This window comes from Pantoea sp. SGAir0184 (assembly GCF_043544755.1).
Map to the genome: position 1 here is coordinate 2685149 of NZ_CP028050.1, position 115343 is coordinate 2800491.

Genomic DNA, 115343 nt, shown 5'->3' on the forward strand with positions numbered 1-115343 from the left:
CTCCACCAGCCGCATGCTGTATGGCCTGGCGGAACAGGGCGTGGCGCATAAGGCGTTTGGCCGTCTCTCGGCGCGCGCGGTGCCGACCACCGGCCTGTTCTTCTCCTGCCTGTGTCTGCTGGCTGGCGTGGCGTTGATCTACCTGATTCCGGATGTGATGACGGTCTTCACCATGGTGACCACGGTTTCGGCGATTCTGTTTATGTTTGTCTGGACCATTATCCTGTGCAGCTACCTTGCCTACCGCAAACAGCATCCGCAGCGTCATGCGGCGTCACGCTTCAAAATGCCACTCGGCAAGCTGATGTGCTGGGTGTGCATGGCTTTCTTTGCCTTTGTGCTGGTGCTGCTGACCCTGCAGGAAGATACCCGCCAGGCGCTGATGGTGACGCCACTGTGGTTTGTGGTGCTGACCATGGGCTGGCTGCTACGCCGGCGTAAAGCCTGATCCACCTAAACGAACAGGCCCGGTTATGCGGGCCTTTTTCGTTATAAGCGTTCTGTGAATTTGTGCCACGCCTGCGCCAGCGACGGCCGCAGCGAATCTTCCCGCTGTGGTGCTGCTGCCGGCGCTGCGGCGGGACCGAGATTAAAGGTAAAGGTGTAATCCGGCTCTTCCCCCATGCGCAAATCCACGATCAGCGTGTCGTTGCCCTGCTGGCGCATGGCATAAAATCCATGGCTGAACCACGCAACGCGTTCGGCGTGCCACTGGCCTTTAAACGGGGCAAAAAGCGCGGGATGACGATCGTACCAGCGAATCTGTAAGGGACGATCGGGTGACAGTAGCGACCACCAGGCTTCCCCGTAGCGCTGCGGCGTGATAATTACCGTGCGCCACACCAGCGTGTTGAACGCGGTGGGCGTCACCAGCAGTTGCTGCGGCTGCACGGCCTGCTGCGTCAGCTGGTGCTCAATATGCCGGGTAGCAACACTTTGCGCCACCATGCTCCAGCCCAGGTACAGCGTACTGATGAGCAATCCGGCCTGATTCCAGCGTAGCCCGCACGCATCCCGCCGCCACAGTGCGACGATCAGGGCGATCAGCAGCGGCAGCGTGTAGAGCGGATCGATGATGAACATGCTGCCGATGGCGAACGGGTAATCGGTCAGCGGCAGCCCGAGTTGCGTGCCGTACACCGTGGTCAGGTCCAGCAGCGGATGCGTGATCAGTGCCAGCCAGATGGCGAGGCACCAGGCGCGCCAGTGCTGCCGGCTGCGCGTCGCGCCAGCCACCAGCCAGCCGGGCAACGGAGCCACCAGCGTCAGCCACAGCAGCGCGTGGCTCTCGGTGCGGTGCAGCGTCATGTTGCGGATGGCATCGCCGTGGTCGATAAACACGTCGAGGTCCGGCAGCGTGCCCGCGACCGCCCCCGCCAGCGCCGCCTGCCACAGCGGCACGCGTTTGCCCATTACGGCCACGGTCACCGCCGCGCCCAGCGCTAGTTGTGATAGCGAATCCATGCACTCTCCTGGTCAGCCACTGGGATCAGCGCACGCGGATCCCTTCAATGATCATGCGCTGAACGTTATCCAGCGTCTGGGCAAAAAATTCCGCATCGTTTAGCGTCTGGCCGGTGATGGCTTCCACCTGGGACGCGAAATCAGCGTAGTGCTGCGTGGTCGCCCACAGCAGAAAGAACAGATGCTGCGGCTGCACGCCGGCAATACGCCCTTCGGCGATCCACTGTTCGATAATCGCCGCTTTGTCATCCACCAGCGCTTTTAAATCCCCCGCCAGCTCGCCCTTCAGCAGCGGCGCGCCCTGCAGCATCTCCAGACAGAACAGACGCGATGCCTGCGGGTGGTCACGCGACACTTCCAGCTTGAGACGAATATAGTTGCGGATGGCCACCAGCGGATCCTGGTCATGACGCAGCGCACGCAGCGGCGCCAGCCACACATCAAGAATCTCTTTCAGTACCGCCACATACAGCACTTCTTTTGACGGATAGTAGTAAAGCAGGTTGGTTTTTGAGACGTCCGCGCGCTCAGCCACTTTATCCAGACTGGTGCCGTGAATGCCAAACTGCGAGAAGAAGGCCAATGCCGCTTCCAGAATAGCTGCCCGTTTCGCCGCAACGGCCCGCGATCGGCGTCCTGGCTTTTTTTCATCGCTTTTCACACTGTTACCTCTTCCATCCTGCGAAATCGCATCATAACAAACGCCCTGTTTCCTGCCTAATGCTGTGCCCTGCACCTTTTTCGCTCAGATGACGCATGAAAAACGTGCAATTTGTTTTGACCAGATGGTCTGTTTTGGACCAGTCACTCAGGATTTACTACGTCGCTAATTTTAACCGATTGTTATGTATCACTTTTAAAATTGTGGCACAGGCTTTGCAATTTTGTGATCGAGCGCCGCCCGCAGGATGCGTGCAGGAAGCAACGCAGCGCGTGAAGCAATCCATGTTCAATGCAGAGAGGTTTCACATGAAAATTGGCGTTTTCGTTCCGATTGGCAACAATGGCTGGCTGATCTCCACGCATGCCCCGCAATACAAGCCGACCTTTGAGCTCAACAAAGCGATTGTGCTCAAGGCTGAGCACTATCACTTCGACTTTGCCCTGTCGATGATTAAGCTGCGCGGCTTCGGCGGCAAAACCGAATTCTGGGACCACAACCTGGAGTCCTTCACCCTGATGGCCGGGCTGGCCGCGGTGACCTCACGCATTGAAATCTACGCCACCGCCGCCACCCTGACGCTGCCGCCTGCCATCGTGGCGCGCATGGCCGCCACCATCGACTCCATCTCCGGCGGCCGCTTCGGCGTCAATCTGGTGACCGGCTGGCAGAAGCCGGAGTATGAGCAGATGGGGCTGTGGCCGGGCGATGAATATTTTGCCAGCCGCTACAACTACCTGACGGAGTATGTCACGGTGCTGCGCGACCTGTGGGGCACTGGTCAGAGCGACTTCAAAGGTGAGTTCTTCACCATGAACGACTGTCGCGTCAGTCCGCAGCCGCAGAAGCCGATGAAGGTGATTTGCGCCGGTCAAAGTGATGCCGGCATGGCCTTTTCGGCGCAATACGCTGATTACAACTTCTGCTTCGGCAAGGGCGTCAATACCCCGACCGCCTTTGCGCCCACCGCCGCACGCATGAAACAGGCCGCGGACAAAACCGGGCGCGACGTCGGTTCCTACGTGCTGTTTATGATTATCGCCGCCGAAAGCGACGAAGCCGCGCGCGCCAAATGGGAACACTACAAAGCCGGTGCTGACGAGGAAGCCCTCGCCTGGCTCACCACGCAGAGCCAGCAGGACACCAAATCCGGCAGCGACACCAATGTGCGCCAGATGGCGGATCCGACCTCTGCCGTCAACATCAATATGGGTACGCTGGTCGGTTCTTATGCCAGCGTGGCACGCATGCTGGATGAAGTGGCGCTGGTGGAAGGCACCGAAGGCGTGCTGCTGACCTTTGATGATTTCCTGCAGGGCATTGAAGATTTTGGTGAACGTATCCAGCCGCTGATGGCGTGCCGCCGCGCGCTGATTGACGCCCACAAGGAGGTTGCATAATGAATACCGTCGTTTGTGCCCACAGCACCAGCCAGCCTGCAGTGACTCTGCCGGCGCGCCCGGAAGCCATCGCCCTGCCGCCGGCGCAAAGCGCGCTGATTGTGGTGGATATGCAGAACGCCTACGCCAGCCAGGGCGGCTATCTCGATCTGGCCGGGTTTGATGTCTCCGCCACTCAGCCGGTTATCGCCCGGATTCATCAGGCGGTCACCGCCGCCCGCGCGGCAGGGATGCAGATCATCTGGTTCCAGAACGGCTGGGATAATCAGTATGTCGAAGCCGGTGACGCCGGTTCGCCTAATTTCCATAAATCCAACGCGCTGAAAACCATGCGTCAGCGGCCGGAGCTGCACGGCACGCTGCTGGCAAAAGGCGGCTGGGATTATGCGCTGGTGGATGAACTGGTGCCGCAAGCCGGCGATATCGTGCTGCCCAAACCGCGCTACAGCGGCTTTTTCAACACGCCGCTCGACAGCATGCTGCGCAGCCGCGGTATTCGTCATCTGGTGTTTACCGGCATTGCCACCAACGTCTGCGTGGAATCGACGCTGCGCGACGGCTTTTTCCTCGAGTATTTCGGCGTGGTGCTGGCCGATGCCACCCATCAGGCTGGACCGTCGTTTGCTCAGCAGGCGGCGCTGTTCAACATTGAAACCTTTTTTGGCTGGGTCAGCGATACCGACACCTTCTGCGAGGCGCTGAAGTCGTAACCGCCGTTTCACCTGCACGCTTAATAATAAGGACTCTGAGTCATGCCTAAAACAGTGATTATTCCTCCCGGCACCACCACGCCGATCGCTCCGTTTGTGCCCGGCACTTTAGCCGATGGCGTGGTGTACGTTTCCGGTACGCTGCCGTTCGATGCCGACAACAACGTGGTGCACGTCGGGGATGCGGCGGCGCAAACCCGCCACGTGCTGGAAACCATCAAAAAAGTGATCGAGACCGCCGGTGGCAGCCTGCAGGACGTCACTTTCAACTCGATTTTTATCACCGACTGGAGCAACTACGCGGCAGTAAACCAGGTATATGCCGACTATTTCCCCGGCGACAAACCGGCGCGCTTCTGTATTCAGTGCGGTCTGGTGAAACCCGATGCGCTGATTGAAATCGCCAGCGTGGCACACATTGGCCGGCAGGAGGCGTAATGCATCTGGACATTCAGGGATTAAGCGCGCCCGACGCGCCGACGCTGGTACTGTCGTCCGGGCTGGGCGGCGTGGCCGCTTTCTGGCAACCGCAGCTGGCGGCACTGACGCCGCACTATCGCGTGGTGACCTACGATCAGCGCGGCACCGGTCGCAGCCCCGATACGCTGCCGGAAGGTTACAGCATGGCGATGATGGCGGCGGAACTGGCCGACGCGCTGGCGGAGCACGGCATCGAACAGTATGACATCGTGGGCCATGCGCTTGGCGGGCTGATTGGTCTGCAGCTGGCGCTCGATTATCCGCAGCGCGTGGGACGCGTAGTGGTGATTAACGGCTGGCTGGCGCTGAATGCCCACACCGAGCGCTGCTTCCAGGTGCGCCAGGATCTGCTGCTCAACGTTGGTGTGGAAGCGTTTGTGCGCGCGCAGCCGCTATTTCTTTATCCGGCCGAATGGCTGGCACGCCATCAGTCACGCATCAGCGCGGAGGATGTACATCACGTGGCGCATTTCCAGGGCATGGAGAACCTGCTGCGGCGTCTGCACGCGCTGAAATCGGCCGATTTCCGTCCGCACGCCTCGCGAATCACCCAGCCGGTGCTGGCGATATGCAGTCAGGATGACCTGCTGGTGCCGTGGAGCTGCTCGCCGCAGCTGGCGCAGGCGCTGCCCAACGGCAGCCTGATTGAGATGCCGTGGGGCGGCCATGCCATGAGCGTGACCGATGCCGACAACTTCAATGCACTGCTGCTGCGCTGGCTGGCGGACACCGCCACGCCGGCTCGCCGCGCCAGCTAATCACGGAGCCGATGATGAGCGTACATGAACTGCCCCTGCTGCCCGAAGTGAGCCAGCAGGCTTTCCGCGATGCCATGTCCGGCCTGGGCGCGGCGGTCAATATCATCACCACCGACGGTCCCGCCGGACGCGCCGGTTTTACCGCCACCGCGGTGTGCAGCGTCAGTGATACGCCGCCGACGCTGTTGGTTTGTCTCAATCGCAACGCGTCGGTGTGGCCTCTTTTCCGCGATAACGGCGTGCTGTGCGTGAACACGCTGGCCGCCGGGCAGGAGTCATTGTCGACGCTGTTTGGCGGCAAAACCCCGATGACTGAACGTTTCGCCGCCGCCCGCTGGCACACGCAGCGCAGCGGCGCACCGCTGCTGCAGGGGGCGCTGATGGCGTTCGACTGCACCATCACGCAGGTCGTCAGCGTGGCGACACACGACATTCTGTTTTGCAACGTGATGGCGCTGGAGCGCCATGATGCCCAGCCCGGTCTGATGTGGTTTGACCGTCGCTACCATGCCCTTTCACGGCAGGACGCCCGCTAACGCCGCACCGTGCGGCCCGGTTCGACCACTACCCTGGAGAAGACGATGGCGAGTTCCTGGTTCCCCCGCTGGCAGAAAAAGTCAGCCATGAGCGATAACGGGCTGATTGCCCCGGACGAAACCCTGCCGCTTGGGCAGACGTTCGTGCTGGGCCTGCAGCATGCGGTAGCAATGTTTGGCGCAACGGTGCTGATGCCGCTGCTGATGGGGCTGGACCCCAATCTGGCGATTCTGGTTTCCGGTATCGGCACCCTGCTGTTCTTTGTCATTACCGGTGGTCGCGTGCCGAGTTATCTCGGATCGAGCGCCGCGTTTGTCGGCGTGGTGATCGCCATTACCGGCTTCAACGGTCAGGGGCTCAATCCCAACCTGGCGCTGGCGCTGGGCGGCGTTATTGCCTGCGGCGCGCTCTACACGCTGATTGGCCTGGTGGTGATGAAAGTGGGTACCGGCTGGATTGAACGGCTGATGCCACCGGTGGTAACCGGCGCGGTAGTGATGGCTATCGGTCTTAATCTGGCACCGATTGCGGTGCACAGCGTCTCCGCCTCGATGTTTGATAGCTGGATGGCGGTGATGACGGTGCTGTGCATCGGGCTGGTGGCGGTATTTACCCGCGGCATGGTGCAGCGGCTGCTGATTCTGGTCGGACTGATTGTCGCCTGGGCGCTGTACGCTCTGCTGACCAATGTGATGGGCTTCGGCAAGCCGGTGGATTTCAGCCGCGTGGCCAGCGCCGCGTGGTTTGGTCTGCCGCACACCACCGCGCCAGTATTTGATATGCAGGCAATCGTGATGATCGCACCGGTGGCGATTATTCTGGTGGCAGAGAACCTCGGCCATATTAAAGCGGTGGCGGGCATGACCGGGCGCAATCTCGATCCGTGGATGGGACGCGCGTTCGTCGGTGACGGCCTGGCAACCATGCTGTCCGGTTCCATCGGCGGCAGCGGCGTCACCACCTATGCCGAAAACATTGGCGTGATGGCGGTGACCAAAGTCTACTCCACGCTGGCGTTTGTCGCCGCAGCGCTGATTGCGCTGGTGCTGGGCTTTTCGCCTAAGTTCGGCGCGCTCATCCACACCATTCCCGGCCCGGTGATTGGCGGTGCCTCGATTGTGGTGTTTGGCTTAATCGCCGTGGCCGGCGCACGTATCTGGGTGCAAAACCATGTCGATTTTAGCCAGAACAGCAATCTGATTATGGTGGCCACCACGCTGGTGCTCGGCGCCGGGGATTTTGCGCTGAAGATTGGCAGCTTTACCCTCGGCGGCATCGGCACGGCCACCTTCGGTGCCATTATCCTCAATGCAATTCTGCAGCGACGCAGTGCCGCGCTGACCCAGCCGGCGGCGCGCCCGCAGCCTTAAGGCTTCTGCGGTGCCTGCTCCGGCACCGCTTTTTTGCGCCGCATGCGCAGTTCACTGACAATCACCCCGCAGACAATCAGTGCGCCGCCCAGCAGCGCCGCCGCCGGTAACCGTTCGCCGGCAATGCGTCCGACCACACCGGCCCACACCGGCTCGCCGGCATAAATCACCGTGGCGCGCGTCGGCGAGACGCTGCGCTGCGCCCAGTTCATGGTGACCTGAATCATCGCGCTGGCCGCGCCGAGGCCCAGCGCGCTGAACAGCAGCGGCGCCGATAGCGTGGGTAAAGATTCGCCGTTGGGCAGCATCAGCACGAAGGCGCAGGCCGAGGCCACCAGCAGCTGTACCAGCGTCACGCGGCGCACATCGACCTGCCCGGCGTAGCGGCTGATAAGAATGATCTCGGCGGCAATGGCGAGGGTGCTGAGCAGCGTGGCGATCTCACCGGCATTCAGCGTCAGGCTGCCATCCTGCGGACCCGCCACCAGCACCAGACCGGTGAACGCCAGCAAAATGCCCAGCCACGCCATCAGGCCCGGCGGCCGGCGCAGAAACAGCCACTGCAACAGCGGCACTACCGGCACGTAAAGTGCCGTCAGAAACGCCGACTGGCTGCTGGAAATGGTTTGCATACCCCAGGTTTGCAGTCCGTAACCACCGGCAATCGCCACGCCAATCAGCGTACCCGCTTTGATTTCCAGCCAGGTAATGTGACGCAAATAGCGACGAAAGAAAAAGGCCAGCAGCAGCGAGGCGGTAGCAAAACGCAGCCCGACAAAAAAGAACGGCCCCGAGTGCGCCATGGCGCGATGCACCACCAGAAAGGTGCCACCCCAGACCATCGTGATAAAAATAAGTACCAGCTCCTGACGCGTAATACGCAGGCTGAGGCGGGAAGTGGAAGCAGACATAATGCACCAGAATAGAGGACTGGCGCACATTTTTGCTGATTAGCCGGGCAAATTGCAATCATTGTAACCGCCGGGCGTACCCGGCGGCCGGGGATACCGTCACAGACGCACTATTTTTTTGCGCGGCTGCGTCCCCCCTTTTCACCTGCTTCGGCAGCACGCTGCGGATCATTTCTGAAATTCCCGCCGCTGTTTTTACCGCCTTTTCGACCCGCTTCCGCGGCCCTTTCGCGATCTTCCGCGAAGTTGCCTGATCCTCCACGATGTTGAGCCATCATTTCCTCCAGGTATTGAGCATAGGTGGTGAAGACATTTCACTGCGCTAACAGTGTCAGGTCAGGTGCGCACTATCTCGCCACACCCGCTTAAAGCATAGCCAATGGATGCGCACAATCAGGCACATATTCATACTTTGCAACAGATAAACCGCTTAGCATCGTTTTTATGGCGAGATATTCAGCTGAAAAACAAGCGGTTAGCGGCAGAAGTCGCAGCGCGATCTCCGTGACTGTTCAACGGCTGACCAGCATAGCGCGCAGCCTCTTCTATACTTCTTTCTGTTCCTTACACCACAGGATGAAAACACGATGGCAAAAATTCTGGTGCTTTATTACTCCATGTATGGACATATCGAAACCATGGCTAACGCAGTGGCGGACGGTGCGAAGAGCGTGAGCGGTGCCGAAGTCACCATTCTGCGCGTGCCGGAAAGTATGGATGCCGAACGGTTTGCTCAGGTCGGCGGGAAGGTTAACCAGCCGGCGGCGGAAGCCAAACCGGACGACCTGCCGCAGTACGATGCCATCATCGTCGGCACCCCGACGCGCTTCGGCAACATGTCCGGTCAGATGCGTAATTTCTGGGACCGCACCGGCGGCCTGTGGGCCTCTGGCGCGCTGTACGGCAAGATTGCCAGCGTGTTTGCGTCTACCGGCACCGGCGGCGGTCAGGAGCAGACCATTACCTCGGTGTGGACCACCCTGGCACATCACGGCATGGTGATTGTGCCCATCGGCTACGGCACCAAAGAGTTGTTTGATATTTCGCAGGTGCGTGGCGGTACGCCGTATGGCGCAACCACGCTGGCGGGCGGTGACGGATCGCGCCAGCCCTCGGCGGAAGAACTGGAAATTGCCCGTTATCAGGGCCAATACGTCGCCGGTCTGGCGGTAAAACTGAAAGGATAAATTCCCAACAGGAGAGAGTTATGGCAACAGAACAGTTTAAAGCTCACCACGTGGGCGAATGGGCGACCTTACGTCACACCTCACCGGAAATCGCTGAAGCAATTTTCGAAGTGGCGAATTATGACGAACGGCTTGCCGAAGAGATCTGGCGCCAGCAAGGCAGCGATGAGGTGTTATTCCGCGCGTTTGAGAAAACCGACCAGGACGTCCTGACGTGGGACGATAAGCCGGTCGAACGCAAAAACATCTGAAGCACAGGCGGGCATGTCCCGCCTTCTCATTTTTAGCCGTCAGGGAGCCTTTATGTCAGCCTATCAAAGCATTAATCCGGCCAATAATCAGCTGCTGAAAACCTGGCCATCACACGATGACAGCTACGCGCAGCAGGCGCTGCACACCGCCGATGCGCTCTACCATTCGCCGTGGAGCAAAGGCGATATTCAGCCGCGTCTGCAGGTGCTGCATCGTCTGGCAGAGTTGATCGACCAGCACAGCGAAGAGCTGGCCACCATCGCCAGCAAAGAGATGGGTAAGCTGATTGGCCAGAGCCGCGGCGAAGTGAAAATCTGCGCCAGCATCGCGCGCTATTATGCCGAACACGCGGCAAGGCTGTTACAGGCACAGCCCTATCCCAGCGATGTCGGTGATGCCTGGCTCGAATACCATCCGATTGGCGTGGTAGTGGCCGTCGAGCCGTGGAATTTCCCGTATTATCAGCTGATGCGCGTGCTGGCACCGAACCTGGCATTGGGCAACCCGGTGCTGGCGAAACATGCCAACATTGTGCCGCACTGTGCCGACGTGTTTGAAAAGCTGGTGCTGGAAGCCGGTGCGCCGCAGGGCGCGTGGACCAATCTGTTTATCTCTAACCAGCAGGTGGCCGATCTGATTGCCGATCCGCGCGTGCAAGGTGTGGCGCTCACCGGTTCAGAGCGCGCCGGCAGCGCGGTGGCCGAGCAGGCCGGTAAGCACCTGAAAAAATCTACGCTGGAGCTGGGTGGTAACGATGTGTTTGTGGTGCTGGACGATGCCGATATTGATGAAGCGGTGCGTCAGGGCGCGCAGGCGCGGCTGAGCAACTGCGGTCAGGTATGTACCGCGGCGAAGCGCTTTATTCTGCATGAAAAGATTGCCGATCGCTTTATGGCTAAGTTTAGCGCGGCGCTGCAATCCGCTACGCCCGGCGATCCGTTAGATGAAAAAACCACACTGGGGCCGCTGTCGTCACAGGATGCACGTGACCGGCTGGTGAAACAGGTGGACGAGGCGGTGGCGCATGGCGCACGCGTGGAATGCGGCGGACGCGTAATCGACGGCGTCGGCTGCTACTACCAGCCAACCATCCTGACCGGCCTGACGCCGGATAACCCGGCTTACTATCAGGAGTTTTTCGGCCCGGTGGCGCAGGTGTATGTGGTGGCGGACGACCGTGCTGCCGTGGCGCTGGCCAACGACTCACACTACGGTTTGGGCGGTTCCGTGTGGACGCGGGACATTGCGCGCGGGCGCAATATGGCTTCGCAGATTGAGACCGGCATGGTGTTTATCAATTCGCAGAGCGATACCGCGGCTGAGCTGCCGTTCGGCGGCGTGAAGCGCTCCGGCTATGGCCGTGAACTGTCCGATCTCGGACTGAAGGAGTTTGCTAACCAGAAACTGGTCGTGGTAGCCGGTTAAGCGGCATGAAACCACCGTTGAACTGAACGGTGGTTTTATTCGGTTCACTGCGGTGCGCGTCAATGCGCAGCCGGTAACAACACAGCAGGGTCGCCGTGCATGGCGACCCTGCTGGCGTTTTAGTTGCTGGCTGCTGCCGGCTGTTGCGCGGGTTTAGCGTCCGCCTCCGGCTTCGCCGGCGTTGCATCAGCCTGCGCTTTCTGCGCCACTGCCGCATCGGCTTTCGCCTTGTCGTCTGCCGCTTTCTGGGCGCTGGCCTTCTCAGCTTTGGCTTTGTCGTCCGCCGCTTTTTGCGCCGCGGCCTTGTCCGCCTTCACTTTTTCCTCAGCGGCTTTGGCGTCAGCGGCTTTCTGCGCTGCAGCTTTATCAGCCGCGGCTTTGTCAGCCGCCGCTTTATCTGCGCTGGCCTGATCCGCTTTGGCCTGTGCGTCATCGCTGGCTGCCGGCGCGGCAGCAGGCTGTGCGGCCGGTGCCGGTGCGGCTGGCTGCAGCGGCGTACCCTGCAGCGCGTTGTTCAGCGCGCTGGTGAACTGATCCCAGCTGCAGTAGCCGTTGGCGTCAGTGTCACACCCCGCCAGCTGCAGCGTAACGCGCTTCGGTGGGTTCTTCAGGCTCAGCACATCGGCATTACGCAGTTGATCCGCCGTCTGATAGACATACTCCACTTTCAGCAGATCTTTGTTGTTCTTTGCATCGTGCCAGCGTTCAAACACCACCTGGCCGCCAATCGGGGTTTTCTCGTCGTTACCCGGCAGCTCGTATGGCTTAACCTGCAGCGCGCTCAGCAATGACGCGATATTCGAATCGTGTCCGACCATCAGCGTGACTTTTGGCGCGGTGGCTTTATCCTGATCGACCAGCTGGCTACGGATGTAATCCACCAGCGGTGCGGCAACGTCACGCGCCACTTCCGGCGAGGTAAACAGCGCATCCTGATAGCCATTTTTGATCGCTGCCAGCTCTTTCCACTGCTCTGGCGTTTTGATTTGTCCCCAGGCAACCTGATCCGCCGGGAAACCTTCGTAATACTGCAGCGTAAAGGCATCGATCAGGGAGTTACCCACTTTCAGCGGACCACTCACGCCGGGCTCTTTGCCGTTGTCCGCGCTAAAGGTGTTGTCGCCGCTGCTCAGATCGCACTGCTTCTTGCCGTTACAGGCTGGAGCCGATTTGTAATCCACGATTTTTTCCAGCCGCTGAAACGCCGGCTTCAGCGCCAGCTTCTCATTGGCTGCGGTCATCGCCGCCAGCGCTTTCTTGTTAAACGCTTCGCTGCCATCGGTGATGACCGGATTGAAGATCGGGTCCATGGTGCCCATCGCATCCTGATGGGTAACCGCGATATCACAGCCAGGGAAAGCGCCAGTGACAAAATACTGCGCGGTCGCCACGGTGCGCTGCAGGCTGTTGGCATAGACAAAAATGTTGCTGCTGTCCGGACAGGTACCGTTCTGTACCAGCCCCTGCTGGGCCAGCCACTGACGGGTATAGTTACCCATATAGACTTCGAGCACGCCGCCTTTGGTGGTCAGCTCTCCACCGGGCACATCCCACTGCGGCCAGCTTTTTTTCGTCGCCTGCTCCAGCACGCTGCCATTATTCGCCAGCGGAGCACGCAGATTGTGACGACTCAGCATCAGGACCTGCTGCAGCTGCATGTCGCCATCCGCAGCGTAAGCGCTCATACCCATCGGCAGCGCCGCAATCACTGACAGCGCGCAAAGACTCAGTTTCTTGATCATTGTGCCTATTCCATAATTCATCAGGGAAACACTCTGGCATTCAAGCGATTAGCTCGCCAAAGAGCGAATTACCGCACAGTGTAACTCAGCTCGCCTGAGAAAATCGCCAGATGTTTGCAAAAACCGTGAATCGACTATAGCAGTAAACACGTTAGCCGTCGGGTTACGGCAGCGGATTGAAAAGCATCAGGATGTTTTTCGGAAGAATGGAATGCAGAAAAGCAAAAAGCCCGCATCGCTGCGGGCTTCTCGTATATGGCGGAGGAACAGAGATTCGAACTCTGGGATGGTTTCCCATCGGCGGTTTTCAAGACCGCTGCCTTAAGCCACTCGGCCATCCCTCCTGAAATCGTTTTGTCACCTGACACTGCGAGAGTGTGAAGTGGCGGAGGAGGAGAGATTCGAACTCTCGGATGGTTTCCCATCGGCGGTTTTCAAGACCGCTGCCTTAAGCCGCTCGGCCACCCCTCCGCAATGAGGCGCACTATAAACATCCCCCCGAACGATGTAAAGCATCCAATGATTCGTTCGCCTGAAAAACAGTCAAAAATGATTTTTTTGCCGTCTTAATCGTCATTCTGCTCAGTGAAACAGCAATTTATCGCGTAAAGATGGGTAAAACGCCTTTTCTGTCCTCTGACCGTTGCGTATTCTCAGGCCATATTTGGTGTTCTCTCTCTAACAGGAGCGCATGATGGACAGAATAATTAGCTCGTCACAGCAGCAGTCGCTACTCAGCACCCATAAAGTGCTGCGCAATACTTATTTCTTACTTGGCCTGACGCTGGCGTTTTCCGCCGTCACCGCCACACTCAGCACCGTTTACGCCCTGCCCTCGCCGGGACTGATTCTGATGCTGGTGGGCTTTTACGGATTGATGTTCCTGACTTATCGTCTGGCGAACAGTCCGGCGGGTATTTTGGCCGCGTTTGCCTTCACCGGCTTCCTCGGTTACTGCCTCGGTCCGATTCTCAGCTCGTTCCTCACCGCCGGTATGGGTGATGTTATCGCCATGGCGCTGGGCGGCACCGCGCTGGTGTTCTTCTGCTGTTCCGCCTATGTCCTGACCACGCGTCGCGACATGTCTTTCCTTGGCGGCATGATGATGGCCGGCTTTGTGGTGCTGCTGGTGGCTGTGGTTGCCAATATCTTCCTGCAGCTGCCTGCGCTGCACCTGGCGATCAGCGCCCTGTTTATTCTGTTCTCTGCCGGTGCCATTTTGTGGGAAACCAGCAACATCATTCAGGGCGGTGAAACCAACTACATTCGCGCCACCGTCAGCCTGTATGTCTCGCTGTACAACATCTTTGTCAGCCTGCTGAGCCTGCTGGGCTTCGCCAACCGTGACTAAGACGTAAAGCACGCACCGTTAAACCCCGCTCCGGCGGGGTTTTTGCTTTTTATCCGCCGCCGCCTTTACAATGGGCGCGCTGACGATATGAGGAAATAATGTGATTTTTGCCGGTAAAGAGATTGCCACTGATGCAGAAGGCTATCTGAAAAATAGCGCCGACTGGAGTGAAGCGCTGGCGCAGGCCATCGCCCAGCAGGAAGCGATTGAGATGAGTGAAGCGCACTGGGAAGTGGTGCACTTTGTGCGTGATTTTTATCAGCAGTTTAATACCTCGCCGGCGGTGCGCATGCTGGTCAAAGCCATGGCGCAAAAATATGGCGAAGAGAAAGGCAACAGCCGCTATCTGTTTCGCCTGTTTCCGGAAGGTCCGGCCAAACAGGCCACTAAAATCGCTGGCCTGCCAAAACCGGCGAAGTGTCTGTGATCACCCGGTAGTAAACCGCGTCGGCCGCTCCGCCAGCTGATGCGGCTCCACCAGCACCTTATCGACCCGGGCACTGGGCGGTCCGCCCGCCTTCAGCCACGCAATCAGTGACTCCACCTGCTGCGGTTCTCCCGCCGCCAGCACCTCCACGCTGCCATCGGCCAGATTATGCGCATAGCCGGTGACGCCCAGCGCGTTCGCCTGCGCCTGGGTGTAATAACGGAAGCCCACGCCCTGCACCCTGCCGTGAACCCAGATTTTATAACCTGTCGTCGCCATGGCGATCTCCCCCTTTGTGCGTTGCATTTTGCCGCCATCCACCGGAAAATGGCGCCTCATTTTTTCAGGTAAGCATAGCAAACATGACCGTTCGATTGATTCTCGCTAAGGGACGTGAAAAATCCCTGCTCCGCCGCCATCCGTGGGTGTTCTCCGGGGCCGTTGCCCGTATGGAAGGTAAAGCCCAGTCGGGTGAAACCATTGATATCTGTGACAGCAACGGCAAATGGCTGGCCCGCGCCGCCTACTCTCCTCAGTCACAAATTCGCGCGCGCGTCTGGAGCTGGCAACAGGATGAGTCAATCGACATCGCCTTCTTTGTGCGCACGCTGCAAAAAGCCCAGCAGTGGCGCGACTGGCTGGCGCAGCGCGACGGGCTGGACAGCTATCGCCTGATTGCCGGCGAGTCCGATGGACTGCCGGGCGTCACGATTGATCGCTTCGGTAACTTCCTCGTGCTGCAACTGCTGTCGGCCGGGGCGGAGTATCAGCGCCCGGCTCTCGTCTCGGCGCTGCAGCAGTGCTATCCCGACTGCGCCATCTACGACCGCTCTGACGTGGCAGTGCGCAAGAAAGAGGGCCTGGAGCTGGCGCAGGGTCCGGTAAGCGGTGAACTGCCGCCTGCGCTGCTGCCGATTACCGAGCACGGTATGCAGCTGCTGATAGATATTCAGGGCGGTCACAAAACCGGTTATTACCTCGATCAGCGCGACAGCCGTTTTGCCACCCGTCGTTACGCAGAAAATGCCCGGGTGCTTAACTGCTTTTCCTACACCGGCGGCTTTGCGGTCTCTGCTCTGCTCGGCGGCTGCCGGGAAGTGATCAGCGTGGATACCTCGCAGGACGCCCTTGACGTAGCAAAACAGAACGTGGCGCTTAACGGGCTGGATGTCTCACGCGCGCAGTTCCTGCGTGACGATGTGTTCAAACTGCTGCGTCGCTATCGCGACAGCGGCGAGAAGTTCGACATGATCGTCATGGATCCGCCGAAATTCGTTGAGAATAAAAACCAGCTGATGGGTGCCTGCCGCGGCTATAAAGACATCAACATGCTGGCGATGCAGTTGCTGAATCCGGGCGGCATTCTGCTGACCTTCTCCTGTTCCGGGCTGATGGCCACCGAGCTGTTCCAGAAAATTATCGCCGATGCCGCTGTTGATGCCGGTCGTGATGTACAATTTATAGAGCAGTTCCGTCAGGCAGCCGACCATCCGGTGATCGCCAGCTATCCTGAAGGGCTTTATCTGAAAGGCTTTGCCTGTCGCGTACTGTGACTTGAAAACGCTGTCCCTGCCCCCATATCGGTGGCAGGGCAAAGTTTTGGGAGGTCACAATGATTGCCAGTAAATTTGGAATTGGACAGCAGGTACGGCACCGTCTCTCCGGGGTGCTCGGCGTGATTGTGGATGTCGACCCGGAGTATTCGCTGGACGATCCGCAGCTGGATGAGGTTGGCGCAACGGAATCGCTGCGTGCGGCCCCCTGGTATCACGTGGTGATGGAAGATGAGGAAGGCGAACAGGTGCATACCTATATCGCTGAGATTCAGCTGGCCGGCGAAACCTCGTTCGAACATCCGGAACAGCCATCCATGGATGAGCTGGCCGCCTCGATCCGCCAGCAGCTGCAGGCGCCCAGCCTGCGGCATTAATCGTGCGGCGACCCGGAGTCGCCGTTTTTATTTACCGCGTCACGCCCAGCCGCGGAATCTCCATCTTCGGACAGCGATCCATAATCACCGTCAGCCCGGCATCACGCGCCAGCACCGCCGCCTGCTCGTTAATCACGCCCAGCTGCAGCCATAATGTTTTCGCTCCGATAGCGATCGCTTCCTGCGCCACGCCCCATGCCGCTTCGGAATTGCGAAACACATCCACCATGTCGATCTTGCCCGGGATCTCCGCCAGCGTGCCATACACGGTCTGGCCCAGCAGCTGCTGTCCCGCCAGCTTCGGGCTCACCGGCACCACGTCATAACCCTGATCGAGCAGGTATTTCATTACGCCATAGCTGGCACGCTCAGTGCGATCGCTGGCACCGACCAGCGCGATGCGTTGGGTTTGCGTCAGGACATCGCGAATCGTTTGATCGTTCATGTTTTTCTCCTTGTTCACTCGCCTGAGTGTAGATGCCATTGCGCGCTAAAGTGCAAGCGCAGCGCACGAAAAGTTTGCGCGGCGACACGAATAAATATGTTAAAATGTAAATTAACTGCCATAATGTAATAATTTGCTACACATCGCCCTTTTTCCCCTGTTCCGGGAGTTGAAATGAAGCTGTCTCTGGCTGTTACGGGTTTGCTGTTGCTGCTCGTATCGGCAACCTGCCATGCCATCACCCTGAAGCTCGATCCGCAGATCGACCTGCTGGTGCTGGATGGGCGCAAAATCTCAGGTTCGCTGCTGAAAGGCGCGGACAGCCTTGAGCTGGAGCGCGGTCAGCATCAGTTTCTGTTTCGCGTGGATAAACCCTGCGCCGATGCCACCCACTTCCGCTCAGAACTGATGATCGTCACCTTCACCGCCGACGCCCATTCCGTAGCGATTCGCCTGCCGGCGCTGAATAATCGCCGCGAACGCAGCCTGTTTGATAAATCGTTAAACTTTCAGCTGATTGATGAGCGTGGTAATGAAATAGCCAGCATTCGCGATCGGTTGCCGGGTGAGAGCAGCGGCAATGTTGAACAGGCGATGATCAATTACAACCGTACGGCGCAGGCGGCCAGCGTGCCGCGCTTTGCGCTGCAGGCGGCCAGCGTACCGGACGCCAGTCTCAGTCTGGATATGGTATGGCAGGACGCCAGTAATATGCCCGCGCTGCAACGCTGGCTGCAGCGTGTTGATGCCGCCACGCGGCAGCGTTTTATCAGTTGGGTGAAAACCCTACGCGCAAGTTGATAGCAGCTGAACGCCAGGGGTAAACTCGTGCATTCACTACGTTTGCACGCGCCGAAACAGGAAGCCCCATGGAGCAGACCGTTCGTACCCTGAAAGTTCAGAAACACATCGCCCTCGTTGCCCACGACCACTGCAAAGCCTCGCTGCTGGACTGGGTAAAAATCAATCAAAACGCGCTGCAACCTCACGTGCTGTATGCCACCGGCACCACCGGCAACCTGATCAATCGTCACACCGGACTGGATGTGAATGCCATGCTCAGCGGGCCGATGGGCGGCGATCAGCAGGTCGGCGCGCTGATTGCTGAAGGTAAAATTGATGTGCTGTTCTTCTTCTGGGATCCGCTCAATGCAGTACCGCACGATCCGGACGTCAAAGCGCTGTTGCGCCTGGCCACCGTATGGAATATCCCGGTAGCGACCAACCGCGCCACCGCGGATTTCATTATCCATTCGCCGATGTTTGCCAGCGAAGTGACCATCCAGATCCCCGATTATCAGCGCTACCTGACAGAACGTTTGAAAGCCTGATGGCTCAGGCCTTCCGGCTCTGCGCAACGCCCAGTTTGCGCAGGTGTTCGACAAACACGGAAGGCCGCTCTTTATCAAACATCAGCCACACCTGCTGACGCGCGCGCGTGATGGCCACGTAGGCCAGGCGCCGCTCTTCTGCATGCGGAAAATCCTCCGGCTGTGGTAGCAATCCCTCTTCCATGATCGACTCGCGCGCCTGCGCCGGGAAGCCGTCACGCCCTTCGTGCAGCCCCAGCACGATGACAAAATCCGCCTGCTGGCCTTTACTGGCGTGGATGGTCATGAAGTCGATACGCAGTTTCGGCCAGCGGGTTTTGGCTTTATCCAGCATGGCCGGACGCAGATGATGGTAACGCGCCAGCAGCAGTACGCGCTCGTCCGGCTTCGCGTAACCGCTCAGCTTGTCGAGCAGCGCTTCCAGTTGCTCCTGCGGCAGCAGCGTAATGGATTTCTTGTTCCCTTTGCTCAGGCTGTTGAGCGGCTTGCGCAGCTGATGCGGATTCTGCTGCACAAAGCGGTTGGCAATGTCACCGATGCGATCGTTGAAGCGGTAGGTGGTATCCAGCACGCAGCGGTCGCCTTCGCCAAAATAGTGATGAAACGCGGTGGTCAGGCTCATCTCCGCGCCGCTAAAGCGATAGATCGCCTGCCAGTCATCGCCGACCGCAAACAAACTGGTGCGCTTATTTTGCTGCCGCAGCGCGCTGAGCAGCGCCGCCCGCTGCGGTGAAATATCCTGGAATTCATCCACCAGAATGTGCTTCCACGGGCTGATAAAGCGGCCCTTCTCCAGCACAGCGATCGCCTGGTGGATTAGCCCGGAGAAATCCACCGCGCCCTCGGCTTTCAGTGCGCTTTTCCATGCTTTCAGCAGCGGCGCCATCAGCCTGACGCGCTTCGTGAAATTGTCGCGCAGCGGCTCTGGCACATCGTCAATCATCGCCGCCTGCGCGCCGCCGTGCATGCGCATCAGGCCGAGCCAGCGCTCCAGCCGCACGGCAAGACGCTGCGCCAGTTTGTCATCCTGCCAGAACGGACCTTCCGGCACGTCCCACGCCAGCTCTTCCTGCAACCACTGTCGCCAGCCGCTGGCCTGCGCCTTTTTACTGTTGCACTGCTCGCGCCAGTTTTCGATCAGCAACTGACGTCGCGCGCTGCTGTCACTTTCCAGCCGGCTGATGACCGGCTGCTTATTGCTGCCTTCACGAATGATGTGTAGCGCCAGCGCGTGGAACGTACGCGCCTGAATCGCGCTCTCACCCAGCCGCGTCTGGATCCGATCGTTCATCTCTTCCGCCGCCTGGCGACCAAAAGCCAGCAGCAGGATTTGCTCCGGCTGCGCCAGTTTGCGCTGTAACAGCCAGCCGGCGCGCGCCACCAGCACCGAGGTTTTACCGCTGCCCGCGCCAGCCAGCACCAGCAGCGCGTCTTCACCGTTGACCACCGCCGCACACTGCGATGGATTGAGCGGCGTGGTTTCGACGGTGGAGAAGAAGGCGTGATTATCGCTGATCACCCGCGCGCTCCACTCACGGTTGCGCTGCCGAATCGCGCTCTCGCCCTGCTCGAGCCACTGCTGGCAAAAGCGCCACAGCGTGCGGCAGTTATCAAACTCCTCCAGCCGTGCCAGCGGCAGCGGTAAGGCGGAAAACTGGCGCGTGATGGTCTCTTTTACCGCAGCCAGCTCGCTGCGCTTCAGCCAGCGATCCTGGCTTGTAAATGCGACGATCTCCTGCTGCAGCGCGCTCAGCACCTGCGCGCTGATTTCGCTCATTTCGAGGCTCCACTGCTGCCACGCCTGCTGCAGGTAATGATAAAAACGCTGGGTTTCCTGCCACTCGGTGCCGTGTAACCGCACCACTTTCTCTTCCGGTAATAAGAACTCCAGCTCGCCCCACACCAGGCCGCGTTTACAGGTGATACCGATCAGCTGATTAAACGGGATCAGGTATTCGTGACGATCGCCGCTGACTTCCACACCGGCAGCCAGCAGTCGCACCCGGTTATAGGGATGCTGTGCCAGCCGTTTGCCCATGGATGTTGCTTTTAGTTCCATCTCCGCACCGTCATGTGGAATTCAATTATCGCGCAGTTTACCTGTCAGACCCTTAGCGCTCCAGCCTTAAAACACGCTAAACTGGGCGACACATATTGCGGATTGCAAAAGGAAAATCGCGTTATGCGCACCGTGCTTAATATTCTGAATTTTGTTCTTGGCGGCTTTATCACCACCCTCGGCTGGCTGCTGGCCACGCTGATCAGCATCGTGCTGATCTTTACCCTGCCGCTGACCCGCTCCTGCTGGGAGATCACCAAACTGTCCCTGCTGCCGTTTGGCAACGAAGCGGTTCACGTTGACGTGCTGCGCCCGGAGAGCAAAAGCCACGTGCTGAACGCCGGCGGCACCTTCCTCAACCTGTTCTGGCTGATTTTCTTTGGCTGGTGGCTGTGCCTGATGCACATCTCGACCGGCATCCTGCAGTGTCTGAGCATCATCGGTATCCCGACCGGCATTGCCCACTTTAAAATCGCCGCTATCGCGCTGTGGCCGGTAGGTCGTCGCGTGGTGTCAGTGGAAGAAGCGCAGGCGGCGCGTGAAGCCAACGCGCGGCGCCGCTACTGAGGCTGAAGATGATGCCTGACGCTTTGCCCGGCTGGCGCCGTTATCTGTTCAACAGCAGCCTGCGCTACCTGCTGCGCATCTTCTTCGCGCTAGCCGGCTGTGCCGCCGTTCCCTGGTGGCTGCAGCAGATTGAGTGGACCATTCCGCTAACGCTCGGCGTCGTGGCGGCGGCGCTGGCCGATCTTGACGATCGCTGGACCGGCCGCGTGCGCAACCTGCTCATCACGCTGGTGTGCTTCTGCATTGCCTCGGTTTCGGTTGAGCTGCTGTTTCCGCACCCGTGGCTGTTTGCTATCGGTCTGGCGCTCTCCAGCTGGGGATTTATTCTGCTGGGCGCGCTGGGGCAGCGCTACGCCACCATTGCGTTTGGTGCCCTGCTGATCGCGGTGTACACCATGCTGGGCATTGGCCTGTTTCCGCAGTGGTGGATGCAGCCGGCGCTGCTGCTGATTGGCGCGCTGTGGTACAACCTGCTGACCTTTATCGGCCACCTGATGTTTCCGGTGCGCCCGGTGCAGGAGCAGCTGGCCGCCAGCTTTTCCCAGCTGGCGCGCTATCTGGAAGCCAAGGCCAATCTGTTTGATCCCGACGGCGGTGAGCAGGATGACGCGGCGCTGATCGCCACCGCGATGGTCAATAGTCAGCTGGTGGCGCAGCTCAACCTGACGAAAACCACCATTCAGAGCCGTTTACGCGGCGACCGCGGCTCGCGCAGCACGCGGCGCAGTCTGCATTACTATTTTGTGGCGCAGGATATTCACGAGCGCGCCAGCTCGTCGCATCTGCAATATCACCTGCTGCGCGATGACTGGCGCTACAACGAGGTGCTGTTTCGCTTTCAGCGACTGCTGAACATGCAGGCGCAGGCCTGTCGCCAGCTGGCAGAGAATATCGTGCTGCGCCAGCCGTGGCACCACGATAGCCATTTTGCGCGCAGCTTTGAACGGCTGGAGACCGCCCTGCAGCGCCTGCAACATAACGATCCGCAGGCGACGCACATTCGTCCGCTGTTCTGGTTGCTGCGCAACTTACGCGCCATTGACGCGCAGCTGGCGTCGATCGAATCAGAGCAGCGGCTGGCAGAACCGCTGACGCAGAGCGATCACCATCTGTCGCGTGAAGGCTTGAGTGGCTGGGCGGATATCCGGCTGCGCCTCAGTCGACATCTGAGTCCGACCTCGGCGTTGTTCCGCCACGCGGTGCGCATGTCGCTGGTGCTATGCGTGGGGTACGCCTTCATTCAGCTTACCGGCCTGCATCGCGGCTACTGGATCCTGCTGACCAGCCTGTTTGTCTGCCAGCCTAACTACAACGCCACACGGCGGCGGCTGGCGCTGCGTATTGGCGGAACCCTGGCCGGTATTGCGATTGGCCTGCCGGTGCTGTGGCTGGTGCCCTCTATCGAGGGCCAGTTAGTTTTGATTGTGCTGAGCGGCGTGCTGTTTTTTGCCTTCCGCCAGATTCAGTACGCGCAGGCGACGCTATTCATCACCCTGCTGGTGCTGCTGTGCTTCAATCTGCTGGGTGAAGGCTTTGATGTCGCCCTGCCGCGCGTGGTGGATACCTTGCTCGGCTGTGGCCTGGCCTGGCTGGCGGTGGCGTTTGTCTGGCCTGACTGGCGTTTCCGTCAGCTGACGACGGTTGCCGATCGCACGCTGAATGCCAACTGTCGTTATCTTGATGCCATCCTGGAACAGTATCATCAGGGTAAAGATAACCGTCTCGCCTACCGCGTGGCGCGCCGTGACGCGCACAACGCCGATGCGGAACTGGCGTCCGTGGTGTCCAATATCAGCGGCGAACTGAAGCAACAGCCGCCGCTGCGCGAGAATGCGTTCCGTCTGATGTGCCTCAACCACTCGTTCCTCAGCTACATCTCGGCGCTGGGCGCGCACCGGGAGCAGCTGACGCAGGGCGAACTGCTGACGCTTTTAGATGACGCGGTATGCTTCGTCGAGGATGTGCTGCAGATCGAACGCGTCAGCGAAGCGCAGGCGGAAACGATGCAGCAGGCACTGATGCAGCGCCTGAGCGCGCTGAAAACCAGTGAGGAGGCGCAGGCACCGCTGGTGTTGCAGCAGCTGGGGCTGCTGGTTGCGCTGCTGCCGGAAATTGCCCGTCTGCGCCGCACCCTCGCTGCCGCTTAAGGCAACAGGCTCTCCGCCGCGGCGTGCTGGCGGAGCGTTTCCTGATACCAGGCGCTTAACTCTTCACGTACCGCCGCCGGCAAAGCGGCCTGGTGATGGCCGGAAATGGCGCCTTCCAGCGCCAGCAGCGTTTTCAGGCCGATATCTTTATTCACCGCCCGCAACTTCAGCCAGCTCTGACGCGAGCCCATTTCATACAGTAAGCGAACAGAATTGATCCCGACTTTGTGCAGCATCAGCTCCATGCGCAGGCTGAGATTGGGCAGATCTTTCAGCCTGAGCAAGACAAGTCTGTTCGCCGCCTCGGCGCGCGCCGCAGACAGCGAACTGGCCGATAAGCGCAGCAGCTGATCGGCGTCCTGCCAGAGCTGTTTATCCACTTTGTAGTAGCTGAGCGTCACCGGCATGCCGCGCTTGCGATATATCAACGGTTCCAGCGGGCGCTGTGCGGCATAGTGCTGCAGCGCCTCGCTGGCGCGCAGATAGAGCGCATCCTCATTGATGTAAGCAAACACCACCTTTTCGACCGCCAGCGCGTAACCACCAAACTGGGTGCGCGATTCAATTTTTCCCAATGCCGCTAACTGGGCTTTGGACTGCTCAACCACCGGATTATTTTTCTTCATAACGTCCCCTTTTCCTCATTCCTTGCGCGGGAAATTTCCTATAAAAAGCTCAGAGATTCATCTGGTTAGAAGATAGAAAAAACGATTTAGCTGTTCAATGAATAAAAGCGGCAACGCGCGGTTCTTGTGCGGAATTTGCGAGGCATTTTCAGAAATTGAGGTTGATCTTTATCCAGGAACTCATTACTGTATATTCATACAGTTCATTACTGAGTGATTAAAATATGCGTACTCAATACTCTGGCCCTGCTGATCGTGCACACCGTTTCGCTGCGACGGGCTTAACGCAACCTTCTCTGGGTGGTATTACTGAACTGCGTTATAGCGAGCAGCCCGGCATCATGCCGCTGCTGTTACTGCCGGTCCTCAAGCAGCTGAGCACGCAGTCACGCTGGCAGCTGTGGCTGACGCCAGCGCACAAACTGAACCGCAGCTGGATGCAGCAGTCAGGATTACCGCTGGAAAAGAGTATGCATATTACGGAATCCGAGCGTTTAAGCACGGTTGAGAGCATGGTGAAAGCGTTGCGCACCGGCAACTACAGCGTGGTACTCGCCTGGATTCCTTATGAATTGAGCAATGAAGAGCGCCTGGAACTTGAGCAGGCAGCCGCCGAAGGCGAAGCGCTGGGATTGATTATGCGTCCTCAGGGGCGGGATCTTGCTCTGTCCAGACAGCCAAACAGCGCAAAAATTCCCTCTGATTTGTTTCATTAAGTAAAACTAAGATTTTTCTCACGCTATTTTTTCACAAAGTTGCGGCTAAGCCACTGATTCTTTTCCCGCCAGCTATGACAATGGCTTAGCCGCATTTTTCTTTTCTGGTAGCGAAAATTTTGCCATGTCATTTGTTAAAATGTGTGTATAAATCCCTGTTTTTTTATCCGCTGACGTCACATCATACTTGTAAGTTTCCAATCTCGTTGTAGACTTTACCTCGCCAGGGTGCTCAATAACCTCCGTTTTTTCGGTAGAGTCATAAGCGAGCGTTTAGACCCGGCGAAGGATTACAACCAAGAGCAACCTTTTTGCTCATTGCCTATTTGGATGATAACGAGGCGCAAAATGAAAAAGACAGCTATCGCAATTGCAGTGGCACTGGCTGGCTTCGCTACCGTAGCGCAGGCCGCTCCTAAAGATGACACCTGGTATACCGGTGCTAAACTGGGCTGGTCTCAGTATCACGATACTGGTTACTACGGTAACGGTTACGAAAACAACGACGGTCCAACTCACGAATCTCAGCTGGGCGCAGGTGCTTTCCTGGGCTACCAGGCTAACCCATACCTGGGCTTCGAGCTGGGCTACGACTGGCTGGGCCGTATGCCGAACAAAGGCAACGTGACCAATGGCGCATTCAAAGCACAGGGCGTTCAGCTGGCAGCTAAACTGAGCTACCCAATTGCTGACGATCTGGACGTGTACACCCGTCTGGGCGGCATGGTATGGCGTGCTGATTCAACTCAGACCAACCCAGACAACGGCCGCATTAGCAACCACGACACCGGCGTTTCTCCGCTGGCTGCTGTTGGTGTTGAATACGCACTGACCAAAAACTGGGCGACTCGCCTGGACTACCAGTGGGTTAACAACATCGGTGACGCAGGTACCGTTGGTGCGCGTCCAGACAACAGCATGCTGAGCGTCGGCGTTTCTTACCGTTTCGGTCAGGACGAAGCTGCTGCACCAGTTGTTGCCCCAGCGCCAGCTCCGGCTCCGGTTGTTGAAACCAAGCGTTTCACTCTGAAGTCTGACGTGCTGTTCACCTTCAACAAATCTACCCTGAAGCCAGAAGGCCAGCAGGCTCTGGATCAGCTGTACAGCCAGCTGAGCTCAATGGATCCGAAAGACGGTTCTGTTGTGGTTCTGGGCTTCACCGACCGCATCGGTTCAGACCAGTACAACCAGAAACTGTCTGAGAAACGTGCTCAGTCTGTTGTCGACTACCTGGTATCTAAAGGTATCCCGGCTAACAAGATCTCTGCACGTGGCATGGGTGAATCTAACCCAGTTACTGGCAACACCTGTGACAGCGTGAAAGGCCGCAATGCCCTGATCGACTGCCTGGCGCCAGACCGTCGCGTAGAAATCGACGTGAAAGGTATCAAAGACGTTGTAACTCAGCCACAGGCTTAAGTTATCGCGCAATAAAAAACCCCGCTTCGGCGGGGTTTTTTTTGGCTTTTTATCACACGCATTTTTTGCTATTCGTTATCCGCGCCGCCTTTACCCAGAATCGCCTGCAGATCCTGCTTCAGCGTCGACATCTGACTGGCATACTTCTCTTTGCGTTCTGCATCTTCGATCAGCTGAACAATGGTCTCTGACAGGGTGCTGTTACGACGCTGCGCCAGACCGGCCAGACGCTGCCACACCAGATACTCCAGATCGATCGATTTTTTCCGCGTGTGCTGATGCTCTGCGTTGAAATGACGTTTACGCCGCGCGCGTATGGTCTGCTTAAGACGGTTTTCCAGCTCCGGATGGATATGCTTTGCGATCCAGTCACCGACCTCAACCGGGTTATTCTCCATCGCCAGCAACGTCTCTACCGCCGCCTGCGCAGCGCTCAGCTCAATATGCCGGGTGATCAGCTCACCTTCCCGATGCTTTTTCACCAGGTATTTCCACTTCCATCCACTTTCAAGATTTTCGAGTTGCTGGTATTTCATCGGAATCTCATCGTGATCACGTAACAAACTAAGAATAACAGCTTTTTTCCCGGATGCAGCAAGGAAAAACATGTTGCGGCCATCACAGTTCAGGCCGGAAGTGCGCCGTGCTTAACCGGGTTGAATCCTGTATAATCGCGCTTTTCCTGAACCAGACTAATGCGAATATTTTGACCAGCACTCAACTTACGTGGCAAGCCCTGCAGCCGGATAGCTCACGCTACCAATCACTTTTCTCAACCGTCTCTCTGGAAGATAGCGATACGCTTGCCGCGGTTCAGCCGCGTCTGCTGAATGCGCTGGCGCATTTACATCATCAAACGCTGGGCTTTCCGCTGCTGCTGTTACGCAGCCAGGAAAACAGTGATTATCTGGCGTGGATTGCCGAGGCGGCGCAGCGCTTTCAGCCTGACGAGGACGCGCTGTACGGCGGTGATTACCATGTGATGGGCGACAACGTCAGCCTGCAACCGCCTGTCGATGCCAGCCGTCCCTTCACCAGCACCGGTGGCGTGCATTACGCCGACTGGATTGAGTCCGAGCAGCTGTTTGGCTGCGTGCGTCAGTATAAAGATCGCGTACAGCTGGAGCCCGGTCTGCTGCATCAGGCTAACGGTGGCACGCTGATTCTGTCGATCAATACCCTGCTGGCGCAGCCGCTGCTGTGGCTACGCCTGCGCAAAGTGATCGAGCTGGGTCGCTTCGACTGGTACTCACCGGACGAGCGTCGTCCCCTGCCGGTGACCATTCCCTCACTGCCGCTGCAGCTGCGTCTGATTTTATGTGGCGATCGCGAGGCGCTGGCCAGCTTCCAGGAGCTGGACGTTGAAGTGCACGAAATGGCGCTCTACAGCGAGTTCGAAGAGAATCTGCAGCTGGTCGATGAGGATGACATGGCCAACTGGTGCCGCTGGACGCTATGCCAGGCGGAACTGGCCGGTCTGACCCCACCCGAAGCTGATTTCTGGCCGCTGCTGATCCAGGAAGCGGTGCGTCTGACCGGCGATCAGGACACGCTGCCGCTGTGCCCGCGCTGGCTGCGCCGTCAGCTGCAGGAAGCCGCGCTGCACGGTGAGACACTGAATGGCGAGGCGCTGAAAGAGGCGCTGGAAGCACGCCAGTGGCGCGAGAGTTTCCTTGCCGACCGGATGCGCGATGAGATCCTGTTAAATCAGATCATGATCGAAACAGAAGGCGAAGTGGTCGGTCAGATCAACGGCCTGTCGGTGATTGAATTCCCTGGTCATCCACGTCCGTGGGGCGAGCCATCACGCATCACCTGTGTTGTGCATCCGGGCGATGGCGAGTTTACCGACGTGGAGCGCAAAGCGGAGCTTGGCGGCAACATCCACGCCAAAGGCATGATGATCATGCAGGCATATCTGATTTCGGAGCTGGAGCTGGAACAGCAGCTGCCCTTCTCGGCATCGCTGGTGTTTGAGCAGTCTTACTCCGAAGTCGACGGTGACAGCGCCTCGCTGGCCGAGCTGTGTGTGCTGATCAGCGCGCTGGCAAACCAGCCGCTGAACCAGCAGATTGCCGTTACCGGTTCGGTGGACCAGTTTGGTAACGTGCAGCCGGTGGGTGGTCTGAATGAGAAAATCGAAGGCTTCTTCCATATCTGCCAGTCGCGCGAGCTGACCGGCAAACAGGGCGTGATTCTGCCTGCCAGCAACGTCCGCCATCTCAGCCTCAGCGAAGACGTGGTAGAAGCGGTGCAGCAGGGCCAGTTCCATATCTGGGCGATTGAGCGCGTTGACGAAGCGCTGCCGCTGTTAACCGGTATTGCCTGGCAGAGCGAAAGCGGCGACTCGCTGCTGAGCACCATTCAGGAGCGCATTACTCAGCTCAATCAGCAGGAAAACCGACCGCGGCCCTGGCCATTACGCTGGCTCAACTGGTTCAACCACAGCTGATTACATTGCCCAGCGTACAACTGTTCGCTAATATTCGGGCTTCACTAAAAGAAGGCATATTGAGAACATGGTAGATAAACGCGAATCCTATAGCAAAGAAGACCTGATTGCCTCTGGTCGCGGCGAACTGTTTGGCGAGAATGGCCCACCGCTTCCGTCTGACAACATGTTGATGATGGACCGCGTGGTCAAAATGACCGAAGACGGCGGCAAATTCGATAAAGGTTATGTGGAAGCCGAACTGGATATCCGCCCTGACCTGTGGTTCTTTGATTGTCACTTTAAAGGCGATCCGGTTATGCCAGGCTGTCTGGGTCTGGATGCTATGTGGCAGCTGGTTGGCTTCTATCTCGGCTGGCTGGGTGCGGAAGGTAAAGGCCGTGCGCTGGGTGTGGGTGAAGTGAAATTCACCGGCCAGGTTCTGCCGACGGCGAAGCTGGTTACTTACAAAATTCATTTCAAACGCGTCATCAACCGCAAGCTGGTGATGGGCGTGGCCGATGGCGAAGTGTTCGTCGACGGTAACCTGATTTACACCGCGACTGACCTGAAAGTGGGCCTGTTTAAAGACACTTCAGCGTTCTGACCCGCCAACAAAAACCTCCGCACGCAGCGGAGGTTTTTTTCCTGTTTACAGACATCCGACAGTGCCTAAGCCACCGCCGACCTGTCCTCCATGGCTTGTCGCCAACCTCCCAACCAGTGAGACCGGGCATCGATCATTTGATAAGGGCATATCTCTTTTGAGCGGCCAGTAATGCCTGCCTGATAGCCTCGTGAATGTGCTCGTTCCAGGCGGTCTCTCTTCTGTCTCTTCATACCTCGTTTCCCTCATTTCAGGTCTGGTGGAATCTGGTGGAAAGAAAGAGTGGTGAATTAATGTTCAACCACAGTAATGTTCTAACCTGTGGTGGGTGAAAGGTCAATGCGCAAAATTCACGCCAATGTCATCAATTTGCCGTGAAATCGACACAAATCCCTCAGTGCCGCCGCCATATCTGGCTGATTCCGCAATAAAAAAGTCCCTGATTTGCGCGCCGTCACATAACGGCAAATCAGGGACTTAGCATAAGCATCGAACAAATCCTAATTTAGCGTCACCACGCTGTTAGCGATCTGCTGTGCCGTTTGCTGCCAGCCGAGCGCCAGCGTGCGCACCAGCGCATCGTAGCCATCTTCGGTCTGCGGCAGCGTCAGATTAAAGCCATGTTTGATAAGCCGGCCTTGATGTTGTAACAGCCATTCACCGCTTACTACCACCTTGCCGTCATAGCGACCATGGAAGCCGGTGACGTGCACGCTGAGCGTATCGTGCGTGTCACCCAGCGGCTGACTGGCCACCAGCCGGCCGGGCAACGCCTGGCCGAGGTTACTCACCAGTGTCTGCTGCAGCTGCTGGTCGAGCGGACTGGCCCACAGATTATTGGCGGCAATCACGTACTTCACGTCGCTGGTTTGATAAACCAGTCCGTTGCCGGCGAGATAATCCGGCACGCTCACCTGTTCAACCCAAATCATCGGCTGGCTGGCGGAGGCGTCACTGCTGACGCGCGCCATATTGCTGCCCGCAGGCAGCTGGTAATAAGTGGTGTCGATGGTGCTGCTGCAGCCCGCCAGCAGCAGCACAGCACCGATAATCAGCCCTTTTTTCACTGTTTCGCCCTCTTTGGCTGCGGATCCTGACCCGGTTTGGCTTCAAATACCAGCGCGTTGCTCTTACTGTTGAGCGTTTTCAGCACCGGCTGCAATTCGCGCAGCACCTGGTCAAGGCGCTGCATATCGCCCACCAGTTTGTTATAGGCTGGCGATCCCGGCTGCAGCCCCTTCATGCTGCGATTAAGCTCGCGCAGGGTTTGCTGCATATCGGCCGGCAGCGTTTTCATCGCCGGGTTGGCGGTGATCTGATTGAGGTTATCCAGCGTTTTCTGCAGCTGCTGCAGGGTGCGCTGGCTCTCTTTCAGCGTGCCGGTGGCCTGGTTGATCATCGGGTTGAGCGGCAGCGCGTTGATCTTATCCAGCGCCGCCATCAGTTTCTGCTGAATCTGGCTCAGGCCGCCGCTCACGGTCGGAATCACTTCCAGCCCCGCCACTTCGTTCGGTCCTTTGTAAGCCGGTGCATTGTCATAGAAGTCGAGATCGACAAACAGCGCACCGGACAGCAGGTTGCCGGTTTTCAGCGTGGCGCGCAGGCCGCGTTTCTTACCATCCTGCAGATGCTGTTCAAGATTGAAGTCGCCCCCCAGACGGCTGATAAAGCGGTCCGGCTCGATGCGGATCAGTACCGGCACGCGGTAATCGGTGTTCAGCGCCTGATTCACGCCCGGGATCATGTAAGGCACCTGAGCCACAGTACCGAGACGAATGCCGCGGAACTCGACTGGCGCACCAACCTGCAGACCACGAATCGAGTCGCTGAAGAACATCAGGAAATCAGTGTGTTTGGTGTACAGCGAATCCTGAATGCTGCGCTGGTCATCATACAGATGGTAATCGTCCTGGTTTTTGGCCAGCTCGCCGAGTTCCCAGCCGTCCGGCACGTCAAAGCTCACACCACCGCTAAACAGGGTCGTCAGCGAGCCCATTTCGACGCGCATACCGGAAGCGGACATATCCACCGCAATACCGCTGTCTTTCCAGAAGCGCACGTTGGTGGTAATCAGCCGATCGTAAGGCGCGGCGATGAACAGCTGATAGGTCATCATGCGCTTGTCGGTATCAAAGGTGCTGGTTTCCACCGTGCCGACGCGATAGCCGCGGAACAGCACCGGATCGCCCGGATTAAGCTGGCCGGCTTTTTTGCTGTCGAGGATGACGCGAATACCTTTGGCATCCGGCGGTGCCAGCGGCGGCGCATCGAGCAGCTGATAGTGCTCTGGCTTATCCCCTTTGGCGCCGGGCTGCAGTTCAATGTAGGCGCCGGAAAGCAGCGTACCGAGGCCCGTCACCCCTTCCCGGCCAATCTGCGGCTTCACCACCCAAAACACGCTGTCTTTATGCAGCAGTTTTTCCATGCCGGCATTCAGGCGCGCGGTGATCTCCACATGGTGAAGATCGTCCGTCAGCACCGCGCTTTCGACGGTGCCCACGTCGACGCTGCGGCTTTTAATGGTGGTTTTACCGGCAACAATACCTTCGGCGTTTTCGGTGATCAGCGTGACCTGCGGTCCCTGATGGCTGAAGTGATAAAACAGAATCCATCCGCCGATTAACAGCGTGACGATAGGTACGATCCACACCGGCGACCAGCGTTTAATCTGGTCGACGTTAGCAATGCCGTGTTGGTTGTCCGTCAAGACGCGGCTCCTTACGTTCAGTTTCCTGTAGGCGATCCCAAATCAGGCGCGGATCAAACGTCATGGCGGCGAACATAGTCAGAATCACCACCAGCGCAAACAATAGCGCGCCTGGCGCAGGGTAAACACTCATCAGCTGGCCCATGCGCACCAGCGCAGAAAGCACAGCGATCACAAACACATCAATCATTGACCAGCGGCCAACAAACTCCACCACCTCATAAATCAGGTGCATCTCCTCGCTGTCGCGCCGGCCGCGACCGCTGGCGTGCCAGCACAGCCAGCCAATCGCCACCATCTTCAGCGAAGGCACCATAATACTGGCGATAAAAATCACCAGCGCCACCGGCCAGGAGCCATCGCTCCACAGCAAAATCACGCCGGCCATAATGTTGGACGGATACTGCGAGCCGAGCGTTTCGGTCACCATGATCGGCATAATATTCGACGGGATATACAGCATCACCGAGGTGATCAGCAGCGCCAGCGTCCACTGCAGGCTGTGCTGCCTGCGTGGCGCGGCGCTTACGCCGCAGCGCGGACAGGTTCTCTGCGCGACTGGCAGAATCGCGGTGCAGCACGGACAGCTGCGCAGCCCCTGCTTCAGTCCGCTGATGCCCGCCTGCGGCGTTTGCGCCAGCGGCGGCAGCGGATCGATGCGCTGCCAGACCCAGCGGCGATCGACGCACTGAAACGCACGCAGCTGCAGCAGACAAAACAGGCACCACGGCCAGAAGCTGCTGCCAAGGCCAATTTCACCATAGGCCATCAGTTTGACGAAGCTGACCAGCACGCCGGCCATGAAAATTTCCGCCATACCCCAGCTGCGCAATTGAAACAGAATGCGTGCCAGCCCGAGTCGCAGGCTGTGCGGCAGGCGCACCGGATTGACCAGCAGCAGAATGGCGATCATGCAGAAAGCCGGAATGCCCTGCACAAACAGCAGGAACAGCGTGGCGAGGCTGCGATAATCCTCGCGATCCATCACCTGCGGAATGGCCATCAGCGAGATCTGGCTGCTGAGACCGGCCACATGCATGCTGATAAACGGAAACAGATTGGCCAGCAACAGCATAAACAGCGCCGCCAGCGCATAGCCGGTGGGACGTTTACGCGGTTCGTGCCAGTTAGCCACCAGCGTGGTGTGACAGCGCGGACAGCGCGCACGGCTGCCCACCGGTACGGCGGGCAGTTTTACGGTTAAATCACACTGCGGACAGAGCATCCAGTGCTGCGTCTGATGCGTGGCACACATGCTGACTCCCTCTGCGTTATGCGCCGTTTTTCAGCGCTTCCAGCTCTTCCCACCGTTCAAAGGTGGTTTCCAGCTCCTGCTCCGCCTGCGCCAGCGCATCCAGCACCGGCTGCGTTTTGTCGTGCGGCTGGCTGAAGAAATCCGGATGACTCATCTGCGCCTGCAGCTCACCGATACGCGTCTCCAGCTGCTCCAGCTTTTGCGGCAGCTGTTCCAGTTCACGCGTCAGGTTATAGCTTAGCTTGCCTGCGCTGCGTTTGGGGGCGTCGGCTTTTTCTGCCGGTTTAGTCGCTGCGCTTTTGACCGGTGCAGCTTTGGTCTGCTTGTAAGCGGCGCGCTGCTGCTGCGCATCATGGTAGCCACCGACGAAGGTACCGATCTCGCCGTTGCCTTCAAAGATCCAGCATTCGGTCACGGTGTTATCCACAAACTGACGATCGTGGCTCACCAGCAGTACGGTGCCCTGATAGCCATCCACCAGCTCTTCCAGCAGCTCGAGCGTTTCGACGTCGAGGTCGTTGGTCGGTTCGTCAAGGATCAGCAGGTTGCTGGGCTTGAGGAACAGACGCGCCAGCAGCAGGCGGTTACGCTCGCCGCCGGACAGCGCACGCACCGGCGTCATGGCGCGTTTCGGGTGGAACAGGAAGTCCTGCAGATAGCCGAGCACGTGGCGCGGCTTGCCGTTGACCATCACTTCCTGTTTGCCTTCCGCCAGGTTGTCCATCACGGTTTTATCCGGATCCAGCTCCGCGCGGTGCTGATCGAAGTAGGCGATTTCCAGTTTGGTGCCGCAGTGCACGCGACCGGCATCTGCCTTCAGCTGGCCGAGCATCAGGCGCAGCAGCGTGGTTTTACCGCAGCCGTTCGGGCCAATCAGGGCGATTTTGTCGCCGCGCTGCACCTGGGTGGAGAAATCCTTCACCAGCGTTTTGCCGTCAACGCCGTAATCCACGTTTTCCAGCTCAAAGACGATTTTGCCGGAACGCGCCGCTTCACCGACCTGCATATTGGCTTTGCCCATCACGTCACGCCGTTCGGAGCGTTCACGACGCAGCGCTTTCAGCGCGCGCACGCGGCCTTCGTTACGGGTGCGACGCGCTTTGATGCCCTGGCGAATCCACACTTCTTCCTGCGCCAGCTTGCGGTCGAATTCGGCGTTTTGCATCTCTTCAACGCGCAGCGCTTCCTCTTTGCCGAGCAGGAACTGATCGTAATCGCCCGGCCATGACACCAGCTTGCCGCGATCGAGGTCGACGATGCGCGTCGCCATATTGCGGATAAACGAGCGGTCGTGCGAAATAAACACGATGCTGCCGTTGAAGGTTTTCAGGAAGCTTTCCAGCCAGTCGATGGTTTCAATATCGAGATGGTTAGTCGGTTCGTCGAGCATCAGCACGCGCGGGTTACTGACCAGCGCTCGGCCCAGCGCGGCTTTACGCAGCCAGCCACCGGAGAGTGACGACAGCTCGGTGTCCGCCTGCAGCCCGATTTGCTGCAACACATCGTTGATGCGGCTGTCGAGCTGCCACAGGTTGTGATGGTCGAGAATCGTCTGCAGTCGCCCCATTTCGTTGAGGTTTTTCTCGCTCGGATCTTCCATCACCAGGTGCGATATGGCGTGATACGCCTTAAGGTGCTCAGCCTGTTCGGCCACGCCTTCGGCAACGAAGTCGTACACCGAACCGGTGATATTGCGTGGCGGGTCCTGTTGCAGCCGCGCGACCACCAAATCCTGCTCATAAATAATGCGGCCGTCATCCAGCGGCTGTTCGCCGTTGATGATTTTCATCAGCGTCGATTTACCGGCGCCGTTGCGCCCAACCAGACAGACGCGCTCGCCCTCTTCGATATGCAGTTCGGTGTTATCCAACAGCGGCGCATCGCTGAACGACAGGTAAGCGCCATGGATACTGATCAGTGACATAAAACTTATTCCTTACCGGCGTGGCTTACCAGCCAGCAGTTGTGAATTTGACGGTTGCGCGCAAAGTCCTGCGACAGCGTTTTTTGCGTAATTTCCTGCGCCTGCAGACCCAGACGCTGCAAGCCGTCCAGATCCATTTTGAAGCCGCGCTTGTTGTTGGAGAACATAATGGTGCCGCCGCGACGCAGCATGCGCTTCAGGTTCTGCAGCAGCATCAGGTGGTCGCGCTGCACATCGAAGTCATCTTCCATGCGTTTGGAGTTGGAGAAGGTCGGCGGATCGATAAAGATCAGATCGAACTGCTCATCGCTTTCGCGCAGCCAGCTCAGGCAGTCCGCCTGCATCAGGCGATGCTGGCGCCCGGTTAATCCGTTCAGGCGCAGGTTACGTTCGGCCCACTCCAGATAGGTGCGCGACATATCAACCGTGGTGGTGGATTTGGCGCCGCCCAGCCCGGCGTGCACGCTGGCGCTACCGGTGTAGGAGAACAGGTTAAGGAAATCTTTACCCTGGCTCATCTGGCCCAGCATCTGGCGCGCGATACGGTGGTCGAGGAACAGGCCGGTATCGAGATAATCCGTCAGGTTCACCAGCAGCCGCGCGTTAAACTCCTGCACTTCAAAGAATTCGCCCTTCTCGCTCAGCTTCTGGTACTGGTTTTTGCCCTTCTGCCGTTCGCGGGTTTTCAGCACCAGTCGATTGGCCGGCATCTCCAGTACACTCAGCGTGGCACCGATCACGTCAAACAGGCGCTGACGCGCTTTGGTCGCATCCACGGTTTTCGGCGGCGCGTACTCCTGAACCACCACCCAGTCGGCGTAGCGATCGACCGCCACGTTATACTCCGGCAGATCGGCGTCATACAGACGGTAGCAGTCAATATTCGACTGGCGCGCCCACTTGTCCAGTTTTTTGCTGTTCTTACGCAGGCGGTTAGCAAAGTCTTCGGCAATCTGTGCGCCGCCTTCGGCGCTGTTCTCCGCCAGCTGGTAGTTCTTCTGTACGCACTCCAGCGGACCGTTTTTCGCTTTAAACTGGCGATCGGCGCGCAGCTGCAGGCAGCTGAGCAGCTCGGGTGAGGCGCTGAACAGCGACAAATTCCAGCCGCCAAACTGCTGTTTCATGATGCGGCCCAGCTGGCTGTGCAGCGCAATCAGCGCCGGCTCGCTCTCCAGACGCTCACCGTACGGCGGGTTACTCAGCACCGTACCGCTGACCTCTTCGCCTGCCAGCGGATTTTTCAGCTGCAGCACATCCTGCTGCGCAAAAGTGAACAGATCGAACACGCCGGCGCGGCGCGCGTTGGCACGTGCCCACTCCAGCACGCGACCATCATTATCATAGCCAAAGAAGCGTGACGTGGTGGCGGCCGTGCCGGCGCGCGCACGCTGCAGCGCGTCGCTGCGGACTTCCTGCCACAGTGCATTGTTGTGGCGTTTCCAGCGGCTGAAGCCCCAATGCGAACGCAGCAGGCCTGGCGCGCGATCGCAGGCGATCAGCGCCGCTTCAATCAGCAGCGTACCGGAGCCGCACATCGGATCGACCAGCGGCGTGCCGTTCTGCCAGCCGGAGCGCATCACAATCGCCGCCGCCAGGTTCTCTTTAAGCGGTGCCTGGCCGGTTTGCTGGCGATAGCCGCGCTGGTGCAGTGCGGTGCCACTCAGATCCAGCGCGATGCTAACGCGATCTTTGTTCAGCCACGCGTTGATGCGGATGCCCGGCTGCTCGCGATCGACACTCGGCCGCTCCAGATTCTGCCGGGTAAAGCTATCGACAATCGCATCTTTGATGCGCAGCGCACCAAACTGACTGTTGCGAATCACCTCATTAGTGCCGTTGAAGTGGATGGCGAACGTGGTGTTGCTGTCAAACAGCTCGCTCCACGGGATGCTTTGCGCGCCGACGTAGAGATCGAGATCGCTCCAGACGCCGAATTCTCCCAGCGGCAGCAAAATACGTGAAGCCAGACGGCTCCACAGCAGGCTTTGGTACATTACGCGGTCGTCGGCTCGGAAGTGGACGCCGCCCTGCACCACCTGCAAATCCTGCGCACCCAGCGCGTCCAGCTCAGTTTTCAACAGCTCTTCGAGCCCACGCGCCGTACTGGCAAACAGAGAATTCATATCGTCACTTTTACTCTTGCTAAAATTGTTGCGCATTATAGCGAATCAGCGTCCTATGTCATAAAGTTAGCTTCTTTTTGTCTGTACGGAGTTGTGATGATTACCCTGTCTCGCCTGTATATTCACCCGGTTAAATCGATGCGTGGTTTGCAGCTGTCACACGCACAGGTGCTGGAAAGCGGTCTGGCCTTCGATCGCATCTTTATGGTGACCGAAGCGGACGGGACCTTTATTACCGCCCGCCAGTTTCCGGAGATGGTGCGTTTTACGCCCGCCCTGCTGCCCGACGGGCTATTCATCACCGCGCCGGACGGCAGCCAGGCGCTGATCCGCTTCAGCGATTTCAGCACCCAGCCGGCACCGACGGAAGTGTGGGGCAACCAGTTCACTGCGCGCATTGCGCCTGACACCATCAACCAGTGGCTGAGCGGCTTTTTCCCGCGCCCGGTGCAACTGCGCTGGGTTGGCCCTGAGCCGTCACGCCGGGTAAAACGCTTCGACCAGGTCCCGCTGGGGTTCGCTGACGGTTTCCCTTACCTGCTGGTCAACATGGCGTCGCTGCAGGATCTGCAGCAGCGCTGTCCGGCCAGCGTGCGGCTGGAGCAGTTCCGCCCCAATCTGATCGTCAGCGGCGCCAGCGCCTGGGACGAGGACAGCTGGAAACGTATTAAGATCGGCGAGATCACCTTCGAGATGCCGAAGCCGTGCAGCCGCTGCGTGTTTACCACCATCGGCACCGAAAGCGGTCGCAAGCACCCGCAGGGCGAACCGCTCGCCACGCTGCAGCGTTTCCGCAGCGCGCAGGACGGCAGCGGAGATATCGATTTCGGCCTGAATCTGATTGCGCTTAACAGCGGCATCGTGCGCGTCGGCGATACGGTTGAAGTGCTGGAACGGCAAACGCCGCGCGCTTACGGTGCCGGTGAGGTGGTGGAAACGCTGCAGGCCGCCAGCAGCGCGCCGGCCGCCGTGACCATTGGCTATCAGGGTCAGCAGTTTGCCGGCGATAATCAGCAGGTATTACTGGAACAGCTGGAGATGCAGGGCTTTCGCATTCCCTACTCGTGTCGGGCCGGAATCTGCGGCAGCTGCAAAATGACGCTGGTGTCGGGTGACGTGAAGGCGCTGAAGCAGAGCGCGGTGCGCGGCGACGGCACCATTCTCAGCTGCAGCTGTATTCCGAACGGAGATATCGAACTGGCGTAAGTGCTACACCGCGCGGGCGAAGGGCGCGCTGCTCTCCTGCAACTGTGGCTGCAGGCGATCGTTCATGATCTTGATGGCATCGCCGAGCTGCATCCCTTTGCCCGCCACCGTCAGCGCACTCTGCGCCAGCAGACAGAGCGCGGCATTCTCGCCGCTTTCGACCACCAGCAGCTGTGCCTGTTCGCCGCTGTCGGCCAGCGTTACCGCCACCATATCGCCCGCGACGGGCTGCCAGCTGTGCGCATGGCTGGTGAAGTGCCAGCTTTTCGGCATCAGCGGCTTAAGGAAACGGCTGGCCACCAGCGCGTTCAGCACCAGCTCGGCGCGCTGATCGCTTTTTAAGCCGCTCTGGCGACAGCGCTCTTCAAAAGTAAAATAAAGCGCAGCGTCATCAACGCAAAAACCGCTGTCATTAAAGGCATCGGGCGTCAGCATTTTGCGCGAGAAGCGCGAGCGAAATAACATTCCATCGGCCAGATCCAGCATCATCCGGTCATGCTCTGCGTCAAAATACCAACGCCAGTTGTCATCGGGTTTGATTTTCATGGGGTGCCCTGTGGATTTACGCTGCGCTAAACGGCGCTGAAATTTAAAATATTGCTTTAAGGAAAAAGCTGAAAATTGTACGAACAGGACAAAATATAAACGAGCCGGAGGGAGAAATAAACCCCCCGGCCAGGGAAAGTGAGAAATGTCTTAGAGATGGGTCACGATATCTTTAATTAAACCCGGACCTTTATAAATAAAGCCAGAGTATATCTGCACCAGCGTTGCGCCAGCCGCCATTTTTTCCCGTGCCGCGACCAGCGAATCAATGCCGCCGACGCCAATAATAGGCAGACGTCCCTGCAGCTCCTGCGCCAGACGGCGAATCACCTCGGTGCTGCGCGACTGTACCGGACGGCCACTTAATCCCCCCGCTTCGTCGGCATATTTTAACCCGCTCACCAGCGAACGATCGAGCGTGGTATTGGTGGCGATCACGCCGTCTATTTCGTGACGCACTAAACTGTCGGCAACCTGGATCAATTCTTCTTCAGAAAGATCCGGCGCGATCTTCACCGCCACCGGCACATATTTCAGATGGCTTTCCTGCAGCGCCCGCTGTTTTAATTTAATCGCCGACAGCAGATCGTCCAGCGCTTCGCCATATTGCAGCGAACGTAATCCGGGGGTATTCGGTGAGGAAATATTGATGGCAATATAACCGGCGTGCGCATACACCTTTTCCATGCAGGTGAGATAATCGTCTTTGCCCTGCTCCACCGGCGTGTCTTTATTTTTACCAATATTGATGCCGAGCACGCCTTTAAAGCGCGCCTTTTTCACATTCTCAACCAGGTGATCGACGCCGAGATTATTAAACCCCATGCGGTTGATGATTCCTTCCGCCGCCACCAGCCGGAACATGCGGGGTTTGTCATTGCCCGGCTGCGCGCGCGGCGTCACCGTGCCCACTTCGACAAAGCCAAAGCCCATGGCGCCAAAGGCATCAATGCACTCCGCGTTCTTATCCAGACCCGCAGCCAGACCCAGCGCGTTCGGAAAGGTCAGCCCCATACAGGTCACCGGGCGTGACGGCAGCGACTGACGAATCAGCCCTTCCAGCGGCGTGCCGCTGATGAAGCGTAACTGTTGAAAGGTGAGTTCGTGCGCGCGCTCTGGATCGAGCTTAAACAGCGCCGGCCGGACGATAGGATATAGCATGCACTCTCCTGAATGGCGGAAGCTTCGTGAAAGTCGGGTGCACGGGAATTTGTGCGCCAGAATGGTAAGGTGCTCTGGCGCAAAAGTAAATTACTCTGGGATGCAACAATTTGATCGGTATCAGCGTCGGGCGGAATAGCGTCCCAGACGATCGCGGCAGGCCTGTAAGCCGCTGTAAATCGCCGGGCAATACCACAGCAGTTTCAGTCGCGCGTTGTGCTGTAACACTTTACGCACCAGCTGATTCACCTGCGGCTGCCACTCGGCGGGCACCGTCATGTGATTTTTGCGGATTTGCGTCAGGCAGCCGTGCATCACCGTCTGGTAATAGTCATCCAGCAGCGCCTCATCGTACGGCAGTTGCTGCTGGTGCAGGAACTGCTCACTGCCGGCGCGGGCGATAAAGTAATTTTTCACCCACGAGAAGTCGCGCGTGCTCTGCGACAGTGAACTCAGCATAAAGCGTTTGTAGTAGTAGCTCTGGCTGGTGCAGTACAGCGCGCGCGCCTGCAGGTAGAGGGCGAACATAAAAGGCGCGTCTTCATGGTTCTGGATCGGCAGAAACTGCAGATCGAGCTGGTCAATCAGGCGACGCGAAATGATGCTGCTCCAGATCACCCGATGCGCCGACTGATGCTGAATCAGCGTGCGCAGCGTGGCGCTGCCGCCCGGCAGCAGGCCGCTGACGTGGCGCTGATGGATGGTCTGATAATGGCGCTGCGGTGCTGGCAGGTCGAAAAACATCTTCGCGCCAAAGCAGAACAGATCAATCTCCGGGTGACGCGCCTGTACGCGGCGGAAATCGGCGAACAGTTCGGTCGAGACGAAGTCGTCGGCATCCATAAAATAGACGAAATCGCCGCTGGCTGCGGCCAGCCCCTTCATGCGCGCGGCACTGACGCCGCCGCGTCCGCCACTCAGCAGCGTCACCTGCGGATGCTGCGCAGCAAACGCCGTCAGCCAGGCCACGCTGTCATCGCTTGAGCCATCATCAATAATGATGATCTCTTCCGGCGGCGATGACTGGCGAAGTAGCGACCCCAGGGTTTCCGGCAGCCAGGGCGCGCAGTTCCAGTTAGGGATAATTACCGAAACCGTCGGCGTGCGGCGTGATGTCATGCTCATCCTCTTTCCTCTGCGTTAACAAGCGGCGCGCGCAGGCGTTTTAGCACCAGGCTGTGTAACAGACAGCACACGCCAAGGTTAAAGGCCCCGATCAGCCCCAGCCACAGCAGGTTGATCCAGCGATTCTGGTTCCACTCGATGGGCAGCAGCGTGCTGAGCCAGGCAATCAGCGCCGACACCGCCCAAATCAGCGCTACGTCGCGCGTCAGCCAGCTGAAATGGATGCCCGGCGCAAAGCGGCGATGCACCAGCCACGCCCAGCCAACTAAATAGAAGATATTCTGCCCCAGCCACAGCCAGCCGGTGCCCAGCGCCCCGTAATGGACGGCACACCAGATGTTGAGCGGCACCAGCACGACGGCAAAACAGGTGAATCCCTGCATGTGTAGTTTCAAATTGCCGTTGACGTATTGCAGGTGATACAGCAGGCCGCAGATCGCCTGGATGCCGCTGCCGAGCGCATACAGGCTAAGCACAAACGCCATCTCTTCGACAATTTGCGGTTTCTGCGTCCACGCCCACAGTAGCGGTCCGGCATAGCAGGCAATGGTGATGCTGAGCGGGGCCATAAAAATTGCCACCGCCTGGGTGGTATAGCGATAGAGCTTCAGCGATTCGGCATCGCCCTGCTGACGGGTTTTCATGCCGGTCATGCGCGGCACAATCGCCTGCATAATCGGACTGCTCAGCAGCAGGATTCCGGTCGCAGCCGTGGCGACCACGGTGAACGAGCCGTATTCACTCAGCGGCAGGGTTTTTGACAGCACCAGCCGGTCAATCTGCGAAATAAAGGTCCACACGGCGCTGGAGAAGGCGGCGCTCAGCGCAAAGCGGATAAAGGGTTTGAGCACGCCTTTCAGATCGTCGCGCTTCTCTTTGCGCGCTGCGCGGGGCACCAGCTGACAGGATTTCCAGATACAGCAGGCTGCTTCGGCAATCGAGACCAGCAATTGCCAGATAAAGAAGGTCAGCAGCGGATTCGGGAACAGCTGGATCACCAGTACCGCGCCAAAAGTACGCAGCGTGGTAATAATCAGGTTCACGCCGTTGAGCCAGACCTGATGCTCAAAACCGACAATCACGCTGCGATACGGGCTGGTACGCCAGCGAATCGCGGCGGTGATCACCATGATCGCCACGGCCACCACCACATCGCTGGCGGGCAAGTGCTGCGCATCCAGCCAGTGCGTGGCGATCCATGACGTCGCCAGCCAGCCGAGCACCACCAGCACCAGGGTGGAGAACAGGAAGAAGCGGGTCAGCGTGGCAAACAGCGCCGGAAACCAGACAAATTCTGCCTGATTCGCCCGGTAGCGTGCCGCCTCGCGCATCAGCGTGGTTGAAACGCCCGCGTCGAGCAGCTGCAGCCAGGTCAGCAATATAGAAAAGAAGCCCACGAGACCGTAAGCTTCCATACCTAAATGCTGAATATACAGGGGAACCACTAAAATACCTGACAGCGTCAGATAGATCTGGCCAACATAGTTGGCAATCGCGTTACGTTTGATAGACATAAAAACTCTGGCGTCTGGGTATTTTTCTCAGTGTTAACAGCGTGACACAAAAATACCTCAGCGCCCACGGGAGTAATTCTTAAAATTAACGCTGGCGCTATCTCAGCGGCTTTTTCTCATTTTCATCAGTGAGAAATAGAGGTCGGGATGTTTCAGTAACAGTTTTTCCATTGTGCTCTGCGGTGAAAACTGATCGGCAAAGTAGCGCACCGCGTGCCGCACATTATTAGAGAACTGCGTTTCAGCGTTTAATTCCTGCTGTACCAGCTGTAATAACCCGCTGCGTAAATAACTCTGGCGATAACGGTTTCGCTCCGGAATAAAGTGTGACAAACGGGTGACCTTTTCATACTCCGTCATAAATTGCTGATAGCTGGGTGGCGGATTAACCGTGGTGACCTCATGCTCAGCGCGAGCATCCAGCAGCCATACCGTTTGCGTATTTAACAGGCCGGCCAGCATCACATCCTGAATGCGTACCAGCGGAGCGGCATTTTTCACCAGCGCGGCGCGCAGGATGACCGCATAGTTATTCTGCTGCCACAGGCGCTGCGCCTGCAGCTGCTGGAACAGCTGCAGCGACGGCTGCAGGCCGCTGCTCAGTGCGCGTGGTGCCAGTGAAACCAGCATGCAGTTGAGCTCCGGGCGCTGATGGCTGAGCGTTGCCACTTCCTGCAACAGTGCAGCAGAGGGCGCAAAGCCGTCGGCGGCAAACAGTAAGAACGCGTCGTCGCTGACGCTCTCCGCCGCTGGCTGTGGCACAGCGGTAAACTGGCTGTGCGCGGCATCCGGCTGCAGCAGATAACACAATAGTGGATTAACGTTATCAGCCGCGACGCGCGCGGGCTGAGCGGTAACCGGCTCAGCCGGGTGCACTAACAGAGCAGACCTTCCCATATTCCTCTCCCTAAAAATAATACTGAATAATGGCCAGACAAAAATCCGCCCAATTAAGCGCAAATAAGGCAGTGACTTTTTTTTAGCGTAAGAAAACTCAATCGATTATAAACAGCCCGCCGACGGCATGACTATTGGCCCTTGCCAGGCTGGCTGTTTATTTGCCTTTTATTGTTAAGCGTCACTAAAGAAAGCCCCACTTAAGCGCAGAGGAAATTAGCAATACTCGTAACAGGAAACGTTGAGACATGGCTCAATTTTAATAAAAGGCTACGTTTTGACACACTTCCTCTTCAATTTAAGGCCAACTTAAAATGGAGCAGCGAAAACAGCAGGTGAGAAAAATCCTGGTGATAATTTTTAACTTAGGCCGCCATTTCTTCGCTACAGCTTAAATTACCTCATCTATTTCTTCTTAAGCCTGACGACAATGGCGCGCCCGGCGATATGTGTCGACGGTTACACCTCTGATTTAACCAGGCAACAGCGCTTTTAATCATTCTCACCTTGCCCGTGACGGAAGCCGCTAATGAAAACCCGGCAATCTGCGGGTGCAATTCAGATTAACCTTAGAGGCGCTTTTCCCTTCTTTTAAAAGAGCGCGCTATTCCCGCCTGACGGCTATCCATTGCCGGATAAATCATTTACGCCTCGCCGCCTGCTCTGTCAGGATTGAACGCATCAGTTCTCAATAATTGCTAATCAATAACTTTCAGTTATAAGGAGTGACCATGCGGGTTATTACGCTGGCGGGGAGTCCGCGTTTTCCTTCACGTTCTACGGCGCTGCTGAGTGTGTGCCAGCGGGCGCTGGAAGCGCGTGGCGTTGAGGTGATTCCGTGGAACATTCACAACTTTCAGCCGGAAGATTTGCTGTATGCGCGCTTTGACTCACCGGCACTGACCGCGCTTAAAGCGGATTTAGCGCTCGCGGAGGGGCTGATCGTCGCCACACCGATTTATAAAGCCTCTTTCTCAGGCGCGCTGAAAACCCTGCTCGACCTGCTGCCAGAGCGGGCGCTGGAACATAAAGTGGTGCTGCCGCTGGCCAGCGGCGGCAGCGTGGCGCACATGCTGGCCGTTGACTACGCGCTGAAACCGGTGCTGAACGCGCTGAAAGCGCAGGAAGTTCTGCACGGCGTGTTCGCCAGTGATACGCAGATCACCCATTACGACCGCCAGCCTGAGCTGGATGCGCTGCTGAGCGAGCGCATTGATGAGGCGCTGGAAACCTTCTGGCAGGCGCTGCACCGTCGTCATCAACCCTATGCTCAGGCTGTATAAAGGAACTGCGATGAAAAGGATGTTAACCCGCTGGCTGCTGCCGACCGTTACCGCGCTGTTTGCCCTGACCCTCACGGCTCAGGCTGCCGAAGCGCCAGCACAATTCCGTATCGGCTATCAGAAAGGATCGGTCAGCATGGTGCTGGCCAAATCGCATCGGCTGCTGGAGCAGCGCTTCCCGACCACCAACATTCAGTGGTTCGAGTTTCCGGCCGGTCCGCAAATGCTTGAGGCACTGAACGTGGGCAGCATTGACCTGGGCAGCACCGGTGATATCCCGCCGCTGTTTGCTCAGGCCGCCGGGGCGGATTTGCTGTATGTCGGCTCGGAGCCACCGAAGCCGCAGGCCGAGGTGATTCTGGTGCCGAAGGACAGTCCCATCCACAGCGTGGCGCAACTGAAAGGCCATAAAGTGGCGTTCCAGAAAGGCTCCAGTTCGCACAATCTGCTGCTGCGCGCGCTGGAACAGGCTGGCCTGAGCTTTAACGATATTCAGCCGACTTATCTGACGCCAGCCGATGCGCGCGCCGCGTTTCAGCAGGGTGATGTTGACGCCTGGGCGATCTGGGATCCCTACTATTCCGCTGCGCTGCTGCAGGGCAACGTCCGTGTGCTGGTGGACGGCAGTAAGCTGAACCAGACCGGTTCGTTCTACCTCGCCACGCGCAGCTTTGCTACCGAGCACGGTGACTTCGTGCAGCAGGTGCTGCACACCTTTAGCGAAGCCGATGCGCTGACGCGTAGCCAGCGCCAGCAAAGTATCGATCTGCTGGCACAGGCGATGGGCCTGCCGAAGCCGGTGATCGCCAGCTACCTTGACCATCGTCCTCCGACCACCATTACGCCGGTCAGCGCCCACACGGCGCAGGCCCAACAGCAAACTGCCGATCTGTTTTATGCCAACCATTTAATGCCGGTCAAAGTCACCATTGCCGATCGCATCTGGCAGCCACAGCCGGCCCGGCCATAAGGAAATTTATCATGAGCGTATCCGTATTCTGGTTTCTTCCCACCCACGGCGACGGCCATTATCTCGGTACCGCCGAAGGCGCGCGCCCGGTGGACCACGGTTATCTGCAACAGGTGGCGCAGGCCGCCGACCGCCTCGGTTTTGGTGGCGTGCTGATCCCCACAGGCCGGTCGTGTGAAGATGCATGGCTGGTGGCCGCATCCCTGATTCCGGTGACGCAGCGCCTGCGTTTTCTGGTGGCGCTGCGCCCGGGAGTGATTTCCCCGACGCAGGCCGCACGGCAGGCCGCCACGCTCGATCGTCTCTCCAACGGGCGCGCGCTGTTTAACCTCGTCACCGGCGGCGATCCGGAAGAGCTGGCGGGCGACGGCGTTTTCCTCGATCACCGCGAGCGTTATGCCGAATCTGCGGAGTTTACCCGCGTCTGGCGCCGGGTGAGTGAAGGCGAAACGGTCGATTACGAAGGCAAGTACGTCAAAGTGCGCGGTGCACGATTGATGTTTAAAGCGGTGCAGCAGCCACGTCCACCGCTGTGGTTCGGCGGCTCTTCGGATGCGGCGCAGGATCTGGCCGCGGAGCAGGTGGATGTCTATCTGACCTGGGGCGAACCGCCGGCGCTGGTCAAAGAGAAGATTGAACAGGTGCGCGCCAAAGCGGCGGCGCAGGGGCGCACGGTGCGCTTCGGCATTCGTCTGCACGTGATTGTGCGTGAAACCAATGAGGAAGCATGGCAGGCGGCAGACCGGCTCATCGCCCATCTTGACGATGCCACCATTGCTAAAGCGCAGGCGGCTTTTGCCCGCACCGATTCAGTCGGTCAGCAGCGCATGGCCGCGCTGCACGGCGGACGGCGCGATCGGCTGGAGATCAGCCCGAACCTGTGGGCTGGCGTCGGTCTGGTACGCGGCGGTGCCGGGACTGCACTGGTGGGCGACGGTCCGACGGTCGCGGCGCGTATGCAGGAGTATCAGGATCTCGGCATCGAGACCTTTATTCTGTCTGGCTATCCGCATCTGGAAGAGGCCTATCGCGTGGGCGAGCTGCTGTTCCCTCATCTCGACCTGGCCGTGCCGGAAATCCCGCAACCCCGCGTAGTGCAGGCGCACGGTGAAGCGGTCGCCAATGATTTCACCCCGCAAAAAGTCGCGCAGAGTTAAGGAGTTGCATATGGCAAAGGTCAAGAAACAGCTGAGCAATGCCCTGCTGCCGTGGGCGCTGCCGGTGCTGCTGGTGGTGGTGTGGCAGATTGCCTCACAGGCCGGCTGGCTGTCGACGCGCATCCTGCCCTCGCCGGAGAATATTGTCATCACCTTCTGGCATCTCGCGGCCAGCGGTGAGTTGTGGCAACACCTCGCCATCAGCGGCTGGCGAGCGGCAATCGGCTTTGCCATTGGCGGTTCGATTGGCCTGATTCTCGGGCTGATTACCGGCACGTCGCGCACCGGGGAACGGTTGCTGGATACCTCGGTACAGATGCTGCGTAACGTGCCGCACCTGGCGCTGATCCCGCTGGTGATTCTGTGGTTCGGCATCGACGAGTCAGCCAAAATTTTTCTTGTGGCGCTCGGCACGCTGTTCCCTATCTACCTCAATACCTATCACGGCATACGGAATATTGACCGCGGCCTGGTGGAGATGGCGCGCAGCTATGGTCTTTCCGGCTGGAGCCTGTTTATTCAGGTGATTTTGCCGGGCGCGCTGCCGTCAATCATGGTTGGCGTGCGCTTTGCCCTCGGTCTGATGTGGCTGACGCTGATCGTGGCCGAAACCATCTCGGCCAACTCCGGTATTGGCTATCTGGCAATGAACGCCCGTGAGTTTCTGCAAACCGATGTGGTGGTGGTCGCCATCATTCTCTATGCCCTGCTGGGCAAACTGGCCGACGTAACGGCACAGCTGCTGGAGCGTGTCTGGCTGCGCTGGCATCCGGCTTACCAATTGAAGGAGGAGAACGCATGAGCAACGCAACGCTAAGCCCGGCGCGCCTGAACCGCGGTACCCCGGTGGGCGTCAATGGCGTCACCAAGCAGTATGGCAATCGCACCATCCTGAATCATATCGATTTACACATCCCGGCCGGCCAGTTTGTCGCGGTGGTTGGCCGCAGCGGCTGCGGTAAAAGTACCCTGCTGCGCCTGCTGGCCGGGCTGGAATCCACCACGCACGGTGAACTGCTGGCGGGCAACGCGCCGCTGGCCGAGGCGCGCGAAGATACCCGCCTGATGTTTCAGGATGCGCGTCTGCTGCCGTGGAAGAAAGTGATCGATAACGTTGGCCTCGGTCTGAAAGGCCGCGAGTGGCGCAGCGCCGCACTTGAGGCGCTGGCGGCGGTCGGTCTGGCCGATCGCGCACATGAGTGGCCGGCAGCGCTCTCCGGCGGACAGAAACAGCGGGTGGCCCTGGCGCGGGCGCTGATTCATCGTCCCGGCCTGCTGCTGCTCGATGAACCACTCGGCGCACTTGATGCGCTGACGCGTATTGAAATGCAGGGCCTGATTGAGTCGCTATGGCAGCAGCATAATTTTACCGTGTTGCTGGTGACGCACGATGTCAGCGAAGCGGTGGCGATGGCCGATCGCGTATTGCTGATTGAAGAGGGTCAGATCGGGCTGGATTTGGCGGTGGATTTACCGCGTCCGCGCCGCAAAGGATCGGCGCGCCTTGCCGAGCTGGAGGCCGAGGTGCTGGATCGGGTGATGAAGCGGGGAACCTCAGAGCAGCCCCTGCAGTTCGCGCAGCAGCGCTAATTCAGGACGCGCGATAAATCGCGCCGCTACAGAGGATTGCAACTCTTTGTAGCGGCGCAATTTATTGCGCATTTTTTTCTTACGCGTTCAGCGCTTTGGTGATCTTCTCGTACAGATCGCCGGACAGATTCTCCAGCCCTTTCAGCGTCTCCAGCGCCTTACGCATCAGCGCCTGACGGTCGGCATCATAACGCTTCAGACGAATCAGCGGCTCAATCATGCGCGCTGCCACCTGCGGGTTGCGGCGGTTGAGATCGGTCAGCATCTCCACCAGGAACTGGTAGCCGCTGCCATCTTTGGCGTGGAAGGCTGCCGGGTTGGCCGAGGCAAACGCGCCAATCAGCGAACGGATGCGGTTCGGGTTACCCATGGTGAACGAGCGATGCGTCAGCAAGCTACGAACCTTGCTCAGCACGTCAGCCGCCGGGCTGGTGGCCTGCAACATAAACCACTTATCCATCACCAGACCATCCTGATGCCAGCGCTCGTCGTACGCCGCCAGCAGCGCATCACGGCACGGCAACTGCGCCGCCACCGCCGCTGACAGCGCGGCTAGCGCATCGGTCATGTTGCTGGCTTTGTCGTACTGCGCCTGCACCAGTTTGCTGGCCTGCTCCGCGTCCGCAAACGCCAGATAACTCAGGCAGACATTCTTCAGCGCGCGCTTGCCGATCTCGGCATGCTCGACTTTGTAGTCGCTGCTCTGGTTGGCGAGATACACCGCGTAAAACTCATCGCTCAGCTCATTCGCCAGCGTGCGCACCAGCGCCGCGCGCACTGCGGCAATCGCCAGCGGGTCGATCACCTCGAACAGCTCGGCGATCTCATTCTCTGACGGCAGCGTCAGGATCAGCGCCATCAGCGCCGGATCGCCCTGCTCATCCAGCAGCACCGCGCGGAAAGCATCGGCGACGTGCAGCGGCAGCGACAGCGGCTGGCCCTGCTGATGGCGCGCCACGTTGAGGCGGATATACGTCGCCAGCAGGCTTTGCGCGGCATCCCAGCGCGAGAAGTCGTTGCGCGCGTGGCGCATCAGGAAAGTCAGCTGCGCATCGCTCCATTTATAGTCGAGCTTCACCGGTGCGGAGAATTCCCGCAGCAGCGACGGCACCGGCTGGAAATAGACCTTGTCGAAAATGAAGGTCTGGAACTCGTCGGTGACGTTCAGCACGTGATGAACCGGATGACCGTTGTGCTGCAACGGAATGACCTTGCCTTCGCCGTCATACAGTTCGATATCCAGCGGAATGTGCAGCGGCAGCTTCTCCTTTTGATCGGCGGTCGGGGGCGTGTGCTGCGTGACGTGCAGCGTGTACTGCTCCAGCTCCGGGTTGTAGTCATCACGCACCGTCAGCACCGGCGTGCCTGACTGACTGTACCAGCGGCGGAACTGGGACAGATCGACGTTGGAGGCATCTTCCATCGCCTGCACAAAATCATCACAGGTGGCGGCGCTGCCATCGTGACGCTCGAAATAGAGCTGCATCCCCTGCTGGAACTGCTCTTCACCCAGCAGCGTGTGCAGCATGCGAATCACTTCCGAACCCTTCTCGTACACCGTCAGGGTATAGAAGTTGTTCATTTCGATCACCTGATCCGGACGGATCGGATGGGCCATCGGGCTGGCATCCTCGGCAAACTGCGCGCCGCGCATCACGCGCACATTATCAATACGGTTGACCGCGCGCGAGCCGAGATCGGAGCTGAACTCCTGATCGCGGAAGACCGTCAGACCTTCTTTCAGGCTGAGCTGGAACCAGTCGCGGCAGGTCACGCGGTTGCCGGTCCAGTTGTGGAAATATTCGTGACCAATCACGGCTTCAATGCCGAGATAGTCTTTGTCGGTGGCGGTTTCCGCTTTGGCCAGCACGTATTTGGAGTTGAAGACGTTGAGGCCTTTATTCTCCATCGCGCCCATGTTGAAGAAATCCACCGCGACGATCATAAAGATATCGAGGTCATATTCGAGGCCGAAACGCTCTTCGTCCCACTTCATGCTGGCTTTGAGCGAGGTCATCGCCCAGTCCGCGCGGTCCAGGTTGCCGCGATCGACAAAAATTTCCAGCGCCACGTTACGGCCGGAACGGGTGGTAAAGCTGTCACGCAGCACATCGAAATCGCCGGCGACCAGCGCAAACAGGTAGCAGGGTTTCGGGAACGGATCCTGCCACTTCACCCAGTGACGCCCATCCTCGTGCTGACCGCTCTCCAGTTTGTTGCCGTTGGACAGCAGGTACGGATAGCTAGCCGCGTCGGCGATGAGGGTGGTGGTGAAGCGCGCCAGCACGTCCGGGCGATCGAGATACCAGGTGATATGCCGGAAGCCTTCGGCTTCACACTGGGTGCAGAGCGCCTCGCCGGATTTATACAGCCCTTCCAGCGCGGTGTTTTTATCCGGATGGATTTCATTAATAATGGTCAGGGTAAAGTTGTCCGGCAGCTGGCTGATGATCAGTGCGCCCTGCTCTTCGCGGTAGTGCGGCCACGGATTGCCATCCACCGCCAGCGACAGCAGCGTCAGCGCCTCACCGTCCAGACGCAGTTCAGCCTGCTGCGCGCCAAGGCGTTTTACGTGACTGACGGCGGTGACGCGCGTGGTCGCCGCATCAAGATCAAACGTCAGGTCGATATCGGTGATGGTGTAGTCCGGCGCCCGGTAGTCGTGGCGATATTTAATTTGCGGCTGTTGCGTCATAAATCCTTCTCGCATCGTTAATATAGTCAACCCTCAGAGTCTAAGCGGGTTGCGCCCGGGTTGCCACGCACAATGCGTGCGTTGCGCCAAAAGTCTACAATTCATTAACAATGGCACAAATGACCCTCGACCTGTCACCTGCAATTATGGTGTGATCGCGGTGATTACTGTTTTATACTCCTGCGTCTTTATGACTTTGTTGAATACCGGGCTCTGCTCCGCGGAAGAGGATGCTGAAACGCACCATGACTGGACACGCTTCCCCGATTTTGACCACGCTGCTTGATACCGATGCCTATAAGCTTCACATGCAGCAGGCCGTTTATCATCGTTACTACGATGTCCCGGTAACGGCAGAATTTCGCTGCCGCAGCGATGAGCAGCTCGGCCAGTATGCCGACGCCATCCGCACGCACATTACTGCCATGCAATCTCTGGCGCTGAGCGATGACGAATATCGTTACCTCAGCAGCTTACCGTTTTTCCAGCAGGATTATCTCGACTGGCTGCGCCAGTTCCGCTTCGATGCCTCGCAGGTTGAGGTGCGCGACGATCACGGGCATCTGCGCATTCAGATTCGCGGCCCGTGGCGTGAAGTGATTCTGTGGGAAGTGCCGCTGCTGGCGCTGATCAGCGAAGTGGTACACCGCCACCGGACGCCGGAAAGCGGCGCGGAACAGGCGGTGGCGCATCTGCAGCAGAAGCTGGTGCACTTCCGTGAGCAGGTGGGCGATCTCGATATGTCGCGCTTCCAGCTGATGGACTTTGGCACGCGCCGTCGTTATTCGCGCGCGGTGCAGGAAGCGATTGTCAGCACGCTGAAAAACGAATTCCCGTGGCTGCTGGGCACCAGTAACTACGATCTGGCGCGCCGGTTGCAGCTTAACCCGGTCGGAACCCAGGCACATGAATGGTTCCAGGCGCATCAGCAGATCAGCCCGGTACTGGCCAACAGCCAGCGCGCGGCGCTGCAATCGTGGCTGGATGAGTACGATAACCAGCTCGGCATTGCCCTGACAGACTGCATCACGATGGACGCCTTCCTGCGTGATTTCGGCCCCGGTTTTGCCCATCGCTATCAGGGCCTGCGCCATGATTCGGGCGATCCGGTGGAGTGGGGAGAAAAAGCCATTGCGCATTATCAGCGGCTGAATATCGATCCGCTCAGCAAAACGCTGGTGTTCTCCGACAATCTCAACCTCGATAAAGCGCTGGCGCTGTATCGTCATTTCGGTCAGCGTGCGAACGTGGTATTTGGCATCGGCACCCGCCTCACCTGCGATATTCCCGGCGTCACGCCTTTGAATATCGTGATCAAACTGGTGAGCTGCAACGGCAAACCGGTGGCCAAACTCTCCGACAGTCCCGGTAAAACCATCTGCCAGGATAAAGCCTTCGTGCGCGCCCTGCGCAAAGCCTTCGACCTGCCGCTGGTCAAACGCGCCAGCTAATTGGCCTGAGCAGGGTGCCTGCGCCCTGCTCTGCGCCAGAAAATCTCTTTATTCCCCGGCAATTTTGCTTGTTTCCTGGTGGCTCGCAAGTAACATAGCTAAACCCCGGAATGGGGCTTATTTCACTCCATCTTCATTTATATAGAGAGATTTTTATGAGCGTAGTGCCTGTAGCGGATGTACTGCACGGCCGTGTCGCGGTTGACAGTGAAGTCACCGTACGTGGTTGGGTACGTACCCGAAGAGATTCCAAAGCCGGTCTTTCCTTCATCGCCGTTTATGACGGTTCCTGCTTTAATCCCGTTCAGGCCGTCGTCAATAATTCTCTGAATAATTATCAGGATGAAGTGCTGCGTCTGACCACCGGCTGTTCGGTGATCGTCACCGGTAAAGTGGTGGAGTCGCCGGGTGAAGGCCAGGCATTCGAACTGCAGGCGACCCAGGTTGAAGTCACCGGCTGGGTGGACGATCCGGATACCTATCCGATGGCGGCTAAACGTCACAGCATCGAATACCTGCGTGAAGTGGCGCACCTGCGTCCGCGCACCAACATTGTTGGTGCCGTAGCGCGCGTACGTCATACGCTGGCGCAGGCGCTGCATCGCTTCTTCCATGAAAACGGCTATTTCTGGGTCTCCACGCCGCTGATCACCGCTTCTGACACCGAAGGTGCCGGCGAGATGTTCCGCGTCTCAACGCTGGATCTGGAAAACCTGCCGCGCGACCCGCAGGGCAAAGTCGATTTTGATAAAGACTTCTTTGGTAAAGAGGCTTTCCTGACCGTTTCCGGCCAGCTGAACGCCGAGACCTACGCCTGTGCGCTGTCCAAAGTGTATACCTTTGGTCCAACGTTCCGTGCTGAAAACTCGAATACCAGCCGTCACTTAGCGGAATTCTGGATGCTGGAGCCGGAAGTGGCGTTCGCTACGCTGGACGATGCGGCTGCCCTGGCGGAAGCGATGCTGAAGTATGTGTTTAAAGCGGTACTGGAAGAGCGTGCTGATGATATGGCGTTCTTCGCCGATCGCGTGGATAAAGAAGCCATCGCCCGTCTGGAGCGCTTCATCACCACGGATTTCGCCCAGGTAGACTATACCGACGCCGTCGACATCCTGCTGAAAAGCGGCCAGAGCTTCGAGAACCCGGTGTCATGGGGTGTCGATCTCTCTTCCGAACACGAGCGTTATCTGGCGGAGAAACACTTTAAAGCGCCGGTGGTGGTGAAGAACTACCCGAAAGATATTAAAGCGTTCTATATGCGTATGAACGACGACGGCAAAACCGTGGCGGCGATGGACGTGCTGGCGCCGGGCATCGGTGAAATCATCGGTGGTTCCCAGCGTGAAGAGCGTCTTGATGTACTGGATGCGCGCCTCGCTGAAATGGGTCTGAATAAAGAAGATTACTGGTGGTATCGTGACCTGCGTCGCTATGGCACCGTGCCGCATGCCGGCTTCGGTTTAGGTTTCGAACGTTTGATCGCCTATGTCACCGGTGTACAAAATGTAAGAGACGTTATCCCGTTCCCACGCACGCCACGTAACGCGAATTTCTAAGATTTAAGATTAAATATAAGAAATTCATATATATATTGAGGTCGGCCCTGCCGGCCTTTTTTTATTTTTGTAAATTTTGAGTTCTCTCACAAAGTTCCCGATATTTTACAAATTGTAATACAATTTTGCTTTTTGATACGTAATTACGAGAATTGAATCATTTTCGGGCTAGAATTAGCAACCCCGTGATGGAAAGATGCGTGCAGACACAGGAGACATCAAACTTCTTTCAAGGTTCCCGTAAAGGTTTCTTGACGGCAGTGGCAGATGTCCAAATAACTCCAATGAGGGTAATAAATAATGATGAAGCGCAACATTCTTGCAGTGGTTATCCCTGCTCTGTTAGCTGCCGGCGCAGCAAACGCAGCAGAAATCTATAACAAAGATGGCAACAAACTGGACCTCTACGGTAAAGTTGATGCGCGTCACCAGTTCTCTGATGACTCAAGCTCAGACGGCGACAAATCTTACGTTCGTTTCGGCTTCAAGGGTGAAACTCAGATTACCGACCAGCTGACCGGTTACGGCCAGTGGGAATACAACGTACAGGCTAACGTTGCTGAATCTGAAGGCACTTCTGGTTCTAAAACCCGTCTGGGCTTCGCCGGTCTGAAATTTGGTGATGCAGGCTCATTCGACTACGGTCGTAACTACGGCGTTCTGTACGACGCAATGTCTTACACTGACCAGCTGCCAGTATTCGGTGATGATACCCTGTATCAGGACAACGACAACTTCATGGCCGGTCGTTCAAACGGTCTGGCTACCTACCGTAACAGCAACTTCTTCGGTCTGGTTGACGGTCTGGCATTCGCCGTTCAGTATCAGGGCAAAAACGAAGGTCGTGGCCCTCGTTACGACAACGGTGATGGCTGGGGTACCTCTCTGTCCTATGACACTGGCATGGGCATCAGCGCAGTGGGTGCATACTTCAACTCTGACCGCACTGACCAGCAGGCAACTGATGGCAACGGTGATAAAGCAAGTGCCTACGGCTTCGGTCTGAAATATGACGCGAACAATGTTTACCTGGCAGCCTTCTACGGTGAGTCACGTAACCTGACTCAATATGGCAATAACAACGACGGCACTGGCGCTACCGGCCCTGACTTCAACTTCGCTGCCAACAAAGCGCAGGCTTTCGAAGTGGTTGCTCAGTACCAGTTCGACTTCGGTCTGCGTCCATCCATCGCTTACCTGCAGTCTAAAGGCAAGGACCTGAACGGCGCGACTGGCCACGGTTCAACCTTCGCTGGCGGCGATGCTGACCTGGTTAAATATATCGAAATCGGTACCTACTACTACTTCAACAAAAACATGTCCACCTACGTTGACTACAAAATCAACCTGCTGGACGACAACGATTTCACCCGCGCTACCGGTACTTCTACCGACGACGTGGTTGGCGTTGGCCTGGTTTACCAGTTCTAATCTGCCGATTCGAACTGCGTAACACCTCAGAAACGGAGCCTTCGGGCTCCGTTTTGCATTTCAGTGATCGGGCTCCCGATTAGCGCCATTACTTTATACGCCACAGTTATTTCTTTTTTATGTCAGCGGTTGGCAAGCGTTGCGTCTGACGTTAACCTGATAGCTCATTTTGCTAAAGTTCACCCTAACGGAACTGACTCATGTTTGAATCAATCTCTGCCGCACCAGCCGATCCTATTCTGGGACTGGCTGACCTGTTTCGCGCCGACGACCGCCCGAATAAAATCAATCTTGGCATTGGTGTTTATAAAGATGAAACCGGCAAAACGCCGGTGCTGACCAGTGTGAAAAAAGCTGAGCAGTATCTGCTGGAGAACGAGACCACCAAAAACTACCTCAGCATTGATGGTCTGGCTGATTTCGCGCGCTGCACGCAGGAACTGCTGTTTGGCAAAGAGAACGCGCTGATTAGCGCTGGCCGCGCCTGCACCGCGCAGACGCCGGGCGGTACCGGTGCGCTGCGCGTCGCCGCGGATTTCCTCGCTACGCAAACCAACGTCAAACGCGTCTGGGTGAGCAATCCCAGCTGGCCGAACCACAAAAACGTGTTCAACGCCGCCGGCCTGGAAGTGTGTGATTACCAGTATTACGATGCGGCGAACCACAGCCTCGACTTCGACGGCATGCTGGCCTCGCTGCAGGAAGCGCAGGCGGGCGACGTGGTGCTGTTCCACGGCTGCTGCCATAACCCGACCGGTATCGATCCTACCGCTGACCAGTGGCAACAGCTGGCGCAGCTGTCGCTGGAGAAAGGCTGGCTGCCACTGTTCGATTTCGCCTACCAGGGCTTCGCACGCGGTCTGGATGAAGATGCTGAAGGCCTGCGCATTTTCGCCGCATCCCATCAGGAACTGATCGTCGCCAGCTCCTACTCGAAGAACTTTGGTCTGTACAACGAGCGTGTCGGTGCGCTGACGCTGGTAGCGGCAACGGCCGACGTGGCGAAGACAGCATTCAGCCAGGTGAAATACAGCATCCGCGCCAACTACTCGAACCCGCCGTCGCACGGTGCTGCCGTGGTCGCCACCATTCTCGGTAACGACGCGCTGCGTACCATCTGGGTGCAGGAACTGACCGACATGCGCCAGCGCATTCAGCGCATGCGCCAGCTGTTTGTGAATACCCTGGCGGAGAAAGGCGCACAGCGCGATTTCAGCTTCATCATCAAACAGAACGGCATGTTCTCGTTCAGCGGTCTGACCAAAGATCAGGTGGTGCGTCTGCGTGAAGAGTTTGGCGTGTATGCGGTGAATTCCGGTCGCGTTAACGTGGCAGGCATGACGCCGGATAATATGTCGGCGCTGTGCGAAGCCATCGTCGCGGTGCTGTAACCAACGAAAAATGGGCCTGATGGCCCATTTTTTTATTGCAGGAAAGGATTACTGACGCGCTCGTGGCCGAGGGTGGAAATCGGGCCATGGCCGGGAACAAACGTCACATCGTCACCCAGCGGCAGAAGTTTATCCTGGATGGCCGCGATTAGATCGCTGTGGCTGCCCTGCGGAAAATCGGTGCGCCCGACGCCACCGTTAAAAATCACATCACCTGAGATCAGCAGACGGCCAGCACGATCAAAGAACACGATATGGCCAGGCGTATGCCCTGGACAATGCAGCACTTCCAGCGTCACGTTGCCCAGCTGTACCGTTTCGCCCTCTTCCAGCCAGCGATCTGGCGTCAGCGGCGCGCACTCCGGCAAACCAAACATCCGGCTTTGAGTGGGCAGGTTATCGAGCCAGAAGGCATCGGCTGGCTGCGGCCCGACGATCGGCACCTGATAGTGCTGCGCCAGTTGGGCAGCAGCACCGACGTGATCGAGATGGCCGTGGGTCAGCAGGATTTGCGACGGCGTTAAGCCTCGCTCCGCCAGCACGGCAATAATGGTTTCGGCATCGCCGCCGGGATCAACCAGCGCAGCCTGTTGCGTCTCGTCATCCCAGATAACGGAACAGTTCTGTGAAAAGGCGGTGACCGGAATAATCAGGTAATTCATAGCGCTCCATGACCGACACACGCAGCGCTGCCGGTATCAGGACCAGTGCCTTGCAGGCCCGGTATCAATGTGTACGAAGTTGCTGCGCGGGTAATATCCTACACCACCGGCGCGCATAGATAACGCCGCTTTGCGAACATTGCTCAGAGAAATGCCCTCAATGTGGAAATCCATCGCCTGCCCTTTGGTGTGATAGCTGTGTTTAGCCACGCCAGGGCCCGATTCACGCAGCATATTATTGGTCGCCAGCGTACGGTAGCCGGAGATCAGCTGCACCGGTTTGCGCGTGTTGAGCAGCGTCTGCAAACGATAGAGCTGGTCAAACAGATGCGGATCGATGTGTTTAACCTGATTGGCGCGGTAATCGCGGAAGAAGTGGTTTAAGCGAGCTAACTCATCCTTGTCATAACTCTTACCGTTAAAAAACTCAGTTTTGAGGGTTTCACCGGTATGCATGTTACTGAGCGTTAATACCCGGGGGCGGGAGGTGGAAACTGACGCCAGCGCTGCACCCGGCAGCAGTGACAATCCAGCCGCTGCGCCACCCAGCAGCAATAAACGACGACGTTGAGAATCAAAATTAGCCATGAAGCGGGGTTACCTAATCTAAAACGATAAAAATATGTGCAAAAAGTACACAAGGCCGAACAGTAACCGCAGCCTGGAGAGCAGTCAACCCGCAATCTGTCACAGAATGCGCAAAACCGGTCTGAAATCAATTTTCCAGACCGGTCTTGCCATTTTCTTTGAGGGAAGGATAACAGGGAAATCAACGCTTAGAGCAGCAGCTGCCCCGCTTTGGTCAGCACCTGGCTGCCGGAGCGCGCCGGGTTATCATAATTGTAAATATCTGTACGATACTGCGGCTGGCCGTCGTCCGCCACCCAGGCCGTAAGGTAGTAGAGATTGACCGGAATACGATGGCGAATTGGCACGTAGCGCGTATCGCCCTGCTTCAGCGTGTCAGAGATACGGCTGTCGTTCCAGCCCGCGTCCTGCAACAGCAGATCGGCCAGTTCAGAAGCTTTGTTGACGCGCACGCAGCCGGAGCTGAGCGCGCGGATATCACGCTGGAACAGGCCATGATTCGGCGTGTCGTGCAGATAAATCGCGTCTGAACTCGGCATGTTGAATTTATAGCGGCCCAGCGAGTTGCTGGCTCCCGGCGCCTGACGAATGCGATACGGGAAACTGGCGGCGGACACCATGTGCCAGTCAATCATCGACGGATCGATCACTTCCGCATCAGCGCTCCAGCCCGACAGCAGCGTGTAGCCGTGCTTATACAGATAGCTCGGATCCTGCTTCACCTTCGGCACGATATCCTGGCGCACCAGCGTGGTGGGCACGTTCCACGGTGGATTGAGCACCACATTATTGAGCGCGCTGCGCATCAGCGGCGTTTTGCGGTCCGGACGACCGACAATCACCCGCGAGGACAGAATGGTATTGCCGTTGTTGTAGTAGGTCAGGGAATAGTTGGGAATATTCACCATGATGCCGTTGTGCATGTCATCCGGCAGCAGACGCAGACGCTGGATATTCAGCGCCAGCAGCGCTGCACGCATCTGCGGCGAAACATTCAGCCACTCGCGGGTGCGCGGGCCGATGGCACCGTCGTCTGCCAGTCCCTGCCAGTGCTGGAAGCGTTTTACCCCCTCCACCAGCGTGTTGTCGTAGACATTATTGCTGGCCGCCGGGGTGACCGTGCTGATGTTGCCGCTGGCCTGCGGAACCTGCGCCGGCAGATCGCTGACGCTGGTGGCCGACGGGCTGACGGCCACGGGCTGATCGCTCTGACTCACCGGTTGCGGCGCCGTCGGGACGGCATCGTCGGCTGGCGTGGGCGTCGCGCTGTGCGTGCCGGTCAGCATCCCGGTGCGCTGCAGAATCTCACGCAGCGCCGGCACATCATCGCTGATCTGACCCGGGCGCAGCGTGCCCTTATCGCGCAGCTGCGGCCACGGCCGGTTATCGGTCAGCAACGCTTTTAACGCGCTGTGCATCGGTGCGTACTGCGGATGCTGCGGTTGCAGCGACACCACAAAGGCGCGGCTGCCGCCGCCGTTCACCGCGTTCTGCCACTGATTGATGGCGGAGAGTGACGGCATGGTCAGCTTATACGGCACATTACTGTACAGCCAGGTTTCGCCCTGGGTTGGTACGTTAGCGACAAACTGCAGATAGCCAAGCATGGCGTCGCTCAGCACCACGTCCCGCGCGAAGCCTTTAATATCCGGATTGGTGAGCAACTCTACCCAGCGGGTAAACTGCGGCTGTACGCCGGAGAGCGCCACTTCTGCCAGCTGCTGCTGGAAAGCCTGCACGGCGTCGCGATCCTGCCACAGCGGCGCCATGTTGCGTGCCGCATAGATGCCGGCGAGGCCGGGCAGATAAAAGGGTCGTTCGCTGGGGCTAAATGCCTGCTGAATTTGCTGCTGGCTGGCAACCACAGACAGCGTGCTGTGCGGCAGCGCGCCGACGTCTGCCGCCTGGCTGATAACCAGCGGTGCCGCCATCAGTGACAAACTGAGTGCTATTGCAGCACGATTAACTCTGCTCTTCTTGTTCAGCAACATCCCTGCCCCCTTCTTACCAAAGACACAGCATCCTGAAAACGCCGTGTACCGCCTGTACTCTTATGGTTGAGTATAAAATAAAAAACGGCATCCGCCTCGCAGGGCCGATGCCGTTTACAGATTAACCGCAGCCTGAATTTTTAACCAGATTTGCTGCTAGCTATTTTCAGTGGCCACGCCTGCGCCGGGATTTTCCTGTTTCACCGGCGTCGGATCGGCGGAGAAACCGCGCAGTCCGACCACGTGCACATGCTCCGTATTGTTAAAGACTTTACGTACCAGCTTATAAGTGGTGCCTTTTTCCGGACTGATATTCTCCGGCGCGGCGATCACCAGCTGCATTTCCAGACGCTCGCACAGTTCGAACAGCGTGGCGATGGAGCGCGCATCAAGACGCGCGGCTTCATCGAGGAACAGCAGGCGGCACGGTGAAATATCTTTACCGCGCAGACGCCGTGACTCCTCTTCCCAGCTCTGCACCACCATCACCAGAATCGACATACCGGTACCGATCGCTTCACCGGTCGACAGCGCCCCGCTTTCGGCGCGCAGCCAGCCGTCTGAGCCGCGGTTCACTTCCACTTCCATCTCAAGGTAGTTGCGGTAGTCGAGCAGCTCTTCACCGATGGTCTGCGCCGTGCGCTGGCCCATATCAATCTGCGGATTGAGACGCTGATACAGCTTCGCCAGCGCTTCTGAGAACGTGAGGCGATTGCTGGTAAACAGATCCTGATGCTGTTCATGCTCTTCCGACAGCGTATCCAGCAGCATGGCGTGCGTTTCGCGTACGTTGACGTTCAGCCGCACGCTGCGCACCTGGCCAAAGCTCACCGCCTGCAGGCCCTGGTTCAACTGACGGATGCGGTTCTGCTCGCGCTGAATGGTTTTGCGGATGATATTGGCCGCACTGCGCGAGCTGATCGCCAGCGTCTGCTCACGCGCCGTCAGCTCTTCGGTCAGACGGTTCAGCTCAATCTCCATCTGCTCGATAGCTTCAACCGGATCGTCGGTACGAATGATGTCCTGACGGATACGTTCACGCAGATGCTGATAGACGGCGATAAAGAACTGAATCTTGCGCTCCGGCCGTTTTGGATCTTCCGACATGCGCAGCACATCGCGCAGGTGTTCATTATCCGCGACCGCCAGGCGCAGCGCACCGAGGGCCTTATCCGACATTGAGCGTAGCTCGTCGCCACTCAGGTAAGCCAGTTCGCGGCGATGCAGACGGCGCTCGACGCCGTTCTCTTTCACCAGGCGCAGCACGGTGCACCAGCCCGCTTTGGCGCTGACGACCTGCTCACGCATCAGGTGATAATCGCGCTCCAGCTTGCGCAGTTTCTTCTGCAGGCTATCCATCTCGGCTTCGCAGAAGGTGAGCTGTTTCTCCAGCTGATTGCGACGCGCACGGTTGTGGCTGAGCGCCGTGTAGAGTTCGTCACGCCGGCTGCGCGCACGCTCCTCGGCGCTGGCATCAGCGTGCACGCCAATATCCTGCATCTCCTGCTGCAACTCTTTCAGCATGTCGCGCTTGGCGTCGTACGAACTCTTCAGCGATGCCAGCACCTGGGAATACTGCGTCAGCTGCGCCTGATGTTCGCGCAGGCGTTCGCGCGCGCGGCTGCGTTCGCCTTCCGCCTGCTCCAGACGCTGGCGCAGTTTTTCGTTGAGATCGCTGTTACCGGTCAGCATGCCAGCCGAATCTTCATAGCTGAAGTGCGCGCGGCGCTGCACCACTTCGGTCAGGGCAAATGCCTGCTGACGCGCTTCGCGCTGCTGCTGCTGCGCCTGCTGATAATCACGCGTCAGCTGTTCGTGCTGCTGCGGATCGCTCTGCAGCACCGCCACCAGCGGCTCCAGTTTGCTGAGTTTCGCACCGTGCTGATGCAGGAAGCGCGCGGCTTCCTGGGCTTCTTCCACCCGCTCACGAATCTCTTCGCAGCGGTCGGCCAGCGAGTCGTCAAGCAACAGGTTAACGCGCGGCAGCAGGCGGTTGAGCTGCGCCACACCCTCTTTTGCCTGCTCGAACTGGGCACGCTGCTGCTGATTGTCATTCTCGTGCTGCGCCAGCGCACGCTCCAGCTCGCCACGACGGCTGTTGAGCTGACGCATCTGCGCTTCCGGATCTTCGTCGAAGGCCACCGCCAGGTGGCTGCCGATAAAGCGGCTAAACGATTGATGCAGACGCTGGGTTTTCTGCACGTCAAATGACAGCGTGGCAAAACGTTCGGCCAGCTGGTCGCGCTCATTGTTCAACAGCTCCAGCTGATTTTCCCGCGCCGCGCGACCAAACAGCGGCACTTTCGGGAAGCGCGAATAACGCCACTGGCGCTCCGCCACTTTGACAACGACCGCATTTTCCAGCTCGTCGACGCTAAAGACGCTGTCATCAAACGACTGCGGATCGCCTTCGATCAGATAGAGATCTTCCGGACACTCTTCAAGGCCGTCGAGCATCTCGCGCACCAGCGACAGGTCCGGTACCACAATGGCGTGACGCGATGGGCCATACAGCGCGGAGAAGTACGGCGCATCATCCAGCGTCACGTCATCGTAAATTTCTGACAGCAGCACGCCGCCAAACCGCTCCGCCAGCTGGGTCAGGCGCGCATCTTCCGCGCCGCCCGGCTGGCTGAGTCGCGCAATCTGCTGCTCAACTTCACGCTTGCGCGCCGCCACTTCATCACGCTCAACGGTGGTTTCACGCTCGCGCTCCAGCAGCTGCTGCATATATTCGGTGATCTGCTGGCTGCTGCTCAGCGTCTGGCCGGTCTGCTCGCTCAGCTGGGTAAGAATCTCCTGCGCCGCCAGCCAGTGCGGTGCCCGCGCGGTCAGCGCAGTGATGCGCTCGCGCAGCTGCTCCAGCTCCTGGCGCATCAGCATGCGGCGTTCACCAGCGTCGGCCACGCTTTCGTTCAGCTGCTCTATCTGCGCTTCCAGTTCGCGCTGCAGGCCTTCCAGCGCGTCAGCGTCATAATGCTGGCCCTGACGTTTACAGAAGTCGGCCAGCAGACGTTCGGCGTCATGCTGCTCGCGCAGGCGGGTTTCCAGTTCGTTGAGACGCAGACGCAGCGAAGAGAGCTGTTCGGCATGATGGCGCTGGTTAGCGGCATCGCGCAGCAATTCGCGCCCGACCTGCCACGCATCCTGCCGGCTTACCTCGCCGGCAATGCTGGTAACCAGCGCCAGCGCCTGTTCAAACTGGCTGTGCGCCGCTTCCGCCACGCTCAGCTTCTGCTCCAGGCGCAGCAGCCGTTCGGTGGCTTCTTCTTCGCGCGCCTGGAAGGTTTCCTGCCACTCTGCGGCGTTGTCGATGGTGAGGTCCGGCAGCTGGCACTGCGCCCGCGCTTTTTCCAGCGCCTGCAACGCCTGCTGATACTGGATGGCGCGGGTTTGCTGCACATCAAGCGCCTGCTGAAAATCGGCCAGCTGGCTTTTCAGCTCGTCGACTTCAATTTCCGCCGCTTCAGCGCGCGCTTCGTTCTCTTCCTGCACCTCACGCGCTTCGGCCACCACTTCATTCTGCTCTTCGAGACGATAAGTCAGCTCTTCCAGATCGGCGTCGTAACGCGCGATCTTCTCCTGCTGACGCATCGCCGTCTGGACCAGATTAAGGTGATCGCTCGCCGCCTGATAATCGGTTTCCAGATCGCTCTCTGCGCCGTTGTGCTCAGAGAGTTCGCGCGCCATTTCGATGTGACGATACTGTTCCGATGCCAGCTGATTGCGACTGGTGAACAGCTCGTTACGCAGCTGCAGCGCACCGTCAAGATGGATGCGACGCTCGTTGGCGTGGCGCATGTAGTCGGCAGAAACGTAGCTGGTGGCTTCAGAGATCAGATGCTTAAACAGATCGCGGTCCGACTGCGTGACGCGAATTGCTTCCAGCGTCATGCGGTTTTCGCGCAGCGCCGCTTCCATATCCTGGAACGCTTTACGCACGCCGCCGTTTTCCGGCAGCAGGTAGTCGCGCAGCGAGCGGGTAATGGCGCTGGAGATACCGCCATACAGCGAGGCTTCGATCAGACGGTAGAATTTGCTGCGATCGCCGGCGGTGCGCAGGCGACGCGGCACTACGCCGAGCTCAAACATCATGGCGTGGTAGTCCGTGACCGAGCTGAACTGGCGGAACTGCACGCCCTCCTGCGCTTCCACCCGCTCCTTCACTTCTGCCAGCGGCAGCACGCGCGCCTGACGGCTGCCAAGAATTTCGGTCAGCATATCGGTTGGTAGCGTATCGGTCGGCAGCCCGTGAATACTGAACGGCTTGATGTCGACTTTCTTATCGCGTCCGGCTACCTGCTGCAGGCGCACGCCAGCCACCACGCGCTGATGGCGCGAGTTGAGCACGTCCAGCACCGCATAGCAGACGCCCGCGCGCAGTTTGCCGTGCAGGCCCTTATCGCGCGAGCCGGACGTGGCACCGGCTTCGGTGGTGTTACGGAAATGCAGCAGGGTTAAGTCCGGAATCAGTGCCGTAACAAACGCCGCCATGGTGGTCGATTTACCAGCACCGTTACCGCCGGACAGCGTGGTGACCAGCTCATCCAGATCAAAGGTGCGGGCAAAGAAACCGTTCCAGTTGATCAGCGTGAGCGATCGAAATTTACCGCGTTCAATCATGCCTGTTCATCCTCCGCGCGCTCGCTCGCGTCGTGTTCGCTGTCATTTTCTGCCTCGTCGCTCTCACTGGCGACCGGTGCGTTCTCCAGCGTCATCGCTTCACCATCACGAATCAGGCGCAGCTGCGCTTCACGTGCATCGTCACCGCTGCGCACATCCGCACCAAAGCGGAAAACGGACTCCATGATGCGGAACTTGCTGCTGTCGTTGCCCATAAACCACACCATGCCGAGACGGCGCAGACGGCTGAGCGACGCACGCATCTTCTCCTGCAGTTTGGCGCGATCCAGGTCCGACCCGGTGGAGCGCTGGTTAACCAGCTTCAGCAGCCTGCTTTCATCCGCCAGCGACAGCAGCTCGTCGTACAGCTCCTGCTGGGTGAAAATGCCCTCATTGGCCAGCCGCTCCGGGCTCAGGTAGAGATAACAGAGAATTTTACCCACCATCATGTCGAGCTCGGACAGCACCGAGCGCGGGATCAGCGTGGTTGAGCGCGGACGCAGATAGAAAAACCCTTCCGGTGCGCGGATCAGCTCAACGTTGTAGCGCGCATAAAACTCTTCTAAGAACGGCTGGTAATCCATCAGAAAAGCGTGATTATCCAGCTCTTCAATACCAATGTGGCGGCCGGCGCGTAACTGGCTATCAAGCGCGGGAAAAATCGGGTTTGCCAGTGCCAGCGCCAGTTTGACCGGCATCACTTGTTCAATATTTGTCGATGACATGTGCCTGCACCTTGGCTCCGTAATCATTGATGGTCTGCCATTCCGCAGGCAGACCGGCTAAATCGGCTTCGGCCACGCCGAGTCGCACCGCCTGATCGATGACGATACGTGCGAGGTCGAAGTGGCGCGCGCGGGGATACTGCGCCAGATAGTCACGCATCACCGTGGCGAGATGCAGCGGCTTCTGCTGCTGCTTGTAAATCTGCAGCGCTTCTTCAATCATCGCCGCCAGCTGCTCGCGGATTTCGTTAAACTCTTCGTACTCCATTTCCGGCGGCAGTTCGCCCATCACCTCGTCGTTACGCAGCGTCATCTCTTCATCGCGCATGTCATACAGACGGTCGGCATTGGCGTAGGTCAGCGCCCACGGCTGATCGAAATAGTTCTGCACCGACTGGCGTAAACGCTGCGCGAACACGCGGTTTTTATCCATGTCGATGGCGGTACGAATAAATTTGTGCACGTGGCGGTCGTAACCGATCCACAGATCGATAGCCTGCTGGCCCCAGCTGATAATGCGATCAAGCTTGTTTTGCAGGTCAAACACCAGCTTGTCGACAAAGCCCAGATCCGGGCTGCTCAGCGTGGCGTCCTGAATCCGCAGCAGGTTAGCCTGCAGCTTGTCGCCTGCCGCTTCCAGCGTATCCTGCAGTTCGCGCAGCGTGCCGGAGGTCTCCGACAGCAGCAGCTCACAGCTGGAAATGGCCGCGCGCCAGTCTTTATTCAGCAGATCGGCGATATCGCTTTTTACCGCCTGCTGCTGTTCGTCCATCAGGCGCTGCGTCATGTCGATGCTGTCAAAGATTTCCGCGACCGAATATTTCAGCGGCGCAAAGACGTTGCGATTCCAGTGAAATTCGTCGCCATCTTCCTCGGCGGCGTCGGCGGCGCGCTTCAGCTCCTGCGCGACAATCGACAGCTGCATCGACAGGCGCAGCGTGGAAAATTCGCGCTGGCGGATGTAATAGTCGGTGATGCCGATCGCCAGTGGCGTCAGACGATAGATGGCGTGACCTTCGGTCAGCTCGCTGGTAAAACGGTTAAGCAGGCGCTGACGCACCATGTCGTTGATGGCGTTGTTGGCACGGACCTGAACGGTTTCGTGGGTTTGTTCAAACGCTTTGCTGACGTGACGAAAGGCGTCAATCAGCTCACCTTCACTCATCTCGCCGTCCATGCGCTCCCCGTTGAGGGTGGCGATGGCCAGCAAAAACGCCAGACGTTCTACCGGCAGCGCAAGGGAAAAGTCATTCTTGCGCGCCCATGCCACCAGTTCGGGGACCGTCTGGGAAAATTCGCTCATAGTTGATCCTTCTACCTGGGTTTGCGCGCAGTCACGTGGATATAGCGCCCTAAACTCAAAAAGGGCTCCTGACGACAGTAGCGCCGTTCCATCTCAATAATTTCCTCAACGCTCTTCCCGGCGCCGGGCTGCGGCTTCATGTAGTCACTGAACACGCGGATACCGGCACGCTGCTCGGTGATAAATCCGCACTGCGTCAGCCAGCGCTGTACATCGTCAGGATCGCGGGGGAAATCCGGCGACAGCGTGCGTTTTTTGCGCTTGTTCATGTTGGCGCGCAGATAGCCGAAATTGCCGAGCGTCAGGGTGCGGAACGTCAGGCCGTGCGCGTTATAAAACATCAGCGACAGCACACCACCGGGTTTCAGCGTATGCCACAGCGCCTGCAGCACCGCCAGCGGATCCGCCACCCACTCAAGCACAGCGTGAAACAATACCAGATCCACCGGCTTATCCAAATGTTCGCCAACCTGCTGCGCGCTAATTTGTTTGAATTGCATGTTGTGGCTCACACCTGCGCTGTGCGCATGGGCGGCGGCCAGCTTAAGCATCTCGCCCGACAGGTCGCACAGCAGTACCTGGTGCCCCTGCGCGGCGAGGCCGCTGGAGATCTGACCGACACCACCACCGGCATCCAGCACCCTCAGCGGGCCGGCGGGCAGCGTCGGCAGAATGGCGTTCAGCTCATCCCAGATGATCGCCTGACGCACCTGGCCTTTACGGGTGCCATAAATATTTTGCGAGAATTTATCCGCCAGATCGTCAAAGTTACGATCCTGCATGGTGATGGCTCCGCTTTGCTGCATTCAACTTGTGCTATTTTGTCACAGGCTCGACAAGAATGAACCTTTCATGCCGCAGTAACTGTCTGGCTGCTGTTTTTTCGGACAAAAGGAGACTTTTTCGATGTTTTTTGCCTTAAAAAAATGGATTGGCGCGATGCTACTGCCTTTGCCATTGCTGTTAACGCTTATGGCGGCAGGACTTTTACTGCTCTGGTTCAGCCGCTGGCAAAAAAGCGGCAAAATCCTTATCTCATTGAGCTGGCTGATGCTGTTACTGCTGAGTCTACAACCGGTGGCCGACCGGCTGCTGGCCCCGCTGGAAAACCAGTATGCCACGTGGAATGGCAGCGAGCCGGTGGACTATATCGTGGTGCTGGGCGGGGGTTACACCTATAACCGGCAGTGGGCACCAAGCTCCAACCTGCTGAACAACAGCCTGCCGCGCGTGACCGAAGGCGTTCGCCAGTGGCGACGCTATCCTCAGGCCAAAATGATCTTCACCGGTGCCGCTGCGGGCTACAATCCGCGCAGCAACGCCAGCGTTGCCGCTGAGGTGGCGCGCAGCCTCGGCGTGCCCGACGATGCCATTATCGTGCTGGATCAGCCGCATGACACCGGCGAAGAAGCGCTGGCGGTGAAGCAGACCATCGGGCAGCATCCGTTTCTGCTGGTGACGTCTGCCAACCATCTGCCACGCGCCATGCACTTTTTCCAGAGCGCCGGCCTGAATCCGCTACCGGCACCGGCTAACCAGCTGGCGATCACCTCACCGATCAGCGTCTGGGATCGCACGCTGCCCTCGCCGTTGTGGCTCAGCCATAGCCAGCGCGCGGTGTACGAAACGCTGGGGCTGATCTGGCAGCGGCTGCGCGGCAGTGGCGAACCTTCAGCCGAGCCAGGGGAGTAGCTGTGCGCGGGCATGGTCAAAGCGCGGCCGGTCAAACTGGCCGCTGCTGACCAGCGTGTCAACGCAATCCCACAGCTGATAGAGCCAGCGGCGCCAGACGAAACCTTCATCCACCGGCGCACGCTGTAAATAGTGCTGCAGCAGCGATGCTTCAGCACCGTTTTCCGCCAGGCGCATCAGCTCATACTCACGCGGAGCCCACAAAATGGTGCCCGGCTGGGTCATCGCCACCAGCTGATCGCTGTGCGGGTCTTTCAGCATACTGGCGAGACGCAGATTGCCGTGCATTAGCACGCACGGGTCGTCAAAGCCGGCAAACAGTTGCGCCAGCTGTTCGCGGCTGCGGAACAGAATCTGACGATCGGCGTGGGTAAATCCGGGGGGCGACAGATAGCCCAGCGTGGACCACAGCACCTCCACCCGCTGGCGATACCATGCCGGCCAGCGATTTTCCTGCACGCTGTCAACGCTGCCGACCAGGCCATGGCTATCAATGCGGTGCCACGCCAGCAGCCCTTCGACAATCTGTTCACACAGCTGCTCCCAGCGCGCTGCCGTGCGCGCCGGCGCTTCGGCCGATACGCCATTTAAGCGCGCCAGCAGCAGCATTTCATGCGCCGGCGGTTGCTGACTCAAAACCAGGCCATACACCGTGGGCAGCGTAATTAGCCCTTCATGCGCCAGCATGGTGAGTTTTTTCGCTTCGAGCGCGGCGCGTCCCTGATGACGAAAATATTTGGCCACCAGCGGCATCGGCTTGCCGTAGTCATCATAGAGGGCGTAAAGACGGGATTGTGCCTGTTCGCTGATGGTTTCCAGCCGGCTAACGCCTTCGCCCAGCACCAGCGCCAGTTCTGCACGGAGTTGTTCCATGGAAGAGTCCTCCGGAGTTAACTCATTGCACCATCCTGGAGGTCATGACGGCGCGAAACTTAGCGCCAGATCAAACTTTGCGGCCAGCCGGGTCGCTGGCCGCTGACGATTATACCTGCATCGCTTCTCGCACGCGCAGCAGATCGTCAGGCGTATCCACACCGACGCTCGGCACGGTGGCCGCTACCGCCACGTGGATCTTTTCGCCGTACCACAGCACGCGCAGCTGCTCCAGCAACTCGATCTGCTCCAGCGCACAGGGTTGCCATGCCACATAGCGACGGATGAAACCGGCGCGATAGGCATAGATACCGATGTGGCGCAGCAGCGTGTCGCCAATCTGCTCACGCGACTGCGCGTAACGTTCGCGATCCCACGGAATGGTCGCACGTGAAAAATAGAGCGCATAGCCGCTGGCATCAGTGACCACTTTTACCGCGTTGGGATTGAACGCCTCTTCTGCCTCGTGAATCGGTACCGCCAGCGTGGCCATGCCGGCATCCGCCTGGGCCAGATTGTCCGCAACCTGACGCACAATCTCGGCCGGAATCATTGGCTCGTCGCCCTGCACGTTCACGATGATGGTATCGTCAGCAAACTGATACTTTTCAATCACCTCGGCCAGACGCTCGGTACCAGATTGGTGGTCGGCGCGCGTCATGCAGACTTCCCCGCCGGCAGCCGTCACCGCCGCCGCCACGTCAGGATGATCGGTGGCCACAATCACCCGCTCGGCGCCGGACTCGCGTGCACGTTCCATCACGTGCACCACCATCGGTTTACCGTGAATATCCAGCAGCGGTTTGCCCGGCAGGCGCGTGGAGGCGTAGCGTGCCGGAATAATCGCCACGAAACTCATGGATGAATCTCTTCAACGGACAGGGTGCGCGCTTCTACTTCCAGCAATACCGGAATACCGTCACGCACCGGGAACGCCAGGCCGTCGGGTTTGCAGATCAACTCCTGCTGCTCTTTGTTGTAATACAGTTTTCCGTTGCAGACCGGACAGGCCACAATCTCAAGTAAACGGTGATCCATACTTTTCTCCTTTCAGGACCGATACGTCAGAGGATTAGCATACCATAGCGCAATCAGGGACGGCGCGCCGCCATCGGCTTATATGCTGACGTGCCAGCGCGTGGACCAGGCGGCCCGCAGCTCATCAGGCGCGTTTTCCAGCACCACTTCGCTGGCGCCCTGCCAGGCGGCGAAGCGGTTAATGGCTTTATGCACATCGGCGAGAAACTGCTGGCTCATCCGCACGCCGGGCTCCAGCCAGAAGGCTCGCAGAATCAGGCGCTGCGCCTGGCGATCCATTTTGGCATCGACGCGCCCTTTCAGTACGCCGCGGTGCAGCAGCGGCAGGACAAAGTAGCCGTATTTACGTTTGTGCTCCGGCGTATAGCACTCGATGCGGTAATCAAAATTAAACAACTCAAGCGCGCGGCGGCGATCCCATACCACCGGATCAAACGGTGACAGCAGCGCGCTGTGCGTGGCGGCCTGCGGCTGCGCAAGTTGCGGCAGCAGTGTATGGTGCAGCCACATCTCACCCAGTTGCTCAACCTCGACGCGCTGAATCACTCCCTGCTCAGCGGCCTGCGCCAGCCAGAGTGCGATGGGCGCACGTTTCAGCCGGTAGTAATCGGCCAGCCAGCTGGCGCGGAAAATGCCGAGGCTGCGCGCGCTGTGCTCCAGCATCTGCATCACCGCCTCGTTCTCGCTCAGCGCATGCTGCTCGTCGCGCCAGTGCGGCATCACCCGGCTACGCAGATCGTAGACGCGCTGGAAGTTACGGCGCCCGACAACCATCAGTTCACCGGCGCTAAACAGGTTCTCCAGATGTCGCTTGTGCGGCTTCCACGCCCACCAGCCGGGTTTGGTGTGCTTGTCGCTGGCAAAATCAGCGGCGCGAACCGGACCGGTGGCGGCGATATGTTGCAGCAGATCGGCGATCTCCTGCTGATGCTGATCCACCCATTGCTGATTGTATTTCCAGCCCAGGCGCTGCGGTGCCAGCATGCGGTGACGCAGCAGCGGATAATCTTCAAAAGGGATAAAACAGGCTTCATGCGCCCAGTATTCAAACAGTGCGCCCGCCGCCAGCGTTTGCTCCAGCCACTCAGCAGGAAAAGCGCCCAGCCGGCTGAACAGCACCAGATACGGACTGCGCGCGACCACATTAATCGTATCGATTTGCAGCAGCGACATCTGCCGCACACAGGCGTGAATATCGGCAAAACGCGCCTGACGGCGCGGCGGGCGTAGCAGGCCCTGGGCAGAGAGGTGCAGGTTGCGGGCGGTTTGCAGAGAGAGGGAATGCGTGCTGGTCATTACGTCGTCCCTTTGAATGGTTAGCGCGACCGGGCGTCGCGCGCAGCCGTACAGAGTTGAGTCAGATCGGCCAGCAATGCGGCCAGCGGCGCGCCCGCCAGATGCGCATCCACCGGCAGATACCACCAGTTAGCGCGGGCAAAATGGCGGCATTTGACCGCGTCTTTTTCCGTCATCAGCAGGCACTGTGCATCCTGAGTCAGGCTGCGTAACTCTTCTTCGCTATAAGCGTGGTGATCGGCAAAGGCAATCTCTGCTACCGGCTGCAAGCCCTGCTGCTGCAGCGTAGCGAAGAAACGCGGCGGATGACCGATGCCGGCCATCGCGACAATTGGCGGCAGCTGCGTCAGCGCAGCCTGTTCGCCGGTCAGCAGATTGACCGCCAGACCCGGCTGCAGCGTCATGGCGATCTCGCCAGCCTGTGCGCTGCCCCCGTTGACCACCACGGCATCAACCTGCTCCAGCCGCGATGCGCGTTCACGCATCGGTCCGGCCGGTAACCACCAGCCGTTGCCAAAGCGACGCACGCCATCCACCACCACGATTTCGCGATCGCGCTCTAGCGCATAGTGCTGCAGGCCATCATCCGTCACAATCACATCCAGCGGATGCGCCGCCAGCAGGGCCTCAATTGCCTGCCGGCGCTGCGGTGCCACTGCCACCGGCACCTGAGTGCGCTGGGCGATCAGCACCGGTTCATCACCAGCCTGTTCCGTCGCGCTATCCTGATTGACCAGCAGCGGATAGCGTTCCGCTTTACCACCGTAACCGCGCGACACCACACCCGGACGCAGCCCCTGCTGTTGCAGCGCCTGCACCAGCCAAATCACCAGCGGTGTTTTACCGTTGCCGCCCGCGGTCAGGTTGCCAACGACAATGACCGGACAGGGCGCGCGCCAGCGGGTACGCCAGCCGCGCTGATAGCTTAGGCGAATCAGCCAGGTGATAGCGCCATACAGCAGACTCAGCGGCCACAACAGCAGCCACAGCGGCGAGCGTCCGCTCCAGATACGTTCAATCATTGACCGAACTGCAGTTTGTGCAGCTGCGCGTAAGCGCCTTTCTGCGCCAGCAGCACCTCATGGGTACCGCGTTCCACGATTCGCCCATCCTCGACCACCACGATTTCGTCGGCCTTTTCAATGGTGGAGAGACGGTGCGCAATCACCAGCGACGTGCGGTTCTTCTGCAGCTCGTCCAGCGCCGACTGGATGGCACGCTCGGATTCGGTATCCAGCGCCGAAGTGGCTTCGTCGAGAATCAAAATCGGGCAGTCACGCAGCAGCGCACGAGCAATGGCGATACGCTGACGCTGGCCGCCAGACAGTAGCACGCCATTTTCACCAATGACCGTATCAAGACCGTTATCCATCTTGTTGATGAAGTCCATAGCGTGCGCCATGGTCGCCGCCTGCTCGATTTGCTCGCGGGTATATTCACCGTTGCGCGCATAAGCGATGTTATTGGCGATGGTGTCGTTGAACAGATGGACATTTTGCGAGACCAGCGCCACCTGATTACGCAGCGAGCGCAGGGTATATTCCCGCAGGTCGTGACCATCCAGCAGAATCTCGCCCTCGTTGATATCGTAAAAACGCGTCAGCAGGCTGGCCATGGTGGATTTACCCGAGCCGGAACGGCCCACCAGCGCCACGGTTTTACCCGCGGGCAGCGTGAGATTAATATCACGCAGCGCCGGAATGTCGCGGCCCGGATAGGTAAAGGTCACGTTGCGGAATTCAACATCCCCTTTTGCACGCGTGATTTCGCGCTTGCCGTTGTCGATCTCCTGCTCGCTATCCAGAATAGTGAACAGCGTTTGACAGGCCGCCATGCCGCGCTGGAACTGGGCGTTGACGTTGGTCAGCGATTTCAGCGGACGCATCAGGGCGATCATCGACGAGAACACCACGGTGATGGTACCGGCAGTCAGGGTATCCATCACGCTCGGGAAGCTGGCGGCATACAGCACAAAAGCCAGCGCCAACGATGCGATCAGCTGGATCACCGGATCGGAAATCGAAGAGGCCGAAACCAGTTTCATCCCCTGCTGGCGCATTTTATTGCTCACCTGCGAGAAACGCTCGGCTTCCACTTCCTGTCCGCCAAAAATCAGCACTTCTTTGTGCCCTTTCAGCATCTGCTCAGCACTGGTGGTTACCTGCCCCATGGTGTTCTGCATATTTTTACTGATGCTGCGGAAGCGCCTGGATACGGTGCGGATGGCAAAAGAGACCAGCGGCGCCAGCAGGATCAAAATCAGTGACAGCTGCCAGCTGTAGTAGAACATCATGATGAACAGGCCAATGATCGATGCGCCTTCGCGTACCACCGTCACCAGCGCGCTGGAGGAGGAAGAGGCCACCTGTTCAGAATCGTAGGTAATCCGCGACAGCAGCGTACCGGTAGACTGCTGATCGAAGAATGCAACCGGCATGCCCATCATGTGGCCGAACAGGCGACGGCGCATGTTCATCACCACATTGCCGGAGACCCATGAGATGCAGTAACTGGAGATATAACTGGTTACGCCGCGGATCAGCATCAGGCCGATGACCGCCAGCGGCATCCACAGCAGAACGGATTTGTCGGCTTTGCCGAAACCATCATCCAGTAAAGGTTTCAACAGGGAGAGCATTAGGGTGTCGCCTGCCGCATTGAGTATCAGCGCCACGGCGGACACAATCAGGCCAGCCTTGTGCGGTGCAATCATCGGCCAGAGTCGGCGAAATGTCTGCCACGTTGAGAGGTCTTTGTCTTGATGCATTATTTATTCACGCTGTTTGAAATAGCCGCTCATTCTACCTGGAATCGTGTTTGACGCCAAACCACTGATGATACCAGCGGGGGATTATTTGCTCTCTTAACCCCTTAATCTGCCAGCGACCCTGCCGTATCGCGATGTGAATCTGGCCTGATTGCGCAGTGTCATACCAGCGATAGCCCTGCTCACGGTAACGCTGGACCACGGCGACGGCGGGCATACGCCAGGCGTTATAGCGCGCCAGCGAAGCCAGCGCCGCCTGCCCGGCAACACTCCGTAACAGTAAAGGGCCGGAGGAGCTCCGACTGCCATGATGGGGCACCTGGATAACAGTGGACTGCAAGCCGCCCTTTTCCAGGGCGACCAGCTTGCGCTCCGCCTCCAGCTCGATGTCCCCGGTCAGTAACAGGCTGAACTGACCATCATCCACACGCACCACGCAGGAGTCGTTATTTTGCCCGGCAGTCTGCGCGCGCGGCGGCCATAGCGCGTGAAAGTGCAAACGCCCCCACTGCCACTGCTGGCCGCGATAGCACGGCAGATGCCCGGGCTCGCCGAGCGCGCTGCGTACCCGCAGACCAGGCTGCGCCTGTTGCAGCGCGGCTAATCCACCACGGTGATCGAGATGCTTGTGGCTCAGGATCACCCCTTGCAGTTGGCGCCCGGTGTAGTGCAGCCAGGGTAACAAAACTCGCCCGCCTGCATTGTCCTCTGCCCAGCCGGGTCCGCTGTCATACAGCATCACCTGATTTCCCTGACTGATCGCCACCGCCAGACCATGTCCGACATCGATCATGTCAATCTGCCAGTCATCCTGCTGGGCATTGCTGCGCCAGAACCACAGCGATAGCAACAGCGCGCAGCAGGGCATCAGCGCCTTCGCGAGCAAGCCGCTGCGCCACAGCGCCAGCCCGGCCCAGAGCAGCAGCACCGCCGGCAGCGTATCGCTCCAGCGCCACCAGCCGGCGGGCAGCCACGCCAGCCCCTGCATCACCAGGCTGACCGACAGATCGGCCAGCTGCCATAGCGGAACGGTGATTGCAGGCAGCTGCAACAGCATCGCCAGCAGAATCAAAGGCACGGTAATCAGCGACACTACCGGCACCGCCAGCAGGTTGGCCACTAGCGCGCTCAGGCTGAGCCCGTGGAACAGAAAGATCTGCAGCGGCGCCATCAGAATCATCATGCCCAATTGCAGGTGCAGCAGTCGCAGCATGAGCCAGCGACGCGGCTGGCGGAAACGTGGCGGCAGAGGAAACCACTGAAACCACAGTATCAGCATCGCCACGGCCAGCGCCGACAGCCAGAAGCTTTCTGACAGCACCGTCAGCGGATCAAGCCATAACAAACTCCCTACGCAGAGCGTCCACACCTGCCAGTTGCTCAGCTGCCAGCCAGCTATACGCGTCGCCAGCCACAGCGTTAACGCCAGCATCGCGCGCTGTGCCGGAGGATGACTGCCGGAGATCCAGCAATAGGCTGCCGCTGTTAACCCGCTGATCAGCAGCGGCATCAGATAGCCGATTTGCCTGGCAGGTAACACTAACTGGATGACGCGCGCCAGTAGCCAGCCTACGCTGGCCGCCAGCGCGATATGCATGCCGGAGATGGCCATCAGGTGCGCGGTACCGGTTTCGCGCAGTAAGGCTCGCTGGGCCGGGGTCATCGCCTCACGCACGCCAAAGGCCAGCGCCTGTATTATTGCGGGCTGCGTTAACCCGGTGAAACGCGCCAGATGATGATCGATAAACCGCGTCCGCCAGCTGCAGCGCAGAGACTCAGCCTGCTGGCTGACAATACGCCCCTGCAGCGCGCTGTGGTTAGCAATGGCAAAACGCTGCAGATCAAATTCGCCCTCGTTGAGCCGGGCGTGCACCGCGCGTAGCCGCAGCTTCATCTGCCAGCGCTGTCCCGCACACCAGGCAACCTCATCGCTGACATTACGCAGCGTGACAAACAACGGTGGAAAGACGTAGCGGTCACCTGCCCGGATTATCTGCGCCGTGAGCTGGTTCTTCGCGGGATTCACTGCAGTTATCTGAAGCGTGGCCGCCACCGGTGCCATGGTCAGTTGCTCGAGGGTATCGACCGTCTGACGCGCCTCGATCAGTGCCCAGCTCAACAGCAGCAAGCCCAGTCCGGCGTAGCGCAAAAGCATTACTGACGTACACGCCAGCAACAGTGCGCTTATTAACAGCAGCACAATGGTACTGTAAGCGGGGATGTGCGGCAGCATACCCAGCGGCAGCGCCGCGAGGAGCATCATTCTGGCTACCACTGTTATTGTCACGCGCACGCCCTCTTCTGTCATTGCCGCGCATTGTGCGCGCTGGCAGAGGCAAAAGCATGCGGCTAAATGTCGATTTCAGAGAGGGATTACGCGCAGTTTATGGTGGTTGCAGGAAATGAACAGCAATATGGAAGCAGGATCGCAAGCCTGAACGCGAGGCAAAAAAAAACGACACCTGCAGGTGTCGTTTTTATCGTTCGGTAACGGCTTAGCCGTAGATATTTGCACGGTCACGCAATTCTTTGCCTGGCTTGAAGTGGGGAACGTATTTACCTTCCAGTTCCACTTTGTCACCCGTTTTCGGGTTACGACCAGTGCGCGGTGCGCGGTAGTGCAAAGAAAAGCTGCCGAATCCCCGGATTTCAATGCGCTCGCCCTGGGCCAGCGTAGTGGCCATGTGCTCGAGCATCTCTTTGACCGCATCCTCAACGACTTTCGCCGGGATATGAGTATGCTGGCCAGCAAGTCTTTCAATCAGTTCTGACTTGGTCATGTAACCTCCGGTTAATCCCTGTTTGGAAAGGTATGACAGCTTTTACCGAAACCGGACGATTTTCATCGTCCGGTGCTTCGGGTCGATTACTCGCCTTTAGCCGCTTTGAACGCTTCAGCCATTGCGTTAGAGAAGTTGCCATCTTCCTGTTTGGTGTTAACAGTGTTGATAGCTTCTTTCTCGTCAGCCTGGTCTTTAGCACGAACAGACAGGCTCACAACGCGGTTCTTACGGTCAACGCCGGTGAATTTCGCTTCAACGTCGTCGCCTACGCTCAGAACCTGAGTGGCGTCTTCGATGCGGTCCAGAGAAGCTTCAGAAGCGCGCAGGTAACCTTCTACGCCGTCAGCTAATTCTACTGTAGCACCTTTAGCGTCAACTGCAGTGACTTTACCCGTCACGATTGCGCCTTTCTTGTTCAGGGTGATGTAGTTGTTGAATGGATCTTCAGCCAGCTGCTTCACGCCCAGAGAAATACGCTCACGCTCTGCGTCAACCTGCAGTACAACGGCAGCGATTTCGTCGCCTTTCTTGTACTCACGAACGGCTTCTTCGCCAGTCGCGTTCCAGGAGATGTCAGACAGGTGAACCAGACCGTCGATGCCACCGTCCAGGCCGATGAAGATACCGAAGTCAGTGATTGACTTGATTTTACCTTCAACGCGATCGCCTTTGTTGTGGGTCTCTGCGAACTGCTGCCATGGGTTAGATTTGCACTGCTTCAGACCCAGGGAGATACGACGACGCTCTTCGTCGATGTCCAGAACCATAACTTCAACCACATCACCTACGTTGACAACTTTAGATGGGTGGATGTTTTTGTTGGTCCAGTCCATTTCAGACACGTGTACCAGGCCTTCAACGCCTTCTTCGATTTCAACGAAGCAGCCGTAGTCAGTCAGGTTGGTCACGCGACCGGTCAGTTTGGTACCTTCCGGATAACGCTTAGCGATAGCAACCCATGGATCTTCGCCCAGCTGTTTCAGGCCCAGAGATACACGAGTACGCTCGCGGTCGAACTTCAGCACTTTAACAGTGATTTCGTCGCCCACGTTGACGATTTCGCTTGGATGCTTAACGCGCTTCCACGCCATATCGGTGATGTGCAGCAGACCGTCAACGCCACCCAGGTCAACGAATGCGCCGTAGTCAGTGAGGTTCTTAACGATACCTTTGACTTCCATGCCTTCCTGCAGGTTTTCCAGCAGCTGATCGCGCTCAGCGCTGTTTTCAGATTCGATAACCGCGCGGCGAGAAACCACGACGTTGTTACGCTTCTGATCAAGCTTGATTACTTTGAATTCAAGCTCTTTGCCTTCCAGGTGCAGAGTGTCGCGGACCGGACGAACGTCAACCAGTGAACCTGGCAGGAACGCACGAATACCGTTCAGCTCAACTGTGAAGCCACCTTTAACTTTGCCGTTGATAACACCGGTAACAGTTTCAGCGTCTTCGTAAGCTTTTTCCAGCGTGATCCAAGCTTCGTGACGTTTAGCTTTCTCACGGGACAGCAGGGTTTCACCGAAGCCGTCTTCTACTGCATCCAGAGCAACGTCAACTTCGTCGCCCACCTGGATTTCCAGTTCGCCAGCTGCGTTCTTGAACTGTTCTGCAGGGATAGCAGATTCAGATTTCAGACCCGCATCAACCAGCACGACGTCTTTGTCGATAGCAACAACGACGCCACGAACGATGGAACCCGGACGGGTTTCGATTTCTTTCAGGGACTCTTCAAAGAGTTGAGCAAAAGATTCAGTCATATTGATAATCTTAGGATTCTTCAATTTAACGTCCACCTGACGTCATTGTCGGATGGGGTTGTTTCACATGCCCTGCACCGCTTCCCTGGCACAGGGTTACTACAATTCGGTCGCCGAAAAGATTAAATGCCCAGCTTCTGGCGGGCATAATCTAGTGCCTTTTCAATCACTTGCTCAATGGTCATGCTGGTTGAATCCAGCACCAGAGCATCAGCGGCTGGCACTAAAGGCGCGATGGCGCGGTTACGATCGCGGTCGTCGCGTTCCTTTATCTCGGATAAAAGGCGATCAAAGTTAACACTAAAGCCCTTTTCCTGCAACTGTAGCATACGGCGATGCGCACGCTCTTCGGAGCTGGCATCGAGGAAAATTTTAACGGGCGCGTCCGGGAAAACCACGGTGCCCATATCACGTCCATCGGCGATTAAACCCGGCTCCTCGCGAAAAGCACGCTGTCGGCGCAGCAAGGCTTCACGCACGCGCGGAAATGCCGCCACGCGCGACGCCGTATTGCTCACTTCCTGGGTGCGGATTTCGCCGGTGACATCCTCACCTTCCAGCACTACCTGCATTTCACCGTCTACCGACAGAAAACGCACGTCAAGGTGCGCCGCCATGGGCACCAGCGCTTCTTCCGACTCGATATCCACCTGATGATGCAGCGCGGCCAGAGCCAGTACGCGATAAATAGCCCCTGAATCCAGCAGGTGCCACTGCAACGACTCCGCCATCGCTTTACATAAAGTCCCTTTACCCGCGCCGCTTGGGCCATCAATGGTAATTACCGGGGCGATTGCCGTCATTGTTCTCTCCTGTTGCTGCGTGCTGATGATCAGCCTTCTTGGCTGTCTGGATTGCGCGGCATTATACGCTGCCCGCGTCCGCTTGGTTACCCTTTAGCGTAGACAGCGCCAGAAATTTCGACAGTTTCAGAACAATTTCCCGCCAGTGAGGCCAGCAGAGGGTACAGAAGCCCGACACAGCGGTGCCGGGCTGGGGGATTAGGATGCGTGGCTGATTTTTGCCAGCTGCTGGAAGTAATCCGGGAAGGTTTTTGCCGTGCAGCCGGGATCGAGAATGGTTACCGGCGTGTCGGACAGCGCAACCAGCGAGAAACACATCGCCATACGGTGATCGTTGTACGTGCCGATATCGGCGTGCTGTAACTGCGCAGGCGGTGTGACGCGAATAAAATCGTGCCCCTCTTCCACTTCCGCACCAACTTTACGCAACTCGGTCGCCATGGCCGTCAGGCGATCGGTCTCCTTTACGCGCCAGTTATAGATGTTGCGCATCAGCGTGGTGCCTTCGGCAAACAGCGCGGTGGTAGCGATTGTCATTGCCGCATCCGGAATATGGTTCATGTCCATATCAATGGCATTCAGCGCACCGCGCGTGCAGGCAATATAATCGTCGCCCCACTCGATCACCGCTCCCATCTTCTCCAGCACATCGGCAAAACGGATATCGCCCTGCACACTGTTGCGGCCAATCCCGGTAACGCGCACCGTGCCGCCTCTGATTGCCGCAGCGGCAAGGAAATAGGACGCTGACGACGCATCGCCTTCCACCAGATAATCACCTGGCGACTGATACTGCTGCTGACCTTTCACCACAAAGCGCTGGTAGTGCTGATTATCAACGTCCACGCCAAAGCAACGCATCAGGTGCAGGGTGATATCAATGTAGGGTTTGGAAACCAGCTCGCCTTTGATGGTGATCGTGGTGTCGTTCTGTGCCAGCGGCGCGGTCATCAGCAGCGCCGTCAGGAACTGGCTGGAAACGCTGCCATCGACACTGACTTCGCCGCCGGTAAATCCGCCGTTCAGACGCAGCGGCGGATAGTCGGTTTGTTCGAGGTAATCAATGCGCGCGCCGCCCTGCCGTAACGCATCGACCAGATGGCCGATCGGACGCTCTTTCATGCGCGGTTCGCCGGTCAGCACCACCGACTGCTCGCCGAGGCACAGTGCGGCCGCCAGCGGACGCATCGCGGTTCCGGCATTGCCCAGGAACAATTCCAGCGGCTGTTCGGCACGCAGCGGTCCACCATTGCCGACCACTTCACACACGGTGCGATCGGCTGACAGGGTATAGCTGACGCCCAGCGCCTGCAGCGCATTAAGCATGTGTTTAACATCATCGCTGTCGAGCAGGTTGGTCAGGCGCGTGGTGCCGTTCGCCAGCGCGGCCAGTAACAGGGCGCGGTTTGATACGCTTTTTGAACCCGGTAAGTTTACCGTGCCGTCAACGCGGGCAATCGGCTGTAAAGTCAGGGAGTCCTGCATGTGAAACCAAATCTCCAGAAATACGAGACCCTGTCCAGTGACAGGGTCTGATGCCAGCCGGGCAGGCTGGCACTAAAGTAGATAATTAACCGTGACGACGTTCGAAGTCGACCATGAATTCGGTCAGCGCTTTAACGCCTTCCAGCGGCATCGCATTGTAGATCGAGGCACGCATACCGCCAACCACACGGTGCCCCTTCAGCGCATGCAGGCCCGCCTTCAGTGATTCTTCAAGGAACACCTTATCCAGCGCAGCATCGGCCAGTTGGAAAGGCACGTTCATCCGGGAACGGTTTTCACTGGCGACGTCGTTACGGTAGAAGCTGCTGCTATCAATCACGCCGTACAGCAGATCGGCTTTCGCCTGATTAACCTTGTCCATCTCTGCTACACCGCCCTTCTCTTTCAGCCATTTAAACACCAGGCCGGAGAGGTACCAGGCAAACGTCGGCGGCGTGTTGAACATCGAATCGTTTTCGGCCAGCACTTTGTAGTCGAGAATGGAGGGCACCCAGCGCTGCGCTTTGCCCAGCAGGTCATCACGCACTACCACCAGCGTCAGGCCAGCGGGACCGATGTTCTTCTGCGCGCCGGCATAAATCACGCCGTAGCGGCTGATGTCGAGCGGGCGGGACAGGATGGTGGAAGAGAGATCGGCCACCACCACTTTATCGCCGAAGTCTGGCTCTTCATCGATGGCAATACCGTCGATGGTTTCATTCGGGCAGAAATGCACATAAGCAGCATCATCGCTGAGCTGCCATTCACGCATCGGTAACAGTGCGCGTTTACCCTCACGGGTGGTTTTGATGTCAATGGCGTTCGGCGAGCAGAATTTTTCTGCTTCTTTAATAGCGCTGTGCGCCCAGTAGCCGCCGTCGATGTAATCCGCGCGGCTGGCATCGCCCAGCAGATTACCGGGGATTGCCGCGAACTGCGCACGCGCGCCGCCATGGCAGAATAATACTTTGTAGTTGGCCGGGATTTTCAGCAGATCGCGAAAATCCTGCTCCGCCGCTTCCGCGACTTCAATAAACTCTTTGCTGCGGTGACTGATTTCCATCACCGAGGTGCCTAAGCCATGCCAGTTTGTCAGTTCTTGTTCTGCACGACGAAGCACTTCCACCGGCAGCATTGCCGGTCCGGAGCTAAAATTATAAACCTGCGCCATTTCCCCTCACCATTGTCATATCGAACGGTTATGAATACCCCATCGGTTTTATCATTGCCTCCGGATGGCTGCAATCATTTATCCGGCAGCGATCACATTTCCAGAGCCCGCTCCACCGCAGCTTATGTCATAAATGTAATAAGCCACGGAATTTTGTGAGGCAGTCCGGTGAAGTAAAATCAGACAGCTGCCAGAGCGCGAAAAAGCCGTAACAATGCGTTGAGAAATTTGGCGGAGCAATAGCGAAGCAGGCGCAAAACCCGTATTATTGCGCGCTTTACGCCCAACCATCGACTTGAGAGAGCGCCACCATGACGCAAACGTTTATTCCAGGTAAAGACGCCGCACTGGAAGACTCCATCGCACGCTTCCAGCAGAAACTGCAGGATCTGGGTTTCAACATTGAAGAAGCTTCCTGGCTGAACCCGGTGCCGCACGTCTGGTCAGTGCACATTCGCGACCGCGACTGCCCGCTCTGTTTTACTAACGGTAAAGGCGCCAGTAAAAAAGCGGCGCTGGCCTCAGCGCTGGGCGAATATTTTGAGCGCCTCTCAACCAACTACTTCTTTGCCGATTTCTGGCTGGGCGAAACCATCGCTAACGGCGACTTCGTGCACTACCCGAACGAGAAATGGTTCCCGCTGACCGACGATGACAGCCTGCCGGAAGGTATTCTGGATGCACGCCTGCGTAAGTTTTACGATCCGGAACAGAGCCTGAGCGCGTCCGACCTGGTGGATCTGCAGTCTGGTAATGCCGCTCGCGGTATTTGCGGCCTGCCATTTACCCGCCAGTCCGATCAGCAAACTGTTTACATTCCGATGAACATCATCGGCAACCTGTATGTGTCTAACGGCATGTCCGCTGGCAACACCGCCAATGAAGCGCGCGTACAGGGCTTATCCGAAGTGTTTGAGCGCCATATTAAAAACCGCATTATCGCGGAATCCATCAGCCTGCCGGAAATTCCTGAAGCGGTAATGCAGCGCTATCCTGGCGTGGTGGAGGCTATCAATCGTCTTGAAGCGGAAGGTTTCCCGATTTTCTCCTATGACGCTTCGCTGGGCGGCAACTATCCGGTGATCTGTGTGGTGCTGTTCAACCCGGCTAACGGCACCTGCTTTGCCTCTTTTGGCGCCCATCCGGACTTTGGTGTCGCGCTGGAACGTACCGTCACAGAACTGCTGCAGGGCCGCGGCCTGAAAGATCTCGACGTGTTTACCCCGCCCACCTTCGATGATGAAGAAGTGGCTGAACACGCTAACCTTGAAACCCACTTCATTGATTCCAGCGGTCTGATCTCCTGGGATATGTTCAAAGACGATGCCGACTATCCCTTTGTCGACTGGAGCTTTGCCGGCACGACCCATGAAGAGTTCGATACGCTGATGGCGATCTTCCGTGCGGAAGATAAAGAAGTGTATATCGCCGACTACGAACATCTGGACGTTTACGCCTGCCGCATTATCGTACCGGGCATGTCTGATATTTACCCTGCCGAAGACCTGCTGCTGGCGAATAACAACATGGGAGCATCACTGCGTGAAACGCTGTTGTCCCTGCCGGCAACCCAGTGGCAACCCGAGGAGTATCTGGCTCTGATCGAACAGCTGGATGAAGAAGGTCATGATGACTTCACCCGCGTGCGTGAACTGCTGGGGCTGGCGACCGGCAAAGACAACGGCTGGTTCACGCTGCGTATTGGCGAGCTGAAAGCGATGCTGGCGCTGGCCGGTGGCGATCTGGATCAGGCGTTGATCTGGACGGAATGGACCATGGAATTCAACCAGTCGATCTTCAGCCCTGAGCGTGCCAACTACTATCGCTGCCTGCAGACTCTGCTGCTGCTGGCGATGGAAGAAGATCGCGATCCGCTGCAGTATCATCGCGCGTTTGTGCGCATGTATGGCGAAGCCGCCGTTGACGCCGCTTCGGCTGCCATCAGCGGTGAGGCACCATTCTACGGTCTGCAGGTGGTTGACCGCGATCTGCACGCGTTCCCGGCGCATCAGGCACTGCTGGCCGCGTATGAAAAATTACAGGCGGCAAAACGTCGTTACTGGTCTGCGAAATAAATCGGCGCATTTTGTCTGTGACGAAATAGCCTGAAAATTAACGGGCACTGGCAGTATCCAGTGCCCTTTTTTTATGCCGCTGAAAATTCATCGGGCGCAGAAAATAATAAATAACAATTCACTATCATTGATAAACAGTATTTAACAAAACAGCCCTTAAGCCTGCCGCACCTTCAACTTATTTTGCATAAATTAAAAATTATTTATTGAATAAATTTCAATATCTTAATTGATTTTCTGGTCGTTTTGCGGCTTTGCTTAACCCTGCCGTTTCGGCAAATATGATCCACATCAACTCCTGACCTATACTCCTTTGTTAGTATCTTTACAGACAATTTCTGGAGAGCGTTAGTGTGAAAGCTGACAACCCTTTTAATTCATTATTACCGGCGGCGATGGCAAAAGTCGCAGAAGATGCCGGTGTCTTTAAAGCGACGAAACATCCCTTAACCACCTTCTTTCTGGCTATCACTGCTGGCGTCTTTATTTCCATTGCCTTTGTGTTTTATATCACCGCCACCACGGGCAGCGGCACTATGCCGTACGGCATGGCCAAATTGATCGGTGGCATCTGCTTCTCACTGGGTTTAATGCTGGTTGTGGTCTGCGGCGCTGATTTGTTTACTTCAACGGTGCTGATTGTGGTGGCTAAAGCCAGCGGACGCATTACCTGGCTGCAACTGGGTCGTCACTGGCTCAATGTCTACGTTGGCAACCTGTGCGGCGCGCTGTTTTTTGTGGCGCTGATTTGGCTGGCCGGTGAGCATATGGTCGCAAATGGTGCCTGGGGATTGAATGTCTTACAGACCGCCGACCACAAAATGCATCATACGTTTATCGAAGCGGTAAGCCTCGGTACACTGGCTAACCTGATGGTGTGTCTGGCGGTGTGGATGAGCTACTCCGGCCGTAGCCTGCTCGACAAAATGGTAGCGATGATTTTACCGGTTGCGATGTTCGTAGCCAGCGGCTTTGAGCACAGCATCGCCAATATGTTCCTGATCCCGATGGCCATCATGATTCGCGATTTTGCCAGCCCGGAATTCTGGCAGATGACCGGTGCCAGCGCGGCGCAATTTCCTGCACTGGGCATTGGCGATTTTATTGTTAATAACCTGATTCCCGTAACCATCGGCAACATCATTGGCGGCGGTCTGTTAGTCGGGTTGACCTATTGGGTTATCTATCTGCGCGACGGTGAGTCCGCGCACTGAGTCATTAAGTACGGGCGTGCTGAGCAGCGCGCCATACGTCACAGTCTCCCTAAATAAGGCAGGTATATCATGTCCGAACTGAATGAAAAAATGGCGTCAGCCTGGGAAGGATTTAGCGCCGGTGAATGGCAGAACAGCGTCAACGTCCGTGACTTCATCCAAAAAAACTACACGCCGTATGAAGGTGACGAAGCATTCCTCGCCGGCGCGACGCCAGCCACCACCAAACTGTGGGACAGCGTGCTGGAAGGCATCAAAATTGAAAACCGTACCCATGCACCGGTTGATTTCGACACTGATTTAGCGTCTACCATCACCTCACACGATGCGGGCTATATTAACAAATCGCTGGAAACCATCGTTGGTCTGCAGACTGAAGCCCCGCTGAAACGCGCCATTATCCCGTTTGGCGGCATCAAAATGGTGGAAGGCTCCTGTAAAGTTTACGGCCGCGAGCTGGACCCAGCGCTTAAGAAAGTTTTCACCGATTACCGCAAAACCCACAACCAGGGCGTGTTTGACGTTTACACCCCGGATATCCTGCGCTGCCGTAAATCCGGCGTGCTGACCGGTCTGCCAGATGCGTATGGCCGCGGTCGTATTATCGGTGACTACCGTCGCGTCGCACTGTACGGCATCGACTACCTGATGAAAGACAAAGTGGCTCAGTTCAACTCACTGCAGAGTGACATGGAAAATGGTGTTGATCTCGAGGCCACCATTCGCCTGCGTGAAGAGATTTCTGAACAGCACCGCGCACTGGGCCAGATCAAAGAGATGGCAGCCAAATATGGCTTTGATATCTCTCTGCCAGCCACTACCGCGCAGGAAGCAGTACAGTGGACCTACTTCGGTTACCTCGCAGCAGTGAAATCACAGAACGGTGCCGCGATGTCGTTTGGTCGCGTGTCCACCTTCCTCGACGTTTACATCGAGCGCGATATCAAAGCCGGTAAACTGAGCGAAGAGCAGGCACAGGAGCTGATTGACCATCTGGTGATGAAACTGCGTATGGTGCGCTTCCTGCGTACGCCGGAATACGATGAGCTGTTCTCTGGCGACCCAATCTGGGCCACTGAATCACTGGCTGGTATGGGCGTTGACGGTCGTACGCTGGTGACGAAAAGCACCTTCCGCTTCCTGAACACGCTGTACACCATGGGTCCATCACCGGAACCAAACATGACCATCCTGTGGTCTGAGAAACTGCCGGTTAACTTCAAAAAATATGCGGCAAAAGTCTCCATCGACACCTCATCGCTGCAGTATGAGAACGATGACCTGATGCGTCCGGACTTTGACAATGATGACTACGCCATCGCCTGCTGCGTGAGCCCGATGATTGTCGGTAAACAAATGCAGTTCTTCGGCGCACGTGCCAACCTGGCTAAAACACTGCTGTACGCAATCAACGGCGGTGTGGATGAGAAGCTGAAAATGCAGGTCGGCCCGAAAGAAGCGCCAATCACTGACGATGTGCTGGATTATGACACCGTGATGGCGCGTCTGGACCACTTCATGGACTGGCTGGCAAAACAGTACGTCACGTCACTCAACATCATTCACTACATGCATGATAAGTACAGTTATGAAGCTGCGCTGATGGCGCTGCACGATCGTGACGTTTACCGTACCATGGCGTGTGGTATCGCGGGCCTGTCTGTCGCCGCGGACTCACTTTCAGCGATTAAATATGCCAAAGTGAAACCGGTACGTGACGCCGATGGTCTGGCAGTGGACTTCGAAATTGAAGGTGAATATCCGCAGTTCGGTAACAATGACCCGCGCGTGGATGATCTGGCCTGTGACCTGGTTGAACGTTTCATGAAGAAAATTCAGAAACTGCAGACCTACCGTAATGCGGTGCCAACGCAGTCGGTACTGACCATCACCTCCAACGTGGTATACGGTAAGAAAACCGGTAACACCCCGGATGGTCGCCGCTCCGGTGCGCCATTTGGACCAGGTGCCAACCCAATGCATGGCCGTGACCAGAAAGGTGCTGTCGCTTCACTGACTTCCGTGGCCAAACTGCCATTTGCCTACGCCAAAGACGGTATCTCTTATACCTTCTCTATCGTACCGAATGCGCTGGGCAAAGATGATAACGTGCGTAAAACCAACCTTGCTGGCCTGATGGATGGTTACTTCCATCACGAAGCCAGTATCGAGGGCGGCCAGCACCTGAACGTTAACGTCATGAACCGTGAAATGCTGCTGGATGCCATGGAGCACCCTGAGAAATATCCACAGCTGACCATCCGCGTTTCCGGTTATGCCGTACGTTTCAACTCGCTGACGAAAGAGCAGCAGCAGGATGTGATTACCCGTACCTTTACTCAGTCGCTGTAATCCTCCTCACTGTAATCGAAAGGCTCCTGCGGGAGCCTTTTCTCCACAAGCCAGTTTCGCCAGTCTGCTTTTGCAGGCAGTCTGGCAAAACCGACTTACATCCTCAGAGCACAACACAGATTGTGCCGCCTGCGCGCCAGGCTGAACCGGAGAATACATCGCAATGTCAACCATCGGTCGTATCCACTCGTTTGAATCCTGCGGCACCGTTGACGGTCCCGGCATCCGTTTTATCACCTTCTTCCAGGGCTGCCTGATGCGCTGCCTGTACTGCCACAACCGCGATACCTGGGACACTCACGGCGGTAAGGAAATCACCGTCGATGAGCTGATGAGGGATGTGCTGTCGTATCGCCACTTTATGAATGCGTCTGGTGGCGGCGTGACGGCATCCGGCGGTGAAGCCATTCTGCAGGCTGAATTTGTGCGCGACTGGTTTCGCGCCTGCCAGGCCGAGGGCATCCATACCTGCCTCGACACCAACGGCTTTGTGCGCCGTTACGATCCGGTGATCGATGAACTGCTTGATGCAACTGACCTGGTGATGCTCGACCTCAAGCAGATCAACGATGATATCCATGAGATTCTGGTCGGCGTGTCAAACCACCGCACGCTGGATTTCGCCCGCTATCTGCAAAAGCGCGGTAAAAGGACCTGGATTCGCTATGTGGTGGTGCCGGGTTATTCGGACGATGACGATTCGGTGCATCGCCTCGGTGAATTTACTAAAGGCATGAGTAACATTGAGAAGATCGAGCTGCTGCCTTATCACGAACTCGGCAAGCATAAATGGATTGCGATGGGTGAAGAGTACAAGCTGGAAGGCGTGAAGCCGCCAACGAAAGAGACCATGGAGCGGGTGAAAAATATTCTTGCCGGTTACGGCCACAACGTCATGTATTAAGACGGTTGGCCTGCAGCTGAAGCTTTACCGGTAAGAAACAGAGCGTTACCGCCGGGACATTTGCGACAGGTTGCGAATGTCCCGTTTAAGCACTGCCATCAGGCATGCGCCACCGGTGTTGCATGCTGATCGGCTTTACGCAGCAGCATCACCAGATAGACCAGCGCCACCACCGCAATCATCACAAACAGCAGGCGATCGGAATAGTTCTGCATCAGCATTGCGGTCATCCCCGGCCCGACCAGACTGCCAACGGTATAACTGAACAGCAGCGCCTGATTCATCGCCACCAGTTCATGATGCGCTACCGTTTCACACGCCCAGGACATCGCTACCGGATAAAGCGTAAAGCCAGCCAGCCCCAGCACAAACAGTGCCGGCGCCATTGCCGTTCCGCTCAGCATAGCAATCGCACCCAGAATCACCACGAACACCTGCACGCGCAGCACCATCAGGCGACCAAAGCGGTCGGCCAGACGCCCTACCGGCCACTGACCGACAATCCCGGCACTGACCAGCAGCGCCATCCAGTAACCCACGGTGGCATCGCTCATGCCCTGATGCGAAAGATAAAGCGGCATCAGGCCGTAGAGCGAACCGAGCACGATACCGGAGATAATGCAGCCGTTGATACCTAACCGCGAGCTGCGGCGGCGCAGCATGCTCCAGATACGCCCGGTTGAGGCTTCTTCAGTAGCCGCACCGGCGTTGACCTGCACAAACACCACGGGCAGCACGGCACAGACGATCAGCGCGCTCACCCAGGGAATGACGTGCAGCAGTTCTGTCGAGACACGGCTCACCAGCAGCTGACCGGCAACGGTGCCAAGATAGTAGATGATCATGTAAGCGGCCAGCAGCTGACCGCGATTGCGCACGGTACCGCTGCACAATAGTGCACTCTCAACCACCACCCAAATCAGTGCACAGCCTACGCCCGCGGTGAAGCGCAGCAGCGTCCAGCTGTAAAAGCCGTCCAGCAGCACCATGCCCATGGTTGCCAGCGCAAACAGTACGCTGGCAAGGTAAAAGCAGCGATTAAAGCCATAGCGATTAATCAACCAGCCCGCCAGCAAGGTGCCCAGTAAGTTGCCGGTGTAATAAGCAGAGCTCGCCATGCCCACCTGCCAGGTCGGCAGTTGATCATGGGTGAGCCACAGCGGCACCAGCGTATTAAGCACAGCAATAGACACCGTCATCAGCATTAAGCCGCAAAGCAGCAGCAGGACGGGGCGCGACCAGGTTGACATATGGAATAAAACCAAAAGAAATGAACAGATTTGCGCGCAGTTTGCCATTGGCGATGGCAAAGTCAATGTGCAAAAAAACAGCGCCGCACATTTTGCTGCTGAACAATTTATTATTTTTATCTTCAGCGGGTTACAGGACTACAGAAAGGTCTTATATCTGAATCTATCTACATGAATTTATACATTTTTGATGGTTTGACGCGCAACGATGACGATAACGTTTATTTCTGATTAATTCCGGTTAAAAAATAATGGCTGACGCGCTTAAGAAATAAAAAACCCGGCCTGAGCCGGGTTTGTGCATGAATGCCTGTTAGCCGATATATTCCAGCCCGCCCATATACGGGCGCAGCACGTCCGGCACTGTAATACGACCATCCGCCTGCTGATAGTTTTCCAGCACGGCCACCAGCGTACGCCCCACCGCCAGGCCTGAACCATTCAGCGTGTGCACCAGACGCGGTTTTTTGTCCGTTTTGCTGCGGCAGCGAGCCTGCATGCGGCGCGCCTGGAAATCCCACATATTCGAGCAGGAGGAGATTTCACGGTAGGTGTCCTGCGCCGGCAGCCAGACTTCCAGGTCATAGGTTTTGGCTGAGCCGAAGCCCATGTCGCCGGTGCACAGCAGCACTTTACGGTACGGCAGGTTCAGCAGCTGCAGCACTTTCTCCGCATGGCCGACCAGCTCTTCCAGCGCGTCCATGGAGGTTTCCGGTGCGACGATCTGCACCATCTCCACTTTGTCGAACTGGTGCATACGGATCAAACCGCGCGTATCGCGTCCGTAAGAACCGGCTTCGGAACGGAAGCAAGGCGTGTGGGCAGTGAGTTTGATCGGCAGAGATTCCTCTTCAACGATCTCATCGCGCACCAGGTTAGTCAGCGGCACTTCGGCGGTCGGGATCAGCGCATAGTTGCTGCTGCCTGCTTCTTCGCCCAGCGGTTTGGTATGGAACAGATCCTCACCAAATTTTGGTAACTGACCGGTACCGTACAGCGTCTCGTGGTTCACCAGATATGGCACGTAAGTTTCCAGATAACCGTGCTGCTGGCTGTGCAGATCGATCATGAACTGGCTCAGCGCGCGATGCAGACGAGCAATCTGGCCCTGCATCACGATAAAGCGCGAACCGGTCAGTTTCACCGCCGAGGCGAAATCCAGCCCTTTGACCGCTTCACCCAGCTCTACATGGTCTTTCACCGGGAAATCGAATTGGCGCGGCTGGCCCCAGCGGCTCACTTCCTGGTTTTCGCTGTCATCTTTACCCAGCGGCACTTCGTCGGCCGGCAGGTTAGGCAGCGCAAGCGCAAAGTCACGAATTTCGTTCTGCAGGGTATCCAGCTCTGCTTTCGCCGCATCCAGGCGTTCGCCCAGCGCGTTCACTTCCTGACGCAGCGGCTCGATATCTTCCCCACGTGCTTTGGCCTGACCGATGGATTTGGAGCGGGAGTTACGCTCAGCCTGCAGGTTTTCAGTTTCTACCTGCAAAACCTTACGACGCTCTTCGAGGGAGCGCAGCGTATCCACATCCAGTTTAAATCCCCGGCGTGCCAGTTTTTCTGCGACTGCGTCTGGCTCATTACGCAGCAGATTGGGATCGAGCATGCTTATCCTGTGTAATAAAAGGTTGATTGAACGAATGGAGGGATGCATTCCACCGGAATGCATTGAAATCCTTGCTCACCTTACCGTAACGCGTTTATCAGCGGTAGCGTTTTATCGGGCTATTTTGATCCTGTTCAGCAAGCCAGGCGAGTTTTTCACCGATCTTGCTTTCAAGGCCACGATTGGTGGGTTGATAGTAGCGCGTCTGCGCCATTTCCGGCGGGAAAAACACCTCGCCGGCCGCATAGGCATTGGGTTCGTCATGCGCGTAACGGTACTCTTTGCCGAGGCCCATCTCTTTCATCAGCTTCGTCGGTGCATTACGCAGATGTTCCGGCACATCGTAATCCGGGAACTCACGCGCATCACGCATCGCCGCTTTGAAAGCGGTATAAACAGCATTGCTTTTTGGCGCACAGGCCAGATAAACAATTGCCTGGGCAATTGCACGTTCCCCTTCCGCAGGCCCGACGCGGGTAAAACAATCCCATGCGGCAATTGCTACCTGCATCGCACGCGGATCGGCATTACCGACATCTTCCGAAGCAATCGCCAGCAGTCGCCGCGCCACGTACAGCGGATCGCCACCGGCAGTGATGATGCGCGCGTACCAGTAAAGCGCCGCATCCGGGGCTGAACCGCGAACCGATTTGTGCAGTGCCGAGATGAGATCGTAAAAGCGGTCGCCTTTGTTATCGAAACGCGCCGCGCGTTCACCCGACACTTCATTCAGCAGCTGAGGCGTTAGCTCCCGCTGTCCCTGCGCATTGAGCTCAGCCATATCGGCCATCATTTCCAGCGTATTCAGTGCGCGTCGTGCATCACCGTTGACCAGTTCAGCGATCATGCGCCGGGTATTGTCCGGTAACAGAATATCGCTGTCGCCGTAACCGCGTGTTTTATCCTGCATCGCCTGATCCAGCACCTGTTCAATATCTGCGCTGGTCAGCGATTTAAGCAGGTAAACGCGGGCGCGCGACAGCAGTGCCGAGTTCAGTTCAAAGGAGGGATTTTCCGTGGTTGCGCCAATGAAGGTGATGGTGCCGTCTTCAATGTGTGGCAGAAACGCATCCTGCTGGCTCTTGTTGAAGCGATGCACCTCATCAACAAACAGAATAGTGCGACGCCCCACCTGGCGGTTCTGCCGCGCGCGCTCAATGGCCTCGCGGATCTCTTTAACGCCGGAAGTCACCGCTGAAATGCGTTCGACATCAGCTTTGCCGTAATGCGCAATGATCTCCGCCAGCGTGGTTTTACCGGTACCCGGCGGTCCCCATAAGATCATGGAGTGCAGCTGACCTGCCTCAATAGCGCGCGGCAACGGTTTACCGGGCGCGAGCAGATGCTGCTGACCAATATATTGCTGCAGCGTCGCTGGCCGCATACGCGCAGCCAGCGGTCTGAACTCATTTGACGGTGCAAAATCCAGCGACAGGTTACTCACCCTCACCTCACTGACGTTGATCGTCCACCGTTACCCCTTTTGGCGGCGTAAAGGTGAATTTATCCGGGCTGATAGCGCCATTTTTCTGGCTCTTCAGCTGATAGCTGCTGCGCTGTCCATCCTGCTCAATCGCGCTGAACTGATTGATGGTGCCTGCGGAAGTGACATTGATGGTGAACTGTTTCAGGTTGCCATCGCTGCTTTTAGGCGTCAGCTCAAAATTATCCCCCTGCTGCTTAATGTTGTACTGCTGCCAGTCAGAGGGCTGGTTACGCGCAATCAGCATAAACGGCGTATTGCTGGTGGCATTCTGCAGCAGGCTAACGCTCGCCTGTTCCACAAAAGGATTATAGAACCACAGATTTTTACCGTCGGAGATAATCACGCTTTCGTCCGGCGCGGTCATGTGCCAGTTAAACAGGCTCGGACGTTTCACCCACAGTTCGCCTTCGCCGTCCTGCACATTTGCACCGTTACCATCAGTTACCTTCTGACTGAAGCTGGCATGGAAGCTGTTCACTTTATTAAGGCGCTGCTGCAGATCGCTGGAAGCATCCGCCAAGGCAGAAGAAGCAACAAAACCGGCCAGCAGGCCACAGGCAATAACGCGAAATTTCATCTGATACGATTCCTTATTCATGGTTTCCTGACACTTACTGCATTAACCGTAGTCGCCGCTCCGTCAGTTCGACAGGAGAAAAAGCCGAAAGCTCCCAATGATATGGGGATCGGACCACAGATAAACAACGGGCCAGTTTACACTGGCCCGGTATAACACTGCGGAGAAAAGTCTTACATTTCGTGAGGTGGCGGTGACAGCACTTCACGGTTACCGTTGTGGCCCGGCTCCGAGACAATGCCCTGTGCCTCCATCTGTTCGATAATCCGCGCCGCGCGGTTGTAGCCGATACGGAACTGGCGCTGCACGCCGGAGATCGACGCGCGGCGTTTCTCCACCACGAACGCCACCGCCTGGTCAAACAGCGGATCCAGCTCTTCATCGCCGTCCAGGCCGCCAGCACCGCTTTCACTCTCTTCACCGGCGGTAATGCTGTCGATGTACTGCGGTCGCCCACGCGCTTTCCAGTCCTGCACCACCGCATGCACTTCCTGGTCACGCACAAAGGCGCCGTGAACACGTACCGGCATGGAGGAGTTAGGTGGCATGTAGAGCATGTCACCCATACCCAGCAGGGATTCCGCACCGCCCTGATCGAGAATGGTACGCGAGTCAATTTTGCTGGACACAGTAAAGGCGATGCGCGTCGGAATGTTGGCTTTAATCAGGCCGGTAATCACATCCACCGATGGACGCTGGGTAGCCAGCACCAGGTGAATACCTGCCGCACGGGCTTTCTGTGCCAGGCGCGCGATCAGCTCTTCGACCTTCTTGCCCACCGCCATCATCAGGTCAGCGAACTCATCAACCAGAACCACAATGTACGGCAGTTTTTCCAGCACCGGCGGCGTGGTGTCCATGCTGTCGCCCGGTTTCCAGAACGGATCCGGAATTGGACGGCCCATTGCGGCAGCCTGCTCGATCTTCTCGTTATAGCCGGCCAGATTACGCACGCCCAGCGCAGACATCAGCTTATAGCGGCGCTCCATCTCGACCACACTCCAGCGCAGCGCGTTGGCCGCGTCTTTCATGTCGGTGACCACTTCCGTCAGCAGATGGGGAATGCCCTCATACACTGACAGCTCGAGCATTTTCGGGTCGATCATGATAAAGCGCACTTCTTCCGGCGTGGCTTTATACAGCATGCTGATGATCATGGTGTTGACGCCAACCGACTTACCGGAACCGGTGGTACCGGCCACCAGCAGGTGCGGCATCTTCGCCAGATCGGCCACCACGGGCTGACCAGAAATATCTTTACCCAGCACCACCGACAGCGGCGAAGGGTTGTCGCGGAACTTATCGCAGTCCAGCACCTCACGCAGGTAAACGGTCTGACGATGTTTATTGGGGAGTTCGAGGCCGACATAAGGCTTGCCCGGAATCACCTCAACCACACGCACCGCAACGGCAGAGAGCGAACGTGCCAGGTCACGCGACAGGTTAGAAATACGTGCGGCCTTGACGCCCGGCGCCAGATCCAGTTCAAAGCGGGTGATTACCGGCCCTGGAGAGATGCCCACCACTTCGGCTTTTACGCGGTAATCCGCCAGACGCGCTTCAACCAGACGCGCGGTCTGTTCCAGTGCGAACATATCCACCGGTTCCTCTTCGGCCGGCGGCGACGTCAGCAGATCCAGCGTCGGCAGCGGCGTGGAAGGTTTCTCCAGCGGCTGTTCGTGACGCACCAGGAAGGGGTGGAACAGGCTGTCCTGCGCAGGGGCGACAGGCTTCGGCGTTTCAGCCGGCGCGGCGTAAACCTCGTCGTCTGGCGTTGACCACGGGCTGGTTTCCTCGCTCAGCGATGCGGGTACCGCCGGCTCAGGTGCCGCTGGCTGCTGCCACTGGGCCGGGGCGTCCGGCTCTGGCGTGGCGGCAATGGTAAACAGCGGTTCGCTCGGCGTGTCATCAACCAGATCTTTCATCGGAGAGAAATCAAACGCGGCTGAGGTATCCAGATTAAATACCGGCGCGCTCTCCTGCTCAGGCTGGCTGTAACGCTGTTGCTGCTGCTGAGCAAACTGCTGCGCCAGCTGAGCCTGCTGCAGCGCCTCTTCATCTTCTTCCTCTGCCGGCTGCTGCTGCCAGCTGTCGCCGTAGCGCTGCTGCTGCTGCGAATGGAACGCTTCGCGCAGCTGGGCTTCCTGCAGCGCAGCATTATCATCATCGTGCGGCTGTGGCACTTGCCAGCTGGCGCTGATTTCCGGCTGCTGCTGGTCGGCCTCTTCACGGGCCTTCTCTTCTGCCATGCGTTGCGATGGCAGTTTGATACCGTATGAGGCCAGCTCACGCCGGGTTGGCAGCTTAACCTTGTTAGGACGCGGCAGTTCCGGGCCAATACCCTGTTTCACCTGCGGGTTATAATCGCGCTCCGGCACCACATCAAAGGCTGGCGTGTAAGCCGCAGAGCGGGCAGCAGCAGCGGCCGTCGCTGAACCGAGTGCGGCAGCGGCTGCCGTATTCAGCGGTGTGGCGGCCTGATCGGCACTCTGCCAGTTACCCATGCGCGGGCCATCATCTTCTTCAGCGAGCGAGAAGGCGTCGGCGGCCGGTGATGCAGGCACTTCGAAGCGATATAACGGAGGAGCCGCTGGCGCAGGTTCTGCTGGCGGAATAGCTGGCGCCGCAGGCGCACTGGCAACGGATGCCGATGCCGGAGCAGCCGCAGTCAGCTGTGACGGCGCAGGTTGTGGAGCTACGTTTACCGCCGGTGCGGATGGCTCAGGTGCAGCGACGGCCGGCGCCTGACGTGCGGCGTCACTGGTGGCGGCCAGCGCAGCCACGGTAGCCGCACTGGCTTTCGCCAGCAGGGGATCGTCGCTGGCGACTTCAGCCACAGGTTCCGCTACCTGTCGGGGCTTAGCCAGCAGTACGTCATCTTCGTCGTCCTGAGCCGGCGCAGCGCGCAGTGGCGGAACCGCTTCGTCGGGGTGCGCCTCGTCGTAGTCGTCTTCTTCCTGCCAGGGTTCATCATGGCGCGAGCGGTTGCTGGCAAAGGTCAGCACGCCCATCACCACGCTGCCGATCTTCTCAGCAATCGCCAGCCAGGACCAGCCGGTATAAAGCGTGATACCCGCCGCCCAGACGCACAGCAGCGTCAGCGTGCCGCCGGCACCGCTGAACCACGGCGCCATCGCATTGCTCACCAGGCTGCCAATTACGCCGCCGGAGGCAAAATACCAGATATCGTCCACGTTCAGCGCGGCCAGTCCGCAGGTAGTCACCACCAGCGCCAGCACACCAATCAGCCGCAGGCCCACCGCAAAATAGTCGATGTAATCCTGGCGATCGCGCTGACGGAAAGTGATCCAGCACAGACCAATAATCACTGGCGGAATGGCGTAGGCCATCACACCAAAAATAAACAGCAGGGTATCGGCCAGCCATGCGCCCACGCTGCCGCCCAGATTGTGGATCGGCTCGTGCCAGGCGGTTTGTGACCAGCTGGGATCGGAGGGATTAAAGCTAACCAGCGACACCATCAGATAGATGGCAAACAAGGCCACCAGGATGAGCAACGCTTCCAGCAGCCGACGTCCGCTGCTCAGTGGTTGTAATGAAACGTCTTTGTCTTCTGTATATTCCTGGCTCAAGAGAACTCTCCAGGTGCCTGTAAATTAAGAAGGCAACAGCGCCAGGCTTGCCTGACGCTGGTCCTGTATGAATTCACAGGAGTGTACCGAAATCCTGCAAGCTTTGCACCTGCCCTGCGTTACCGGGTCTTAATCACCAGACGATTGCTCTGTTTGACCTCTTCCATCACCACGTAGGTACGGGTGTCGTTGACGCCCGGCAGGCGCAGCAAGGTCTCACCCAGCAGTTTACGATAGGCGGACATATCCGGCACGCGGGTTTTCAACAGGTAGTCAAAGTCACCGGAAACGAGGTGACATTCTTGAGTTTCCTCAAGTTTTTGTACGGCGGCGTTAAATTGTTCAAACACATCCGGCGCGCCGCGATTCAGAGTAATCTCAACGAATACCAGCAGTGAAGCATCGAGATAGTGCGGGTTCAGCTGCGCGGTGTAGCCCAGAATGAAACCCTGACGTTCCAGGCGACGTACGCGTTCAAGACAAGGTGTTGGCGAGAGGCCGACACGTTTTGAAAGCTCAACGTTGGAAATACGACCGTCTTTCTGCAGTTCATTCAGAATATTTCTGTCGATCCGATCCAGATCTTTTCCGGGGCGTTTCTTGTTGTCTACCATTATTATTGTCTCTCTTAATTCCTTCCCTTTACCTGCCAAACCCTGAAAACGTTCAATGTTCAGGGCCTTACTGAAGTGAAGTCTTTAAGCCTGTGCAGTAACGCGACCATCCGTATGACGCATGCTGTCTGTCCACATCATGCGTCATTACCAATGTCAGGCTGAGTTTATTTGGCGAAATTGCGCAAAACAGAGCTGAAATTCTGTTTCGAACCGCTAAATTTTCTCTGCTTCTGACAATGTTTTCGCAAAAGCGCAGGCGATTGTCAAAGTAAAACATCCAAATTCAGTACAAGATGCCAGACAGCGTACTGGGTTGCTGTTTTTAAATGAGAATTTTTATACAGCTGCACCACAAATTGCCGAGCAATGCCCCCTTTTGGCGCAGCGCGCGTGCAGAAATGCCATTCATCGTCTACGCCGCTTGCAGTGATTGTTAACAAAATTGCTGAAACCTTTTTTTGCGACAGTAATTTCCCTACAATCGAAAACTATGTTGTCAGACACACACTGAGGAACGCATGAGTACGGCCAAACACAGTAAGCTGCTCATTCTGGGCTCCGGCCCTGCCGGTTACACCGCAGCGGTTTATGCCGCCCGCGCTAACCTGAACCCGGTTTTGATTACCGGACTGGAAAAAGGCGGCCAGCTCACCACCACGACTGAAGTCGAAAACTGGCCGGGCGACCCGTACGATCTGACCGGCCCTGCGCTGATGGAACGCATGCAGGAGCATGCTGAGAAGTTCAACACCGAAATCATTTTCGATCATATTCACACGGTTGATTTGCAGAACCGTCCGTTCCGCCTGACCGGCGACAGCGGCGAATACACGGCGGATGCGCTGATCATCGCGACCGGTGCTTCAGCGCGCTACCTCGGCCTGCCGTCAGAAGAGGCATTCAAAGGCAAAGGGGTTTCGGCCTGCGCCACCTGTGATGGTTTCTTCTATCGCAACCAAAAAGTCGCGGTTATCGGCGGCGGTAATACGGCCGTTGAAGAGGCGCTCTATCTGGCAAACATCGCTTCCGAAGTGCACCTGATTCACCGTCGTGACAGCTTCCGCGCTGAGAAAATCCTGATTGACCGCCTGATGGAGAAAGTGCGTAACGGCAACATCGTGCTGCACACTGACCGCGCGCTGGACGAGGTGGTAGGCGATCAGATGGGCGTCACCGGGTTGAAACTCTCGTCAACCAAAGGTGAAGCTCCGCTCTCGCTGGAAGTGGCGGGCCTGTTTGTCGCCATCGGTCATAGTCCGAACACGGCGATTTTCGATGGCCAGCTGGATCTGGAAAACGGCTATATCAAAGTGCAGTCCGGCCTGCAGGGCAATGCGACACAGACCAGCGTGCCGGGCGTGTTCGCTGCCGGTGACGTAATGGACCACATCTATCGTCAGGCCATTACCTCTGCCGGTACCGGCTGTATGGCCGCGCTGGATGCGGAACGTTATCTGGATGGTCTGGTTAAAAACGATAAGTAAGTTGTTAATTATCTGATCATAATTGCACTGAGGCGGCCACTTTTGGTCGCCTTTTTTATCGCCTGCGTGCTACAGTTCTGCCACCCGTCTGTCCGGCATTTAGCGTCGGATTTTGCCTCTCGTCACGGTGATCAAACGGCTTCGCATGAACAAATCACGGCAACACGAACTGCTGCGCTGGTTACGCCAGCAACGTCATCATGGCGCACGCAGCCTGCGACTGGCTTCGCTGGCAGGTTTTGCTGCGGCGTTAATTCTCATCGCCCAGGCCTGGCTACTGGCCTCCCTGCTGCAAAAACTGCTGGTGGAACAGCAACCCCGCGCTGAACTGGTGAGTGATTTCCTGTTACTACTGCTGTGCTTCGCACTGCGCGCCGCGCTGCACTATGGTCGTGAGATGGCCGGTTTCAGGGCTGGCGTGGCGATTCGCCGTGCACTGCGGCAACAGGTGCTGGACCGGCTGAACGCGCTCGGTCCGGCCTGGATTCAGGGCAAACCGGCCGGGAGCTGGGCAACGCTGCTGCTGGAACAGATTGAAGAGATGCAGGAGTATTACGCGCGCTATCTGCCGCAGATGTCGCTGGCGGTGTTTGTGCCCTGCGCCATCCTGATCGCCATTTTCCCGATTAACTGGGCTGCCGGACTGATTCTGCTGGCGACCGCACCGCTGATTCCGCTGTTTATGGCGCTGGTCGGCATGGGTGCGGCCGATGCCAATCGGCGTAATTTTCTTGCGCTGGCGCGTCTGAGCGGCGATTTCTATGACCGGCTGCGCGGACGCGAAACGCTGCGCCTGTTTCACCGCGCGGACGCTGAGCAGCAGGCGATTGCCGCCACTACGCAGGATTTTCGTCAGCGCACCATGGAAGTACTGCGCCTCGCCTTTCTCTCCTCTGCGGTGCTGGAGTTTTTCGCCTCACTGGCGATTGCCGTGGTCGCGGTCTATTTCGGCTTCTCGTACCTGGGTGAACTCAATTTTGGCCATTACGGCACCGGCGTAACGCTGTTTGCCGGTTTCCTCGCGTTGATTCTTGCCCCCGAATTTTTCCAGCCGCTGCGCGATCTTGGCACCTTTTACCATGCCAAAGCGCAGGCGGTGGGCGGCGCAGACGCGCTGGATACCTTCCTGCGCGAAACGCCCCAGCGCGCGCCGCAGACGGCCACGCAGACGCTGGATGCTGACGCGCCACTCTCCCTCCGGGCGCAGGATGTGGTGATCATGACCGCCACCGGCGAGGCGCTGTCACAGCCGCTGAATTTCAGCCTTGCTCCCGGTCAGCGCGTGGCGCTGGTCGGACAAAGCGGGGCCGGAAAAAGTGCGCTGATGAATGTCCTGCTCGGTTTTCTGCCCTACCAGGGTTCACTGTGCATTAACGGCCAGGAACTGCGTGACATCAGCCGCAGCAGCTGGCAGCAGCAGCTGGCCTGGGTAGGACAAAATCCGCAGCTGCCGGCGGCGACGCTGCGTGACAATCTCCAGCTCACTGACACGCTGGTGGACGAGGCCACGCTGACCGCCGTGCTGCAGCGCGCTGGCGTCAGCGAATTTTTGTCGCGTCTGCCGCAGGGGCTGGATACGCCAGTTGGCGATGGCGGCATCGGCCTGTCCGTTGGGCAGGCACAGCGCATCGCCGTTGCGCGGGCGCTGCTGAAACCGGCCCGCCTGCTGCTGCTGGACGAACCGGGATCCGGGCTCGACAGCCAGAGTGAGCAGCACGTGATGGGCGCGCTACAGCAGGCCGCACAGCAGCAAACTACGTTAATGATTACCCATCAGCTGCACGCCCTCGACCAATGGGATGAGGTGTGGGTGATGCAGGCCGGACAACTGGTGCAGCAGGGCCACTGGCAACAGCTGATCGCTGAAGCCGGCCCGCTGCGCGAGCTGGCGCAGCATCGTCAGAAGGAGATTGCCTGATGCGCACGTTACTGCCTTTCCTGCGCCTGTATCGCCGCCATCCGTGGCGTTTAGGTCTTGGCGTGGTGCTGGCGATTGTCACGCTGCTTGCCAGCATCGGCTTGCTGACGCTGTCCGGCTGGTTTCTTGCTGCCTCTTCGCTGGCTGGCGTCGCCGGCCTGTACAGCTTCAATTACATGCTGCCCGCAGCCGGCGTGCGTGGCGCGGCAATCACCCGCACCGCCGCGCGCTATTTTGAACGGCTGGTCAGCCACGACGCCACTTTCCGCGTGCTGCAACATCTGCGCGTCTTTACCTTCAGCCGGCTGATGGCGCTGGCACCGGCGCAGCTGGCGCGCTTTCGTCACGGCGAACTGCTGAACCGCTTTGTCAGCGATGTCGATACTCTCGACCATCTCTATTTACGCGTTATTTCTCCACTGCTGGGTGCGGCGGTGGTGATTGTGGTGGTGACCTGTGGCCTGGCGCTACTCGATATGCGACTGGCGCTGCTGCTCGGGGCGATCATGTTGCTGACGCTGCTGCTGATGCCGCCGCTTTTCTGGCGACTCGGCGCGCGCACCGGCGCGCACATTGCCCGTTACCAGGCTCGCTGGCGCCTGCAACTGACGCACTGGCTCAGCGGACTGGCCGAACTGCAGATTTACGGCGCGGCGGCGCTGTGGCGACAGCGGCTGGATCAGGAAGAACGTGCGTGGCAACAGGCGCAGCAGCAGCAACACCGGCTGCAGGCGCTGGCGCAGAGCCTGCTTACGTTGATCGCCGGCAGTACCGTTACGCTGCTGCTGTGGCTGGCCGCCAGCGGCGTCGGCACCAATAGCACACCGGGTGCACTGATTGCCCTGTTTGTGTTTTGCGCGCTGGCCGCGTTTGAAGCGCTGGCACCGGTGGCCGGCGCATTTCTGCCACTGGCGCAGGTGACGCACGCGGCGCAGCGCGTGCAGGAGATCATCGATCAACCGCCAGCGATTCACTTCCCGACACAACCGGTCGCGACGCAGCGCGGCCTCAGCCTGACGCTGGAACAGATCGATTTCAGCTATCCGCAGCGGCCAGAAGCGGTGCTGCACAATTTCTCCCTGACGTTAGCAGCCGGTGAACATCTGGCACTGCTTGGCCCGACCGGCTGCGGAAAATCCAGCCTGCTGGCGCTGATCACGCGCGGCTGGGAAGCGCAGCGCGGTACGATTCGCCTGAACGGGATTGATCTGGCGGCGTGGGACGAAGCCAGCCTGCGGCAGCGCATCAGCGTCGTCACGCAGCGCGTCCATCTGTTCAGCCAGACGCTGCGCGCTAACCTGCTGCTGGCAGCACCACAGGCCAGCGATGCACAGCTGATTGACGTATTACAGCGGGTTGGACTGGCGCATCTGACGCAGCACAGCGAAGGACTGAATGCGTGGATGGGTGAAGGTGGCCGACCGCTGTCCGGCGGTGAACTGCGCCGGCTGGCGATTGCCCGTGCGCTGCTGCACGATGGCGATCTGTGGCTGCTGGATGAGCCGACCGAGGGTCTGGATGCCGCGACCGAGCAGCAGATTCTCACGTTACTACAGCAGGTTAGCCAAGGAAAAACGTTGATCATGGTGACGCATCGCCTGAGCGGACTGGAAAAAATGGATCGCATCTGTGTGCTTGACGGTGGGCAGATTATCGAATCCGGCAGCCATGACGAATTAATCTCAAAAGCGGGACGCTACTGGCGTTTCCAGCAGCGCTTTGCGCTATAGTCTATGCGTTTAGCCTGAGGGTGACCGACGCCATGAGACTGGTACAACTTTCCCGGGATTCGCTCAATTTCCCGCCGCCGGAGATGGCGCTGCGTGAACCAAACGGCCTGCTGGCCATGGGCGGCGATCTCTCCCCTGCCCGCCTGATGAATGCCTATCAGCGCGGTATTTTTCCGTGGTTTTCGCCCGGCGATCCAATTTTATGGTGGTCGCCAGATCCACGCGCGGTCCTGCTGCCGGAGTCGTTTCATCTCAGCCGCAGCATGGCGCGCTTCCATCGCCGTTCGCCCTATCGCGTCACCATGAATCACGCCTTTGCTCAGGTGGTGGAAGGTTGCGCCAGCGGGCGTCAGGAAGGCACCTGGATCACCTTTGAAGTGAAACGCGCCTGGCTGCGCCTGTATGAGCTGGGTCATGCGCACTCAATTGAGGTCTGGCAGGATCAACGCCTGGTTGGCGGCATGTATGGCCTGGCGCTCGGACAGATTTTTTGCGGCGAGTCGATGTTCAGCCGGGCGGAAAACGCCTCCAAAACCGCGCTGTGGGTTTTCTCACAGCATTTTATTGCGCATCAGGGACGGCTGATTGATTGTCAGGTGCTGAATCCGCATACCGCCTCGCTGGGCGCAGTTGAAATTCCGCGCGTCGATTATCTGCAATACGTGCAAACGCTGGCGTGGCAACCGGTGCAGGCCGGCTGCTGGCAAACACAAACCCTTTTTTGACTGTCCCCGCAGATGTTTTGCACACAATTCCCGACAAAAGTGATACAATAAGCGAGTTTGGTATGTCGTCCGCGCTTCGCTGTGGCGAGCCGGAATTGCCAGGCTGGGAATCTCACCCTGTTCCCGAAGCTGTTTCAGTTGCGCACCCGATGCCGATTGCTGCAGATTCTTAGCCCGCTAATCCCCCGCAGACGTCAAAAACACCCGAATTTATCCGTAATGCACGCGCAGCGGCGCGACGCACGGCGAAGCGTTGGCAAAAACAGCCAACGTTTCTTTACATAAATCATGGAATTCGGCATTATCTTGCCGGTTCAACAGTTTGGTAGTTCACCCAGAGGATTCGATGGCCAAAGAAGACAATATTGAAATGCAAGGTACCGTACTGGATACGTTACCTAACACCATGTTCCGCGTAGAGCTTGAAAACGGGCACGTGGTTACCGCTCATATCTCCGGTAAAATGCGTAAAAACTACATCCGCATCCTGACGGGCGACAAAGTGACTGTCGAGTTGACCCCGTACGACCTGAGCAAAGGCCGCATTGTCTTCCGTAGTCGCTAAGTTGTTGCACTCGCCTCGCGTTTGCTGATGTAAACTAAGCGCGAAAAAAAAGGCCGGATTTTAATCCGGCCTTTTTCTTATCTGCGCACCGGCTTAATGCACGGTGCCCTCGGTTTTGCGTTTTTCCGCACTCATGAAGTGGTAGGTGAGCTGGTTTTTCTCTTTATCCAGTCCAACCGACACCGATCCGCCATCTACCAGCGAGCCAAACAGCAGCTCGTTAGCCAGCGGTTTCTTCAGGTTTTCCTGCACAGTACGCGCCATCGGACGCGCGCCCATCGCTTTGTCGTAACCTTTTTCGGCCAGCCAGTCGCGCGCATCATCGCTGACTTCCAGCGACACACCTTTCGCATCCAGCTGTGCCTGCAGCTCAACAATAAATTTATCCACCACCTGATGGATCACCTGAGTATCGAGGTGACGGAACCAGATAATGTTGTCGAGACGGTTACGGAACTCCGGCGTAAAGATCTTTTTGATCTCTTCCATCGCGTCGGTGCTGTTGTCCTGCTGAATCAGGCCGATAGATTTACGCTCGGTCTCGCGCACCCCGGCGTTGGTGGTCATCACCAGCACCACGTTGCGGAAGTCCGCTTTGCGGCCGTTGTTATCGGTCAGCATTCCGTTATCCATCACCTGCAGCAGCAGGTTGAAGACATCCGGATGGGCTTTCTCGATCTCATCCAGCAGCACCACCGCGTGCGGATGCTTGATCACCGCATCGGTCAGCAGACCGCCCTGATCAAAGCCGACGTAGCCCGGAGGCGCACCAATCAAACGACTGACGGTGTGACGCTCCATATACTCGGACATATCAAAGCGCAGCAGTTCAATGCCCAGCGCCTTCGCCAGCTGCACGGTGACCTCGGTTTTACCGACCCCGGTCGGACCCGCAAACAGGAACGACCCGACTGGCTTACGCTCCTGCCCCAGACCCGCGCGGCTCATCTTGATGGCTTCAGTCAGCGCTTCAATCGCGTTGTCCTGACCAAACACCAGCATTTTCAGACGGTCGCCGAGATTTTTCAGCGTATCGCGATCGGTGGCCGAAACGCTCTGCTCCGGAATACGCGCGATGCGCGCCACCACGGATTCGATGTCCGACACGTTGACGGTTTTCTTGCGCTTGCTGACCGGCACCAGACGCGCACGCGCGCCAGCCTCATCGATCACGTCAATCGCCTTGTCCGGCAGATGACGGTCATTGATGTATTTCACCGCCAGCTCAACCGCCGCACGTACCGCTTTGGCGGTGTAGCGCACATCGTGATGCGCTTCGTACTTCGGCTTCAGCCCGTTAAGAATTTGTACCGTCTCTTCAACCGATGGCTCAGTAATATCAATTTTCTGGAAACGGCGCGCCAGCGCACGATCCTTCTCAAAGATATTGCTGAACTCCTGATAGGTCGTGGAACCCATCACGCGGATTTTACCGCTGGAGAGCAGCGGCTTAATAAGATTCGCCGCATCCACCTGGCCGCCCGATGCCGCACCGGCACCGATAATGGTGTGGATCTCGTCGATGAACAGAATGCTGTTGTTATCCTGTTCCAGCTGTTTCAGCAGCGCTTTAAAACGTTTTTCAAAATCACCGCGGTATTTGGTACCGGCCAGCAGCGAACCGATATCCAGCGAGTAGATGGTGCACTCTTTCATCACTTCCGGCACGTCGCCCTGCACAATGCGCCAGGCGAGCCCTTCCGCAATCGCGGTTTTACCGACGCCCGATTCGCCCACCAGCAGCGGGTTATTCTTGCGACGACGGCACAGCACCTGAATGGCCCGTTCCAGCTCTTTATCGCGGCCGATCAGCGGGTCAATTCCGCCGACGCGAGCAAGCTGATTAAGATTGGTGGTGAAGTTTTCCATACGTTCCTCCCCGCCTGCTTGCTCTTCGTTAACCGGATTTTCCGCGCTGTTTTGCGGCTGGCCCGGTTCGTCTTTACGCGTACCATGGGAGATGAAGTTCACCACATCAAGGCGGCTCACTTCGTGTTTGCGCAGCAGGTAAGCCGCTTGCGACTCCTGCTCGCTGAAAATGGCGACCAGCACGTTCGCACCGGAAACTTCACTGCGACCTGATGACTGGACATGGAAGACCGCACGCTGCAGCACACGCTGGAAGCTGAGCGTCGGCTGAGTGTCGCGCTCCTCTTCGCTGGCAGGCAGCACCGGCGTGGTTTGTTCGATGAAGGCTTCGAGTTCCTGACGCAGAGCCGCAATATCCACCGTACAGGCTTCCAGTGCCTCTCTGGCCGACGGGTTGCTGAGCAGCGCCAGCAACAGATGTTCGACGGTCATAAACTCGTGACGGTGCTCGCGCGCTCTGGCGAAAGCCATGTTTAAACTGAGTTCCAGTTCTTGATTGAGCATTTGGCACCTCCCCCAATTATCGCTCTGACGGACTGAATCCTATATGGAGACAGCTTCAGGCTTTTTCCAGCGTACACAGCAACGGATGTTGATTTTCCCGCGCGTAATTGTTCACCTGGGCGACTTTGGTCTCCGCCACTTCTGCAGTGAATACACCACAGATTGCCTTTCCATGGTAGTGAACTTTCAGCATCAGTTGCGTTGCACGTTCAACATCATAAGAAAAGAACTTTTGCAGAACGTCAATAACAAATTCCATAGGTGTATAATCGTCATTATTCAGAATGACTTTATACATTGAAGGCGGCTTTAACCCTTCGCGTACTTTGTCTTCGGCCAGATGTTCAAAGTTAAGCCAGTCGTTTGTGTTTGCCATAATGTTCCGTTGAAATTCTGCGTTACGGTAGCGCACATTTCTGTGCTCTCACCTCAAGTTTAACACGCCTGTCAAGCCGCTTTTCCTGTGGCAAAAATCGGTCCTGAAAGCGCATGCGCGACCTGTATCACAAAATTTGCAATAGCGTTAACTGCCTCAAATTTTGATGAATTTCTCCCCGTGCGCCAGGGCCGTTTGCTTGACGATAAGGTCCGTTTCTCTACATTCTACTTACACAAGCTGATTGAGTTTTAAACAAACTCGACTCACAGCTTCAATGACCTCACCTACTTATCAAAATGTCTTGCGAGGGAAGTAAAAGCATGGAGACGGGTACTGTTAAATGGTTCAACAACGCCAAAGGCTTCGGCTTTATCTGTCCGATTGGCGGCGGCGACGATATCTTCGCACACTACTCCACGATTCAGATGGAGGGATACAGAACGCTGAAAGCGGGCCAGCACGTTCAGTTCGATGTCCATGAAGGGCCGAAAGGCAACCATGCCAGTCTGATTGTGCCCTGTGAAGCATCGTCACTCTCCTGACGGGCGCGCGTCTGCTCTCATTCTGACCACTCCCGAAAAAAAATGCCAGCCGCAGACGCTGGCATTTTTCTTTGGCGTCCCGCGTCAGTTTTACTCTGCCCGACCGCGCGCCAGCCACATGACGCGGCCAAACAGCTGATCGAGCAACGGCGGAATCGCCTGCGGCTCGCGTTCGGCCGCTGCCATCGCCACCGCAATCGCCAGTTCCGGCTTCGAGCTGTGATGAATGGCTTTGGTAATAATACGCCGCGCGTTCATCGGCACGTTTAACGGCAGATGCGCCATCTGGTGATAGACATCACTAAAGCCATGCTTATAAAGGAAGTGTTCGATGTCGGGCGCCGGGAACTGCGTGAGATGGTCGCTCTCCTGCTCATGCGGCTGTAGCTGGCTGCGCGCGGTGGCGGCATATTTTTTTCCGGCCTCGTCGCCGTCAGTCAGCACGTGCCAGGTAATGCCCATGCGGCGCGCATATTTCAGCAGCGGCTTAAGCCCGGACTGCGCAAACTCAATCACCTTCACGCCTTCCGCGGCAAAATGGTAACCTCGCTGCCGCGCCAGCTCATTGATGATCCATACTTCGGTTTCACCCTCAACCAGCAACCAGCAGCGGGCAAACAGGGCCGACGGACGGTTGACGCGGATATGAAAGCCGATACGGCGCGCCTCTTCGGCACTTAATCCCTCCGGCCCGATACGCCAGGCCGCCACGCGATCGGGCTCGCGCACCAGTCGGCAGATTTGCTCCAGCGCCACCTGCGACAATAGCTCGCCGGAGTTCGTGGTGGCGATTTTTTGCAGCGGCATCAGCGCCAGCAGATTCCACGCCACCGACAGCATGATGGGATGCAGCCGGGTTTCCGGATCTTCCACCAGCAGCAACGGGCGCGCGCCTGCAGGCAGTGCATCGCTGCCGTGCGCCTGCAGCAGGAGTGAGAACATGCGCAGCAGAATCACCTGGCGACTGCGCGATTCGGTGCCGGCAATCAACTGATTGAGCTGATCGAGCGAACGCCAGCCCTGACTGCCGTCGCGCAGCTCCGGCGCAACGCGCGTGGCTCCGGCATCCGGCTGCTGTACCAGAAAATAGTGCGCCATCAGCTGCTGCATCGTCTGTAATCCCTGGCGCAACAGCGCGTCGCTCAGGGTTTGCGGCCGCGCCACCAGATCGCGCGTCAGGCTATGCATCTCCTGCGCCAGCGCGCTCAGCGTATCAGCGCGTCGCTGCGTGTCGTTGTCGCTATGGCGCGACCGCCGGCCAAAACGCGCATCACGCAGGCGCAGCACCGGATAGTACGCGCGCAACTGCGCCAGCGCGACGTCGGTGCCCGCCAGCGGCAGCACCTCGCCACGCGCGTCAATAAAGCGCCAGCGGGTTTTGACTTCGCTGCCCTGGCGCGTCGCCAGCGTACTGAAGCGCAGATAGCGCCCCGCGTCATCCTGCTGCCAGAACGGCGCAAACAGCGCTTCATGCTCATCGCCCTGCGCGCGAAAGCGAAACACCAGCTGCAACTTATGCCGCCGGGCCTCCACCTCACCGGGCGGGAAATGGAAGTCCTGTTCGGTGAACATATAGGGCTCAGCGGCCGGTGCCAGCAGCAGCGTTAGCGCATCCAGCAAACTGGATTTACCCCACGCGTTTTCCCCAATCAGCAGGTTGGTGTCGGTCAGCGGCAGCGACAACCGGTTAATGCCGCGAAAGCCGTGTATATCGATATGTTCCAGAATCATCGCGCAGTCCCTCCGTGCTTTGCCAGAGCATGGTCCGCCGCGCTGCGTTGGTCAAGTCGGCAGCGGGAGAAAAGGTTTACACTTCAGGCATTTTCCATTAGCGTGGCGTCTCGCAAAAAAGGACGTCATTTTTCATGTATACCGGACTGCTTATCATTCTGGTGCCGCTGATGGTGGGCTATTTGCTGCCGTGGCATCAGCCTGCGCTGTTGCAGCGCGTTAACCGCCTGCTGAGTTTGCTGATTTACGCCATTCTGTTTTTTATGGGTACCAGCCTCGCCTTTCTCGACAATCTCGGCACCAACTTGCTGATCGTGTTTAAAACCGCGCTGATTGCCGCAGGCGCCATTCTGAGCTGCTCGCTGCTGGCGCTGTGGCTGCTGGATCGCCGCTGGCCATGGCGTCAGCAGCATCGCCAGCAGAATCTGCCGTCGCGCTGGCACATGGTGCTGGAGTCACTCAAGCTGTGTGTGGCGGTGCTGGCCGGTTTCCTGCTGGGATTAACCCAATGGGCGCCGCTGCGCCATGCCTCCACCCTGAGCGAAATTGCGCTGGTGGTGCTGCTGTTCCTCGTTGGCGTGCAGCTGCGCGGCAGCGGCATGACGCTGCGCCAGATCACCCTGAACCGGCGCGGCATGACGGTAGCGCTGGTATCCTTGTGTGGCTCGCTGGGCGGCGGCGTGCTGGCGGCGTGGCTGCTCGGCGTTTCGCTGTCAACCGGACTGGCGCTGGCCAGCGGCTTCGGCTGGTATTCGCTGTCCGGCATTCTGATGACCGAAGCGTACGGCCCGGTGATCGGCAGCGCCGCCTTCTTTAACGATCTGCTGCGCGAGCTGGCTGCGGTGCTGCTGATTCCGGTGCTGGTCAACCGCTATCGCAGTATGGCACTCGGGCTAAGCGGTGCCACGTCGATGGATTTCACCCTGCCGATTCTACAGCGTGCCGGCGGAATGGAGATTGTGCCTGCGGCCATCGTGCACGGTTTTATCATGAACCTGCTGGCACCGATCCTCATCGCCCTGTTTTCCGCCTGACGCACAGCGCATTTTTTCACGCCCGCTGCGCTGCGGCTTCGTCTACGCTTTCTCTCTGACACGTTTTTTGCCATCCGCCTGGATGGCCAACACCAGAAAGGAGCGAACGATGAAGCAAACAGTGGCGGCACTGCTGGCCAAAACGCTGGAGAGCGCCGGCGTAAAACGCATCTGGGGCGTAACCGGTGACTCCCTCAACGGACTGAACGACAGCCTCAACCGCATGGGCACCATTGAATGGATGCCAACGCGCCATGAAGAAGTGGCCGCTTTTGCCGCCGGGGCGGAAGCACAAATCAGCGGTGAGCTGGCGGTGTGCGCCGGCTCCTGCGGCCCTGGCAACCTGCATCTGATCAACGGCCTGTTTGACTGCCATCGCAACCATGTTCCGGTGCTGGCGATTGCCGCGCACATTCCTTCCAGCGAAATCGGCAGCGGCTATTTTCAGGAAACCCATCCGCAGGAGTTATTCCGCGAGTGCAGCCATTACTGCGAGCTGGTCTCCAATCCGGAACAGCTGCCGCAGGTGCTCGGCATTGCGATGCGTAAAGCCATCCTCAATCGCGGCGTGTCGGTGATTGTGCTGCCGGGTGACGTGGCGCTGCAGGCGGCGCCGGAGAATGCGCGCAGCGAATGGTATCCGCCGCAGCTGCCGCAGGTGGTGCCGTCGGTCAGTGAACTGACGCGCCTCGCAGAGACGCTCAATGAAGCGAAAAATATCACCCTGATGTGCGGCAGCGGCTGCGCCGGTGCCCATGCGGAAGTGGTAAAGCTGGCCGAAACGCTGAAAGCACCGGTGGTGCACGCCATGCGCGGCAAAGAGCACCTCGAGTACGATAACCCGTACGACGTCGGCATGACCGGGCTGATCGGCTTCTCATCCGGCTATCACGCCATGATGAACGCCGACACGCTGGTGCTGCTCGGCACCCAGTTCCCTTATCGCCCGTTCTACCCGGCGGACGCGCGCATTATTCAGATTGATATCAATCCGGCCAGCCTCGGCGCGCACAGTCACGTCGACATGGCGCTGGTGGGTGACATCAAAGCCACGCTGCAGGCGCTGCAGCCGCAGCTCACCAGCCACAGCGACCGTCATCATCTCGATCGCGCACTGGAGCACTACGCGGAAGCGCGCAAAGGGCTGGACGATCTGGCGACCGCCAACGATAAGCAGGCGATTCACCCGCAGTATCTGGCCCAGCAGATCAGCCACTATGCGGCTGATGACGCCATCTTTACCTGTGATGTCGGCACGCCAACGGTGTGGGCGGCGCGCTATCTGAAAATGAACGGCAAGCGCCGTCTGCTCGGCTCGTTTAACCACGGTTCGATGGCCAACGCCATGCCGCAGGCGCTGGGCGCACAGGCCATCGATAAACAGCGTCAGGTGGTTGCGCTGTGCGGCGATGGCGGCTTCAGCATGCTGATGGGCGATTTCATCTCGCTGGCGCAGCTTAAGCTGCCGGTGAAGCTGGTGATCTTCAATAACAGCGTGCTGGGCTTTGTGGCGATGGAGATGAAAGCCGGCGGCTATCTCACCGATGGCACCGATCTGGAGAACCCGGACTTCGCCGCCGTCGCCACCGCCTGCGGCATCAAAGGGATCCGCGTGGAAAAAGCCTCGGAGCTGGATGGCGCGCTGCAACAGGCGTTCGCCCACGACGGTCCGGTGCTGGTGGACGTGATCACCGCCAAGGAAGAACTGTCGATGCCACCGCAAATCAAAGCCGAGCAGGCTAAAGGTTTCAGCCTGTATATGCTGCGCGCGATCCTGAATGGCCGCGGTGATGAAATTGTCGAGCTGGCGAAAACCAACTGGCTGCGGTAAAACGAAGAGACTTGCCGGATTAATTATCATGCGGGCGCTTAGCCCGCTTTTTTATGTCAGGAGAACAACGTGATCGATTTACGCAGTGATACCGTGACCCGCCCGAGTGCCGCGATGCTGGATGCGATGATGGCGGCCGAAACCGGCGATGATGTCTATCGCGATGATCCCACCGTCAATGCGCTGGAGGCTGAAGCGGCGCGCCTGAGCGGTAAAGCGGCTGCGCTGTTCTTCCCTACCGGCACCCAGGCCAACCTGGTGGCGCTGCTGTGCCACTGCCAGCGCGGTGATGAGTACATCGTCGGCCAGCAGGCGCACAACTACAAATATGAGGCTGGCGGTGCCGCGGTGCTCGGCAGCATCCAGCCGCAGCCGATCCTCGCGGCTGCCGACGGCACGCTGCCGCTGCACGACGTGGCGGCCGCCATCAAGCCGGACGACATGCATTTTGCCCGCACCCGCCTGCTGAGCCTGGAAAATACCCATCACGGCAAAGTGCTGCCGCTGAGCTACCTTGAACAGGCGTGGCAATTTACCCGCGAACGCCAGCTGGCGCTGCACATTGACGGCGCGCGCATCTTTAATGCTGTGGTGGCCCAGGGTGTGCAGCTGATCGATATCGCCCGCTACTGCGATAGCCTGACCATCTGCCTGTCGAAAGGGCTGGGCACGCCGGTCGGCTCCCTGCTGTGTGGTGATGAAGCTTATATCGAGCAGGCGCGGCGCTGGCGCAAAATGACCGGCGGCGGCATGCGCCAGGCCGGCATTCTGGCGGCTGCTGGTCTCTACGCGCTGCAGCACAACGTGGCGCGTCTGCAGGAGGATCATGACAACGCCGCGTGGCTCGGCGCACAGCTCAGCGCTATTGGTGTCGAGGTGGTGAGCCAGCACACTAACATGCTGTTCGTGAAAGTGCCGGCGGAGCAGGTCACACCGCTACAGCGCTGGATGCAGGCGGGCGACGTGCTGCTCAGCGTAGGTCCGCAGACCCGCATCGTCACCCATCTGGATGTCAGCCGCCAGCAATTACAGCAGCTGGTGGCGCGCTGGCAGGCCTTTCTGCAGCCGTAACGCCGCAACGCGCGGCTAAGGTGCCGCGCCGTATTTCGCCAGCAGCGCACGCGCGATGGCCAGCGTCTCGGCATCGGCTTCGCCACGGTAATCACGCGGGCGGAAATGCATCTGGAACGCCGCAATCAGTTTGCGCTGCATCTGCGGTGTTGGCGCAGCGGCAATGTCATAACCATAGCGCTGTAGCGCAGTCAGTAGCGTTGCAACCTCCACCGGCGCATCCGGCGACTGGTTAGCCAGATAACGCTGTACCGTGGCGGCATCCGGCCACGCTCCCAGCCCCTGCCGGGCCAGCTGTTGCCACGGAAACAGCGGACCGGGATCCTGCTTGCGCTGCGGCGCAATATCACTGTGCCCGACAATATTTTCCGGACTGATGCCGTAACGCTGGCTGATATCGCGCACCAGCGCGGTCAGGGCAGTGATTTGCGCGGCGGTGAACGGCTGCCACTGCCGGCCGGTCAGCGTGCGGCGATAGCCGTCATTGACGATTTCGATGCCAATTGAGGTGTCATTAATGCGCGTTGCGCCGCGCCAGTAGCTCGGTCCGGCATGCCACGCCAGCTGGTTTTCAGCCACCAGCTGCCAGATCACCCCGGTGCCGTTTTTCTGCGGCGGCTGCTGCGGAATCAGATAGTGTGCGCTGACGTTGCGGTCCGTCAGGGTCGCCAGCGACGAGGGAAAGTCCTCCGCCGTGTAGTGGATTACTACCACTTTGATGCGCGGTCTGGCCCCCTGCGCCGGGTGCGCGCTATCGACCCAATAGCCGTTGCGCGCTTCCAGCGTCGACTGGCAGGCGCTGAGCAGTAGCGCCATCGCCATCAGTAACACCGCGCGCATTAGCGCACGATCACCGCAGTACCGGTAACGCTCACCATCAGCATGCTGCTGTCTTTGCCCACGGTTTCGTAGTCAATATCAATGCCAACCACCGCATTGGCGCCCAGCGCTTTCGCCTGTTCTTCCAGCTCTTCAAAGGCGATCTGCCGCGCTTTGCGCAGCTCTTTCTCATAGGCACCGGAGCGGCCGCCGACGATATCGCGGATGCCGGCAAAAAAGTCGCGGAAAATGTTGGCACCGAGAATCGCTTCGCCGGTCACAACGCCGCAATATTCAGTGATGCTGTGCCCTTCCAGGGTTGGCGTAGTCGAAAATTTCATCGTTCTCTCCTGTGGTGATTCATGAGGCGATAGCTCGTACGGCGTAAAAGCACGGCTATACTCTATGCTAAAAATGGCGCTTTGCCAGTGAACAATAAGGAAATCGAGATGAGAAACAAAGCCTTTGCGCTGCTTGTTCCCGCTGCATTGCTGCTGAGTGCCTGTACCACCGTTGAGCCGGTGATCAAGGACAACGGGCCGCGTACCGCACCCTGCGTTGACGGCGGTCCGGACAGCGTGGCGCAGCAGTTCTACGATTTACGTGTCAGCCAGCCAACCCAGGGATTGCCGGACAGCACCACGCTGGCAAAATATCGCCCGTACCTGAGCGACAACCTGTATCAGAAACTGCTGCATGCCAGCAGCCAGAGCAACCCACCGGCAGCGTGGCGGCAGGGCGATCTGTTCTCCAGCCTGGCACAGGGACCCACCGCCGCTGACGTGGCCAGCGCCTCCAGCATTCCTAACCGCGACGCGCGTAACATCCCGCTGCGCGTGACGCTGAGCCGCGGCGATAAAAGCTGGCGCGATGAAGTGCTGATGATCCACGAAGGCACCTGCTGGGTGGTGGATGATGTGCGCTACGTCGGCGACTGGCCACACGCCGGTGGCGGCTCGCTCAGCCAGCTGCTGG

At 58.0% G+C, this 115343-nt stretch carries 99 protein-coding genes and 2 tRNA genes (2 of these 101 running past the window's edge); 47 read left to right on the top strand and 54 right to left on the bottom strand.

Features of this window, described 5'->3' with window-relative positions; genetic code table 11:
* A protein-coding gene (gene cycA / locus C1N60_RS12760) for a D-serine/D-alanine/glycine transporter (RefSeq protein WP_021508281.1) crosses the window boundary here: on the top strand, positions 1–448 show its 3' portion. Its footprint begins 944 nt before the window's first position; the window shows 448 of its 1392 coding nt (coding positions 945–1392); its start codon lies beyond the left edge, outside the window; the stop codon is at positions 446–448.
* Positions 449–489: 41 nt separating this feature from the next.
* Here the strand turns inward: cycA and C1N60_RS12765 are convergent, their stop codons facing one another.
* Together C1N60_RS12765 and rutR are read right to left on the bottom strand one after the other, a co-directional pair.
* Positions 490–1464 (bottom strand): metal-dependent hydrolase, encoded by a 975-nt coding sequence (locus C1N60_RS12765; RefSeq protein ID WP_264239590.1) that lies wholly within the window; start codon positions 1462–1464, stop codon positions 490–492.
* Positions 1465–1489: 25 nt separating this feature from the next.
* Positions 1490–2125, bottom strand: a complete 636-nt coding sequence (gene rutR, locus C1N60_RS12770) for an HTH-type transcriptional regulator RutR (protein WP_031279844.1) — start codon at positions 2123–2125, stop codon at positions 1490–1492.
* Positions 2126–2433: 308 nt separating this feature from the next.
* Here rutR and rutA point away from each other — a divergent pair, with 308 nt between their 5' ends.
* Genes rutA through rutG form a run of 6 tightly spaced genes read left to right on the top strand, consistent with a single transcriptional unit; the run spans position 2434 to position 7380 of the window.
* Positions 2434–3525 carry a pyrimidine utilization protein A gene (gene rutA, locus C1N60_RS12775; protein ID WP_058759710.1) on the top strand — a complete coding sequence of 364 codons (1092 nt, stop codon included), beginning with the start codon at positions 2434–2436 and terminating at the stop codon, positions 3523–3525.
* Positions 3525–4235 (top strand): pyrimidine utilization protein B, encoded by a 711-nt coding sequence (gene rutB, locus C1N60_RS12780; RefSeq protein ID WP_058769585.1) that lies wholly within the window; start codon positions 3525–3527, stop codon positions 4233–4235. The genes rutA and rutB overlap by 1 nt, the downstream gene beginning before the upstream one ends.
* A 42-nt stretch (positions 4236–4277) precedes the next feature.
* On the top strand, positions 4278–4673 hold the full coding sequence (rutC, locus tag C1N60_RS12785; protein WP_021508286.1) for a pyrimidine utilization protein C: 396 nt from the start codon (positions 4278–4280) through the stop codon (positions 4671–4673).
* Positions 4673–5473 (top strand): pyrimidine utilization protein D, encoded by an 801-nt coding sequence (gene rutD / locus C1N60_RS12790; protein ID WP_241797793.1) that lies wholly within the window; start codon positions 4673–4675, stop codon positions 5471–5473. The genes rutC and rutD overlap by 1 nt, the downstream gene beginning before the upstream one ends.
* A gap of 14 nt (positions 5474–5487) precedes the next feature.
* Positions 5488–6009 (top strand): NADH-dependent FMN reductase RutF, encoded by a 522-nt coding sequence (gene rutF / locus C1N60_RS12795; protein ID WP_058769583.1) that lies wholly within the window; start codon positions 5488–5490, stop codon positions 6007–6009.
* Between the two features lie 45 nt (positions 6010–6054).
* Positions 6055–7380, top strand: coding sequence for a pyrimidine utilization transport protein G (gene rutG / locus C1N60_RS12800; protein WP_211726471.1), 1326 nt, complete (start codon positions 6055–6057; stop codon positions 7378–7380).
* On the opposite strand, the gene C1N60_RS12805 is transcribed toward rutG, so the two are convergent.
* Both C1N60_RS12805 and C1N60_RS12810 read right to left on the bottom strand, forming a co-directional pair.
* Positions 7377–8291 carry a DMT family transporter gene (locus C1N60_RS12805; protein ID WP_394520934.1) on the bottom strand — a complete coding sequence of 305 codons (915 nt, stop codon included), beginning with the start codon at positions 8289–8291 and terminating at the stop codon, positions 7377–7379. The two genes, rutG and C1N60_RS12805, sit on opposite strands and share 4 nt — an antisense overlap.
* Positions 8292–8401: 110 nt before the next feature.
* Positions 8402–8566, bottom strand: coding sequence for a con-10 family general stress protein (locus C1N60_RS12810; RefSeq protein ID WP_010616548.1), 165 nt, complete (start codon positions 8564–8566; stop codon positions 8402–8404).
* Positions 8567–8878: 312 nt separating this feature from the next.
* Here C1N60_RS12810 and wrbA point away from each other — a divergent pair, with 312 nt between their 5' ends.
* The 3 genes from wrbA to C1N60_RS12825 are packed head-to-tail and all read left to right on the top strand — an operon-like array spanning position 8879 to position 11155.
* Positions 8879–9478 (top strand): NAD(P)H:quinone oxidoreductase, encoded by a 600-nt coding sequence (gene wrbA / locus C1N60_RS12815; RefSeq protein ID WP_021508291.1) that lies wholly within the window; start codon positions 8879–8881, stop codon positions 9476–9478.
* Positions 9479–9498: 20 nt separating this feature from the next.
* The gene (locus C1N60_RS12820; protein ID WP_021508292.1) at positions 9499–9729 is read left to right on the top strand and encodes a YccJ family protein; all 231 of its coding nucleotides are present in this window, start codon (positions 9499–9501) and stop codon (positions 9727–9729) included.
* A 52-nt stretch (positions 9730–9781) separates the two neighbouring features.
* The gene (locus C1N60_RS12825; protein ID WP_394516706.1) at positions 9782–11155 is read left to right on the top strand and encodes an NAD-dependent succinate-semialdehyde dehydrogenase; all 1374 of its coding nucleotides are present in this window, start codon (positions 9782–9784) and stop codon (positions 11153–11155) included.
* A 119-nt stretch (positions 11156–11274) separates the two neighbouring features.
* Here C1N60_RS12825 and agp read toward each other — a convergent pair whose 3' ends face one another.
* From agp to C1N60_RS12840, 3 genes are all read right to left on the bottom strand, one after another.
* Positions 11275–12897, bottom strand: a complete 1623-nt coding sequence (agp, locus tag C1N60_RS12830) for a bifunctional glucose-1-phosphatase/inositol phosphatase (RefSeq protein ID WP_394520936.1) — start codon at positions 12895–12897, stop codon at positions 11275–11277.
* Between the two features lie 256 nt (positions 12898–13153).
* Positions 13154–13241, bottom strand: a tRNA-Ser gene (locus C1N60_RS12835).
* A 39-nt stretch (positions 13242–13280) separates the two neighbouring features.
* Positions 13281–13368 (bottom strand) — tRNA-Ser (locus C1N60_RS12840).
* Between the two features lie 223 nt (positions 13369–13591).
* Between C1N60_RS12840 and yccA the strand changes: the two genes are divergently transcribed.
* Both yccA and tusE read left to right on the top strand, forming a co-directional pair.
* Positions 13592–14248 (top strand): FtsH protease modulator YccA, encoded by a 657-nt coding sequence (gene yccA / locus C1N60_RS12845; RefSeq protein ID WP_021508295.1) that lies wholly within the window; start codon positions 13592–13594, stop codon positions 14246–14248.
* 100 nt (positions 14249–14348) lie between these two features.
* Positions 14349–14675 carry a sulfurtransferase TusE gene (gene tusE, locus C1N60_RS12850; protein ID WP_010616552.1) on the top strand — a complete coding sequence of 109 codons (327 nt, stop codon included), beginning with the start codon at positions 14349–14351 and terminating at the stop codon, positions 14673–14675.
* Here tusE and yccX read toward each other — a convergent pair whose 3' ends face one another.
* Positions 14676–14954 (bottom strand): acylphosphatase, encoded by a 279-nt coding sequence (gene yccX, locus C1N60_RS12855; protein ID WP_058775394.1) that lies wholly within the window; start codon positions 14952–14954, stop codon positions 14676–14678.
* Between the two features lie 83 nt (positions 14955–15037).
* Here yccX and rlmI point away from each other — a divergent pair, with 83 nt between their 5' ends.
* Together rlmI and hspQ are read left to right on the top strand one after the other, a co-directional pair.
* A complete protein-coding gene (gene rlmI / locus C1N60_RS12860) occupies positions 15038–16228 on the top strand; it encodes a 23S rRNA (cytosine(1962)-C(5))-methyltransferase RlmI (RefSeq protein WP_278426569.1) in 1191 nt (396 codons plus the stop codon).
* Positions 16229–16287: 59 nt separating this feature from the next.
* A complete protein-coding gene (gene hspQ, locus C1N60_RS12865) occupies positions 16288–16605 on the top strand; it encodes a heat shock protein HspQ (protein ID WP_021508298.1) in 318 nt (105 codons plus the stop codon).
* A gap of 31 nt (positions 16606–16636) precedes the next feature.
* On the opposite strand, the gene C1N60_RS12870 is transcribed toward hspQ, so the two are convergent.
* A complete protein-coding gene (locus tag C1N60_RS12870) occupies positions 16637–17050 on the bottom strand; it encodes a CoA-binding protein (RefSeq protein WP_058775393.1) in 414 nt (137 codons plus the stop codon).
* A gap of 174 nt (positions 17051–17224) precedes the next feature.
* Between C1N60_RS12870 and C1N60_RS12875 the strand changes: the two genes are divergently transcribed.
* Together C1N60_RS12875 and C1N60_RS12880 are read left to right on the top strand one after the other, a co-directional pair.
* Complete coding sequence (locus tag C1N60_RS12875; protein WP_104092785.1) at positions 17225–17851, top strand: YccT family protein; 627 nt, start codon at positions 17225–17227, stop codon at positions 17849–17851.
* A gap of 68 nt (positions 17852–17919) precedes the next feature.
* On the top strand, positions 17920–18381 hold the full coding sequence (locus tag C1N60_RS12880) for a methylglyoxal synthase (RefSeq protein WP_021508301.1): 462 nt from the start codon (positions 17920–17922) through the stop codon (positions 18379–18381).
* A 4-nt stretch (positions 18382–18385) separates the two neighbouring features.
* Here the strand turns inward: C1N60_RS12880 and helD are convergent, their stop codons facing one another.
* Complete coding sequence (gene helD, locus C1N60_RS12885) at positions 18386–20440, bottom strand: DNA helicase IV (RefSeq protein WP_394520937.1); 2055 nt, start codon at positions 20438–20440, stop codon at positions 18386–18388.
* A 123-nt stretch (positions 20441–20563) separates the two neighbouring features.
* Here helD and C1N60_RS12890 point away from each other — a divergent pair, with 123 nt between their 5' ends.
* Positions 20564–21007, top strand: a complete 444-nt coding sequence (locus C1N60_RS12890) for a YccF domain-containing protein (protein ID WP_021508303.1) — start codon at positions 20564–20566, stop codon at positions 21005–21007.
* Positions 21008–21015: 8 nt separating this feature from the next.
* Positions 21016–23154 carry a YccS family putative transporter gene (gene yccS, locus C1N60_RS12895; RefSeq protein ID WP_058775390.1) on the top strand — a complete coding sequence of 713 codons (2139 nt, stop codon included), beginning with the start codon at positions 21016–21018 and terminating at the stop codon, positions 23152–23154.
* Here yccS and C1N60_RS12900 read toward each other — a convergent pair.
* Entirely contained in the window at positions 23151–23780 is a 630-nt protein-coding gene (locus C1N60_RS12900) for a TfoX/Sxy family DNA transformation protein (RefSeq protein WP_058775389.1), read from the bottom strand. The two genes, yccS and C1N60_RS12900, sit on opposite strands and share 4 nt — an antisense overlap.
* Positions 23781–24004: 224 nt before the next feature.
* Between C1N60_RS12900 and sulA the strand changes: the two genes are divergently transcribed.
* Positions 24005–24496: an SOS-induced cell division inhibitor SulA gene (gene sulA, locus C1N60_RS12905; protein WP_031279848.1), complete on the top strand. Its 492-nt coding sequence runs from the start codon at positions 24005–24007 to the stop codon at positions 24494–24496.
* Positions 24497–24844: 348 nt separating this feature from the next.
* A complete protein-coding gene (ompA, locus tag C1N60_RS12910) occupies positions 24845–25915 on the top strand; it encodes a porin OmpA (RefSeq protein ID WP_058759727.1) in 1071 nt (356 codons plus the stop codon).
* A gap of 68 nt (positions 25916–25983) precedes the next feature.
* On the opposite strand, the gene matP is transcribed toward ompA, so the two are convergent.
* On the bottom strand, positions 25984–26451 hold the full coding sequence (gene matP / locus C1N60_RS12915; protein WP_021508308.1) for a macrodomain Ter protein MatP: 468 nt from the start codon (positions 26449–26451) through the stop codon (positions 25984–25986).
* Between the two features lie 53 nt (positions 26452–26504).
* On the opposite strand from matP, the gene C1N60_RS12920 reads away from it, so the two are divergent.
* Together C1N60_RS12920 and fabA are read left to right on the top strand one after the other, a co-directional pair.
* On the top strand, positions 26505–28367 hold the full coding sequence (locus C1N60_RS12920; RefSeq protein WP_394520939.1) for an AAA family ATPase: 1863 nt from the start codon (positions 26505–26507) through the stop codon (positions 28365–28367).
* Between the two features lie 67 nt (positions 28368–28434).
* Positions 28435–28953 carry a bifunctional 3-hydroxydecanoyl-ACP dehydratase/trans-2-decenoyl-ACP isomerase gene (gene fabA, locus C1N60_RS12925; RefSeq protein ID WP_010616565.1) on the top strand — a complete coding sequence of 173 codons (519 nt, stop codon included), beginning with the start codon at positions 28435–28437 and terminating at the stop codon, positions 28951–28953.
* A 65-nt stretch (positions 28954–29018) separates the two neighbouring features.
* Here fabA and rmf read toward each other — a convergent pair whose 3' ends face one another.
* From rmf to rlmKL, 6 genes are all read right to left on the bottom strand, one after another.
* The gene (rmf, locus tag C1N60_RS12930; protein ID WP_013508548.1) at positions 29019–29186 is read right to left on the bottom strand and encodes a ribosome modulation factor; all 168 of its coding nucleotides are present in this window, start codon (positions 29184–29186) and stop codon (positions 29019–29021) included.
* 267 nt (positions 29187–29453) lie between these two features.
* The gene (gene pqiC, locus C1N60_RS12935; RefSeq protein WP_021508310.1) at positions 29454–30020 is read right to left on the bottom strand and encodes a membrane integrity-associated transporter subunit PqiC; all 567 of its coding nucleotides are present in this window, start codon (positions 30018–30020) and stop codon (positions 29454–29456) included.
* A complete protein-coding gene (gene pqiB, locus C1N60_RS12940) occupies positions 30017–31660 on the bottom strand; it encodes an intermembrane transport protein PqiB (RefSeq protein WP_021508311.1) in 1644 nt (547 codons plus the stop codon). The genes pqiC and pqiB overlap by 4 nt, the downstream gene beginning before the upstream one ends.
* Positions 31632–32915 carry a membrane integrity-associated transporter subunit PqiA gene (gene pqiA, locus C1N60_RS12945; RefSeq protein ID WP_394520940.1) on the bottom strand — a complete coding sequence of 428 codons (1284 nt, stop codon included), beginning with the start codon at positions 32913–32915 and terminating at the stop codon, positions 31632–31634. The genes pqiB and pqiA overlap by 29 nt, the downstream gene beginning before the upstream one ends.
* A 16-nt stretch (positions 32916–32931) precedes the next feature.
* Positions 32932–34839: an ABC transporter ATP-binding protein gene (locus tag C1N60_RS12950; protein ID WP_166709891.1), complete on the bottom strand. Its 1908-nt coding sequence runs from the start codon at positions 34837–34839 to the stop codon at positions 32932–32934.
* Between the two features lie 5 nt (positions 34840–34844).
* On the bottom strand, positions 34845–36962 hold the full coding sequence (gene rlmKL / locus C1N60_RS12955; protein WP_394520941.1) for a bifunctional 23S rRNA (guanine(2069)-N(7))-methyltransferase RlmK/23S rRNA (guanine(2445)-N(2))-methyltransferase RlmL: 2118 nt from the start codon (positions 36960–36962) through the stop codon (positions 34845–34847).
* Positions 36963–37058: 96 nt separating this feature from the next.
* Here rlmKL and C1N60_RS12960 point away from each other — a divergent pair, with 96 nt between their 5' ends.
* Positions 37059–38168 carry a YcbX family protein gene (locus C1N60_RS12960; protein ID WP_394520943.1) on the top strand — a complete coding sequence of 370 codons (1110 nt, stop codon included), beginning with the start codon at positions 37059–37061 and terminating at the stop codon, positions 38166–38168.
* Positions 38169–38171: 3 nt separating this feature from the next.
* Here the strand turns inward: C1N60_RS12960 and C1N60_RS12965 are convergent, their stop codons facing one another.
* The 5 genes from C1N60_RS12965 to C1N60_RS12985 form a co-directional block, all read right to left on the bottom strand.
* Positions 38172–38714 (bottom strand): cell division protein ZapC, encoded by a 543-nt coding sequence (locus C1N60_RS12965; protein WP_058759732.1) that lies wholly within the window; start codon positions 38712–38714, stop codon positions 38172–38174.
* 150 nt (positions 38715–38864) lie between these two features.
* Positions 38865–39875, bottom strand: coding sequence for a quinone-dependent dihydroorotate dehydrogenase (pyrD, locus tag C1N60_RS12970; protein WP_021508317.1), 1011 nt, complete (start codon positions 39873–39875; stop codon positions 38865–38867).
* A gap of 120 nt (positions 39876–39995) precedes the next feature.
* Positions 39996–41000: a glycosyltransferase family 2 protein gene (locus C1N60_RS12975; protein WP_394520944.1), complete on the bottom strand. Its 1005-nt coding sequence runs from the start codon at positions 40998–41000 to the stop codon at positions 39996–39998.
* Positions 40997–42514: a lipopolysaccharide biosynthesis protein gene (locus C1N60_RS12980; RefSeq protein ID WP_394520945.1), complete on the bottom strand. Its 1518-nt coding sequence runs from the start codon at positions 42512–42514 to the stop codon at positions 40997–40999. The genes C1N60_RS12975 and C1N60_RS12980 overlap by 4 nt, the downstream gene beginning before the upstream one ends.
* 102 nt (positions 42515–42616) lie before the next feature.
* Complete coding sequence (locus C1N60_RS12985) at positions 42617–43411, bottom strand: hypothetical protein (protein WP_394520946.1); 795 nt, start codon at positions 43409–43411, stop codon at positions 42617–42619.
* A 731-nt stretch (positions 43412–44142) separates the two neighbouring features.
* Between C1N60_RS12985 and ssuE the strand changes: the two genes are divergently transcribed.
* The 5 genes from ssuE to ssuB are packed head-to-tail and all read left to right on the top strand — an operon-like array spanning position 44143 to position 48411.
* On the top strand, positions 44143–44694 hold the full coding sequence (gene ssuE / locus C1N60_RS12990) for an NADPH-dependent FMN reductase (RefSeq protein ID WP_021508321.1): 552 nt from the start codon (positions 44143–44145) through the stop codon (positions 44692–44694).
* Between the two features lie 10 nt (positions 44695–44704).
* Positions 44705–45664, top strand: coding sequence for a sulfonate ABC transporter substrate-binding protein (locus tag C1N60_RS12995; protein WP_394520947.1), 960 nt, complete (start codon positions 44705–44707; stop codon positions 45662–45664).
* Between the two features lie 11 nt (positions 45665–45675).
* Positions 45676–46821 (top strand): FMNH2-dependent alkanesulfonate monooxygenase, encoded by a 1146-nt coding sequence (gene ssuD / locus C1N60_RS13000; protein WP_058775379.1) that lies wholly within the window; start codon positions 45676–45678, stop codon positions 46819–46821.
* 10 nt (positions 46822–46831) lie between these two features.
* On the top strand, positions 46832–47623 hold the full coding sequence (gene ssuC / locus C1N60_RS13005; RefSeq protein ID WP_021508324.1) for an aliphatic sulfonate ABC transporter permease SsuC: 792 nt from the start codon (positions 46832–46834) through the stop codon (positions 47621–47623).
* Positions 47620–48411, top strand: a complete 792-nt coding sequence (ssuB, locus tag C1N60_RS13010; RefSeq protein ID WP_021508325.1) for an aliphatic sulfonates ABC transporter ATP-binding protein — start codon at positions 47620–47622, stop codon at positions 48409–48411. The genes ssuC and ssuB overlap by 4 nt, the downstream gene beginning before the upstream one ends.
* 79 nt (positions 48412–48490) lie before the next feature.
* Here the strand turns inward: ssuB and pepN are convergent, their stop codons facing one another.
* A complete protein-coding gene (gene pepN, locus C1N60_RS13015; RefSeq protein WP_394520948.1) occupies positions 48491–51106 on the bottom strand; it encodes an aminopeptidase N in 2616 nt (871 codons plus the stop codon).
* A 245-nt stretch (positions 51107–51351) separates the two neighbouring features.
* On the opposite strand from pepN, the gene pncB reads away from it, so the two are divergent.
* From pncB to C1N60_RS13035, 4 genes are all read left to right on the top strand, one after another.
* Positions 51352–52557 carry a nicotinate phosphoribosyltransferase gene (gene pncB, locus C1N60_RS13020; protein WP_058780857.1) on the top strand — a complete coding sequence of 402 codons (1206 nt, stop codon included), beginning with the start codon at positions 51352–51354 and terminating at the stop codon, positions 52555–52557.
* A 155-nt stretch (positions 52558–52712) separates the two neighbouring features.
* The gene (gene asnS, locus C1N60_RS13025; RefSeq protein ID WP_394520949.1) at positions 52713–54113 is read left to right on the top strand and encodes an asparagine--tRNA ligase; all 1401 of its coding nucleotides are present in this window, start codon (positions 52713–52715) and stop codon (positions 54111–54113) included.
* Between the two features lie 300 nt (positions 54114–54413).
* Positions 54414–55544: a porin OmpC gene (ompC, locus tag C1N60_RS13030; protein WP_058780805.1), complete on the top strand. Its 1131-nt coding sequence runs from the start codon at positions 54414–54416 to the stop codon at positions 55542–55544.
* 200 nt (positions 55545–55744) lie between these two features.
* Complete coding sequence (locus tag C1N60_RS13035; protein WP_325923463.1) at positions 55745–56935, top strand: amino acid aminotransferase; 1191 nt, start codon at positions 55745–55747, stop codon at positions 56933–56935.
* Positions 56936–56967: 32 nt separating this feature from the next.
* On the opposite strand, the gene C1N60_RS13040 is transcribed toward C1N60_RS13035, so the two are convergent.
* From C1N60_RS13040 to cmoM, 7 genes are all read right to left on the bottom strand, one after another.
* Positions 56968–57597, bottom strand: coding sequence for an MBL fold metallo-hydrolase (locus C1N60_RS13040; protein ID WP_136546403.1), 630 nt, complete (start codon positions 57595–57597; stop codon positions 56968–56970).
* Between the two features lie 36 nt (positions 57598–57633).
* Positions 57634–58185, bottom strand: a complete 552-nt coding sequence (locus C1N60_RS13045; protein ID WP_031279855.1) for a YcbK family protein — start codon at positions 58183–58185, stop codon at positions 57634–57636.
* 188 nt (positions 58186–58373) lie between these two features.
* On the bottom strand, positions 58374–60176 hold the full coding sequence (gene ldtD / locus C1N60_RS13050; RefSeq protein WP_394520950.1) for a L,D-transpeptidase: 1803 nt from the start codon (positions 60174–60176) through the stop codon (positions 58374–58376).
* A gap of 156 nt (positions 60177–60332) precedes the next feature.
* Positions 60333–64799, bottom strand: a complete 4467-nt coding sequence (gene mukB, locus C1N60_RS13055) for a chromosome partition protein MukB (protein WP_394520951.1) — start codon at positions 64797–64799, stop codon at positions 60333–60335.
* Positions 64796–65524 carry a chromosome partition protein MukE gene (mukE, locus tag C1N60_RS13060; protein ID WP_031279857.1) on the bottom strand — a complete coding sequence of 243 codons (729 nt, stop codon included), beginning with the start codon at positions 65522–65524 and terminating at the stop codon, positions 64796–64798. Before mukE ends, mukB begins: the two co-directional genes overlap by 4 nt.
* A complete protein-coding gene (gene mukF / locus C1N60_RS13065) occupies positions 65505–66827 on the bottom strand; it encodes a chromosome partition protein MukF (RefSeq protein ID WP_394520952.1) in 1323 nt (440 codons plus the stop codon). The genes mukE and mukF overlap by 20 nt, the downstream gene beginning before the upstream one ends.
* Before the next feature lie 11 nt (positions 66828–66838).
* Positions 66839–67609 carry a tRNA uridine 5-oxyacetic acid(34) methyltransferase CmoM gene (gene cmoM, locus C1N60_RS13070; protein WP_021508337.1) on the bottom strand — a complete coding sequence of 257 codons (771 nt, stop codon included), beginning with the start codon at positions 67607–67609 and terminating at the stop codon, positions 66839–66841.
* Positions 67610–67733: 124 nt separating this feature from the next.
* Here cmoM and elyC point away from each other — a divergent pair, with 124 nt between their 5' ends.
* Entirely contained in the window at positions 67734–68519 is a 786-nt protein-coding gene (gene elyC, locus C1N60_RS13075) for an envelope biogenesis factor ElyC (protein ID WP_104186983.1), read from the top strand.
* Here elyC and C1N60_RS13080 read toward each other — a convergent pair.
* The 12 genes from C1N60_RS13080 to serC all read right to left on the bottom strand — a co-directional run bounded on the left by C1N60_RS13080 (position 68499) and on the right by serC (position 82492).
* Complete coding sequence (locus tag C1N60_RS13080) at positions 68499–69392, bottom strand: YcbJ family phosphotransferase (RefSeq protein WP_394520953.1); 894 nt, start codon at positions 69390–69392, stop codon at positions 68499–68501. The two genes, elyC and C1N60_RS13080, sit on opposite strands and share 21 nt — an antisense overlap.
* A gap of 109 nt (positions 69393–69501) precedes the next feature.
* Complete coding sequence (gene kdsB, locus C1N60_RS13085) at positions 69502–70251, bottom strand: 3-deoxy-manno-octulosonate cytidylyltransferase (RefSeq protein ID WP_104186987.1); 750 nt, start codon at positions 70249–70251, stop codon at positions 69502–69504.
* Positions 70248–70430 (bottom strand): Trm112 family protein, encoded by a 183-nt coding sequence (locus C1N60_RS13090; protein ID WP_010618270.1) that lies wholly within the window; start codon positions 70428–70430, stop codon positions 70248–70250. Before C1N60_RS13090 ends, kdsB begins: the two co-directional genes overlap by 4 nt.
* 78 nt (positions 70431–70508) lie before the next feature.
* Positions 70509–71726 (bottom strand): winged helix-turn-helix domain-containing protein, encoded by a 1218-nt coding sequence (locus C1N60_RS13095; RefSeq protein WP_104186989.1) that lies wholly within the window; start codon positions 71724–71726, stop codon positions 70509–70511.
* A 20-nt stretch (positions 71727–71746) separates the two neighbouring features.
* On the bottom strand, positions 71747–72748 hold the full coding sequence (gene lpxK, locus C1N60_RS13100; protein ID WP_394520954.1) for a tetraacyldisaccharide 4'-kinase: 1002 nt from the start codon (positions 72746–72748) through the stop codon (positions 71747–71749).
* On the bottom strand, positions 72745–74493 hold the full coding sequence (gene msbA, locus C1N60_RS13105; RefSeq protein ID WP_282996167.1) for a lipid A ABC transporter ATP-binding protein/permease MsbA: 1749 nt from the start codon (positions 74491–74493) through the stop codon (positions 72745–72747). The genes lpxK and msbA overlap by 4 nt, the downstream gene beginning before the upstream one ends.
* 34 nt (positions 74494–74527) lie before the next feature.
* A complete protein-coding gene (locus C1N60_RS13110) occupies positions 74528–76756 on the bottom strand; it encodes a DNA internalization-related competence protein ComEC/Rec2 (RefSeq protein WP_282996168.1) in 2229 nt (742 codons plus the stop codon).
* Positions 76757–76988: 232 nt separating this feature from the next.
* A complete protein-coding gene (gene ihfB / locus C1N60_RS13115; RefSeq protein ID WP_010618275.1) occupies positions 76989–77273 on the bottom strand; it encodes an integration host factor subunit beta in 285 nt (94 codons plus the stop codon).
* Between the two features lie 86 nt (positions 77274–77359).
* A complete protein-coding gene (rpsA, locus tag C1N60_RS13120) occupies positions 77360–79033 on the bottom strand; it encodes a 30S ribosomal protein S1 (RefSeq protein WP_021508345.1) in 1674 nt (557 codons plus the stop codon).
* A 122-nt stretch (positions 79034–79155) separates the two neighbouring features.
* Positions 79156–79836 (bottom strand): (d)CMP kinase, encoded by a 681-nt coding sequence (gene cmk / locus C1N60_RS13125; protein WP_021508346.1) that lies wholly within the window; start codon positions 79834–79836, stop codon positions 79156–79158.
* Between the two features lie 198 nt (positions 79837–80034).
* Positions 80035–81321 carry a 3-phosphoshikimate 1-carboxyvinyltransferase gene (aroA, locus tag C1N60_RS13130; RefSeq protein ID WP_104186995.1) on the bottom strand — a complete coding sequence of 429 codons (1287 nt, stop codon included), beginning with the start codon at positions 81319–81321 and terminating at the stop codon, positions 80035–80037.
* 85 nt (positions 81322–81406) lie between these two features.
* Positions 81407–82492, bottom strand: a complete 1086-nt coding sequence (gene serC, locus C1N60_RS13135; RefSeq protein ID WP_021508348.1) for a 3-phosphoserine/phosphohydroxythreonine transaminase — start codon at positions 82490–82492, stop codon at positions 81407–81409.
* Between the two features lie 311 nt (positions 82493–82803).
* Here serC and ycaO point away from each other — a divergent pair, with 311 nt between their 5' ends.
* From ycaO to pflA, 4 genes are all read left to right on the top strand, one after another.
* Positions 82804–84567, top strand: coding sequence for a 30S ribosomal protein S12 methylthiotransferase accessory factor YcaO (ycaO, locus tag C1N60_RS13140; RefSeq protein WP_104186997.1), 1764 nt, complete (start codon positions 82804–82806; stop codon positions 84565–84567).
* Between the two features lie 353 nt (positions 84568–84920).
* Complete coding sequence (focA, locus tag C1N60_RS13145; RefSeq protein WP_125308448.1) at positions 84921–85781, top strand: formate transporter FocA; 861 nt, start codon at positions 84921–84923, stop codon at positions 85779–85781.
* Between the two features lie 69 nt (positions 85782–85850).
* The gene (gene pflB, locus C1N60_RS13150) at positions 85851–88133 is read left to right on the top strand and encodes a formate C-acetyltransferase (protein WP_264441465.1); all 2283 of its coding nucleotides are present in this window, start codon (positions 85851–85853) and stop codon (positions 88131–88133) included.
* A gap of 163 nt (positions 88134–88296) precedes the next feature.
* Complete coding sequence (gene pflA, locus C1N60_RS13155) at positions 88297–89037, top strand: pyruvate formate lyase 1-activating protein (protein WP_021508352.1); 741 nt, start codon at positions 88297–88299, stop codon at positions 89035–89037.
* A gap of 98 nt (positions 89038–89135) precedes the next feature.
* Here pflA and C1N60_RS13160 read toward each other — a convergent pair whose 3' ends face one another.
* From C1N60_RS13160 to lrp, 6 genes are all read right to left on the bottom strand, one after another.
* Complete coding sequence (locus C1N60_RS13160; RefSeq protein WP_058769542.1) at positions 89136–90287, bottom strand: MFS transporter; 1152 nt, start codon at positions 90285–90287, stop codon at positions 89136–89138.
* A gap of 313 nt (positions 90288–90600) precedes the next feature.
* A complete protein-coding gene (gene serS / locus C1N60_RS13165; RefSeq protein WP_058757768.1) occupies positions 90601–91893 on the bottom strand; it encodes a serine--tRNA ligase in 1293 nt (430 codons plus the stop codon).
* Positions 91894–91990: 97 nt separating this feature from the next.
* Positions 91991–93337 (bottom strand): replication-associated recombination protein A, encoded by a 1347-nt coding sequence (locus C1N60_RS13170; RefSeq protein WP_088516417.1) that lies wholly within the window; start codon positions 93335–93337, stop codon positions 91991–91993.
* Between the two features lie 7 nt (positions 93338–93344).
* The gene (lolA, locus tag C1N60_RS13175; protein WP_058758036.1) at positions 93345–93956 is read right to left on the bottom strand and encodes an outer membrane lipoprotein chaperone LolA; all 612 of its coding nucleotides are present in this window, start codon (positions 93954–93956) and stop codon (positions 93345–93347) included.
* A gap of 173 nt (positions 93957–94129) precedes the next feature.
* Entirely contained in the window at positions 94130–97549 is a 3420-nt protein-coding gene (locus tag C1N60_RS13180) for a DNA translocase FtsK 4TM domain-containing protein (RefSeq protein WP_394520955.1), read from the bottom strand.
* Positions 97550–97668: 119 nt separating this feature from the next.
* Positions 97669–98163 (bottom strand): leucine-responsive transcriptional regulator Lrp, encoded by a 495-nt coding sequence (gene lrp / locus C1N60_RS13185; protein WP_006118610.1) that lies wholly within the window; start codon positions 98161–98163, stop codon positions 97669–97671.
* Between the two features lie 521 nt (positions 98164–98684).
* On the opposite strand from lrp, the gene trxB reads away from it, so the two are divergent.
* The 5 genes from trxB to infA all read left to right on the top strand — a co-directional run bounded on the left by trxB (position 98685) and on the right by infA (position 104588).
* Complete coding sequence (gene trxB, locus C1N60_RS13190; protein WP_394520956.1) at positions 98685–99650, top strand: thioredoxin-disulfide reductase; 966 nt, start codon at positions 98685–98687, stop codon at positions 99648–99650.
* Between the two features lie 145 nt (positions 99651–99795).
* Positions 99796–101568 carry a heme ABC transporter permease/ATP-binding protein CydD gene (gene cydD, locus C1N60_RS13195; protein ID WP_394520957.1) on the top strand — a complete coding sequence of 591 codons (1773 nt, stop codon included), beginning with the start codon at positions 99796–99798 and terminating at the stop codon, positions 101566–101568.
* On the top strand, positions 101568–103298 hold the full coding sequence (gene cydC / locus C1N60_RS13200; protein ID WP_394520958.1) for a heme ABC transporter ATP-binding protein/permease CydC: 1731 nt from the start codon (positions 101568–101570) through the stop codon (positions 103296–103298). Before cydD ends, cydC begins: the two co-directional genes overlap by 1 nt.
* 32 nt (positions 103299–103330) lie before the next feature.
* Positions 103331–104023: a leucyl/phenylalanyl-tRNA--protein transferase gene (gene aat / locus C1N60_RS13205; protein WP_031279861.1), complete on the top strand. Its 693-nt coding sequence runs from the start codon at positions 103331–103333 to the stop codon at positions 104021–104023.
* A gap of 346 nt (positions 104024–104369) precedes the next feature.
* The gene (infA, locus tag C1N60_RS13210) at positions 104370–104588 is read left to right on the top strand and encodes a translation initiation factor IF-1 (RefSeq protein ID WP_002211347.1); all 219 of its coding nucleotides are present in this window, start codon (positions 104370–104372) and stop codon (positions 104586–104588) included.
* Positions 104589–104681: 93 nt separating this feature from the next.
* On the opposite strand, the gene clpA is transcribed toward infA, so the two are convergent.
* Together clpA and clpS are read right to left on the bottom strand one after the other, a co-directional pair.
* Positions 104682–106961: an ATP-dependent Clp protease ATP-binding subunit ClpA gene (clpA, locus tag C1N60_RS13215; RefSeq protein ID WP_021508362.1), complete on the bottom strand. Its 2280-nt coding sequence runs from the start codon at positions 106959–106961 to the stop codon at positions 104682–104684.
* 55 nt (positions 106962–107016) lie between these two features.
* Entirely contained in the window at positions 107017–107337 is a 321-nt protein-coding gene (clpS, locus tag C1N60_RS13220) for an ATP-dependent Clp protease adapter ClpS (protein ID WP_021508363.1), read from the bottom strand.
* Positions 107338–107660: 323 nt separating this feature from the next.
* Here clpS and cspD point away from each other — a divergent pair, with 323 nt between their 5' ends.
* Positions 107661–107882, top strand: a complete 222-nt coding sequence (gene cspD / locus C1N60_RS13225) for a cold shock-like protein CspD (protein ID WP_058757774.1) — start codon at positions 107661–107663, stop codon at positions 107880–107882.
* A 90-nt stretch (positions 107883–107972) separates the two neighbouring features.
* Here the strand turns inward: cspD and C1N60_RS13230 are convergent, their stop codons facing one another.
* Positions 107973–109613 (bottom strand): DUF2813 domain-containing protein, encoded by a 1641-nt coding sequence (locus C1N60_RS13230; RefSeq protein WP_394520959.1) that lies wholly within the window; start codon positions 109611–109613, stop codon positions 107973–107975.
* Between the two features lie 134 nt (positions 109614–109747).
* Here C1N60_RS13230 and C1N60_RS13235 point away from each other — a divergent pair, with 134 nt between their 5' ends.
* From C1N60_RS13235 to ltaE, 3 genes are all read left to right on the top strand, one after another.
* Positions 109748–110647 carry a lysine exporter LysO family protein gene (locus tag C1N60_RS13235; RefSeq protein WP_021508365.1) on the top strand — a complete coding sequence of 300 codons (900 nt, stop codon included), beginning with the start codon at positions 109748–109750 and terminating at the stop codon, positions 110645–110647.
* 109 nt (positions 110648–110756) lie between these two features.
* Positions 110757–112478, top strand: a complete 1722-nt coding sequence (gene poxB / locus C1N60_RS13240; RefSeq protein WP_394520960.1) for a ubiquinone-dependent pyruvate dehydrogenase — start codon at positions 110757–110759, stop codon at positions 112476–112478.
* A 69-nt stretch (positions 112479–112547) separates the two neighbouring features.
* Positions 112548–113549 carry a low-specificity L-threonine aldolase gene (gene ltaE / locus C1N60_RS13245; protein WP_394520961.1) on the top strand — a complete coding sequence of 334 codons (1002 nt, stop codon included), beginning with the start codon at positions 112548–112550 and terminating at the stop codon, positions 113547–113549.
* Positions 113550–113564: 15 nt separating this feature from the next.
* Here ltaE and C1N60_RS13250 read toward each other — a convergent pair whose 3' ends face one another.
* Both C1N60_RS13250 and C1N60_RS13255 read right to left on the bottom strand, forming a co-directional pair.
* Positions 113565–114389 carry an N-acetylmuramoyl-L-alanine amidase gene (locus tag C1N60_RS13250; protein WP_394520962.1) on the bottom strand — a complete coding sequence of 275 codons (825 nt, stop codon included), beginning with the start codon at positions 114387–114389 and terminating at the stop codon, positions 113565–113567.
* Positions 114389–114709, bottom strand: a complete 321-nt coding sequence (locus tag C1N60_RS13255; RefSeq protein WP_058757780.1) for a heavy metal-binding domain-containing protein — start codon at positions 114707–114709, stop codon at positions 114389–114391. The genes C1N60_RS13250 and C1N60_RS13255 overlap by 1 nt, the downstream gene beginning before the upstream one ends.
* Positions 114710–114817: 108 nt before the next feature.
* Between C1N60_RS13255 and C1N60_RS13260 the strand changes: the two genes are divergently transcribed.
* Positions 114818–115343 carry the 5' portion of a lipoprotein gene (locus C1N60_RS13260; protein WP_021508370.1) on the top strand. 14 nt of this gene lie beyond the right edge of the window, so the window shows 526 of its 540 coding nt (coding positions 1–526); the start codon lies at positions 114818–114820; its stop codon lies beyond the right edge, outside the window.

Coding starts and splice junctions, on each gene's coding strand:
- C1N60_RS12765 (WP_264239590.1), bottom strand. CDS start 1,464: ATGGATTCGCTATCACAACTAGCGCTGGGCGCGGCGGTGACCGTGGCC.
- rutA (WP_058759710.1), top strand. CDS start 2,434: ATGAAAATTGGCGTTTTCGTTCCGATTGGCAACAATGGCTGGCTGATC.
- rutB (WP_058769585.1), top strand. CDS start 3,525: ATGAATACCGTCGTTTGTGCCCACAGCACCAGCCAGCCTGCAGTGACT.
- rutC (WP_021508286.1), top strand. CDS start 4,278: ATGCCTAAAACAGTGATTATTCCTCCCGGCACCACCACGCCGATCGCT.
- rutD (WP_241797793.1), top strand. CDS start 4,673: ATGCATCTGGACATTCAGGGATTAAGCGCGCCCGACGCGCCGACGCTG.
- rutF (WP_058769583.1), top strand. CDS start 5,488: ATGAGCGTACATGAACTGCCCCTGCTGCCCGAAGTGAGCCAGCAGGCT.
- rutG (WP_211726471.1), top strand. CDS start 6,055: ATGGCGAGTTCCTGGTTCCCCCGCTGGCAGAAAAAGTCAGCCATGAGC.
- C1N60_RS12805 (WP_394520934.1), bottom strand. CDS start 8,291: ATGTCTGCTTCCACTTCCCGCCTCAGCCTGCGTATTACGCGTCAGGAG.
- C1N60_RS12810 (WP_010616548.1), bottom strand. CDS start 8,566: ATGGCTCAACATCGTGGAGGATCAGGCAACTTCGCGGAAGATCGCGAA.
- wrbA (WP_021508291.1), top strand. CDS start 8,879: ATGGCAAAAATTCTGGTGCTTTATTACTCCATGTATGGACATATCGAA.
- C1N60_RS12820 (WP_021508292.1), top strand. CDS start 9,499: ATGGCAACAGAACAGTTTAAAGCTCACCACGTGGGCGAATGGGCGACC.
- C1N60_RS12825 (WP_394516706.1), top strand. CDS start 9,782: ATGTCAGCCTATCAAAGCATTAATCCGGCCAATAATCAGCTGCTGAAA.
- agp (WP_394520936.1), bottom strand. CDS start 12,897: ATGATCAAGAAACTGAGTCTTTGCGCGCTGTCAGTGATTGCGGCGCTG.
- yccA (WP_021508295.1), top strand. CDS start 13,592: ATGGACAGAATAATTAGCTCGTCACAGCAGCAGTCGCTACTCAGCACC.
- yccX (WP_058775394.1), bottom strand. CDS start 14,954: ATGGCGACGACAGGTTATAAAATCTGGGTTCACGGCAGGGTGCAGGGC.
- rlmI (WP_278426569.1), top strand. CDS start 15,038: ATGACCGTTCGATTGATTCTCGCTAAGGGACGTGAAAAATCCCTGCTC.
- hspQ (WP_021508298.1), top strand. CDS start 16,288: ATGATTGCCAGTAAATTTGGAATTGGACAGCAGGTACGGCACCGTCTC.
- C1N60_RS12870 (WP_058775393.1), bottom strand. CDS start 17,050: ATGAACGATCAAACGATTCGCGATGTCCTGACGCAAACCCAACGCATC.
- C1N60_RS12875 (WP_104092785.1), top strand. CDS start 17,225: ATGAAGCTGTCTCTGGCTGTTACGGGTTTGCTGTTGCTGCTCGTATCG.
- C1N60_RS12880 (WP_021508301.1), top strand. CDS start 17,920: ATGGAGCAGACCGTTCGTACCCTGAAAGTTCAGAAACACATCGCCCTC.
- helD (WP_394520937.1), bottom strand. CDS start 20,440: ATGGAACTAAAAGCAACATCCATGGGCAAACGGCTGGCACAGCATCCC.
- C1N60_RS12890 (WP_021508303.1), top strand. CDS start 20,564: ATGCGCACCGTGCTTAATATTCTGAATTTTGTTCTTGGCGGCTTTATC.
- yccS (WP_058775390.1), top strand. CDS start 21,016: ATGATGCCTGACGCTTTGCCCGGCTGGCGCCGTTATCTGTTCAACAGC.
- C1N60_RS12900 (WP_058775389.1), bottom strand. CDS start 23,780: ATGAAGAAAAATAATCCGGTGGTTGAGCAGTCCAAAGCCCAGTTAGCG.
- sulA (WP_031279848.1), top strand. CDS start 24,005: ATGCGTACTCAATACTCTGGCCCTGCTGATCGTGCACACCGTTTCGCT.
- ompA (WP_058759727.1), top strand. CDS start 24,845: ATGAAAAAGACAGCTATCGCAATTGCAGTGGCACTGGCTGGCTTCGCT.
- matP (WP_021508308.1), bottom strand. CDS start 26,451: ATGAAATACCAGCAACTCGAAAATCTTGAAAGTGGATGGAAGTGGAAA.
- C1N60_RS12920 (WP_394520939.1), top strand. CDS start 26,505: ATGCAGCAAGGAAAAACATGTTGCGGCCATCACAGTTCAGGCCGGAAG.
- fabA (WP_010616565.1), top strand. CDS start 28,435: ATGGTAGATAAACGCGAATCCTATAGCAAAGAAGACCTGATTGCCTCT.
- rmf (WP_013508548.1), bottom strand. CDS start 29,186: ATGAAGAGACAGAAGAGAGACCGCCTGGAACGAGCACATTCACGAGGC.
- pqiA (WP_394520940.1), bottom strand. CDS start 32,915: ATGTGTGCCACGCATCAGACGCAGCACTGGATGCTCTGTCCGCAGTGT.
- C1N60_RS12950 (WP_166709891.1), bottom strand. CDS start 34,839: ATGTCACTGATCAGTATCCATGGCGCTTACCTGTCGTTCAGCGATGCG.
- rlmKL (WP_394520941.1), bottom strand. CDS start 36,962: ATGAATTCTCTGTTTGCCAGTACGGCGCGTGGGCTCGAAGAGCTGTTG.
- C1N60_RS12960 (WP_394520943.1), top strand. CDS start 37,059: ATGATTACCCTGTCTCGCCTGTATATTCACCCGGTTAAATCGATGCGT.
- C1N60_RS12965 (WP_058759732.1), bottom strand. CDS start 38,714: ATGAAAATCAAACCCGATGACAACTGGCGTTGGTATTTTGACGCAGAG.
- pyrD (WP_021508317.1), bottom strand. CDS start 39,875: ATGCTATATCCTATCGTCCGGCCGGCGCTGTTTAAGCTCGATCCAGAG.
- C1N60_RS12975 (WP_394520944.1), bottom strand. CDS start 41,000: ATGAGCATGACATCACGCCGCACGCCGACGGTTTCGGTAATTATCCCT.
- C1N60_RS12980 (WP_394520945.1), bottom strand. CDS start 42,514: ATGTCTATCAAACGTAACGCGATTGCCAACTATGTTGGCCAGATCTAT.
- C1N60_RS12985 (WP_394520946.1), bottom strand. CDS start 43,411: ATGGGAAGGTCTGCTCTGTTAGTGCACCCGGCTGAGCCGGTTACCGCT.
- ssuE (WP_021508321.1), top strand. CDS start 44,143: ATGCGGGTTATTACGCTGGCGGGGAGTCCGCGTTTTCCTTCACGTTCT.
- C1N60_RS12995 (WP_394520947.1), top strand. CDS start 44,705: ATGAAAAGGATGTTAACCCGCTGGCTGCTGCCGACCGTTACCGCGCTG.
- ssuD (WP_058775379.1), top strand. CDS start 45,676: ATGAGCGTATCCGTATTCTGGTTTCTTCCCACCCACGGCGACGGCCAT.
- ssuC (WP_021508324.1), top strand. CDS start 46,832: ATGGCAAAGGTCAAGAAACAGCTGAGCAATGCCCTGCTGCCGTGGGCG.
- ssuB (WP_021508325.1), top strand. CDS start 47,620: ATGAGCAACGCAACGCTAAGCCCGGCGCGCCTGAACCGCGGTACCCCG.
- pepN (WP_394520948.1), bottom strand. CDS start 51,106: ATGACGCAACAGCCGCAAATTAAATATCGCCACGACTACCGGGCGCCG.
- pncB (WP_058780857.1), top strand. CDS start 51,352: ATGACTGGACACGCTTCCCCGATTTTGACCACGCTGCTTGATACCGAT.
- asnS (WP_394520949.1), top strand. CDS start 52,713: ATGAGCGTAGTGCCTGTAGCGGATGTACTGCACGGCCGTGTCGCGGTT.
- ompC (WP_058780805.1), top strand. CDS start 54,414: ATGATGAAGCGCAACATTCTTGCAGTGGTTATCCCTGCTCTGTTAGCT.
- C1N60_RS13035 (WP_325923463.1), top strand. CDS start 55,745: ATGTTTGAATCAATCTCTGCCGCACCAGCCGATCCTATTCTGGGACTG.
- C1N60_RS13040 (WP_136546403.1), bottom strand. CDS start 57,597: ATGAATTACCTGATTATTCCGGTCACCGCCTTTTCACAGAACTGTTCC.
- C1N60_RS13045 (WP_031279855.1), bottom strand. CDS start 58,185: ATGGCTAATTTTGATTCTCAACGTCGTCGTTTATTGCTGCTGGGTGGC.
- ldtD (WP_394520950.1), bottom strand. CDS start 60,176: ATGTTGCTGAACAAGAAGAGCAGAGTTAATCGTGCTGCAATAGCACTC.
- mukB (WP_394520951.1), bottom strand. CDS start 64,799: ATGATTGAACGCGGTAAATTTCGATCGCTCACGCTGATCAACTGGAAC.
- mukE (WP_031279857.1), bottom strand. CDS start 65,524: ATGTCATCGACAAATATTGAACAAGTGATGCCGGTCAAACTGGCGCTG.
- mukF (WP_394520952.1), bottom strand. CDS start 66,827: ATGAGCGAATTTTCCCAGACGGTCCCCGAACTGGTGGCATGGGCGCGC.
- cmoM (WP_021508337.1), bottom strand. CDS start 67,609: ATGCAGGATCGTAACTTTGACGATCTGGCGGATAAATTCTCGCAAAAT.
- elyC (WP_104186983.1), top strand. CDS start 67,734: ATGTTTTTTGCCTTAAAAAAATGGATTGGCGCGATGCTACTGCCTTTG.
- C1N60_RS13080 (WP_394520953.1), bottom strand. CDS start 69,392: ATGGAACAACTCCGTGCAGAACTGGCGCTGGTGCTGGGCGAAGGCGTT.
- kdsB (WP_104186987.1), bottom strand. CDS start 70,251: ATGAGTTTCGTGGCGATTATTCCGGCACGCTACGCCTCCACGCGCCTG.
- C1N60_RS13090 (WP_010618270.1), bottom strand. CDS start 70,430: ATGGATCACCGTTTACTTGAGATTGTGGCCTGTCCGGTCTGCAACGGA.
- C1N60_RS13095 (WP_104186989.1), bottom strand. CDS start 71,726: ATGACCAGCACGCATTCCCTCTCTCTGCAAACCGCCCGCAACCTGCAC.
- lpxK (WP_394520954.1), bottom strand. CDS start 72,748: ATGATTGAACGTATCTGGAGCGGACGCTCGCCGCTGTGGCTGCTGTTG.
- msbA (WP_282996167.1), bottom strand. CDS start 74,493: ATGCATCAAGACAAAGACCTCTCAACGTGGCAGACATTTCGCCGACTC.
- C1N60_RS13110 (WP_282996168.1), bottom strand. CDS start 76,756: ATGATGCTCCTCGCGGCGCTGCCGCTGGGTATGCTGCCGCACATCCCC.
- ihfB (WP_010618275.1), bottom strand. CDS start 77,273: ATGACCAAGTCAGAACTGATTGAAAGACTTGCTGGCCAGCATACTCAT.
- rpsA (WP_021508345.1), bottom strand. CDS start 79,033: ATGACTGAATCTTTTGCTCAACTCTTTGAAGAGTCCCTGAAAGAAATC.
- cmk (WP_021508346.1), bottom strand. CDS start 79,836: ATGACGGCAATCGCCCCGGTAATTACCATTGATGGCCCAAGCGGCGCG.
- aroA (WP_104186995.1), bottom strand. CDS start 81,321: ATGCAGGACTCCCTGACTTTACAGCCGATTGCCCGCGTTGACGGCACG.
- serC (WP_021508348.1), bottom strand. CDS start 82,492: ATGGCGCAGGTTTATAATTTTAGCTCCGGACCGGCAATGCTGCCGGTG.
- ycaO (WP_104186997.1), top strand. CDS start 82,804: ATGACGCAAACGTTTATTCCAGGTAAAGACGCCGCACTGGAAGACTCC.
- pflB (WP_264441465.1), top strand. CDS start 85,851: ATGTCCGAACTGAATGAAAAAATGGCGTCAGCCTGGGAAGGATTTAGC.
- pflA (WP_021508352.1), top strand. CDS start 88,297: ATGTCAACCATCGGTCGTATCCACTCGTTTGAATCCTGCGGCACCGTT.
- C1N60_RS13160 (WP_058769542.1), bottom strand. CDS start 90,287: ATGTCAACCTGGTCGCGCCCCGTCCTGCTGCTGCTTTGCGGCTTAATG.
- serS (WP_058757768.1), bottom strand. CDS start 91,893: ATGCTCGATCCCAATCTGCTGCGTAATGAGCCAGACGCAGTCGCAGAA.
- lolA (WP_058758036.1), bottom strand. CDS start 93,956: ATGAAATTTCGCGTTATTGCCTGTGGCCTGCTGGCCGGTTTTGTTGCT.
- lrp (WP_006118610.1), bottom strand. CDS start 98,163: ATGGTAGACAACAAGAAACGCCCCGGAAAAGATCTGGATCGGATCGAC.
- trxB (WP_394520956.1), top strand. CDS start 98,685: ATGAGTACGGCCAAACACAGTAAGCTGCTCATTCTGGGCTCCGGCCCT.
- cydD (WP_394520957.1), top strand. CDS start 99,796: ATGAACAAATCACGGCAACACGAACTGCTGCGCTGGTTACGCCAGCAA.
- cydC (WP_394520958.1), top strand. CDS start 101,568: ATGCGCACGTTACTGCCTTTCCTGCGCCTGTATCGCCGCCATCCGTGG.
- aat (WP_031279861.1), top strand. CDS start 103,331: ATGAGACTGGTACAACTTTCCCGGGATTCGCTCAATTTCCCGCCGCCG.
- infA (WP_002211347.1), top strand. CDS start 104,370: ATGGCCAAAGAAGACAATATTGAAATGCAAGGTACCGTACTGGATACG.
- clpA (WP_021508362.1), bottom strand. CDS start 106,961: ATGCTCAATCAAGAACTGGAACTCAGTTTAAACATGGCTTTCGCCAGA.
- clpS (WP_021508363.1), bottom strand. CDS start 107,337: ATGGCAAACACAAACGACTGGCTTAACTTTGAACATCTGGCCGAAGAC.
- cspD (WP_058757774.1), top strand. CDS start 107,661: ATGGAGACGGGTACTGTTAAATGGTTCAACAACGCCAAAGGCTTCGGC.
- C1N60_RS13230 (WP_394520959.1), bottom strand. CDS start 109,613: ATGATTCTGGAACATATCGATATACACGGCTTTCGCGGCATTAACCGG.
- C1N60_RS13235 (WP_021508365.1), top strand. CDS start 109,748: ATGTATACCGGACTGCTTATCATTCTGGTGCCGCTGATGGTGGGCTAT.
- poxB (WP_394520960.1), top strand. CDS start 110,757: ATGAAGCAAACAGTGGCGGCACTGCTGGCCAAAACGCTGGAGAGCGCC.
- C1N60_RS13250 (WP_394520962.1), bottom strand. CDS start 114,389: ATGCGCGCGGTGTTACTGATGGCGATGGCGCTACTGCTCAGCGCCTGC.
- C1N60_RS13255 (WP_058757780.1), bottom strand. CDS start 114,709: ATGAAATTTTCGACTACGCCAACCCTGGAAGGGCACAGCATCACTGAA.